Source organism: Pseudomonas sp. Lb2C2 (assembly GCF_052112205.1).
In the GTDB taxonomy this organism is placed as follows: Bacteria; Pseudomonadota; Gammaproteobacteria; order Pseudomonadales; family Pseudomonadaceae; genus Aquipseudomonas; species Aquipseudomonas kilonensis.
In genome coordinates, this window is record NZ_JAUTYW010000011.1 from 109,905 (window position 1) to 222,766 (window position 112,862).

Genomic DNA, 112,862 nt, shown 5'->3' on the forward strand with positions numbered 1-112,862 from the left:
ATGCCACTGCGGCCAGCCAGAATGCCCTGCCAACTGCTCGGCACATCCGTGCCCAGTGGCGACAACATACCCATACCGGTGACTACGACGCGTCTACGCGACACAGCACTCTCCTTTTTCTAATGACGACTTTGCATCAGGCCTAAAGAAAAAACCGCACGCCGTGATGGCAGTGCGGTTTTTCCATGACAGCTAGCGACGACTAAAAACGATTACGCCTGGTGGCTGGTAACGTAGTCGATAGCAGCTTGTACAGTAGTGATCTTCTCAGCTTCTTCGTCAGGAATCTCGGTCTCGAATTCCTCTTCCAGAGCCATCACCAGCTCAACAGTGTCAAGGGAGTCGGCACCCAGGTCTTCAACGAAGGAAGCGGTGTTCACAACTTCTTCTTCTTTAACGCCCAGTTGCTCGGCAACGATTTTCTTGACGCGCTCTTCGATGGTGCTCATACCTTGTTTTCACTCCTAATGGACAAATTCAGGCAGCTGGCCGGTGGGTAAGTGTATAGAAGAACTTTTCGGTTTTTCAACCGAAAGCTTCACTCCTCAAACCCTGCGGCCCGCCGTCTATAAATTGATTGCAGCTTTATAACGGATTTTAGACAGCTCGTATGACATTTTTTTGAAGCAATCCGTCACATTTAACTCATGTACATCCCGCCGTTTACCGGGATTGTAGCCCCGGTCACGTATGCCGCACCGTCCGACGCAAGAAAAGCGACCACGGACGCGATTTCTTGAGCTTGCCCCAGACGACCCAGCGGAATCTGCGTCAACAAGGCTTCACGCTGTGCTTCTGGCAGTTCACGGGTCATGTCGGTGTCGATGAAACCCGGTGCAACCGAGTTTACCGTAATCGAGCGCGAACCCACTTCACGCGCCAGCGCACGGCTGAAACCTTCCAGACCGGCCTTCGCCGCAGCATAGTTTACTTGGCCTGCGTTGCCCATGGCACCCACAACCGAACCGATACTGATAATTCGACCCCAGCGAGCCTTGGTCATGCCGCGCAAAACGCCCTTGGACAGCCGGTACAGACTGTTCAGGTTGGTGTCGATCACGTCGAACCATTCGTCATCTTTCATGCGCATCATCAGGTTATCGCGGGTGATACCGGCATTATTGACCAGGATCGCCGGCGCACCGAACTGCTCCTGAATGCTTGCCAGCACCGCCGCCACGGATTCGTCGCTGGTGACGTTCAGCTCAAGGCCGGTGCCTTGGATGCCGTTTTCCTTCAGGGTCGCGGCGATACGCTCGGCGCCCGAAGCGGAAGTCGCGGTGCCGATAACGATGGCGCCTTGACGACCCAGTTCCAGGGCGATGGCCTGGCCGATGCCACGGCTTGCACCGGTCACCAGTGCAACTTTACCTTGCAGACTCATGCAAGCTTCTCCTGTTCAGGCCTGCGCTGCACGGGCGGCAGCGAAGGCGTCTGGGGTGTTGAGGTTGGAAGTCGACACGCCTTCGGCGCAGCGTTTGTTCAGGCCTGCCAGCACTTTGCCAGGGCCGCATTCGACCAGCTCGGTCGCGCCCTTGGCCGCCAGGGTCTGCACCGATTCGACCCAGCGAACCGGCTTGTAGAGTTGTTCCAGCAGATCCCGCTTGAGGGTCTCGAGATCCGGCGCCACGTTGGCGCTGACGTTCTGCACCACGGGAGTCTGCGGGGCCTGCCAGTCGATGGCGGCGATGGATTCGGCAAAGCGCTCGGCAGCCGGACGCATCAGCTCGCAGTGCGACGGCACGCTGACCGGCAGCGGCATGGCGCGCTTGGCGCCACGGGCCTTGCAGCCCTCGATGGCGCGCTCGACAGCGGCCTTGGCACCGGCGATGACCACTTGGCCCGGGGAGTTGAAGTTCACCGCACTGACCACATCGCCTTGCGCCGCTTCGGCACAGGCGGCCAGCACATCGGCGTCTTCCAGGCCGAGGATCGCGGCCATGCCGCCCTGCCCGGCCGGAACCGCTTCCTGCATCAACTGGCCACGACGCTCCACCAGCTTCACCGCGTCGCCCAGGCTCAGGCTGCCAGCAGCTACGAGGGCGCTGTATTCACCCAGGCTGTGACCGGCGACGAATGCCGGACGCGCGCCGCCTTCAGCCAGCCACAGGCGCCACAATGCGATAGAGGCGGTCAGGATGGCTGGTTGGGTTTTATCGGTTTGATTGAGGCGCTCTTCCGGCCCTTGCTGGGTCAGTGCCCAGAGGTCATAGCCGAGCGCATCGGAAGCTTCTTTGAATGTTTCGAGGATCAGCGGGTATTGCGCGCCCAACTCGGCCAGCATGCCGAGGGACTGCGAGCCCTGTCCTGGAAAGACGAATGCGAGGGAAGCAGACATGAAAACAAAGCCCCTAATGATCTTGTCGTCAAAAATTGACGCCCCTGGGGGCGCTAGCAAACTGAAAGTTGGATGGCGGCTTGAACCGACCGGTCACATTTAAGCATTGTCGGACGAAAACGCCTAAGTTAACAAATCCTCGAGGCGACCGCGCAAGCGCTCCGGCAGGTTTTCCTGGATCTCGATCACTGCCCGGTTGATCGCGCTCTGGAAACCCTGCACGCCCGCCGAACCGTGGCTCTTGATCACGATGCCCTGCAACCCGAGGAAACTCGCACCGTTGTGCCGCGCCGGCGCCAGGTCGGCCTGCAACCGACGCATCAACGGCAGTGCCAGGGCGCCCACTACCCGCGAGGCGAAGCTCTGCTTGAACAAGGCCTCGATGCGCTGGCCGATCATGGTCGCCAGCCCCTCGCTGGACTTGAGCAGGATGTTGCCGACGAAGCCATCGCACACCACCACATCGGCCTCGCCACGGTACAAGCCATCGCCTTCGACGAAGCCGATGTAGTTGATGCCGCGCGCGCCCTGCAGCAGCGTGGCCGCCAGCTTGACCTGCTGGTTGCCCTTGATGTCTTCGGTGCCGATGTTCAGCAACGCCACACGAGGACGCACGACACCCAGGGTTTCAGCCGCGACCGAGCCCATCACCGCAAATTGCAGCAAATGTTCGGCACTGCAATCGACGTTGGCCCCCAGGTCGAGCAATTGGCAAAACCCACGCTGGGTCGGAATCGCCGCCACCATCGCAGGCCGGTCGATACCCGGCAAGGTCTTGAGTACATAGCGCGACAGCGCCATCAGCGCACCGGTATTGCCGGCACTGACACATGCCTGGACCTTGCCATCGCGCAACAGCTCAAGGGCTACCCGCATCGAGGCGTCAGGCTTGCCACGCAGGGCCTGGGCCGGCTTTTCGTCCATGGTGATGATTTCGGACGCCGGGGCAATTGCCAGGCGCGCGCGATCGACAGCCGATTGGCCGCTGAGCATTTCTTCCAGGAGGGAGGGTTGACCGACGAGGGTCAGGTGCAGCGAGGGTGTAGCATTCAGACAAGCAAGGCTGGCCTGAACAATGCTGCGGGGACCGAAGTCCCCGCCCATTGCGTCAATCGCGATGACTTGAGCGGACAAGTGATTACTCGTCAGCGCCCTTGTCGATCACTTTACGGCCACGGTATACGCCTTCTGGCGATACGTGGTGACGCAGGTGAACTTCACCAGTGGTTTTTTCTACGGACAGGGTGCTAGCCTCGAGAGCGTCGTGCGAACGGCGCATGTCACGGGCAGAGCGGGATTTTTTGTTCTGCTGAACAGCCATAATTGATTAACTCCTAAACGTTTGGGTCACGCTTTAACTGCGCCAATACACTGAACGGGTTGGACCGCGTTACCTCGTCCTCGCTCGGTTCGGGCTCATCTGCTCCCGCCGGCTGCTGGCATTCTTCCGGATGATGAGCAGGCACAATGGGCAAGGCGAGCAGAAGCTCCTCCTCGATCAGTGACTGCAGATCCAATGGATCTTCGCCCAGTTCCAGCACGTCATAACCTTTCGGCAACGACTGGGTATTCGCACCCTCCTTCACCACGGCGTAACTGCATTCGCTGTGGATCGGCAGGGTGACCAGCTCAAGACAACGCTGGCAAACCATTTTGACTTCAGTGTCGATAAAGCTGTGGATAACCACAGATTTACGTTCATCTCGTTCAAAAACGAATTTGGCCTGGACCGTACCGACATTGTCGGAAAGCGGGTCGCAGAGTCTCTTCAAATCGGCCAGCAGCAGTTCACCTTGAAGGGTGGTGCCACGGTCAGCCAATTTGCGCGGGTCAACGTGAGGTGGAATCGGGTCATTCAACATAGGCGCAGCATTATAGGGATGCCCCCGGCCATGTCAAAGGAAATTCAGCCCTGTCCGTCACTTGCGCGCCTCGCTAGAATTCAGCCCTGCCTTTTGGAGCCGCCCATGCTGCCTTTATTACTTGCCTCAAGCTCGGTCTATCGCCGGGAATTGCTTGCCCGCCTGGGATTGCCGTTCGTCTGCTGCTCACCCGACATCGACGAAAGCCATCGCCCCGGCGAGCCCGCCCTTGAACTGGTCAAGCGCCTGGCCCGGGAAAAAGCCCTGGCACTGGCTGAAAGTTATCCAGGGCACCTGATAATCGGCTCAGACCAAGTCGCCGTGCTCGGCCAGCGCATCCTGGGCAAGCCCCACACCTTCGAAAATGCACGCGAACAATTGCTGGCCGCCAGCGGCGCCAGGGTCACGTTCCTGACCGGCCTGACGCTGCTCAACAGCCAGACCGGCGCCTACCAGGTCGATTGCGTTCCGTTTACCGTCAATATGCGCACCCTGGACCCAGAGCGCGTCGAACGCTACTTGCGCGCCGAGCAGCCCTACGACTGCGCCGGCAGCTTCAAGGCCGAGGGGCTGGGCGTAAGCCTGTTCCAGAGCACCGAAGGGCCGGACGCCACCAGCCTGATCGGCCTGCCGCTGATTCGCCTCGTGGATATGTTGCTGGCTGAGGGCGTGCAGGTTCCCTGATCCAACATACACGTATGGCGAAGGGATTCATTTATGGGAGCAAGGCTTGCCCGCGATGCAGGCGCTGCGGTGATGCAGACTAGCCGGGTTATCGTTCATCGCGAGCAAGCTTTGCTCCCACAGATCAACCCGTCTAGCCACAGAATATCTAAGCTAGCGCAGTGCAGCCCCCTGGAAGCCCATCCACATCGCCAGATGCTCGGCGATGCTTGCCCCCAGTTTTTTCGAGAAACGGTCGATCGGCGATTCTTCGACGGTGAAATCCACCAACTCCTTCTCGCCGATCACGTCCCGCGCCACCGAACTGGCGCTGCCCAAGCCATCGATCAAGCCCAGCGGCAACGCCTGCTCGCCCGACCAGACCAGCCCGGAGAACAGCTCTGGATGCTCCTTGTCCTTCAGACGCTCGCCCCGCCCCTTCTTGACGCTGGCGATGAACTGCTTATGAGTGGTGTCAAGCACACCCTGCCAGAAAGCCGTTTCCTCAGGCTTTTGCGGCTGGAACGGATCAAGGAAGGATTTGTGCTCGCCCGCGGTATAGACCCGTCGCTCCACCCCAAGCTTGCCCAGCGTCTCGACGAAACCATAACCCGCCGCCGTCACGCCAATGGAACCCACCAGGCTGGCCTTGTCGGCATAGATCTGGTCCGCCGCACTGGCGATGTAATAGGCACCGGAGGCACCGAGGTCGGAAATCACCGCGTAGACCTTGATATTCGGATGCGCCGTACGCAAGCGGACGATTTCGTCATAGACGTAGCCTGCCTGTACCGGGCTGCCACCTGGACTGTTGATGCGCAGCACCACGCCCTTGACCTTCGAATCCTCGAACGCGGCCCGCAGGCTGCCGATGATGTTGTCCGCGCTGGCCGCTTCCTTGTCGGCAATCATGCCCTCGATGTCGATGACCGCCGTATAGGCCGAACCACCGCCCGAAATTTTCTTCCCATCTACGGCCTGGAAGATCATCGCCAAGCCGAAAAACAGATAGATGAAGACCAGGCACTTGAAGAAGATCCCCCAGCGGCGCGCACGACGCTGTTCCTCCACCCCGGCCAACAGGGTCTTTTCCAGCAGCTTCCAGCTTTTTTCGTCACCGTTGTCAGCGCTCGCCTTGGCCGGTGCCTTCCATTCATCGGTCATACATGCATCCTCAACAGACTTTAATCGGCGCGCCGGCTCAGCCAGGCGTGCAATTCAGGAAATTGGTCAATCGCCAGTCGCGGCTCGAACGCCTTGAGCGCCTCGATGGACTGCGCACCGTAGCTCACAGCCACCGAGCCCATGCCGGCGTTGCGCGCCATTTGCAGGTCGAACGAAGAATCGCCCACCATCAACGCCTGCGCAGGCCGAACCCCACAATGAGCCAGTATCTGCTCGAGCATCAACGGATGCGGCTTGCTCGCCGTCTCATCGGCGGCACGGGTGATATCGAAGTAATCGTCCCAACCATGGGCCTTCAATACCCGATCCAACCCGCGACGCGCCTTGCCGGTCGCGACCGCCAAGCAATAACCCTCGCCCTTCAAGGTTTCAAGGGTATGAACCACGCCCTCGAACAACGGCGAAGGCTCAGCCTCCAGCGCAATGTAGTGATCGGCATAATGCTGGCGAAAAACCACCAGCTCATCGTCGTCGATCTCCGGGTACAGGCTGCGAATCGCCTCCGGCAATCCCAAGCCGATGATGCCCCTCACCGCAAAATCGTCGCATCGGGCAAAACCCGAGCGATCCGATGCGACATGCATCGACTCCACGATCCGACCGATGGAATTGGCAAGAGTGCCGTCCCAATCGAAGATCAGCAATTTGTAGTCAGGATGCACTCAACCGCTCCACGGTCTTGGCCCACATGTCATCCACCGGAGCCTGCAATTTCAGTTCGCCACCATCGGGCAGTGGCACGGTGAGCATATAGGCATGGAGGAACAGGCGCTTGCCGCCCAGGTCGCGGATTTCCTTGGTGAAATCGTCATCGCCGTATTTGCTGTCACCGGCGATGCAATGCCCGGCGTGCAAGGTATGGACACGAATCTGGTGGGTACGCCCGGTCACGGGCTTGGCCTCGATCAGGGTGGCGAAGTCGTCGAAGCGACGCAGCACCTTGAACACCGTCAGCGCTTCCTTGCCCTCCTCGTTGACTTCAACCATGCGCTCGCCGGAACGCAGGTTGCTCTTGAGCAACGACGCCCGGACTTGCTTGATGGACGTTTCCCAGCGGCCACGCACCAGCGCCATGTAGCGCTTGTCGACGCCGTCGCCACGCAATTGCTCGTGCAGGTGACGCAACATGCTGCGCTTCTTGGCGATCATCAGCAGGCCGGAGGTGTCGCGGTCGAGGCGATGGACCAGTTCCAGCTCCTTGGCGTCCGGACGCAACTGACGAAAGGCTTCGATCACACCGAAATTCAGGCCGCTGCCGCCGTGAACCGCAATGCCCGCAGGCTTGTTGATCACGATCAGGGCTTTGTCTTCATAGACAATCGATGCTTCAAGGCGCTGCAGAAGCCCCTGGGCCAGGGGCACCGGCTCATCGCGCTCGGGCACGCGAACCGGCGGCACGCGCACGATATCACCGGCCTGGAGCTTGTATTCGGGCTTGATCCGACCTTTGTTCACCCGCACTTCGCCTTTGCGCAAAATGCGGTAGATCAAGGTCTTGGGCACGCCTTTTAGCCGGGCCAGCAGGAAATTATCGATTCGTTGGCCGGCATATTCCGGCGAGACCTCGAGCAGTTGAACGGCTGGGGTCGAAGGGGCAGTAGTTGTCATGGCGGCGATCATAACAATTTTTTATGGAATTGAAGCACTTAATCATTGCTGCTATAGTCGCGAACGCCGCCAAAAGTGGCTGGACAGTGGACTAACGGTCAAAAACCGGCCCTGACCAACGCAATTCACGAGGACGAGAGGCCGTCCTACGGGGCTTTCGCTACGTAACGGTAGAGTTTTCAGGTGTAACGAGCGCAGGTGACATGAGGCCTGAAATACGCCGCAAAGCAGAGTTTTGACTCGCCTTGCGCGCCACATTCACGGCCAGTTCACAAAGTGCAGTCAGCTGCGAACGACCCCGAGCGAATGCTTCGGAAACAACGCCTAAATTAGCCATGATGCGTGACCTCCCCTTCCGGAGCTCACGGTAAATGCCAACCCGCTGCGGATTCTGCGCGCGGCAGCACCCGAATTATCAGGGATACGTGTAGGGTGGAGATGTACAACCGTCGGACTGTGTAGCACTAGGCTTATATTTAGACGCTTCATCTCGTCCACAGGCGCCGGTTGATTCCTCCTCCTGACTGAGTGCTTGAGTACCAGCAAGCAGGACGCGTCCGTCGCGACTTCGCCATCATTGGGTCGAACTCGCTGGACACTGGAGTGGCCTTGCCATCTCCAGGACGCACCTGACACCGACCGTGAGAAGTCGTGTGTGCCGAACGCCGTTTCCGGCAGCCCGGAAACCGACGGTACTACATGAAAAGAATGCTGATTAACGCAACTCAACCCGAAGAGTTGCGTGTTGCACTGGTAGATGGCCAGCGCCTCTACGACCTGGATATCGAATCCGGTGCACGCGAGCAGAAGAAGGCCAACATCTATAAAGGCCGGATTACTCGCATCGAACCAAGCCTTGAGGCTGCCTTTGTCGATTTCGGCTCCGAGCGCCACGGCTTCCTGCCCCTCAAAGAAATCTCCCGCGAATACTTCAAGAAGGCCCCTGAAGGCCGCGTCAACATCAAGGACGTCCTGAGCGAAGGCCAGGAAGTCATCGTTCAGGTCGAAAAAGAAGAACGTGGCAACAAGGGCGCAGCCCTGACCACCTTCATCAGCCTGGCTGGCCGCTACCTGGTCCTGATGCCGAACAACCCGCGTGCCGGCGGCATCTCCCGCCGCATCGAAGGCGAAGAGCGCAACGAACTGCGTGAAGCCCTCAATGGCCTGGTCGCACCTGCCGACATGGGCCTGATCGTGCGTACTGCCGGCCTTGGCCGCAGCAGCGAAGAAATGCAGTGGGACCTCGATTACCTGCTGCAACTGTGGACCGCCATCAAAGAAGCCTCGCTGGATCGCTCCGCGCCGTTCCTGATCTACCAGGAAAGCAACGTGATCATCCGCGCCATCCGCGATTACCTGCGCCAGGACATCGGCGAAGTGCTGATCGACAGCGTCGAAGCCCAGGACGAAGCCCTGACCTTCATTCGCCAGGTGATGCCGCAGTACGCCAGCAAGATCAAGCTCTACGAAGACAGCGTTCCGCTGTTCAACCGTTTCCAGATCGAAAGCCAGATCGAGACCGCCTTCCAGCGCGTCGTCGAACTGCCGTCCGGCGGCTCCATCGTCATCGACCCGACCGAAGCCCTGGTGTCCATCGACATCAACTCGGCGCGCGCCACCAAAGGTAGCGACATCGAAGAAACCGCCCTGCAGACCAACCTTGAAGCGGCCGAGGAAATCGCCCGTCAGTTGCGCCTGCGCGACATCGGCGGCCTGATCGTCATCGACTTCATCGACATGACCCCGGCCAAGAACCAACGCGCCGTGGAAGAAAAGGTCCGTGAATGCCTGGAAGCCGACCGCGCCCGCGTACAGGTCGGTCGTATCTCGCGCTTCGGCCTGCTGGAAATGTCCCGTCAGCGCCTGCGTCCGTCCCTGGGCGAAAGCAGCGGTATCGTGTGCCCACGTTGCAACGGCACCGGCATCATCCGTGACGTCGAGTCGCTGTCCCTGGCGATCCTGCGTCTGATCGAAGAAGAAGCCCTGAAAGACCGCACCGCAGAAGTTCGCGCCCAGGTGCCGATCCCGGTGGCCGCGTTCCTGCTCAACGAAAAACGCAACTCGATCACCAAGATCGAACTGCGCACCCGTGCCCGTATCGTCATCCTGCCGAACGATCACCTCGAGACGCCGCACTTCGAAGTGCAGCGCCTGCGCGATGACAGCCCGGAAGCCCACACCAACCAGTCCAGCTACGAAATCGCTGCTGCCGCTGCCGAAGTGGAAGAAGTCCAGCCGGCCGCCGCCGCCACTCGCACCCTGGTTCGCCAGGAAGCAGCGGTCAAGACCGCACCGGCCCGCGCCAATGCTCCGGTTCCGACCGAAGTGGCCGCTCCGGTTGCCGCCCCGGCCGCTGCACCAGAGCCAAGCCTGTTCAAAGGCCTGGTGAAGTCGCTGGTCAGCCTGTTCGCCACCAAGGAAGAACCTGCTGCCCCGGCCGTCGTCACCAAACCTGCCACGACCGAGCGTCCTGCCCGCAACGAAGAACGCCGCAACGGTCGCCAACAGACCCGCAACCGCAACGGTCGTCGTGACGAAGAACGCAAACCTCGCGAAGAACGTGCTCCGCGTGAAGAGCGTGCGCCACGTGAGCCGCGTGAAGAGCGTCAGCCGCGCGAAGCCCGTGAGGAAGCGCCAGCCGTAGCCCGCGAAGAACGCGCACCGCGCCCGCCGCGTGAAGAGCGCCAGCCGCGCGCACCGCGTGAAGATCGCAAGCCACGTGGCGAGCGTGAAGAGCGTGTTCGCGAACTGCGCGAGCCACTGGATGCCGCCCCGGCTGCCGCCGCCACCGCTGAAGAGCGTCCGGCCCGCCAGCCTCGTGAAGAACGTGCACCGCGTCCTCCACGTGAAGAGCGCCAGCCACGCGCCGAGCAGGCAGCCGCCGCTGCCAGCGAAGAAGAAGTACTGAACGCCGAAGAGCAGTTGCAGGAAGACGGCCAGGACACCGCCGAAGGCGATCGTCCACGCCGCCGCTCCCGTGGCCAGCGTCGTCGCAGCAACCGTCGTGAGCGTCAGCGCGACGCCAACGGCAACGTGATCGAAGGTTCGGAAGAGTCCGAGTCCTCCGAGAACGCCGAAGCGCCAAGCGCTGCGGACTTGGCCGCCGGCCTGGCCGTAACTGCGGCCGTAGCCAGCAGCGCGATCAGCGCCCCAGCCGAAGCCGAGGCTCACGAACAAGCCGAACGCGCTACCGCTGCCGTGGAAAGCGCGCCGGTTGAAGCGCCTGTGGTCGAAGCCACTACTCCGGTGGAAGCCACTGCTTCGCCAGAAGTGGAAGTCGCCCCGGTCCGTGAAGCCCAGGTTGCTGAAGCTGAAGTGGTCGCCGAGCCTGCACCGGTCGTCGAGCAGCCAGTGGTAGCCGCTGAGCCAGCCTTCGAAGCACCGGTCGAGGAAAAGGCACCAGAGCCTGCCCGCGAGGAGCAGACTGCGTTCAACTGGACCGCCGAGCCAGCCGCGCCAGCACCTGTTGTCGAGCCTGAGCCGACACCAGAGCCCGTGAAAGCGGTCGAGCCAGAAGTGGTCGAGCCTGCTCCAGTGGTCGAAGCGCCCGTGGTTGCCGAAGCACCTGCCCCGGTTGAAGAGCCAGCACCTGCCAGCGCCCTGACCGCCAATGGCCGCGCGCCGAACGATCCGCGTGAAGTGCGCCGTCGCAAGCGTGAAGCCGAGCGTCTGCAGAAGGAAGCCGAACAAGCCGCCGCTCAAGCGCCTGCTGCCGAGCCAGCTCCAGTCGTGGAAGAAGTCGCCGAGGCAGCCCCTGCCCCGGTCGCCGAGACCCCGACTGAATCGGCTCCGGCATTCGACGAACCTCAGCAAACTGCTGAAGAAGTCGCGCCGCGTCACACTGAAGCCCTGGAAAAAGAGCACGAGCCTAAACCTCACGCCTGATCCACCGCCCAGTAAAAAGCCCCGCCTGGTCATGCCAGGCGGGGCTTTTTTATGCCTTCATACTTATCCACAAGGGCTGACACCTGGCACAAGACTCATACCAACTGAAGATCCAATGTGGGAGCGAGCCTGCTCGCGATGGCGTCGGGTCAGCTTGCATCAATGCTGAATGCCAGCTCGCTCCCACAGGGGTCTGCGTCGTCTGTTATTTGAAAGTCAGTGCCTCTGGCACATCGACATCCCACGTCACACCAGGGTCATCCACCGGCACTTCGACCACTTGCGCCCCGGCAAACAATACCTTGGCCCCCCGATCACCGGTCAATGCCATCAGTTTCGGCCCAAACCCGCGACCGAATCCCACCGGATGCCCGTACTCACCTGCAAGAACCGGCACACTGATGCCATCCGCACGAATCCCTGCCACCACCTGTTCGATGCTCGACGGCAGGATGAAGGGCATGTCGCCCAGCACTATCAGCCAGCCATCAAGGTCCGGGCAGGCCTGGACGCCTGCGGCAATGCTGTCGCCCAGGCCGGGCGAGTCCAGCCCCACGAAATCGCAGCCATAAGCCTGGGCCATGCGAATGGCTTGCGGCCGCTCCTTGCTCGTCACCAGCAGGCGTTTTTCCAGGGCGGCTGGCAGATTCACCAGCACCTGCTCGATCACCGACCGCACGGCACCGTCACGCCCGGTGCAATCAGCCAGCAACTTATCCTTGTCCGGGCCTGCAATGTGGCGGAAACGGCTGCCCGATCCGGCCGCCAGAATGATCACGCCAATCGACTCGCTCATACGCCCTCCTTGCCCACGGCTTACAGCGACTTTTTCTGCCGCAGTTCAACGCCATTCTTGATGGCCACGATTTCGGCCAGCAGCGACAAGGCGATTTCCGCCGGAGTGTGGCTGCCGATGTGCAAGCCGATGGGTCCATGCAAGCGTTCAATGGCCTCTGCTGACAAGCCTAGCTGAGCCAGGTTATCCCGGCGTTTCTGGCTGTTGACTCGCGAGCCCAGCGCGCCGACATAAAAAGCCTTGGAGTCCAGGGCCGTAAGCAGCGCCATGTCATCCAGGCGTGGGTCATGGGTCAAGGCCACAATGGCGGTGCGCTCGTCGGTCTGGATGCTCAACACCGCTTCGTCGGGCATCCCCGAGACGAAGCGGCCATGCTGCTCTTCCCAACCGTAGACAAACTCCTTGCGCGGATCGCAGATCAGCACTTCGAAATCCAGCAACCGGGCCATTTCCGCCACGTAGCGTGACAGTTGCCCCGCGCCGATCAGCAGCAGCCGCCAACGTGGACCGTATATGGCCCGCAGGACCTGCCCATCGAACACCAGGACGTCGGTCTTGCTGGCCGGGGTCAGGACCACGTTGCCGCTGGCGACTGTCAGCTCACGGGCGACGATTTCATGGGCCTCGCAGCGTTCCAGCAATTGCGCGACCCAGTGTGGGTCGCCCACCCGCTCTTCGGTCAGGCGCAGGGTACCGCCGCACGGCAGGCCGAAGCGCGCCGCCTCTTCGCGGGTGACGCCATAGGTGATCAGTTGCACCGGCGGACCGTCCGCCGGAATGCGACCGTCGTGCAGCCGGGCGATCAGGTCATCCTCGACACAACCTCCCGACACCGAACCAATCACCACGCCATCTTCGCGCAGGGCCAGCATCGCACCCGGCGGCCTTGGCGCGGTGCCCCAGGTCTGGACCACTGTGAACAACACCACCCGCTGCCCGGCGCGGCGCCACTCAAGCACGCTGCGCAGGACATTCAGATCAACGCTGTCCATCAGGCCTTCGCCTGCTGCCAGCCTTGCAGCTGATAGCGCACAGGCAGGCTACGAATCCGCTTACCGGTGGCGGCAAAAATCGCGTTGCACAGCGCCGGCGCAATCGGCGGCACGCCCGGCTCGCCAACACCGCCCAACGGCACCTCACCTGGAGGTGTGACCAGATGCACAGCCACTTCCTTGGGCGCCAGGGACATGCGCGCCACTTCGTACATATGGAAATTGTCCTGTTGCACCTTGCCGTCCTTGAAGCTGATCTCACCTACCATGGCATTGCCCAGGCCCATGACGCAGGCGCCTTCGAACTGGGAGCGGATACGTTCGGGGTTGATCTGCGGACCGCAATCCACGGCGATGTCCGCCTTGTGCACGATCACCGTGCCGTCGTCCTTGACCTCCACTTCGATCACCGCCGCCACGTAAGTGACGAAGCTGTAGTGCACCGCCAACCCCAGGCCACGGCCCTTGGGCAGCTCCCGGCCCCAACCGGCGGCCTTCGCAGCGGTTTCCAGCACCGTGCGGATCCGCGCCGTATCAATCGGATAACGCTCGGGGGATTCGCCATAGTTCCATTCTTCGCTCAAGGTACGCGGATCGATCTTACGGTCCGGCCCGAGCAATTTGACCTGGTACTTCAGCGGATCCTGGCCGGCCTTGTGGGCCAATTCATCGATGAAACTCTGGATCGCGAAACCGTGGGGGATGTTCGACACCGAGCGATACCAACCCACTCGGGCATGGGCCACCGCTTCTGGGTTCTCCAGGCGCAGATTGGGGATGGCGTAGGCCATGTTGGTCACGCCCATGCCTATTTCGAACGGCGCCTCGTGGGTCATGCCCGGCGCAAACAGTGCGGTGATGCTCGGCGCTACGGTGCGGTGCAGCCAGCCGGACGGCATACCGTCCTGGTTCAGGCCGGCCTTGAGGTATTCGGCCGACACGGTGTGGAAATACGAATGATGGATGTCGTCCTCGCGGGTCCATTGCACCCGTATCGGCTGGCCGGGAAACTCCTTGGCGAGCACGGCCGCTTCGACGACAAAATCGGGTTTTGACTTGCGTCCGAAACCGCCGCCCAGCAACGTGATGTTCACCGTGACCTTCTCGAAAGGGATGCCCAGGCGCTCAGCGACACGTTCACGGGTCACCTGCGGGGCCTGGCTCGGTGCCCAGGCCTCGCATTGGCCGTCCTTGAACCGGGCAACGGCAACCATCGGTTCCATCGGTGATTGGGACAGGTGCGGCAAGTAATACGATGCTTCCAACGTCGAATCAGCCTTGGCCAGCGCATCGTCGAGATCGCCGCTGCTGCGCACGACTTTTCCGGGCTTGAGGGCCGCCGCTTCCAGCTCCTTGCGATAGGCAATGGAGTCATAACCGGCATTCGGGCCGTCGTCCCACTGGATTTTCAACGCTTCGCGGCCCTTGATCGCCGCCCAGGTGTTCTTCGCCACCACCGCCACGCCGCCCAACGGCTGGAATTCGGAGGGCAGCGGGCGCCCTTCGATCTGCACCACCTTGACCACGCCCGGTACTTTCAGCGCCGCGCTGCTGTCCACGCTCTTGACCTTGCCACCATAGACCGGCGGACGCGCGATGACGGCATAGAGCATGCCGTCGAAATGCACATCGGCACCAAACACGGCACGACCGTTAACGATGTCTGCGCCATCGATGGCCCGGCTCGCCTCCTTGCCGATGTAGCGGAACTCCGAAGGCGACTTGAGGCGCAAGCTGTCACGCCCCGGCACTGGCAAGGCACTGGCGGCAGCGGCCAACTCGCCATAGCCCAGTTCACGCCCCGAAGGCTGGTGCAGCACTTTGTGCAGTTGGGCATGGCATTCACTCACTGGCACCTTCCACTGCGCAGCGGCGGCCAGTTCCAGCATGGTCCGGGCGGCAGCCCCGCAACGACGCATCGGCTCGTACCAATGACGCATGCTGCGCGAGCCGTCGGTGTCCTGGTTGCCGAAGCGCGCCTCATCGGCCGGCGCCTGTTGCACCTTCACACGCGCCCAGTCGGCCTCCAGCTCATCGGCCACGACCATGCTCAGGCTGGTGCGCACACCCTGGCCCATTTCCGAACGGTTGCAGATCACGGTCACGCTGCCATCGGCGGCAATGCTGACGTACACCTTCGGGTCGTCGACCGCGCCATGGGGCATGCCCTCGGCGCCGAATTTCTTTTCCTCGGCAAAGGCCTCCGGCAGGCCCCAAGTGGCCGCCAGCACCAGCACACCGGTGGCACTCGCGCCCTTGAGGAAGCCACGGCGGCTGAGGTTGCTCAGCACGAAATCATCGGGCAAGCGGCTCATGCCTTGGCCTCCTTCAGGTGGGTGGAGGCCTGGCGGATCGCGGTCTTGATCCGGTTGTAGGTGCCGCAGCGGCAGAGGTTGCCGACCATGGCTTCTTCGATCTGCTCATCGCTCGGGTTGGGGTTGGTCTTGAGCAAAGCGGTGGCGGACATGATCTGCCCGCCCTGGCAGTAACCGCACTGGGCCACGGCGGTCTCGAGCCAGGCCTTCTGGACGACCTGCCCGACCGGGTCAGTGTGCAGCCCGTCGATGGTGCTGATGTTCTGCCCCTTCACCGAGCCGATGGGCGTGATGCAACTGCGCGCCGGGGCGCCGTCGATGTGGATGGTGCAGGCGCCGCACAGGCCCATGCCGCAGCCGAATTTGGTGCCGTTGTAACCGGCCACATCCCGGATAGCCCACAGCAGCGGCATGTCCTCTGTCACATCCAGTTGATGGTCTTTTCCATTGAGTTTCAGGGTAATCATGGGCACGCCCGCATAGTTATCGAGTTATGGGGTCGAGCAATCTGCCGCCGGGTTGACGGTTCGGTTGTCGCAGACTGACTCAGGCTGATCGGGCTCTCTTATGCCGGCGCACGCAGGCGTCTGCATCGGGCCTTTAGGATGCGATGGTCGCATCGTTAGGAAGCTAAATTAACCCAGGATCACGCAAAACGCCCTGCACAATCCTGCACAAATGCTTGTGTGCAGGGTGTGCAGGGCGTTTTTCAGGCGCTTGCGTGAAAGCGGCTCAGTACCGATTGGGTTCCATTTCCAGCTCGACCTGGAAACGTTCGGCAATGTCTTTCTGGATGCGCAGGGCCAGGTCCAGAAGTTGCGGGCCCGTGGCGTTGCCGTAGTTGACCAGCACCAACGCCTGCAACTTGTGCACCCCGGCATCGCCTTCGCGAAAGCCCTTCCAGCCGGCCCGTTCGATCAGCCAGCCGGCAGCGATTTTCATCTGCCCTTCAGGCTGTGGATAAGCCACCAGGTCAGGGTATTGCAGCTTTAAGTGCGCCACATGCGTGGCCGGCACCAGCGGGTTCTTGAAGAAGCTGCCGGCATTGCCCAGCACCGCCGGGTCCGGGAGTTTTTCGCTGCGGATACTGCAAATGGCCCGGCTCACATCGGTAGGTGTTGCCTGCTCGATGCCCTGCTCAGTCAATCGCTGACGCACCGGGCCGTATTCCAGATGCAAGTGCGCGGCGCGGCTGAGGGCAAAACGCACCCGCAGGATCAACCAGCGCCCCACCTGCTGCTTGAACACGCTGTCGCGGTAAGCGAAGCGGCACTCCTCCAGGGTGAACTCGCGCAGTTCACCGGTCTGGCGATCCAGCGCGGTGAGCCCGGCGAAGACATCCTTGATCTCCACACCATAGGCGCCGATGTTTTGCATCGGTGCCGCGCCCACGGTGCCGGGGATCAGGCTGAGGTTCTCCAATCCAGACCAGCCTTGTGCCAGCGTGTGCAGAACGAAGGGGTGCCAGGGTTCCCCGGCTTCGGCCTCGATCACCACCCGCTCGCCGTCATCGCTGAGCAAACGAATTCCCCGGCTGGCCATGCGCACCACCAAGGCGTCGATGTCGCCGGTCAGCAGCAGGTTGCTGCCGCCGCCGATCACCAGCAGCGGCACGGCATGCTCGGTGGCATAGGCCAGTGCCTGGCGAACATCGTCATCGCTGTGGGCTTCGGCGAACAACCGGGCAGTGACGTCCACACCGAAGCTGTTGAAGGGCTTGAGGCTGACGCCCGCCCGAACCTGCAAGGTCATAACCGCCCCTTCAATTCGATCACCAGGCGATCGGTAGCGCGTTCGATCAGGTCCAGCACTTGTTCGAAGCCTTGTTCGCCGTCGTAGTACGGGTCCGGCACATCATCGAGTTCAGCCTCGTAGCGACGCAGGAACAGATCCAACTCGGCCTTGCCATTAGCCGGTTGCAGAGCCTTGAGATTACGCAGATTGCTGCTGTCCATCGCCAGGATCAGGTCATAGGCGGCGAAATCAGCGCGGGTCACCTGTTGCGCGCGCTGGGCCGACAAGTCGTAGCCACGCCTCAGGGCCGCCGCCTGGCTGCGCTTGTCCGGCGCTTTGCCGACGTGCCAGTCACCGGTGCCAGCGGAAGCGACTTCCACCTGCCCGGCCAGCCCGGCCTCACGCAACTTGTGGCGCAGGATGCCTTCGGCGGTGGGCGAGCGGCAGATATTGCCGAGGCAGACGAACAGGACCCGCATCAAGCCTCCAGCAGGCGACGAACGCGCTCGAGGTCTTCGGCGGTGTCGACACCGGTCGGCGGGGCGATCAGCGCATCGGCGACATGGATCCGCACGCCATGCCACAGGGCACGCAGCTGTTCCAGGGCTTCAGTGTTTTCCAGCCAGCACGGGCCCCAGGCGACGAAGTCCTGGAGGAAGCCGGCGCGGTAGGCATAGATACCGATGTGACGGCGGTATGGCACGCCTTCCGGCATCACGTCACGGCTTTGGGCAAATGCGTCCCGCGCCCAGGGCAACGTCGCGCGGCTGAAGGTCAACGCCAGGCCATTGAGGTCGCTGACCACCTTGACCACGTTGGGGTTGAACAGCGTCTGCACATCCTCGATCGGCTCGGCCAGGGTGGCCATGCGCGCCTCGGTGTGGGCCGCGAGGTTGGCGGCGACCTGATCGATCACGCTCGGCGGGATCAACGGCTCGTCACCTTGCACATTGACCACGATCGCGTCGGCAGCAAGACCGAGTTTCGCCGCGACCTCCGCCAGGCGGTCAGTGCCGGAATTATGGTCTTCACGCGTCAGGACGACTTCGGCGCCAAAGCTTTTGCAGGCCTCGACGATGCGCGCATCGTCGGTCGCCACCACCACACGCTGGGCGCTGCTTTTGCAAGCCTGCTCCCAGACGTGCTGGATCATCGGCTTGCCGGCAATCGACAGCAACGGCTTGCCGGGCAGACGCGTCGAAGCGAAACGCGACGGAATGACAACGGTAAAGGTTGCGGTCATTTATCCAGGCGCTCGTCGGTGGTCAGGGTGCGGGCTTCGCTTTCGAGCATCACCGGGATGCCGTCGCGGATCGGGTAAGCCAGGCCGGCGCCCTTGCTGATCAGTTCGGTCTTGTCGGCGCTGAGCTTGAGCGGGCCTTTGCAGACCGGGCAGGCCAGAATGTCGAGCAGTTTGGTGTCCATGGAATTCCCCTGGATAAAAGGTTTTAAGGCAAAAGCCGATCCGGCAACAGGCGCATCAACTGCGTATCGAACCAGGCCGCGAAGGCCGGTGACGGCGCGGCGTCTACCGCCAGGTACCACCAGTCGGAGGCGGCGAAGGCACGGCATTTGACTGCGTCCTTTTCCGTCATGACCACCGGCAGCGATGGCGTGAAATTCAAGGCCTGGGCGCTGTATTCGGCGTGGTCGGCAAACCCGTGCGGTATTGGCCGCCAGTGTAGCGTTTCGAGGGTCTTGAAGAAACGCTGGGGGTTGCCGATGCCAGCCACGGCGTGCAGGGCCTGGCCGGGTGAAAAATGGTCGAGGGGGCGCCGTTCGCCGCTGGCCAGGTTCACCAGTTCGGTGGGGTGCAATTGGAAGGCAAAGCCGTCTTCGCGATCGGCACTGGCGCCGTTGTACAGCACCGCGTCAACCGATTGCAGGCGCTCGACCGGCTCGCGCAACGGCCCGGCGGGCAGGCAACGGCGGTTGCCCAGGCCGCGGGCGTTGTCGATCAGCACCAGTTCAAGGTCCCGGGCCATTCGATAATGCTGCATGCCGTCGTCGGACAGGATCAGGTCCAGCGGTTCGGCCTCCAGCAGCGCCTGGACCGCGTGACTGCGATCGGGGTCGATCATCAACGGCACACCGGTGCGCTGGACGATCAACAGCGGTTCATCACCCGCGACGTCGGCGCCCTGCTCGGCCGTTACCCGCCAAGGCAGTTGCGGCGGCTTGGCGCCGTAACCCCGGCTGACCACCCCGACCCGCAGGCCACTGCGCTGACAGTGCTGGATCATCCACAGGATCAACGGCGTCTTGCCGGTGCCGCCTACCGTAATATTACCGACCACCAGCAACGGCACGGGGGGCTGGTAGATCTGGCCCTCACCCGCCAGGAAACGCTCGCGCTTGCCCACCACCACCCGTCGGTACAACCACTCCAGCGGCCGTAGCAGGGTCAGGGCCGGGTGGCCTTCGTACCACGCGGCAAGCAATCGATCGGACATGGCCATCAGGGTGCGGGAGCCGCCTCGACCGTGGTCATGCGCAGATGGCTGAAACCGAGCTTGCCGGCCGCGTCCATGGCGGTGATCACCGATTGATGAGGGGTCTTGCCGTCGGCGCTGATGGACAGCGGCAGGTTGGTGTCGCCGCCAGACTCTTTCTGCAGGGCCTCGATCAGGCTCGCCAGGTCGCTTTTGGGCAGCAATTGGTTGTTCACCGAGAACGCCCCTTCGGCGCTGATGGTGATTTCCAGATTCTTCAGTTGCTGGTCTTCGGCCGGCGAGCCGCTGACGGCCTGCGGCAATTCAACCTTGAGCTGGGTTTCCCGGGTGAAGGTGGTGGTCACGACGAAAAACAGCAGCAGGATGAACACCACGTCGATCAGCGACGCGAGGTTGATCTCGATGTTTTCCCGTGGCTTGCGGCGGAATTTCACTTCTTGCCCCCAGCCAGGTCCACTTCACGGTCACCCTGCACCACCTCGACCAGCTTGATCGCTTCCTGCTCCATGCCGACCACCAACTCGTCAACGCGGCGTTGCAGGAACCGATGGAAGAACACGGCCGGAATACCCACCATCAGGCCGGCGGCGGTGGTGATCAAGGCTTTGGAAATGCCCCCCGCCAGTACCGCGGCGTTGGTGGTCATGCCGGAGCCGGTAAACGCGCTGAAGATGTCGATCATGCCCAGCACCGTACCCAGCAGGCCCAACAGTGGGGACATGGCGGCGATGGTCCCGAGGGTGCTGATATAGCGTTCCAGTTCATGGATGACCCGGGCGGCGGCTTCCTCGATGCACTCCTTCATGATCTCGCGACCATGCTTGGAGTTCGCCAGGCCGGCGGCGAGGACTTCCCCCAGCGGTGAACTGGCACGCAGCTCCTTGAGCTTGTCCTTGTTCAGCTGCTTGTCCTTGATCCAGACCCAGACCTGTCCGAGCAGATGCTCCGGGGTCACGCGGCTGGCCCGCAGGGTCCACAGACGTTCGGCAACGATACCCAGTGCCGCGATGGAACTCAGAATGATCGGCAACATCATCCAGCCGCCGGATTTGACCAATTCCCACACAGTGACTGCCCCCTCGAAAAAGTGCGCCACTTTATCACACAGACTCGCCTTGCAGACCCGCCCCACCGATAAGCGCATCACCCGGTTGCGCTGGATCAATATTGCCCCGGTGGCCCGACGGCTGGCGGATCGCGCCAGTAGCGGCGGCGCCCGGCCTCGGTGCGCGGCCCCTCGAAAGCACCCAGTTGCAGACGAATGGCGCCCTGCTCGACACTGTCGTAGACCGCCAGGCCCGAGCGTCGATACCGGGCCATCACCTGGGGATGAGGGTGGCCGAACGCGTTGCCCTGCCCTCGGGAGATCAATACCGAATGCGGCTGGAGACGTGACAGCAACGCCATCGACGACGAACTGCGGCTACCGTGATGCGGCGCGGCCAGCCACTGGATCGGCGCCGCCAGGGACTCGTCGAGCAAGGCCCGTTCGGCATGGGTGTCGATATCGCCAGTCAGCAGCAGGCGTTCGCCGCCGGCCTCCACCAGCAGGACGCAGGACTTCTGGTTGCTTTCAACGGCAGAGGCCCACCGCCACAGCTCGAACCTGACCCCGTCCCACTCCCAACGCCTACCGCTTTCACAAGGTCCGGCCAGCAGCTCGGCGGGCAGCGCGTCGGGATCGCCGCTGATGACTTCCATCGTCGGCAGCCCATTGCGCACGGCGCGGGCACCGCCAGCATGATCGGCATCGGCATGGCTGAGCAGCATCAGGTCCAAACCGCGCACACCCAGTTTGCGCAAGGTCGGCAATACGACCCGCTCGCCCACATCAGCTTCGCCAAAGCGCGGCCCGGCGTCGTAAAGCAGGCTGTGATGCCGGGTCCGTACCAGCACCGCCAGCCCTTGTCCCACGTCCAGTTGCCAGATCTCGGCGTGCCGTTGGGGCAGGTGCTCTCGTGGTGGAAACACCATCAGCAACACCATTGGCCACCCCAGTACACGTAGCGGTACACCTTTGGGTAGCAGCAGCAAAAAAGCACCGAAGGCCGCGATAGCCAAGACCCAGGGCGGGACCGCAACAGGGACCCAGGCCGGCATTCGTCCGGCAACCAGCGTCAGCCCCTTGAACAGCAGATCAAGCAGCCCGCCAGCGATCCACAGCAGGCCTTCGCCCAAGAGCGGCACCGGCAACAACGCCGTGCCGAGCAACGCTGGCGGCAACACCAACAGGCTGATCCAGGGCACCGCGAGCAGGTTCACCAGCGGTCCGCTGAGGCTGACCGGCAAGCCCACGATCAACAGCAACGGACACAGGCCGACCGCGACCAGCCACTGGGCACGGGTCCAGGTTTGCCACCAGCGCCACGGCCCCAGGCGACCGCCAAAGGTGAACATCAAGATGGCGACGGCCGCAAACGACAACCAGAACCCCGGCCGCAAGCTGGCAAGCGGGTCGAACACCAGCACCCCGACGAAGGCCAGCAACCAGGCCCACCACGGATCTGGCTGTTTGAAACGCAAGCGCCACAACAGCACCAGGCCGATCATCGCGCAGGCCCGCCGCACCGGCACCTCGAAGCCGGCGAGCAAGCCGTAGCCCAGGGCGGCGCAGAAGGCCAGTGCACAGGCCCAAGGCAACCAGGCCAGACCGACCGGCCACAGGCCATAACGCGCCGCGCCGGCCACCAACAGGTACACCAGGCCGGCGAGCAGGCCGATGTGTTGCCCGGAGATCACCAGCAAGTGGACGGTGCCGGTGTCTTGCAGCACCTGCCAATCCTCGCGACTCAGGCCGCCGCCGTCGCCCAGGACCAGCGCCGCCAGCGCACCGGAGCGGCCGTGGGCATCGACTTGTGCCAGCGCCTGGCGCACCTCGTCGCGCCAGGCGCCCCGGGCCGCTTGCAGGAGACGACCGTCCTTGATCGTACCGGTCGCGCCGATACCTCGGCTCAACAACCAGGCGGCATAGTCGAAGCCGTGTGGGTTCAGCAGCCCGGCGGGCCGCTTGAGCTTCACCGCCAATCGCCAGCGTTCGCCGCTGTTGATGGGTGGGCCACCGAACCAGGCGAGGCGCAGCGTTGTCGGTAATCGGGTACGACGTGAATGGGCATCGGCCAGTTCGAAGCGCACCACGCCATCGCCCTGTTGCGGCAAACCGACGACGCGCCCCTCGACCCAGCGGGTTTCGCCGTCGAGCGCGACGGGCAACCGCTCGTCCAGCGCAAACTGCGCCGACAGGCAGGCCCACGCCAGCCCGAACAGGAAAAAACCCAGCGGGTAGCTTCGAAACGGCAACGCCATCAGCGCCAGCACCGGCATGGCTGCAATCAGCCACAGCGGCGGCAGTGCCGGCAAAAAAATCGGGGCCAACAGCCCCAGTGCAAGCGCGACTAATCCTGTGCGCATAACCCGTCCTTGAGAGTACCCTCTTGAGGCATAGACGGTCCGCGGCACCGCTGGCGTTATCAATTGTCACAAAGTCTGAATCTGTCAGCCGTAGAATCCAGACATACTTGCGGCCTTACTGCGTTGAACCGACCGAGAAGCCTTATGCCCCGGCGCCTATTCAAACGTTACATGCCAGACCCAGAGAGCATTCGGGAACATAAATCCTTACGTTTTCTCGGCACCCTGTTGCACGACCCCAATCTTTGGCACCTCAATCGACACTCTGTGGCCCGGGCAATGGCCGTCGGTCTGTTTGCCGCGTTCTTGCCGATCCCGTTGCAAATGTTGCTGGCCGCCGCCTTGGCCGTCACAGTGCGCGGCAATATGCCGATTGCGGTGAGCCTGGTGTGGCTGACCAATCCGATCACCATGCCGGCGGTGTTCTTCTGCACTTACCAGACCGGCGCCTGGCTGATGGACGTGCCCGCCCGGACGCTGCCCGAAGAGCTGACTTGGGAATGGATCAGCGGCCAGTTGTCCACCTTGTGGCAGCCGTTCCTGCTCGGCTCGGTGGTAACCGGCCTGGTACTCGGCGCCCTCGCCTACTTCGTCACCATGAGTTACTGGCGCTGGTGGGTGGCCCGACAGTGGAGGCGGCGCAAGAAAAGCCGGATGTGAAATGCAAAAAGGCCTCCTGGGATGGAGGCCTTTTTTGTGGCCACAAATCTGCGGCGCGAAGGAGATCAATGTGGGAGCGAGCTTGCTCGCGATAGCAGTGTGTCAGCCAGCACATTACTGGATGACCTGACGCCATCGCGAGCAAGCTCGCTCCCACAAGGGATATTTAGGTACGCATCCCGCGCCCGCTGACCAGCAACCGCGCGCAACCGAGGTAAAGCACCACGGTCGCCACCAGCATGAAGGTAATCGCGATGCTGATCTTGATGTCCGATACCCCGAGGATGCCGTAGCGAAAGGCGTTGACCATGTGCAGCACCGGGTTGGCCAGGGACACGGTCTGCCAGAACGGCGGCAGCAACGAGATTGAGTAGAACACCCCGCCCAGGTAGGTCAGCGGCGTGAGCACGAATGTCGGGATGATGGAGATGTCATCGAAGTTGCGCGCAAACACAGCATTGATGAAACCCAGCAGCGAAAAGATCGTGGCCGTGAGCACCACCACCAATACCGTCACCCCGAGGTGATGCACCTGCAAATCGGTAAAGAACAACGACAGCAGGGTCACGATCAGGCCCACCGCCAGGCCGCGCAGCACACCGCCCAGGGTGTAACCGATGAGGATCGTATGGGGCGACACCGGCGAGACCATCAGCTCTTCGATCGAGCGCTGGAATTTGCTACCGAAGAAGCTCGACACCACATTGCCGTAGGAGTTGGTGATCACCGACATCATGATCAGCCCCGGTACGATGTAGTCCATGTACGTGAAGCCGCCCATGTCGCCGATTTGTCGGCCGATCAGGTTACCGAAGATCACGAAGTACAAGACCATGGTGATGGCCGGTGGCAGCAGCGTCTGCGGCCATATCCGCATGAAGCGCCGGACTTCACGGTAAACGATGGTATTGAGGGCGATGAGGTTGGGGCGCAGTTCGGAACTCATGCTCATACCGCCACCTTCGCCAGATTTTTCTCCACCAGGGACACAAACAACTCCTCGAGGCGATTGGTTTTGTTGCGCAGGCTCTGCACTTCAATGTTTTGCAGGGCCAGTTGGGCGAACAGCCCGGTGATACCCACGGCTTTGTCCACCTGGACTTCCAGGGTGTGGCTGTCCACCAGGCGGGCCGGATAGCCGATGAGCTGCGGGACCACTTGCAGATCATTTTTCAGATCCAGCAGGAAGGTTTCCACATGCAGTTGGCTGAGCAACTGGCGCATGCTGGTGTTCTCGACGATGGTGCCGTGGTCGATGATGCCGATGTTGCGGCACAACTGCTCAGCCTCTTCCAGGTAATGAGTGGTGAGGATGATGGTGATGCCTTTCTGGTTCAGCTCGGTCAGGAAACTCCACATCGAACGACGCAGTTCGATGTCCACGCCGGCAGTCGGCTCGTCGAGGATCAGCAGGCGCGGCTCATGCACCAGCGCGCGAGCAATCATCAGTCGCCGCTTCATGCCGCCGGACAATGAACGGGACGGCACGTCGCGCTTGTCCCACAGGCCCAGTTGGGTCAGGTACTGCTCGGCGCGTTCATTGGCGATCTTCGGCGGGATGCCGTAGTAACCGGCCTGGGTCACGACGATGTCGAAGGTCTTTTCGAACTGGTTGAAGTTGAATTCCTGGGGCACCACACCGATGCAACGCTTGAGAGCGGCGGGCTCGCGGTCCAGGTCATGACCGAAGATGTTCACCGTGCCGCTGGTCTTGTTCACCAGCGTGGAAAGAATACCAATGGTGGTGGATTTGCCGGCACCGTTAGGGCCGAGCAAGGCGAAGAAATCACCTTCGGTGACGTCCAGATCGATACCACTCAAGGCCTGGAAACCGTTGCCGTAGGTTTTGGTTAGCTGCCGGATGGACAGAGCGGAACTCATATCGGATTACGCACCAAGAAGGGAGGGAGGAAAAGAATAGATAAGGGCGGGCGGCGAGCAATACAACCACAGCGCACGAAGGCAATGGTGCTTGGCGTCGCCGCACAAGTACAGTCAAGTGTGTCGATAGTAAGTATTAAGTCAACGCGGTCATGACGGCCTTGCGGTAGGCCGCACGCTGCTGCAACCGCGCGTACCAGGCCTGCACAGCGGGCAGCTCGGCGCGCTGGATGGGCATCTCGAACCAGGCATAAATGAAACTGCCCAAGGGAATGTCGCCCATGCCGATTTCATCACCCGACAGGTAGGGCTGTTCACTCAAGGTCTGCTCGACCATCGCCAGCAAGTCGTCGCACTCCTTGATCGCTGCGTTGATGGCCGCCCAGTCCTGTTGCTCGGCCGGGGTGCGCAAGACGCCCCAGAACACGGTGCGAAACGGTGCGGCAAAACTGGACGTGGTCCAGTCCATCCACTTTTCAGCCTGGGCCCGTGCCTGTATGTCTGCGGGATACCAGGCCGAACCCGACGCATGACGAGCAGCCAGGTAACGCACGATGGTGTTGGATTCCCAGAGCACGAAGCCGTCGTCCTCGATCATCGGGACTCGGCCATTGGGGTTTTTCGCACGGTACTCGGGCGTGTCCACCACACCGAATGCCCCGCCCGCATCAATGGCCTCGTAGGCCAGCCCCAACTCTTCTGCGCACCACAACGCCTTGCGCACATTCGATGAATTTTTCCGGCCCCATATCTTCAGCATCACGGCGTCCTCGATGGATAAATGCCGCAGCAGCATACGCCGGATCAGGCACGACTCAAATCGCCCTGCATGTCGCCGAGCAAGAGTGGCACCTGCTCGCCGAACAGGTGCGGGTAGCATTTCTCCAGGTGTTCGAAGAAGAACGCCTCGGGTACATCGGCGAACGGGCCGTGGTCGGTGATGTACTCCATCAGCTTCGCCCCTTGCCGATTGAACGGATGGAAAACGCTGTCGTGGCGACCGTCGAATTCCAGCGGGGCCACGTCGAACAACTCGCACAGCCCTTGGTTGAATGCCGGCGTGGCCTTGACCCAGCGGTCGTTCAGGTACAGCTCGGTATAACCGTGCATGGCGAACACGTCGCTCTTGAGCAATTCCAGCAGGCGCGGCGTAGACAGGTGATTGCGCACATCCGCCAGGCCGATGCGCGCCGGGATGCCGCAATGCCGAGCGCAGCCGGCCAGCAAGGTAGCCTTGGGCACGCAGTAACTTTCGCCTGCGGCCAGCGCGTAGCTGCCGCGCAGGGTCGCCGGGTCGCGACTGAAGGTATAGGGGTTGTAGCGCACCGCCTCGCGCACGGCGTAATACAGGCTGATCGCTTGCACCAGGGGGTCGCGGTCGGCACCGCGGTGGCTTTCGGTGAAGTCGATGACCGCGGGGTGATCGCTGTCGATGAACGGGCCGGGGTTCAGGTATTGCTGCATAAAATGAAGACCTCTGGAGAAACATCACCGCTTGCCTCGAGTTTATCCACAGCCCCCGGCCAGCGATAACGGCATTCCGGCCAAACAATGGCGTTTTCTCACCTTGTTAACGAACGATTTCCCACGGCTGTTGCCAACCAGACTGGCGCAATGCACCCAGGGTTTCCCACGAAATCAATCACATCGCGCTGACTGCCGGTTTTGCAGATGCCGTCTAAGCTCTGAAGGTCGGTTTTGCCTTGGTTCACGGAGGATTACATATGCTGTTGTTGTGGATACTGGTTCTGGTCGTCGGTAAAGCCTGGCTGGCGCATCGGCGCACCGCTCCGTTGCCCGCGCTGGGCATCATCGCGGCCTACCTGCTAGCCATGAACCTGTTCAGCCCCGCTCCCGGGTGGCTGATGTTGATCTTCTGGGTAGCACTCGCCGCCGTCGCGGCCCCGCTGCTGCTACCGGACCTGCGCCGTCGGTATTTCAGTGCGCCGATGTTCGACTGGTTCCAGAAAACCCTGCCGCCCATGTCCGAGACCGAGCGCGACGCCATCGATGCCGGCACGGTGTGGTGGGACGGCGAACTGTTCAGCGGCCGCCCGGATTGGGACTTGCTGCTGGCCTACCCCAAGGTGCAACTGACCGAGGAAGAGCAGGCGTTCCTCGACGGCCCCACCGAAGCCCTTTGCGCAATGGTCAGCGACTGGCAGATCGGCCAGGCCATGGACCTGCCGCCTGAAGCCTGGGCCCATATCAAGGAGCACGGGTTCTTCGCGCTGATCATTCCCAAGGAATACGGCGGCAAGGGGTTCTCCGCCTATGCCCACTCCCAGGTGGCGATGAAACTGGCCACGCGCAGCGGCGACCTGGCCTCCACCGTGATGGTCCCCAACTCCCTAGGCCCGGCGGAACTGTTGCTGCACTATGGCACCGACGAACAACGCGACCATTACCTGCCGCGACTGGCCCGTGGTGACGACATTCCCTGCTTCGCCCTGACCGGGCCGCTGGCCGGCTCCGACGCCGGGGCGATGCCCGACACCGGCATCATCTGCAAGGGTGAATGGGAAGGCCAGGAAACATTGGGCCTGCGCCTGAACTGGGAAAAACGCTACATCACCCTTGGCCCGGTGGCCACCCTCCTCGGCCTGGCCTTCAAGGCGTATGACCCCGACCACTTGCTGGGTGACGAAGAAGACCTGGGCATCAGCCTCGCCTTGATTCCCACCGACACCCCGGGCGTGCAGATCGGCCGCCGTCACCTGCCCCTCGGCGCCGCGTTCATGAACGGGCCGAACTGGGGCAAGGACGTGTTCATTCCACTGGAGTTCCTCATTGGCGGCCAGGACATGCTCGGCAAGGGCTGGATGATGCTGATGAACTGCCTGTCGGTCGGGCGCTCGATTTCCCTGCCGGCAGTGGGCACCGGTGCCGCGAAGTTCACCAGCCTGGTAACGGGCCAATACGCCCAGGTGCGCGAGCAATTCAATGTACCGTTATCGGCGTTCGAAGGTATCCAGGAAGCCATGGCGCGCATCGGTGGCAACGCCTGGATGATGGATGCTGCACGCATGCTGACCGCCAACGCGGTGGATCTGGGGGAAAAGCCTTCGGTGCTGTCGGCCATTCTCAAGTACCACCTGACCGAACGCGGCCGCGAGTGCATCAGCCACGCCATGGACGTGCATGGCGGCAAGGGCATCATCATGGGCCCGAACAATTACCTGGGTCGCAGCTGGCAAGGTGCGCCGATCTTCATCACGGTCGAAGGCGCGAACATCCTGTCGCGCAACCTGATGATCTTTGGCCAGGGCGCCATTCGCTGCCATCCGTTCGTGCTCAAGGAAATGGCCCTGGCAAGCCGTGAAGACAAGGACCAGGCGCTGGTCGAGTTCGACGCCTTGTTGCTCAAGCACATTGGTTTTGCCGTGAGTAACGCCGCCAGCACCCTGGTGCTCAACCTGGGCCTGGGGCATTTCGAGAAGGCCCCCGGCAATGCCTTGAGCCAGGGATATTTCCGCGCCCTCAACCGGCAGGCAGCGGCATTCGCCCTGCTGGCGGATCTGAGCATGATGCTGCTGGGGGGTGAACTCAAACGCCGGGAACGCTTGTCGGCCCGCCTGGGCGACGTCTTGAGCAACCTGTACCTGGCGTCTGCCGCGCTCAAGCGCTATCACGACCTGGACTCGCCGGACCACATGAAGCCGCTGTTCACCTGGGCCATGGAGGAAAGCCTGGGCCAGTCGGAGCGTGCGCTGGATGAACTGCTGAGCAATTTCCCGAACCGGGTGCTGGGTTGCCTGTTGCGCGTGGTGGTGTTCCCCTTCGGTCGTCGTCACAAGGGCCCGAGCGACAAACTCGACGCCGAGGTCGCTGCGGTCATTGGCCGGTCCAAGGGTGACCCGACCCTCGAAGAGCTGCTGCAGGGCTGCTATCGCCCGCAATCGACCGAAGATCCGGTGGGCGCCCTGCAACACGCCGCCGACCTGCTGGCCGCCGCCCATCCGCTGCACAAGAAACTGCACGGGGCGCTCAAGCAGGGTCAGCTCAACCCGGCGCCTGGTGAGCCCCTCATCGACGCGGCCCTGGAAGCGGGTGTGCTGCAAGCCGGTGAAGCGCAGACCTTGCGCGCGGCCGAGGCGGCGCGGCGCAAGGTGATCGATGTGGATGATTTCGCTAAGGACGAGCTGACGCTGGCGCAGGACAAGGTCCGTTGATCGTGACGGCCAGGTACGCTCGTCACCTATAGCTCTTCACCTATAAAAGCGGACGCAAGGGCTTTATACTCCTGCGCCCGTTTTGCTCTTGAGGACTTATCTCGTGTCCAACATCGTTGCCGATCACCTTGTCTTGCTTGACCACTTGCGCAGCATTCTGGTCGCCGTGGGTGAAGCCGAACAGGTGCCCGAAGAAAGCCACGCCTTGTTCCTGGAGCGCTTCGACGAGTTGCGCGCGCAACTGCCCGTCGACCCGATCGAAAGCCAGTACCTGGGCCAGGACCTCCTCTGCCAGGTGATCGTCCGTTATCCACAGATCGCCCACCTGGTGCCTCGCGACCTGCTCTGGTACTTCGCCGGCGACTGCCTGCACTACATGCCCGACGAAGAAATCGCCCTGTACCAGGCCCTGGAGGAGCGTCGTTTCGAAGCCGAGCAAAACGACGAGCCTTTCGACTGGAACCAGGAAAAGCAATTGCTGGCGATGTCGGAGCAGGACAGCAAGCACTGATTGCGATCCGTCATGCAAAGGCCCGCACGGTTAACCCGGCGGGCTTTTTTTTGCCTAGCCAACGTGTGTTGCCTGGACGGGCCTCATCGCGAGCAAGCTCGCTCCCACAGAAGCCGCAGCTCACCATCGCCTCCCTGTGGGAGCGAGCTTGCTCGCGATGGGGCCGGTCAAAACAACCCATCACTCTCCGGCAACTCATGACCCGTCGCGACCTTGCTGGGGCCACTCCCGCCGGCCACCGTGCCCAAGGTCGGCTCCTTCTCCAGGCACGCCACCAGATAATCAATGAACACCCGCAGCTTGGGCGGCAGGTAGCGGGTCGGTGAATGCAGCAACCACAAGCCACCGTGGTAGGAAGCCAGGAACGTCCAGTCGGCCAATACCTGCACGATCAAGCCCTGCTCCAAGGCATGGCGGGCGGTGAAGTACGGCAGGCTGCCAATGCCAATGTGCTGCAAGACGGCCCCCAACCGCACCCCCGTGTGATTGGCCGCGTAGCGCCCGTGCACGCCGACGGTGACGGACTTGCTGCCTTTCTTGAATTTCCAGCGAGCATCGTTCGGGGTTGCTCCCAGGTAAATGCAGCTGTGTTCCAGCAAGTCATGAGGATGCGTGGGCGTACCGTGTTCAGCCAGGTACTGCGGCGTGGCGCAGAGCAGGTGATCAATGGTCAACAGCTGACGCCCCACCAGCCCTACCGGAGGTTGATCGGTAATCCGGATGGCCAGGTCGACATGATCGTCGATCAGGTCAACCTGCCGATCCTCCAGAAACAATTCCACATCGACCTTCGGATAACGACGCAAGAATTCGGGCATGTGCGGATGAATCACGAAACGCCCCACCGCCTTGGGCACGCTGACGCGGATGCGGCCTTCAGCCTCCTGAGTGAACTGCCCACTGATTTCCATCACCGACCGAGCGGCGGCGACCATTTCCTGACAGCGTTTGAACACCTCCTCCCCACCATCGCTCAAACGCAACTTGCGGGTGGTGCGTTGCAGCAAGCGAGTCGCCAGGGCTTTCTCCAGGCGAGAAATACTGCGGCTGATGGCCGACGGGGATGAGCCTGACTGGCGGGCCGCCTCGGAGAAGCTGCCGGTCTCCACGACCTTGACGAAGATGGCCATTTCGGCCAGCAACGGCAACGGTAGATTTGTGCTCATGGCGCAACAGTCCTTTGAAATTTGAACGGATTATCACCCTTTTACGCCCTCCCTATAATCCCGTCACAATTTCTGATGTGGATATGGCACATGACGCTTCGCCTCTTTTTCCATAGCGATGACCTCAAGGCCAACGTGGAAGTCCTGGATTGCAGCCCCCGGGAACATGAATTTGCCGTGGTGCTGCACGCCACCCTGTTCCACCCCCAGGGTGGCGGGCAACCCTGCGACACCGGATGGATCGGTGAAAGCCAAGTGCTGCGCGTGGTCCAGGATGGGCCACAAATCGTTCATTACGTCGACTGCCCGGTGGCCTTGGGCATGGCTGAGATCAACGTGGAGGCGCAGCGCCGACAGTTGAATGCGCGCCTGCACTCGGCTGGGCACCTGATCGGCCATTTCGCCGAGACCCGTGGCTGGACGCCGATCAAGGCCCATCATTGGCCCGGCGAAAGCCGCGTGCAGTTCCAGCCAGGGGAAAATCCTCAGGAACTGGACATCTCGATGATTCAGCAAGGCATCGACGAATGGATTGCCGATGACCTGCCGCGCCTGATCACGTTGCGCGAAGGCCTGCGCGAAGTCGGTTTCGGTGAACTGACCGCCTATGGCTGTGGCGGCACCCACGTGCAGCGCCTGCAGGAACTGGGAACAGTCACCATCGCCTCGCTTTCGCAAAAGAAAGGAACACTGTCAGTGCACTACCACGTGGCCTGATATCCGCCAGCCCCTGCGACCAGCAATGGCTCGCAGGCCCCGCCTCCCCCAGACAAAGCTGATCCTGCGAATCCCCCCTTCACAACACAAAAAGTCATATTATTGACGGCGTCTTGCGCGAATTTTCCCTTCCGTCACTTTTTAGTCATTTTTTTGATTCCAGGCGTGGCGCTTTGCCATGCTTGAACTACCGTCAAACAGAAGCAAGGACGGGGTCGGTAAAACGCTCCTGAAGCGACCTGATCGACACCGTCACTGCCTTCGAAAATCCCGGAGATCCCGGGTACCGAAACGTTGTTTGCGAGCAGCCTGTCGTTCAGTCAGGCCGGTGAAACGCGCCCGTTTGCTTATAGCGACGAGGCCTGAAACCGGCATCAATGAACGGTCAGGCGAGATGGAAAGGGGCAGCCCGGGCCTCTTAAGTGATCCGAGGCAAATAGTTAAGCCTAGGGATGGTCTCTTCATCGAGGATCACTTCATGACCCAGCGCACTGCACCCGTTTTAAAACATTTCATTCATGGCCTGTTCTGGATGGGTCTTGGCTTGGAGGCGGCCCAGGCCGCAGCGGCAAATTGTTCGCAACTGGACAATTTGCCGGCGACCTTCGAGGTCGGCCAAGGGCACCAGAGCGAACTGCGCATCCTCGCCCCCGTGACGAAGTTGGCGGTCGGCGATCCGAAAATTGCCGATGTGCAGCCCAGTGGCAGCGATGCCTTCATCCTCACAGGCCTGGCGCCCGGCGCCACCAGCCTGATGGTCTGGACCGACTGTTCGAAGATACCGCGCCAGAGCATGGTCTTTGTCAAAGGCCGGGCCACCGAGGCGCTGACCAGCGCTGCGAGCATCCCTTCCGAAGACCCGATGCTGCTCGCCCAGGTGCAGACCGACATTCGTTTCGTTGAGGTCAGCCGGACCAAACTCAAGGAAGCCTCGACGTCGATTTTCGGCAGCCGTGGCAACTTCCTGTTCGGTTCGCCGAGGACCTTGCCCACCATCGGCGGAGTTGTCCGGCCTTCGTTGCCGGCCAACAACGACATGTTCAACCTGTCTTTCGCCACCGGCCAAACCCTGTTGATGATCAACGCGTTGGAAGGCAGTGGTTTCGCCTATACCCTGGCGCGGCCAAGCCTGGTGGCCCTCAGCGGGCAGAGCGCAAGCTTCCTGGCCGGCGGCGAAGTACCGATCCCGGTACCCAGCGCAGGCAGCGACAACGTGTCCATCGAGTACAAGGAATTCGGTATTCGCCTGACTCTGACCCCCACCGTCATCGGCAAGAACCGCATCGTGCTGAAGGTGGCACCGGAAGTCAGTGAGCTGGATTTCACCAACGCGGTGAACATCGCCGGGACACTGGTGCCAGCACTCACAGTGCGCCGTACCGATACCAGCATCGCCCTGGCCGATGGCGAAAGCTTTGTCATCAGTGGCCTGATCAGCACCCGCAACAGCTCACAGGTGAACAAGTTTCCGGGGCTGGGCGATGTGCCGATCCTTGGTGCGTTCTTTCGCGACAACGCCATCAACCGCGAAGAGCGCGAGCTGCTGATGATCGTCACCCCGCACCTGGTCCAACCGTTGGCTGCCGACGCGCAACTGCCAACATTGCCGGGTGAGCAACTGCGCAATTACGACCCGAATTTCTACCGCATGTACTTCCTCGAAAGTGGCGAGTTCGACAACCGCAGCGGGCTTTCCAAATGAGCCGGCGACTGATGTGCAAGGCATCCACTCTCCAACGGGTTGCCAAGGGGCATTCAATGAAAACAGTGATCGCATTAGCGGCAACCTTGATGCTCGCCGGTTGTGCCAGCAATGGCGTGGTGGCTTCACGCTCGGCCGATTGCGCCAAGCCAGGATCCGACCAGGAGTTGGCCCTGAACATGGCTGAAGACATGGCCAACGAGGGCCGTTTGTACGCCAGCCTGGCAAACCTCGAACGCTTGCCCGAGGACTTGGTCCAGGTCCGCCTGCGCAAGGCCCGGGTGCTGCGCCTGATGGGGCGCAACGAGGCTGCACCGTTGTACCAAAGCCTGCTCGGGACATGCCTGGCCGCTGATGGCGAACATGGCCTTGGCCAGTTGGCGGTCGCCAAAAATGACAATGCGGCCGCTACGAAATACCTCGAACGCGCAGCAAAAATGGCCCCGACCGACGGCAAGATCCGCAATGACCTGGGGGTTGTCTACCTCAATCAACGACGCATTTCAGAAGCCCGCTTCGAGTTCATGACCGCCATGGAGCTCCAGCAGTCAGACACGCTGGCCGCGCTCAACATGGTGACCCTGCTGATCTACCAGGACAACTGGAAGCAGGCCGCCGAGCTCGCCAACATGGCCAAGCTGAGCCCCCAGCAAGTGGCAGATGCCCAGGCCCGTGCGGAAAAGATCAGGGGCTCGGCCCCTCAGGCAGTGACGTCACCCCCCAACCGCCTGACCGAAGTTGTCGATGCTTCAACCGGCGCGGTCAAGTAGAGCGTTACGAGGAGTCCAGAAAATGATGACCAAACAATTGATGATCGTGTGCATGGTGGGCCTGTCCAGCAGCGCCTGGGCCATTGAGCCTGGCCCCTCTTCGCCAGCACAGCAAGGCACCGAGAGCTGGATGCAACTGCAGATTCGCGGCGTGGTGGCCTCCACCAACCTGCAAACCGCCTCGTCCGCCGAACGCGAGATGGCCATGCAGCGTTGGCTCAACAGCTTCAACTACCCGATCCCGGAATTCTTTGACCAGGACTCGGCAGGAGAAATCACCAGCAGCAAATGAAGCATGCTGGAAACGAAAAGACCGCAGCCCTCGACAGCGCCTACATTTGATCCGATGTAGGAACTGCCGGGGGCTGCGGTCTTTTGGCTGACCGCCGGAAGAACCTGGGGGAACAAGCTTGCTCGCGATAGTGGTCTGACAGTCCACACCTTCATTGACTGTCACACCGCTATCGCGAGCAGGCTCGCTCCCACAATGGTGCAGAGCAGCCGCAAAAAGCCGGGGCCGCTGCGCAGCCCAGCGGGAGCAAGCTCCCTCGCCACAGGTGCGGTGTGTTGGCTGGAGTGATCAGTCGGTGGGCGCCGGAAAAACCTGTGGGAGCGAGCCTGCTCGCGATAGTGGTCTGACAGTCCACACCTTCATTGACTGTCGAACCGCTATCGCGAGCAAGCTTTGCTCCCACAGATCTGATGGGGTGTACGACCGGGAGAGCCAGGTCGGCTGTCAGGCCGCCTCGCGAGCAAGCTTTGCTCCCACATATCTGATGGTTCCCACAGATCTGATGAGGTGTACAACCGGGAGAGCCAGGTCGGCTACTAGGCCGCCTCGCGAGCAAGCTTTGCTCCCACATATCTGATGGTTCCCACAGATCTGATGGGGTGTACGACCGGGAGAGCCAGGTCGGCTACTAGGCCGCCTCGCGGTGGACGTTGATCTCGGCGCCCCGTTAACCACGATGGCCGAACGCAGGCATTGCGCAGTGGGCAACCCGGCATGGATGCCGGGTTAGCCGCGCTGGGCCATGGATGGCCCTTCGCGGCGGCCCACGGAGCAATGCCTTCGTTCGGGCATGCCGAGCCTAAGCGAGGCACCGAGTGGTGGGGCAGAAGCGCTTTGGTTACTTTCGCGCTTTTCGAAAGTGACCCGCTGTAAGAGCGGAACCATAAGTGGCCGTTACCGCAGCAACGGATATGTACTCGATCAACAAAACCCTGGCCGGCTGTCAGGCCGCCATCGCGAGCAAGCTCGCTCCCACAATGGGACTGTGGTGAACATAAGACCACCGATCTACATATTCCCAAAGGCCCTGAACACACCGATCATGGCCGGACCAATAGCGACCAGGAAGAAGCTCGGCCACAGGCAGAAAATCAGCGGAAAGATCAGCTTGGTGCCAATCTTGGCCCCCATTTCTTCCGCGGCCTGGGTACGCCGGTCGCGGAACTCATCGGCGTAGATCCGCAGGGTATCGGCCACGCTGGTGCCGAATCGGATACTTTGCGCCAGCAGGCTGACCAGGCCCTGGATATCCTCCAGGCCAGTACGCACGGCCAGTTGCTTGAGGGCCTCGGTGCTGGTGATACCCGCCCGGATCTGCGCATTGACCAGCGCCAGTTCCTCGGCCAGTTCGACCTGGCTGACCGACATCTCTTCAGCCACCCGTTCAATCGTCGTAGGCAGGGCCAGGCCCGACTCGACGCAAACCACCATCAGGTCCAGCGCATCCGGGAACGCGGCGCGCAGCCGGCCTTGGCGTGCCTGCTTGCGCTTGCCGACGTAGATCGCCGGCAGCAACCAACCGATGCCCGCCACGAGGGTCACCCCCAGCAAGCCGATGGCCACTGAAACCTTGACCATCGGCAACAGCAACAACGCAACGCCGACCAGCAACAGCGGCAGCATCAGGCGCACGGCCCAATACATCTGCACCGCCGAGGCAGAGCGGTAACCGGCGTGGGTCAGTAAGGTCTGGGTGGCCGACGCGTGGGCCTGGTCGGTCGAGGCAAAGCGCTGGCCGACCCGCTCCAGCAAGAGCTGCAGATTACCGGGTGCCTCCTGCCCTGCGGTGTTGCCAGCGTAACCGCGCTTGATCAGCGCCAGGCGCCGCTGCACCGGATCCTGCAGGCCCAACATCAACAGCAGGAGCGCGACGGCCGCCAACACTGCACTGAGGCCAATCGCGGCGATGAACAACAGGCGGGCCAGTTCTTCGTTGCCGGTAAACCGACTCAACAATCCGAGCAAAAAGTCCATGACTGATACCTCTCGGCGCGACAGCGCTTAAACCTGGATCCGGATGATCTTTTTTATCCAGAAAATCCCGATCAACATGGCGCAGAACGCGCCGATGATCAGCTTGTGCCCTATGGGGTCATTGATCAGCACCGGCATGTAGCTGGGGCTGGTGAGCACGATGGCGATCGCCAGCACGAACGGGATCGCCACCAGCACCCAGGCCGACATGCGCCCTTCGGCCGACAGCGTCCGAATCTTGCGCTGGAAACGAAAACGCCCACGAATCAAGCGGCTCAGGCGCTCCAGCACTTCGGTCAGGTTGCCGCCAGTCTCGCGGTGGATGAGGATCGAGGTCACGAGCATCATCACCGTCATGCTCGGCATGCGCTCCAGCAGGCCGAGCATGGCCCGGCGCACATCGTTGCCATAGTTGATGTCGGAAAACGTCATGCCGAATTCCTGGGCGACCGGCCCCTTGTGCTCTTCGGCGACCAGACGCAGGGTTTCGTTGAACGGATGGCCGGCGCGCAGGGCCCGGCACATGGCGTCCAGCGCATCCGGCAAACCCTCCTCGAACGCAGCGAAACGCTTGTTGCGGTCACGCAGGATTTTCAACACCGGTACCCAGGTCACCGCGAATGCCGCCAGCAGCGCCATCCACCAGACGGGCGAGACCATCAGCACCAAGGCTCCCGCCGCCGCCCCCAGGGCCAGACCGAGCAGCATGACCCGATAAGCCCGGTATTCATGCCCGGCCTGCTCGATCAGTTGGGTCAGGTTGGCCATGAATGGCAGCTGTTCCAGGCGCGCTTCCAGTGGGGACAGGCGCGTCAGGTATTTCTGCCGCAACACGGTCTGCATGTTGGGCAAGTGGTTGGCTTTCTCCAGTACATGCAGGCGCCCGCGAATGCGCTTGCGCATCCTGCCGGCCTCACCGAACACCGGCACCACCACGCCCTGGGACAGCAGGAATACGGCGATGAACACCATGCCAAGGAACATCAGGATGAATTCACTGGGGATATTGCTCATGACGTCCGGCCCTCCATCCACTCAGGGCGAAACAGAGTCAGCGGCAGTTCGATGCCGCGCTTGGCCAACACATCGCGGAAGGCCGGGATCATCCCGCTAGGCCGATAATCCCCAAGCACCTCGCCATGCTCGCCGATGCCCTGGCGCACGAAGGAGAAAATTTCGGTCATGGTGATGATCTCCCCTTCCATCCCATTGATCTCTTGCATGCTCACCACGCGTCGCTTGCCGTCTTCTTGACGCTCCAGTTGGATCACCACATCGATGGCCGAGGCAATTTGTTGACGCATGGCCTTGATCGGAAAAGTCGCCCCGGTCATCGACACCATGTTCTCGACTCGCCCCAACGCATCCCGTGCGGTGTTGGCGTGAATGGTGGTCAGCGAACCGTCGTGGCCGGTGTTCATCGCCGTGAGCATGTCCATCGCCTCGGCGCCACGCACCTCGCCAATGACAATGCGGTCCGGGCGCATCCGCAGGCTGTTGCGCACCAACTCCCGCTGGCTCACCTCGCCGCGCCCCTCGATGTTCGAAGGCCGGGTTTCCAGGCGTACCACGTGGGGCTGTTGCAGTTGCAGCTCGGCCGAATCCTCGATGGTGACGATGCGTTCGTTGTGGGGAATGAAACTGGACAGCACATTGAGCATGGTGGTCTTGCCGCTACCGGTCCCGCCGGAGATCAGCACGTTCAGGCGCCCGCGAACAATGGCCTTGAGCAGCAAGGCAATGGCCGGGGTCATGGTGCCGACCTGGATCAGGCTGTCGGTGTTGAGCAGGTCCACGGCGAAGCGCCGGATCGACATGCTCGGACCGTCGATGGCCAGCGGTGGAATGATCGCGTTGACCCGCGAACCGTCCTTGAGCCGGGCGTCCACCAAGGGCGAGGACTCGTCGATACGCCGCCCGAGGCTCGAAACGATGCGGTCGATGATGTTCAGCAAATGCTGGTCGTCGCGAAAACGCACGTCGGTGCGTTGCAACTTGCCGAAGCGTTCGACGTAGACCGAGGCAAAGCCGTTGACAAGGATGTCGGACACGCTATGGTCGGCCAACAACGGTTCCAGCGGCCCGAGGCCGAGCACTTCATCGGTGATCTGCTTGATGATCAATTGCCGGCTGGCCGTACTCACCGGTGCCGAATGCTCCTCGAGCAGGCGCTGGCAGATATCGCGTATCTGCCGAGTGGCCTCGACGTGTTCGAGGGCATCGAGCAACGACAGGTCCATGACCTTGAGCAGTTGCTGGTAGATCTTCTCCCGCCATTCGGCCTCCACCGGCGTGACCTGGCTGCGGGTTTCGTAAAGCACGTCCGGGATGGCCTGCTCCCAGGCCATCAACGCGTCTGTCGGGTCCGGCAGGCCGTCCTCGGGCTGGGTGCCCGCTGAGGCGGCGGATTTGGCGGGTTGTTTGCGCAAGCGGTTACGAAAGTCGCTGATCATGGGTCATCCCCCGAAAAAACGGTTGAAGGCACGTTTAAGCAGGCCCTTGTCTGTGGCCATCTGGTGACCGACCAGGTCTTCGGTCAAATCGCGCAGGGCGGCGGTGATTGCCGCCTTCGGCGCATGCAGCCCCAACGGCACGCCAGTGTTCTGACTCTGGCTGACCAGGTTGAAGTCATTGGGCAATTTCGACAGGTTCGCGCAACGCAGGGCCTCGCCGATGTCCTTGAGACTGACAGCAGCGTTTTTGTCATAGCGGTTGATCACGATCTGCAATTGATCCCCGCGCACGCCCAGGTCTTCGCGCAGGATCCGCACCAGGGCGCTGGCGTCACGCAGGTGGCTGACGCTCTGTTGCACCACCACGTACACCCGGTCCACCTGTTCCAGCACCGAGCCGGTGAGGTGATCGATCTGCCGCGGCAGGTCCACCACCACCCAGTCATAACTGGCGCGGGCCAGTTGCAACAGGGCGTCGAGCTGTTCGGGCTGGGCGTCCTGGGGCAGGCACAACTCGCCCGCCCGACCACCGAGCACATGCAGGGTCGGGCTGAAGTGGCTGCAAAAGCCCCGCAGCGCGACGCTGTCCATGTCGTCGACCTGTTGCAGTACTTCCAGATGACTGTGGGACTGCGCCACGTCCAGATAATGGGTCACGCTGCCAAATTGCAGGTCCATGTCCAGCAACAGCGTATTGCCTGCCCGGGCGCTGAGTTGCTGGGCCAGGTTGCACGCCACCAGGGTTCCGCCGGAACCACCCTTGGCGCTGATCACCGCGATCAGCTTCCCTTCGTTGCCGTTGCCGAGGCGGACTTCCGTCACCAGGCGATTCAGGGCCGCCACCAATTCTGTATCGGCGATGGGTTCGGGCAGCACGTCCCGGGCGCCGGCCTGCATCGCCAGGCGCATGCCTTCCTGCTCACCCAAAGGACCACACACCAGCATCGGCGGACGTTCATGGGCCGGACGTTGCAGCAAGGCTGACAACTCTTCGCGCCACAGGTGGCTGACGCGTAGCAGCAGCAGGTCGGGCATGCGGTCAAGCCCGTAGAGCGGGTCGACATGCCCGTTGCTGACCAGGCGCGTGCTGACCTCAAGGCCAGGCATGCGCTGGCAGACGCATTGCAGGTCGCGCAGGGACGTGGCATCGCGACTGCTGATCAGTATCCGCAGCCCGGCTCTGCCGGTAGTGGACGAAAGCGGAGTTTCCCTAGTGTTCAGCATGGTGTGATCTCCCCGGAATCGGAATGACGCCCAAGGCTTTCGCGTGGCAAGGTTGCCCTGAACGTGGGCAAGGTAATGGGCACGCCTAAGCCGGGAATGAACAGGTTGAAAACGAAGTTCTGCACGCTCAGCTGGACATAGCGGATGGCTCGAAAGCCGGTGGCGCCGGACGTGTCGGCGGGGTTCGCTACCACGGCGCCATTGACGTCCAGGTAGGTCAGCGCCAGGTTAGACGTCGCAAGGTTGCTGATCAGTTGACTGGTGCCGGCGTCCGTCGCGGCGTTGAAGATGGCCCGACGCAACACCACCGGGTCGCTGACATTGCACACCGCTGCCAGGCGCGCACCGCGCCGCGCGGCTTCATCCAGCGCATTGACCGTGAAGTACAGCCGGCCCATTTCCACCACGCCGAACAGCAGGATGAACACCAACAAGCCCACGAACGAGAACTCCACGATGTAGGTGCCGCGCATGTGTTTGTTATTCATCACAGCGCCCTCATGACGGTGGTTGCGACCAACTGGATGCCCAAGGGAATGGCATTGCCGAAAAATCCTGGAATCGACCCCGTGCAGCTACCCGCACCAATCACCGGGCAGAAGGTGTAGGTAATAGTGACGCGCACATGATCGATGCCCTCGGCGGCGACCTGCACGTTAGCCGTGGTCAACCCTGACACCACGGCCGTGCCGGTAGCACTGGGCACGCCATACACGGCAACGTTTTTTGTCTGGGTCAGCAGCGTGTTGTTCAACGTAATGCCGCCCAGGGTGGTGTTCCACGCCTGGCTGGCGAGGAAGCGGTCGGCATCGCGACTGGCCTGCAACAGCACGTTGTACTGGTAAAGCATGCGACCGAACTCGCCGAAGGCCAGCAGCAACAACAGCAGCAATGGCAGCACCAGGGTGAATTCCACCAGCGCCACGCCTTGCTGGGCTTGCGCTGGCTTGAAATGAGAAAGTCCCATGACGCCTCCTACGAGTCAGTGCTCGGAGTGCCGCTGCCGTTGAGATAGGTTTTGTAGAGCTGGATGATCTGTGGGCCGGAATCGGTGGACGGCGTCGGGCCAGGTACGTTGTCGCCCTCACACTCCTGGACGAACTGGCCAAAGATGATCGACTCCGAACCACCGCCGTTCACCGGTTGCAGGACGAAATAGCAGCCGAACCCCAGGACCGGAATCGACGTCGAGCCGCTCAGTTTCCCGGCGCAATCGCCAATCACGATCTTCAGCATCCGGCGCTCGAAAACCCCGTTGCTTTCACAACCGCTGGCGCCCCCCGCCACACAGGCGGCGACCTGGGCCCGCCAGTCGTTGTAGTCCTGTATCGCCTCGCCGCCTGCCGAGAGATCGCCGTTGCTCGAGGTGATGGACTGGCCTTTGTATTGCGCCTGGGAGAGCGAATCGTTGTAGGTGATCGCCGGGGTGCCTGAGGACGTGACCAGGTCCGGTGGGTAGTCCGAAGAACTGACCGGGCCGTTGTAGATACCGAAGCGCGTATTCAAACCTTGGGAAGTTGGACCCGCTTTATTACCTGGCGCGGTCTGTACGTTGTCGCCAACACTGCGGCAGACCGAGCCACCGCCGGCCAGATCCTCGCGGACTGCACTGCCACCTGAGCCGAAATCCAGCAATTGGAAGTTGCCCGGGCCGATGGGCGAGGTGTTTCCCGCCGCCGTCTTCAAGACTTCCAGGTCGCCAAATTGATACCCCCAGAAGTTGCCGGCAGCCGGGTTGTATTGAGTGGGATCGCCACAGACCATCAACGGCGCCAAGTCACAAGGAGAGGTGGGGCTGGGACCTGCGGTGGCAATCGCCGCCACGCGCTTGTTGCCCAAGCCGGCGCTGCCCATCGTTTGCACGAAGCTCCAGAAAAACCCGTTCAGTTGATAACTGGCCACCGACACCCGTACGTACTTGGCATCGGCAGGCCCGGGGTAGGAGAACGGACCGTAGACGCTGCTGGACAGCTCCACCACGGCAAACGCACCCGGGTTGCCGGCGACCGCAGTGGCCAGCTCGGTGTTGCCCAAGGCATTGGCATTTCTGTTGAGCGTGTCCAGGGCTGCCGCGCGGGTAGTGCTGGCCATGTTGATGCCGCCACTCACCTGGCTCAGGGTCTTGGCACCGCCCAAGGCGGCGGCATCCACCGCATTTTGCAGGCGCGTCTTGTTCAGCAGCATGTGCCCGCCATCGAGGGCCAACGCCGCCATCATGGAGATCGCCACCAGGGCAATCACCATCAGTACACTCACCGCCCCTCCCTGGCGCCGGATATTGGCATTCATCATCGAGCCCTCATTTACAACGTTTGAGGATCGGTATCGCCGCGGCCCGCAAGGGCCTGGCATGGAGGGTTTTACTCAGCGGACATTGATCACACTGCTTTCAGTTCCGCGGATCAGCGTGATCGCCCCGCCTTGCGGTTTGGCACTGCGCTGTACCACAGGTTTTGGCTGTGGAGCGGCCATCGCCATGACTGGCGCCGGGGCTGGCGGTGCAACGGCCACGGCCTTCTTCTCCAGGTTCAACGGGTTGCGCAAGGCCAATTGCAGCTTGCCCTCGGTCTGTGCAGTGACCAGCGCTTCCGCTTCGGTGGCCGACATTTCCAGCGTCACCGCCCGCACCACCACCGGCTGGGTCTTGTCGGTGCCCGCCGTCTGATCCACCGCCAGCACCCGCAGGTTTTCCAGGATGGTCCGGGACGTCGCACTGTTGCTGCCGGCGCTGGTGGTCTTGGTGGCCAAGACATCGACCCGGTTGCCCGGCAAGAGGAAGCCGCCCACGCCGACCACATCATCCACGCGTACCGATATGGCGCGTTTGTCCGGCGCAATCAGCGAAGCCAGGGTGCTGCCACCCAAGTGCTCGCTCAGCCGCGCGCCCCGCACGATGTCGCCACGCAAGATGTCGAAGGTGGCGATCTTGCCCACGGCCTGTTCGCTGGCATCGAAGGCGTCGTCCGGGATCGTGTCCATGGGCATACGCACGGTGGTGACCTGCTGGGCCTCGACCATTTGCCCGAAGGGGATTTCCACCGTGGCGACCACCACGCTTCGCAAGTGGTCATCGGGGGTCGCGTTGAGTCGCGCGCTCAACCAGGAGTCGGCCATCCATGCGGCACCAAGGCCCATTACCAGGGAAACGCCTATCAGCGGAAGCGTACGAGAGCTCATGTCGGTATCTCCAGTTCAAAGGAAGTCGAGCTGAACGAAGTAGTTGTGCCAGGCCCATTCCAGCTCTTGCGGCGACAGGGGCCCGGAACCGCCCAGGTAACGCTGGCGGTCGAGCGCCATGTTCAACAGGTCACGGGGATGGCAAGGCACCAGCGGCATGCCTTCGCCTGCATACAGCCGCTGCAACACATAGCGCACCAGCAGCGGGTCATACGGGATGCCCAGGCGTTCGCACTCCTGGCGCCAGATTTGTTCGTATTCCTCAGGCTTGAGGTAGCCGAACTGCACTTTGTAGCCAATGCGCCGCAGGAAGGCCTCGTCGGCCAATTCAAGGGGATTGAGGTTGGTGGAAAACACCAGCACCAGGTCGAACGGCAGCTCGCAATGCCGGCCGCCGCCCAGGTTGATGAAGTCGCGCTTTTCCTCCATGGGCACGATCCAGCGATTGAGCAACTCGGCTGGAGCCATGCGCTGGCGGCCCATGTCATCAATGATGAACAGGCCGTTGCTGGCCTTGAGCTGCAACGCCGCCTGGTATTGCCGGGTGAAAGGGTCGTAGCGCACGTCCAGCTGTTCCATGTTCAGCTCGCCGCCGGTGATGACGATCGGGCGTTTGCAGCACAGCAGCCGGCGGTCGATGCCTTCGTTGAGCATCAGGTTGTTCGATTGGCCGTTGTCATCCAGGCGCTGGTGCACCTGCGGGTCGTAGATCTCGATCACCGACTCGTTGATGACGATGGCATGGGGCACCCAGATGGCCTCGGCGAACAGCCGGATCAATCGGCTGCTGACGTAGGTTTTTCCCGTGCCCGCCGGGCCGTAGATCATGATTGCCCGCCCGGAATTCAGGGCGACGCCCAACTGGTCGAGCATGCCTTGGCTCAGTACCAGGCCGGCCAGGGCCTGGTGCATGTCCTTGGCGGTGATGCGACCATGGTGAATGGTCTGGATCTTGATCAGCGAGCGATAGGTGCTCACCGGGAATGGCGCTGCGCCGATGTAGCCGCTGCGGGCCAGGGCGTCACGCGCCGAACTGCGGCCGCGCTCGGTCAGGCCATAACGCAGCGTCTGCCCGCCCGCTTGCCCCAACTGGCCCAGCACTTCGACGCGACCGTCCTTGCGCAGGAACGCCAGGACTTCTTCCAGCACCGCGCCGGTCAGGGCCAGGCGCTCTACCAGCCGCGTCATGTCCAGCACACCGGCGTCGTGCAGATGCTTGCACACCAGCTCACCGAGGAAACTGTCGCTCAGGCCGGTGTCGCGAATGGTGCAGGGCTGTGGCGCCAGGCGTTGTACCGCTTCCCGTTCGCTGGGGTAGGCATCGCTATCGTTGATGACGTGCATGACTAGACTCCCCAGCCGCCGGCAACAAGTTGCCAGTAGACGCTGTTCAAAGTGCCGATCAGGATCGCAATCGAATAAGGAAAGGGTTTGCCGGCCACTTCATCGGAAGTCGGCGCCAGATAGGACTGGGCTCGCACAATCAGCCAGTAGCGCCCCAGGGTCTGGAGCAGTTGGCCACGGGCCAGGACGATCAGGAAACCGCACACACCGCCGGCGATCAGGCTGAACAGCGCCGCCCACAGTGCGTAATGAAAAGGCAGGAAGCTGCCGACCATGGTCATCAGCTTGACGTCACCGGCGGCCATGCCACCGACCGCATACATGGGCAGGAACAACCCGAAACAGATCAGCATGCCCAACAGGCTGTCGCCCAGGCCGCCGAACCCACCGGTATAAACCTGGCCGGCCAACCCCAGGGCAAGGCCCAACAGGACCAGCGTGTTGGGGATGCGGTGGCGACGCAGATCGCTCACCACCGCCACACCCAGCAGTCCTACCAGCAGTACCGTCGACACCAGCAATTCCATGGACATGATGCGTCTCCCTAGTGTGGTTATTGTTAGCAGGCGACGTTGCCATTGGCGGCTTGGCACAGCGCCCGGATCTTGGTATCCACGACACCGCCCAGAAGGACAAATGCGGCGGCTACCAGCACCGTGATCAAGCCACCCGCCACCGCGTATTCAACAATGGTCAGGCCGTCTTCATCTTTGGCGAACTTGCTGATCGAAGTTTTTATTGTCTGGAAAGTCATTTCATGAACCTCACGCTGATAAGAAGTACTGCTAAAAACCTGGTGGGAGGGGACAGCGCGAAGTCCATTTGATTTATTCGTTGTACTCACTGCAAAAGAGTCGCAAGCGGTTATTCCTTGAGAGTGACCGTGTCCCCTTCACTGCAAGTTACCGCTGTCAGCAGGCAACGTTGCCGTTGACCGCCTGGCACAGTGCACGGATTTTGGTATTCACGGCACCGCCCAGAAGAACGAAGGCTGCCGCCACCAATACGGTGATCAATCCACCGGCCACGGCGTATTCCACAATGGTCAGGCCGTCTTCATCTTTGGCGAACTTCAGTACCGAAGCTTTGATTGTTTGAAGAGTCATTTCGCACACCTCATCGGGATTGTTTTCTCAAGGGGCAGTGCATTGCGAACTGCCTGATGCAACCCTAGTCAGCAGGTGGTCATAGCCGTTAGGAGGATTTTGCACATCGCTAGGATTTTTTTGCGGGGATGGAAAAGGCGCCAGGGGTCGGGAAATCCATCCGTGCCGCAGCGCAAACGGGCGCTCGCCAGCATCCCGTGACGGGGGGTGGCGCTAAAAGATCGAATTTTTATAAAAAATTATTCGGCGAAGTGATGGCACAGTGACAATACTGCTAGCTAAAGGGCAGAAAGAACCTGTGAGTAGTCGTCCTATGACGTTCAATCCGACTGGAAAGCCAAAGCTGTTATGGTTCGATCTGACCCATGATCGGTCCACCAAGGAACTCGCCTCCCAGTTTCAGGACACGTGCGACTGCACGCTGGCAAAAAACGCCATGCTGCCCAGCGGGGAACAGGTCGACATGATCTGCATCCACTTCGATCGCCCGGACACGCCAGGCTTGCGGCGCCTGCTGGAGATCAAGCGAACCGTTCCGACCATCCCCATCACCATGTTCACCGTGCAGCACTCCGAAGAACTGGCGGTGTGGGCCATGCGCTCCAGCGTCTGGGAATACATGGTGCTGCCCCTGACTGCCGCCGAGAGAAAGCGCTACCTGACAGCCGTGGTGCAACTGTGCGAGCTGCGCCGCAATACCCATGGCCGGGGAAAGACCTCGCAGATCGACCACTCCCCGACCCTGCCGGACAGCATTCGCCTGACCTCCGGGCACCAGAAGCACCAGGCCCTCAGCCACATCATGCTGTACATCGACCAGCATTTTCGCGAAAGCATCGATCAGCGCGATCTGGCCAAGCGTTGCGGCATGACGACATTTCGCTTCAGCCGGGTGTTCAAGGAAGCCAATGGGCTCGGCTTCACCGACTACGTGCTGAACAAACGCATGAGCTTTGCCAAGGAACTGCTCGACAACAGCCAGATGCCCATCACCAGCATCGGTTATGAGGCTGGCTTCAAGGACCCGTCCTACTTCGCCCGCGCCTTCAAGCAATACGCCAGTTGCACCCCCAGTGAATACCGTCTCGCGTACCAGATGCGCAGCGCCAGTCCTGCACCGGCGCCTGCGGATGAGGCAGCTCTGGAAGCAATTGAAAACCTGGTGCACAGCCTGGAAGGATGAAAGCGCTCCTCACGCTCTTTGCTCTCGTTGCCCCCTGCAACCTGTATCCAAATAATAAAATCCGCACCCCGTCAGATTAGAAAAAAACAATCCACTTCCAATATTTACGGCACATGGACTGCCAAGCTGAAACAACATGAATCATCATGTCGCTATCGGTAATTCTTTTTAGACTGAAATAAACTCTATCAGCCTTGCATAATGCCGGCCGTTTCCAAATGGACTAACGGGCTTCGTCCGTAGACCGCTCCAGATACAGCGGAGCGAGTTCTCTAGTTTCCAAGCCTCATCCAACAATCAAATAGAGCGCTGATGGGTATATGAAGGCAATCAGTTTAGTGAGCGCGCAAAAGTTGAGCTTGGTGAGTCTCGACGAATTCAAAATCCTACCCGCCGACGGTGTAGAAATAGACATTGTACTGTCCGGTATTTGCGGAACAGATTTGGCGGTGTTGTCCGGGCGTGAAGAAGGACAGATGGGCATCGTGCGTGGTCACGAAGCCGTTGGCGTCGTTGTCAATGTCGGGGCAGGTGTTACACGCCTGCGTAAAGGCATGCGTGTGGTTGTAGACCCCAACGAATATTGTGGTAACTGTGAACACTGCAACTCAGCTAAAACCCATCTCTGTAGCGGCGGTTCAAATGCGGGCTTGAACATTGCCGGTGTCAACAAGCACGGCACATTTGCAGAGCGTTTCGTCACACACGAGCGTTTTGTGCATGACATCCCGGACGATATGAGCTGGGAGACAGCCGTCCTGATCGAACCCGTAGCGTGTATTTTGAACAACATCGAGCAAGCGTCCATCAAGGCGGGGGAACGCGTATTGCTTCTCGGCTCGGGCCCGATGAGCCTGGTCGCGCAAATACTTTTGCGTGCCATGGGTATCCATACATGTGCGACCGATTTGAATACCTTTCGAATTGAATTCGGACAATCCCTGGGTTTGGACATAGTGCGCCCTGAGGAACTTGAGTGCCCTGGGCAAGGTCACGAAAAGTTTGATGTGGTCATCGATACCGTTGGCAATCAGCTCGAGACAGCCGCCAGCAGGGTCGACCGGGGTGGTCGGATTGTCCTGTTCGGATTTAACGGAAATTATGAATATCCGCTTCCGGTAAAACACTTTCTGGTCAATGCCATCAGCATCGTTGCAGCGGGCGAATACAATCAACATTTTCCCCAAGCGCTGCGTCTGGCTCATAGGCTTCCTGAACTTGGAAAGCTAGTCACCCATCGTTATCCACTTGAGGCGTATTCAACAGCATTCGATAGCTTGTTGAATGATCCTTCCGCACCCACGGTAAAAAGCGTTTTCACCCCCAACCCCAAACACCTGTCACGCTAAATCTCACACATATTCCAAGTGAATCCTCTATGAAAGTTACTGTATTCAGTCAAGTCTCCATTGACGGCAAACTGACGCTCGGCAATGAAGCCTCCAGCAAACCGCTTTTTCAGCACTTCGACGATGAAGACATGCGCTTCATCCACAAATTCCGTGGCGAAGTGGATGCCATTATGGTCGGCCGTAACACGATCATCACCGACGATCCCCAATTGACCAATCGCTACGGGAGCGGTCGCAACCCTGTTCGTATCATTCCGACAACATCACTGAACTTTCCAGCGTCCGCAAAAATTCTAAGTTCTCCCGAGCGAACGATCATCGCGACCACAGAGCTGGCTCGTGACCACGAGATGATCGAGCAAATCCGCGCCCATGGTAAAGAGGTACTTTTTGCAGGCAGCGCACGAGTCGACTTCAAACAGCTTTTCCCGATGCTGGAAGCCCGCGGAATAAACCACATCATGGTCGAGGGTGGCGGCCAACTGAATTGGCAGGTATTCAATCTCGACTTAGTCGACGAAATCATGCTCATGCAGCTACCCATCATTATTGGTGGATCAGACACCACTACGCTAATAGATGGTGAAGGCTTCCAAGATATTGAAATGACTAAATCATTCAAACTGCATGAGTTCGAAGCACGTTCGCACTATAACTTCCTGCATTTCAAGCGCGACCCCAAACAGCAGCGTACGCACTGATGACTGCCATTCAAGGGTTCATCTTTGATATGGACGGCGTTCTGGTCGACAGTGAGCCGGTCTATATGAAACAGGAAAGGCACTCTTATGCGCGCTACGGCGTGATGCTCAATGAAACAGAACTGTCGCGTTTTGTAGGAACCACCCAGCGTCATATGTGGAACGCCATCAAGACTGAATATGGGCTGGCACAGTCTCTGGATTGTCTTATGGCGGAGCATCACCAGCAGCTGGTGGACGCACTGAATTCAGAGCCCCTGCCCCCCATGCCAGGCGTGACGCAACTTCTCGGCACATTAAATAAAGCAGGAATACCCTGCGCAGTGGCCTCTTCTTCGCCACGAGAACTGGTTGAAATCGTTTTGCGCAAAGCGGGCTTACACATTTTCTTTACTGAGATTGTTTGTGGCGATGATATCGAACATAGCAAGCCCGACCCCGCTATTTTTCTCATGGCCGCTAAGCGCTTGGGCATCGCGCCCTCGTCCTGTGTAGTGATTGAAGACTCCGCCCATGGTGTGGCTGCGGCAAAAGCCGCAACGATGTTCTGTATTGGCTTGCTTAACCCCAATTCGGGACAGCAGGACCTGAGCGCAGCGAATTTTCGTGCTCACCACCACGGTGAAATAACCCATTGGTTTTCCGAGCAATAAGAAGATGAAAACACTGAATACGTCAGACTGGACCTGGATTAATGCGCCAGGGCACTCCTCCATCAGTGACCGTGAAATAATTATTCACACCACCCCCGACACCGATTTCTGGCAAGGCACTTATTACGGCCTGGAGTATGACAACGCACCCGCCATTGTCGTTGCAAGCAAGGAACAATATTGGACATTGAAAGCCAAAGTGGCTTTTGCCTCATGCACCTACTTCGACCAATGCGGCCTGTTTATTTACCAGGATAAAAATAATTGGATGAAAAGCGGCATCGAGTATCAGAGCAACGGCTTTCAGCAACTATTTTCTGTCGTGACAAATAATGGGTATTCGGACTGGTCCATGGTTAATTTCGATCGCACCACACAGACCATGTATTACCGACTGAGCCGAAGAGGCAGCGACTTTCTCCTTGAAAACTCGATTGACGGGACGAATTTCAGCATGATGCGCATGTTTCACATGTTTCATGCAGAAGAACTTGTTCAATTCGGATTTTTTGCCAGCAGCCCGGGCGACTCTTCTTTTGCCGCGCACTTCTCACAGATTGAATGGACAGAATGCTGCTGGAAAGAGCACGGCGCCCCTCGCTTCTAATCTCAAGAGTTTCTACATCATGCTGTCTCCGCCCAACCCTAATCGCCGCGCGCTTTACGCTTGTTATGCAGCCATGATGTGTTTGGCCATGGCACTCAACTTTCTGCCGGTCTACCTGACAACGTTCAGTGATGCCTTTGGCCCCTCGTCAGGGCTGACAACGGAGCAACTGGGGCGAATTCCCGCCGTGATGTTTCTCAGTTTTATAATGGCAATTTTGATCACCGGGCCATTGGCAGACAGAGGCAACGCCAAACTGATTATCCTCCTTGGGCTGATGATCACTCTATCAGGCTTGGGCCTTGTGGCTTTCTCACCGTCCTACACCTGTCTGCTGTCTGCTGTTGCCGTAATGGGGTTTGGTGCAGGCGTGCTGGATATGATCCTCAGCCCCATTGTCGCAGCCCTGCAACCCGAACGCCGAAGCGCCGCCATGAACTGGCTGCATTCGTATTTCTGCATCGGGGCTGTAAGTGCTGTGCTGATCGCAAGCATCGCGTTGAAATGGGACATTTCCTGGCGCCTGGTTGCCCTGGGTTTGATCCTTGCGCCGCTGGCAACCTTTCTATTGTTTATACGATTAACCTTACCGCCCTTGATACAGGAACACGTGCAGCGTGAATCCATGCCCGCGCTTATCAAGCAGCCTTATTTCATCGCCTGCATGGTTGCTATCTTTCTAGGTGGGGCAACAGAAGTGGGACTGTCCCAATGGCTACCCGCCTTCGCTGAACAAGGATTGGGTTATTCAAAAGAAGTGGGGGGCTTTGCCCTCGCCGGCTTCTCCGTTGGTATGGCACTCGGGCGCATTGCCGCTGCCCTGCTGCAAGAACGGATACCCGCCATTTCATTGATGCTGGGATGCTGTGCCGTTACTGTCGTCCTGTTTTTCGTGATCAGCTTTGCACCGAGCCCTGCAATGGCGTTAACCGCAGCCATCGCCGCAGGGTTCTCAGGCAGTTGCCTATGGCCAACGATGCTTGCCATTACTGCTGACGCGTACCCCCAAGGTGGCGCAACGATGTTTTCTGTACTGACCGCCTCCGGTAATGCCGGGTGCAGCCTGATTCCATGGCTAGTAGGGGTTATTTCAGCACATTCGGATCTGCACATCGGTTTACTGGCGGTCACTCTCTGCCCCGCCGCCATGATGCTATTACTCGTATGGATGTCTCGCTGGCCATACAAGCCTCCCCACCCATGCCGGAATTAGACCGGCCCCATGGCCGGGGAGTGACCTCGTCGATCGACCACTCCCCGACCCTGCCGGACAGACACCCTGGCTCACGGGGCGAGCTTTCTTCTCTCGATAGGAATGGACAGGACGATGCTGGTACGCGTCTCTCCATACGCATTGATTTTCGCAATAATGTCTTCGATCTCAGCCATGGATCTGGCGTAGATCCGGATCAGGTAGGAGTCGTTTCCCGTGATGTGCAGGCACTCAACGACTTCGGGTATGTCGGTGAGCGTCGCGATCAGTTTGGATTTCGCCGGCTTGAGGGTGGTGATGCCGACGACAGCCGATATGCCGTACCCCAGTTTGGTGGGATCTAACTGAGCGCAATAGCCCTTGATGACCCCTGAGTCTTCAAGTTTGCGCAACCTGTCATTGGTGGCAGGAATAGAAAGCCCCGCGTGCTTGGAAAGCTCTGTGATGGAAATGCGACCACAGTCCTGTACCTTACCCAGGATTTTGACGTCTATACGATCCATGTGCGTTTTCCCCGGTTAAAAGTATAAATTTTAATGAAAAGCCCGCGTTTTTCATTAAAAAAAGCATGCACCAAAATAAAGCAGGACGCTAGTCTATTTCCAGCCTGAAAACCTGAGGGCAATCAATAGCCCTGCTCTTTAGCGTGACGCACTCATAATAAAATATTCTCTCCAGGGATGGTGTTCGCATGGAAGATGAAAAGATAAAGTGTGAAAAAAAGACTCACCCGCTCATTCAGCACATTGGCACGCAAGTCCTAAGTCTCCAGCATTTCAAGAAAGATCAGATCGTGATGTACCTGATGGGCGTCAGTTTTTTTTCGCTGGGCGCCAAGTGCTTCATCATCAGTCAACTGGGCACTGACCCTCTAGACGTCTTGATTATCTCGATCGATAAAATACTTATGCTGGGCATGGGTGTTTGTTCGGCTATCGTGTCGCTGTTCTTCCTGACTTGGTGGATGCTCTGGAACAAGAAATATCCCCCGATAAGCCCCTTTATTACAACCACGCTGACTGGGCTGTTGATCGATCTCTGGTCCTGGCTGGGGCTCGGAGAATATTTGATTGCCCGAATGAATGACTACTCATTATTGGCGGCGGGGCTATTGCTGTGTGCCTATTCATCCGCATTGATCATCATGAGCGGTATTGGTATCAGGATCATGGACTTGGTGGTACTGACCATGGTATCCAGATGGAACTGGTCATTCACCAAAGCCAAAATGATCATTGAAATCGGCATCTTTTCGAGCGGCTGGCTCTTAGGCGGGCCCTTCGGTATAGGAACGATTGCATTCCTGTTAGTGATCGGTCCACTTATTCAACCGTTCATGAACATGAATACCAAGCGCTTTGCACTTAAAAACTATGGATTGATGAGCGCTTCATCCGCTTACTGATAAAAAACATGACTGCCCTATAGGGCGGCAGGATTGCTTCGCCTCGACTTTTTAAACCGATGCTATCGAAAGCAACTTCCGTGATGAGGAGTGAGATATGGACACTACAAAAAACAAGAACTGGACCTTGGAAAGCAGCCCGGCAAAACTGGAAGAAATACTCCCCGGGGGCGTCGTCAAGTGTCATCTTTCCCCACGAAACTGTGTCATACAGGAAGGCAAGGTAGGTTTTTGCAAAGTGCGCGGAAACCGAGGCGGCAGACTCGTTACATTGAACTATGGCAAAGGCGTTCACAGCACAGAAGAAACGATAGAAACCGAAGCCGTTTTCCACTTTGCCCCTGGAGAGCGGATCCTGTCCCTAGGCAATATCGGCTGCATGCTCAACTGCGGTTATTGTCACAACTGGAAAACCTCGCAAGCCAAGTACGTCACCGACAAAGACGTTTACTACTACACCCCTGAGCAGGTTGTGGAGACCGCACTCAAGCACGGAATACGCGTCATTTCCTGGACGTATAACGATCCGGTTGTCTGGCATGAATTCATTCTCGACACGGCAAAGTTGGCCAAGGAAGCGGGCCTGATCAACCTGTATAAATCGGCGTTCTTCATCAGTGAAGAAGCCATTGATGAATTATTGCCAGTCATCGATATTTTCTCGATTTCGCTGAAATCCATTTCCCCGGAATACTACCGCAAGGTCACGACAGGCTGGGTAGAGCCAGTCCTCGCCGGCATAAAGAAAGTCTATGACGCTGGCAAATATGTCGAGGTCAGCACCTTGATGGTGACCGACATCAGCGACGACGAGGAAACCGCCAGGAAGATCAGCCAATGGGTCCTGGATGAACTGGGCCCGAATGTACCGCTGCACTTCGTCAGGTTCCACCCCGATTACAAAATGAGCAACAGCATCCGCACCCCTGTGGACCGTCTGCTGAAGGCTCGGGACGTTGCTCGGAGCATGGGCGTTGAGCATGTCTACCTGGGCAACGTGAATGACATCGAGGGAACCAATACCAGCTGCAACAACTGTAACGCCCTGCTCGTCACCCGCTATGGCTTGAACGCTGAAATCATCGGGCTGGACAGCAAAGGGTGCTGCTCTCAATGCGGGCACGACGCGCATTTCAAATTACTCGGCGAGCATCAGGCGAACGCCCCTGTCGAGCTGCGAGAGGACGCGCTGAGCGCTTACGAGAAACGCAAGTTCGAGTGGCATGGGGATATCGTATCGCTGCATGCCCAAGTGCTGAATACCGAAGATTTCGAACAGACCGTCTACCTGCGGCGCAATTATACGGACGGGCACAACAGCGATTGGAAATCACTGACGCTGCGGCCGCATGAAAGCTATCGATTCATTATTGCCAAGGCACGCATCGATGAAACCGGTCCTGAGGTCTGGCTTCCCAACGGCGTGAACTCGAACCTTCATGAAGTATTCGACAGGGCTCACTTCCCGACGGAGTCGATTGAAGAGATTGGTATTTCGCAAAATGACATCACCCCGACCATTGGTTATGAGGGCAAGCAGAACATGTATGAACAGGTCATCAAACTGGTCAGCCAAGCATGAAAGTGTCTACTGAAATACTTCATATCAAGGTCGATGACCGGGACGCTCGCCCTTCGGTAACGCCCATTTATCAGTGCAGTGCTTTCAGCGCTGACTCAGCCTTCTTCTACTCAAGGAAGGCCAATCCCAATGTGACTGAATTGGAGCAGGTCGTCGCCTCCCTGGAGGGCAGCGAATATGCCCTGGCCTACAGCACCGGGATGAGCGCCATCTACATGGTGTTGGAACTGTTGAAACCGGGTGCCTCGCTGGTCATCAACAAATACATCTATGGCTGCTCTTATAAACTGTTCCAGCGGTATGCGGCACGCATTGGCGCAGACCTGACGATTCTGGATCTGACCACGGCAGACGGGTTGAAGGCATTGCCGGCGAACGTCGACATGGTCATTTTCGAAACACCGACCAATCCGTTCCTCAAAGACATTGATATTCATGCGGTCAGCAGGGCCGTCAAGCAAATCAACCCGCAGGCGCTGGTGGTCGTTGACAATACCTGGGCCACGCCGATATTCCAGAAGCCGTTGAATTTTGGCGCCGACATTTCCCTATACAGCGCAACCAAATACTTCTCTGGGCATAGCGATGTCATGGGCGGCCTGGTTCTGGTCAACAACGAGAAGATTTATAACCGTCTCCTTGAAGGCCGCTTTTATTCGGGCACGATATTAACCCCCAATAGCGCATGGCTGCTTCGCAGAAGCATGCAGACATTCAACCTGCGCATGGAGAAACACAGCCAGACGACATCCAGCATGCTCAACTATCTGCGCGAGCTGCCGTTTATTGAGCATGTCTATTACCCACGCGTGGATGGCAAACAGCTGACCGGTTATGGCGGCATTGTGTTTGTTGATATTCGGCCGGATCTGGTGCCCTTTTACAAAACGTTCACCAGCGCGCTCAAGTGGTTTGGCACAGGCACCGGGATGGCCTGCGTGACCTCTATGGTTGCCCAACCCTTCAGTGGCAGCCATGCCTCGATGACGGATCAGGAAAAAGCGGACATGGGCATCGAGAAAGGCTTGGTTCGATTGTGCTTTGGCCTGGAAGACCTGGAAGACCTCAAGGAAGACCTGCTGCAGGCATTCGAAGCCATGGAGAGCAAGGTCGATCAAGAAAGCTCACTCGATCCTGCGTAGCGGGCGTTGATCAGAGCAACGGGCCTTCAATGGCTCGTTGCTTTTTTATGGAGAAGCGAAAGTGTCCAGCGCATTCGAAAACACGATATTCGACGACCCCATCCTGAACGTCATCCACCTACTGAACTCGATTGCCCAAGAAAACCCGGAGGCCATTTCACTGGCCTCCGGTCGCCCCGATGATAAACAGTGCGACCCTTCGCTCATCGACAGGGGCCTGGCCCACTACAAAAATCACGTTGCCGGCACCGACCAGTCACTTGCGACGCTGCTTTGCCAATACGGAAAAACCTCTGGAATCATCAATGAAATAATCGCCACCTATTTGCAGGTGGATGAAGCAATCAACGTTTCCAACCCTGAAAGCATTGTGGTGTGCATGGGTTTTCAAGAAGCCTGCACCTTGACGCTCCTGTCGATTTTTGAAGGCAGTGGGGTTTTATTGGTACCTGACCCAGTGTTTTCCGGGATCACGGGGATCGCAAAACTGCTGGGTATAAAAATAGTCCCTGTGCCCATGACGGTCTTTCTTGATCCGATCGCCCTGCGCAGGCTCATTGAAGCGCTGGAATCCAGAGGTGAAAGAATCAAGGCACTCTATGCGATTCCAGATTTCAGCAATCCTACCGCCGACAGCCTTTCCCATGACGACAGGAGAGCCATGCTCTCCTTGGCCAATGAAAAGAACTTTTTCATCCTCGAAGACACGGCCTACCGTTACTTCAGGTACGAAGGCGCTGCCATTGCGTCCATGAAGTCCGTCGACAGCCGTCGGGTGTTCTTGCTGGGCTCCTTTGCCAAATCGATTTTCCCGGGCTTGCGCATGGGCTATGTGGTCGCCCCTGAGGGCACTGGGGTCATGTCCTTCAGCGGCCGATTGTGCAAGGCCAAAAGCCTGATCACGGTGAATACCCCGGCGGTGTGCCAAGCGGTTGTCGCAGGCTTGCTAATCGAGCACAACTACTCGTTGAAAGGGCTGAACCAACCCAGGGTGTTGTCTTATACAAAGAAAAGAAATCACATGCTTGAATGCCTTGAGCGCGAATTTCCACTCAAGGTCGGCGCTCAAAGAGCGGTCAGCTGGAATCATCCGGCAGGCGGCTTCTTCATCAATATGCAGCTGCCTTTCGTCTTTGGATATTCTGAGATGCGCGAATGCGCCAGGCTGTTCAAGGTGATTGTATTTCCCACCAGCTTGTTTTCGCTGATGAATGAGGCGGCCACCCAGGTCAGGCTGTCGTTCAGCAATGCAACCACCTCGCAAATCACCCAAGCGATAGGCCGTTTCAGGGCATACGTCGAGTTCAGGCTGCAGTAAACGTCCTGCGTACACCAAGGCTTATACATCGCTCAGCGAAGGATAAGCCCTGTATGAGTTCCCGATCAGGTAGCCGCGGCCAGCATGACGCCAGTGGCGACCTGGTAGGCCCCCAGGATGGTGATGGTTGCCCCTGAAAAGTAGTTGATCAGCCTTAGCTTTGATTCGGCAATCCGCGCCTTGAAAATGGAGGAGAACCCACTCAACCCCAGCCACCAGGCAGCCGAGCCCAGGAAGATACCGGTCACCATAGGCAGCAAGGCGTGCTGGCCGCCTTGGTCACCGGCCATGCCATCACTCAACGCAGCAAATATCGCGATAAACGACAAGATGGTCATGGGGTTCGACAGGGTCAGGAACAGCGTCGTGGAGTAGGCTTTGAACATATTGGCCCGCTCACCCGCCATGGCCGTCGCGCCACCCTTCGATCGTATTGTCTGATAACCAATGTAGGCGAGGAACAACCCACCAAAAATACACAACCAGGGTTTAAAGCTGATGAGCGTCGCAATGATGGCCGTGACACCCAGGGCACCGATGAATCCATAGATCGAATCGGCTGTGGCCGCGCCCAATCCCGTCGCGAAACCGGCTCTCCACCCAAGCATCAGACTTCGCTGTATGCACAGCAACCCAATGGGTCCTACAGGGGCTGCAATGCACAGCCCAATGACCATCGATTTAACGAAAATCAGCATAAATGCATCTCCAGAAGGGGTACTGGAAGGTTAGGAGAAGTGCATTTCTTTAGGAATGAACTATTAATCTTCCTAAGCGTTTTTCCTTAAGTTTTGCAGGAAGTAGCCTCACTCCCCCTTCAATATTAAGGAAAATCGCCGCCATCCCCCTCAGACAACGCAAATCGCTGGTTAAAGCCCCCTAAGCGCCGGATACATAACCTTGAGCGTTGAAATGGTTTTTTTACGCGCATAAAAAAACGCCGCTCGAATGAGCGGCGTTTTTTTGAATTTGGAGCGGGAAACGAGACTCGAACTCGCGACCCCGACCTTGGCAAGGTCGTGCTCTACCAACTGAGCTATTCCCGCAAATGGCGTCCCCTAGGGGACTCGAACCCCTGTTACCGCCGTGAAAGGGCGGTGTCCTAGGCCACTAGACGAAGGGGACACGCTGCCCGGAACACATGGTGTGTGTTCCAGTGCCCAGATCCGCCTCCGAAGAGTGGGTTCTGGTTTCACTCAGCCCTGCCCGAAAGCAACGCTGTTTAAAATTGGAGCGGGAAACGAGACTCGAACTCGCGACCCCGACCTTGGCAAGGTCGTGCTCTACCAACTGAGCTATTCCCGCATTGGCGTCCCCTAGGGGACTCGAACCCCTGTTACCGCCGTGAAAGGGCGGTGTCCTAGGCCACTAGACGAAGGGGACACACGTACAACATTCACTGCTTATAGCGTTTGGCTGAGTGCTTTACGCTGTAAGTGGCGCGCATTCTATGGATGGATTGAAGGGTCGTCAACCCCCAGATATAAATTTATTTAAATCAATGACTTCGCCCGGTTTGGGAGCGATCCTGGCATTTTGCCCGCCCGGTCTCTGACGCCTATATTCTGTCACCCGCCGAGACGCTATAGTCGCGCCCGGCAAATGATGGCAATGTGCACCCACCCGGTTATGCTTCCTATAAACAGCACGACGCCCGTCTAATCGCGTCGCTCGGGCCTATGCGCTTAAAAGCCAAGCCACTACACTCATGACATGCGTACCACAATAAAGAGGTCTTACCGGTGACACCACTCATGATCACCCTGCTCGTCGTAGCCGGGATCGCCCTGTTGATCGCCATTGGCTACATGAACCACGTGGTGGAAAACAACAAGCTGGAAAAGGCCCGCACCAAGGTAGAACTCAACGACCGCATGCGTCGCTGTGGCGAGCTCACCGAAACCTTCCCCGGGCAGTTGATGACCCCTGCCCTGAAGTTGTTGATGACGCGCCTGGAGATGAACGTCTGCCAGCGCTTGCTGAACCTGGATAAAACCAATTCCGCGGTCAAGGCACGCCTGGACGAGTTGAGCGCACTGGCCGCCCAGGGTGAATCGATCCCGGTGAACAATCCACCGGCACCGATCCAGACCGAAGCCAAGGCCAAGGACGTACGGTTTCTGCTCGAGGCCTTGCACGGCCAGATCACCCGCGCCGCCCAGGACGGTTTCCTGCCGCCTAACGAAGCCAAGCGCTGGATTCGCGAAGTGCGACACATCCTGGTGCTGCTGCACATCGAGTTCTTCAACAACCTCGGCCAGCATGCGCTGCAGCAAGAACAACCCGGGCAAGCCCGCCTGGCCTTCGAGCGCGGCGTGCAGTACCTGCGCAAGCAACAGGAACCCCAGGTCTACGCCGAACAACTGGCCTACCTGGAAAAACTCCTGGCCCGTGCCAATGCCCAGGTACTGGCCAGCACCCAGCCGGTCGAAGGCGAGGTCAACCAGTTGACCGAAGGGCTGAAGGACGCGGAAGTAAACGACGAGTGGAAGAAGAAGAAGGTTTACGACTGAGGATTCTTTGTCGGATGCAAATCATTTGTGGCGAGGGGATTTATCCCCTCGCCACAAGGGTTTGCGTCGTCTTTGTCACAACTTGAAATGCCCCACCATCCCTTTCAGCTCAACCCCCAACTGCGCCAGCTCAATGCTGGAAGCGGCATTGCCGCGCATCGCCAGGGACGATTGATCGGCGCTGGCGCGAATGCTGGTGACACTGCGATTGATCTCCTCGGCCACCGAGCTCTGCTGCTCGGCCGCCGCCGCGATCTGTTGGTTCATCTGCTGGATCAGCGATACCGCCGCCGCAATACTGCCCAAGGCGCTTTCGGTCTGCAGTGCATCGCTGACCGCCATCTTCACCAACTCGCCGCTGCTCTGGATTTGCTGCACGGAAGCCTGGGCCGCTGAACGCAAGGCGCTCACCAGTCGCTCGATTTCCTCGGTGGACTGTTGCGTACGCTTGGCCAGGGCCCGCACCTCGTCGGCCACAACCGCAAAGCCCCTGCCCTGCTCACCGGCCCGGGCTGCTTCGATAGCGGCATTGAGCGCCAACAGGTTGGTTTGCTCGGCCACGCTCTTGATCACACTCAGCACCGTGCCGATGTTCTGGATCTCGGCGCTGAGGCTTTCGATGCTGGAACTGGCCGACGTGGCCGAATCGGCCAGTTGTTCGATGCGCACCATACTCTGACGCACCACCTGCTGGCCACTTTCGACCTTGTCGTCGGCAGTCTGGGCCGCTTGTGCGGCTTCTTCGGCGTTGCGTGCCACATCATGCACGGTGGCCGTCATCTGGTTCATCGCCGTGGCGACTTGCTCGGTTTCTTCTTTCTGGCTGCTGACTTCCAGGTTGGTCTGTTCAGTCACGGCCGACAGCGATTGGGCCGAATTGGCCAATTGCTCGATACCGGCCTGTAGGCCGCTGACGATACTGCTCAGCCCCGCGCCCATCTGTTGCATCGCCTGCATCAACTGACCAATTTCGTCCCGGCGCGTCACTTCGACCGTGGCGCTCAAGTCACCCGACGCAATCTGCTGGGCCACGCGAATGACACTGCGCAGCGGCGTCACGATCAACCGGGTTATGACCCATGCCGCGATCAATCCCACCAACAACGCCAAGGCCGACGACCCAATGATCAGCAGCGAATTCTTCTTCAGTTCGGTCTGCATGGCATGGTCTTCGGCACTGAAGGCCTGGTCAACCCGCGCCACCACTTGATCGGCCCGCTCGTGCAGTTGCTGGTAGACGACTTTTTCCTTCGCCAACAGGCCGGTGTATTCGGCCAGTTGTTCATTGAACCCGGCAATATGCCCGGCCACCTCATTCAGCACGGTCTGGTAACCCGGGTCCTTGACGGTGGTCTTGAGCACGTCGGCCTGTTTCATCGCCTGCTCGGCCTGTTCGATGTTGCCTTCTCCGGCACCTTCAACATTGCCTTTGCGGCTCTGGTCCAGGCGGACCCGGGCTTCGTTCATCGCCTGCAACATCAACCGCGATACTTCGCTGACCTGGTTGGCCTGCTCGATGAACTCGGCCCCCTCCTTGCCTTCGGTGTCTTTCAAGGTATAGGCGCCGTCATCCGCCAGCCCGGCCTGCAACACGTCCAGGTTATTGGCAACGCTGGAAACCGACCAACTGGCCATTTCCAGCGCCAGGTCCTTGCTCTGGCTCAACCCGACAAATTCGTCGAACGCCTTGCGGTACGCGGCCAACGCCTGCTCCACATCGTTCATCACCGGCACGTTGGCAGCCGACTGCACCTTGAGTTCGTTCGCCTGCGCCACCAGAGCGTCGACACCCTGGCGCAGGGCATCGGCCGTCTTGGGATCGGAGCGCGAGGCGTACTCCTGCTCCAGCAGCCGGACCTTGAGCAACCCGCTGTTGAGGGCCGACATCTGTTTCAGGCCATCGAAGCGATAGCTGATGGTCTGCAGGGACCAGACACCGATGGCAGCGACCACGGCGGTCAGCAGCAGCACCAGGACAAATCCGATACCCAGTTTCTTTGCCATACCCAGGTTGGCAAAACGTCCTTGCACGGCCGAAATCATTGCGCTCAGTCCTCTGCCAGTGTGTGTTGATTGCAGATTCGCAACGAGACGCCCTGCAACACAAGATGCTGGCGTCGGAATAATGGCAAAAAGCTACAGCCGCGTCGTTTTCAGGACACTCGAGGTCGATCCAGAGCCGCGGCCCGGAAGAACGCCAGCGCCCTGGGGTCACGGGCATAGGCCACATTGATCCGTAGCCAGTCGCTGTCGGCGCCCGAAGGGCTGAACGCGGTACGCGAAGACAACAGCACGCCGAACCGCCTGGCCAGACGCTGCACTCCAGCGTAGTCACACAATGGCGGTCTTGCCCAGATGAAAAGCCCCCCGGCCGGTTTGCCAAAGACCTCCCAGTCGGCGTCCTCCAGTACCTGCAACAGCGCCGCCATATCGGCGCCCAGACGCTGCCGTTGGCGCTGTACCAGCTTGCGATAGGCGCCATTGGCCAGGAGGCAGGCAAGGACCGACTCACAGAACCGCGAGCCACCCATGCTGGTAATACCCTTGACCTCACTCAGGCGCGCAATGATGGACGGCCCGGCCACCACGAAACCGACGCGCAACGAACTGCTCAGGGTTTTCGAGAAACTGCCCACGTAGACCACGTCGGCATCCAGCGCCGCCAGCCGGGTCCGTGCCGAGCTCTGGAAATCGCCATAGGCATCGTCTTCGATCACCAGCACGGCATGTTCCTTCGTCAATTGCAGCAGCCGTTGAGCGACGGCCGGAGCCAGGCTGCTACCGGTCGGGTTATGGCAGGCGCTGTTGACGAACAGCGCAGTGGGCCGGTGCCTCGCCAGCAGGTCTTGCAGCGCGTCGACGTCCGGGCCGCGCGGGGTCCTGGGCAGTTCGATCATGTCGATGTTGTGCAACCTGAGCAGGTCGAACAGGCTTGAATAACCGGGACTCTCCACCACCACGCAGGAACCCGGCGGCAACAGGGTCCGTACGATCAGGTCCAGCCCATGGGTCGCCCCGGTGGTGGTCAGGATCAGGTCTTTACCGGCCTCGATATTGAATTGCTTCAGGCGCCTGGACAGTTGCTCACGCAGGGCGGGCAGCCCCAACGGCGTGCTGTAGTTGAACAATCCCGCCATGTCGGTGCGGGTGACCTGACGGATCGCATAGCCCAGGTCATCGCTTTCACGCCAGCTCTCGGGCAGCCCGCCACACCCCAGCTTCAGTTCCCATTGCGGGCTGTCGCCCCCTTCAGCGAGCGCGTCCTGCTGTCGATTCTGATCGGTGGGCTCGGGCTCGGGTGGAGGGGGTGGTGCGACAAAAAAGCTGGAACCATGGCGGGACGCCAACAGGCCTTGAGCGACCAGGCGTTCACACGCTTCATTGACGCTGGACTGGCTGAGCAGGTTCTCCCGCGCCAGTTGGCGGACGGACGGAAGCCGAGTCCCCGGTTGCACCGCATCCTGTCGGATCCAGCCGGTCAGCGCGTCGACGATTTGCTGCACGACAGGCACCAGGGCCTGTCGGTCGATTCTCAACTCCATGAGTAACCAAACTCCTAAGCGTTTGTTTTATTTCCGGAAACAGTTAAGCACAGGCCGCTAGGAGACGATGTACGCCAACGCCGCCAAAACCGCCGATTCTCACCCTTTGAAACACAATGAGGGGCCGTTCCGAGGCTTTTTCGGCCCCACACGAAAAAGCCCGCAACCAGTGCGGGCTTCGTCCTACAAGCTGAGGGGCGTGTCCTCAGAACGCTGTGACGCCGCCGTCCACCGCCAGGGAATGGCCCGTGGTGAAGGCCGCGCCATCGCTGCACAAATACAGCACAGCGCTGGCGATTTCCTCGACTTTGCCGATACGCCCCACCGGGTGCATGGCATTGGCGAACTCGCCTTTTTTCGGGTCCGCCTCATAGGCACGACGGAACATGTCAGTGTCGATCACCGCTGGACAGACCGCGTTCACGCGGATTTTCTTCTTGGCGTATTCGATGGCGGCCGATTTGGTCAGGCCGATCACAGCATGCTTGGACGCCGCATAGATGCTCATCTTCGGCGCGGCGCCCAGGCCAGCCACCGAGGCCGTGTTGACGATCGCGCCGCCGCCCTGGGCCAGTAGCAATGGCAACTGGTACTTCATGCACAACCAGACGCCCTTCACATTGACCCCCATGATCGCGTCGAACTCATCGAGGGTACCGTCGGCCAACTTGCCCTTCTCGATCTCGATCCCGGCGTTGTTGAAGGCGTAGTCAAGACGCCCGTAGGTCTTGATCACTTCGTCCATCAGGTGCTGCACATCGCTTTCCAACGTCACGTTGCAGCGCACGAACACCGCTTCGCCGCCCGAATCACGAATCGACTGCACCGTGCCCTCGCCGCCCGCCACGTCCAGGTCGGCCACCACCACTTTCAGGCCCTCTGCCGCGAACGCCTGGGCAGTGGCCCGGCCGATGCCTGCGGCGGCACCGGTTACCACGGCGACCTGTCCGGAAAACGTCATGCTCATTGTCAGTTCCTCGAAGAATGCGGGAGATGCCGCCAGTCTAGTCACAGGTCCCGAGGACGCGGCAGCACTATCCAATTGCCGTTTGAGCATTCATGGGCGCCAGTGATAAAGCCACTGGGCGAACTATCACTGTGTTGGATCGAACTGCATTCGCTATGTCAGCAAACCTTGCGGCAAGCGCTTCGAAGGTCTATCAACAAGACTTCATTCATCTTGAGTGCCCGTCATGACTGCCCAGACCAATCGCCAGTTCCTGCTCGCCAAACGCCCGGTAGGCGCGGCGACCCGCGAAACTTTCACCTATCAGCAAGTACCGGTGGGCGAGCCAGCAGCCGGCCAGATCCTGGTGAAGAACGAATACCTGTCCCTGGACCCGGCCATGCGCGGCTGGATGAACGAGGGCAAGTCCTATATCCCACCCGTCGGCATCGGCGAAGTGATGCGGGCATTGGGTGTCGGCCAAGTGATTGCCTCGAACAACCCGGGGTTCGCGGTCGGGGACTACGTCAACGGTGCATTGGGCGTGCAGGATTATTTCCTCGGCGAGCCAAGAGGTTTCTACAAGGTCGACCCGAAACTGGCGCCGTTGCCCCGTTACTTGTCCGCACTGGGCATGACGGGCATGACGGCCTATTTCGCCCTGCTGGACGTCGGCGCACCCAAGGCTGGCGAGACGGTGGTGCTCTCAGGTGCCGCCGGTGCAGTGGGCAGCATCGCCGGGCAGATCGCCAAGATCAAAGGCTGTCGCGTGGTGGGCATTGCCGGCGGGGCCGACAAATGCAAGTTCCTGATCGATGAACTGGGCTTCGACGGCGCCATCGACTACAAGAACGAAGACGTCCACGCCGGCCTCAAGCGCGAATGCCCCAAGGGCGTCGATGTGTATTTCGACAACGTCGGGGGCGACATCCTCGATGCCGTGCTCAGCCGCTTGAACCTCAAGGCCCGCGTGGTGATTTGCGGCGCCATCAGCCAGTACAACAATAAAGAAGCGGTAAAGGGCCCCGCCAACTACCTGTCGCTGCTGGTCAATCGGGCGCGCATGGAAGGCTTCGTGGTCATGGACTACGCCGCGCAGTTCGCCGCCGCTGGGCAGGAAATGGCCGGCTGGATGGCCAAGGGGCAGCTCAAGAGCAAGGAAGACATTGTCGAAGGGCTGGAGACATTCCCCGAGACGCTGACCAAATTGTTCAGTGGGGAGAACTTCGGGAAGCTGGTATTGAAGGTCTGACTCAAAACAACTGTGGGAGCGAGCTTGCTCGCGATGGGGCCGTGTCAGTCAACATTGATATTGACTGACACACCGCTATCGCGAGCAAGCTCGCTCCCACATTAGGGATCTTCGGTGTCAGGCCAGTTCGGCCACGACCGCCGCCAGCGCCTTGGCCGGATCGGCCGCCTGGCTGATCGGGCGACCGATCACCAGGTAATCGGAACCGGCGTCCAGCGCCTGGCGCGGGGTCAGGATGCGACGCTGGTCGTCCTGGGCGCTGCCCGCCGGACGAATCCCCGGGGTCACCAATTGCAGCGACGGGTGAGCCGCCTTCAGGGCGCTGGCCTCCAGGGCCGAACAGACCAGACCGTCCAGGCCGGCCTTCTGCGCCAGCGCCGCCAACCGCAGCACCTGCTCCTGGGGCTCGACGTCCAGGCCGATCCCGGCCAGGTCCTCGCGTTCCATGCTGGTCAGCACGGTCACGCCGATCAGCAACGGTTTCGGGCCGCTGCGCTGATCCAGCACTTCACGGCAGGCCGCCATCATGCGCAGGCCACCGGAGCAATGCACGTTGACCATCCACACGCCCATCTCCGCGGCAGCCTTGACGGCCATGGCGGTGGTGTTGGGGATATCGTGGAACTTCAGGTCCAGGAACACTTCGAAACCCTTGTCACGCAGGGTCCCGACAATTTCCGAAGCGCAACTGGTGAACAGTTCCTTGCCGACTTTGACCCGGCAAAGCTTGGGGTCCAACTGGTCGGCCAGCTTCAGGGCGGCGTCACGGGTGGGGAAATCCAGGGCGACGATAATGGGCGTCTGGCAGGCGGACATGAGCGGGCTCTCAGGCAAGTCGAAATCGGCGCGCATTGTAGCGGAACGAGCGCCCGTGCGGGACCCGATGATCGGTAAATCTCATCGTCCCCCGGCAGCATGGACGATACCGGACTTTGTGTCGAAGCAGATACACTCATGACATGCGTACAACACGTCGACACGCTACCGTCCGCCGCCGCAACCCGTCCTTTCAGCGCTTCACGCCTCGCGGCACGAAGCCTATGCTGAGGGCTCAACCTCGCCGCCTTCTTTGCGGTTGGCAGCCTACCTGGCAGATGATGCATCCATGCAGAACACCCCTGTTGCAAATTCTGACGATCAAAAAGTGCCCGACGATGACAAGCGCTGGAGCACCCGCGCGCTGATCGTCGATGACGACGTGCCGATCCGCGAGCTGCTGATCGATTACCTGGCCCGCTTCAGCATACGCGCCAGCGGCGTGACCGACGGCGCTGCCATGCGCCTGGCGATGCAGGCCGAGCACTTCGACGTGGTCGTGCTCGACCTGATGCTGCCGGGTGAAGATGGCTTGCAACTGTGCCGCTGGCTGCGCGCCGAATCGGACATCCCGATCCTGATGCTCACCGCCCGCTGCGAACCCACCGACCGCATCATCGGCCTGGAGCTGGGCGCCGATGACTACATGGCCAAGCCGTTCGAACCCAGGGAATTGGTGGCGCGTATCCAGACCATCCTGCGCAGGGTGCGCGACGACCGCACCGAGCATCGGGCCAATATCCGTTTCGACAACTGGCGGCTCAACAGCGTGCTGCGCCAACTGATCTCGGCCGACGGGCTGGTGGTGCCGCTGTCCAATGCCGAGTTCCGCCTGCTGTGGGTCTTCATCGAACGGCCGCGCCGGGTGCTCAGCCGTGAACAACTGCTGGACGCGGCTCGCGGGCGCTCCATCGAGGCGTTCGACCGCAGCATCGATCTGCTTGTATCGCGCCTGCGCCAGAAGCTGGGCGACGACCCCAAGGCCCCGCAACTGATCAAGACCGTGCGCGGTGAGGGCTACTTGTTCGACGCGCGGGACATCGGTTGATGCAACTGCGCCTCGACTCCCTGTTCGGCCGCCTGTTCGGTGTGCTGCTGCTGGCGATTGTCCTGGCGCATCTGTTGGCGTTTGCCTGGTTTTCTCAATACGACAGACCACCTTCCGGGCCTCCGCCGGAGTTTTCCCGGCAAGCCGAAGGCCCCCCGCGCTTCGGCCCGCCCCCTAACCGCCCTCCACGGCCCTGGTTCGGTGGCCCAGTGGTGCCACTGACCTTTCAGTTCGTGTTCCTGATTATTGCAGCCTGGTACGGCGCCAAGCTCCTGACCCGACCCATCCAGCGCTTGAGCGATGCGGCCGAGCGCCTGAGCGAAAACCTCGACAGCCCGCCGCTGGATGAAAACGGCCCCCGTGAAGCGCGGCAGGCGGCCCATACGTTCAACCTGATGCAGAAGCGGATCCGCGAGCAGGTACAGCAGCGTTCGCGCATGCTCGGCGCGGTGTCCCATGACCTGCGCACGCCGCTTTCGCGGCTCAAGTTGCGCCTGGAGCAGATTGATGACATCAAGCTGCAAGGCCAGATGCGCCAGGACCTGGACGACATGATCGACATGCTCGATGCCACCCTCACCTACTTGCACGAACAGCGCACCAGTGAAGCGCTGCAATGGATGGATGTGCAGGCCTTGGTGGAATCGTTGAGCGAAAACGCCCAGGACCAGGGCGCCGATGTGCAGGTCAGCGGTACCTGCGCGCCGCTGCAGGTGCAACCGATGGCGCTGCGTTCGTGCCTCAACAACCTCATCGACAATGCCCTGCGCTACGCCGGCCATGCCTTGATTAGCCTGGAGGACCAACATAAGCAGGTGCTGATTCGAGTCATCGACCACGGTCCCGGTATTGCAGCGGACAAACGCGAGGCGGTGTTCGAGCCGTTCTTTCGCCTTGAAGGCTCGCGCAACCGCAACTCCGGCGGCGTCGGCCTGGGCATGACCATCGCCCGGGAAGCCAGCGAACGCCTGGGCGGGCAATTAACCCTGGAAGAGACACCGGGGGGTGGGTTGACGGCGGTGATCAGCCTGCCTCGTCTCTAAGCCCTCTTATCTCCCCTGTGGGAGCGAACGCTGTGTATTTCTCTCGGTACAAACTCCACACACCCACGACAACTGCCCCGCCGAGGCTGCATAAGCCGGTGCACCCACCGGCTATCCCAGCCCAAGGAGAGCGCCCATGATTGGTAGCGTCAGCAGTTACTCGACCTATACCAGCACCAGCAGTACCGCAACCAGCAGCGCCCGCAGCCAGCAGTTTCAAAAGGACCTGCTGAGCAAGCTCGACAGCGACGGCGACGGTTCGGTCAATCAGGAAGAGTTGAGCAGCGCCCTGTCGCAAAAAAGCGACGATGGCATCCTGGTCAGCCTGAGCGACAACTTTAGCGACCTGGACAGTGACGACAGTGGTGACCTGAGCAGCGAGGAAATGGCCGCGATGGCACCGCCGCCCCCGCCGCCACAGGACCAGGCGCCGAATACCGAACTGGCCGATGCGCTGCTCAGCGCCCTGGACGCCGACGGTGACGGCGTGGTCAGCAGCGATGAGTTGAGCAACGGCCTGGCCAGCACCGGCAGCGATGCCGACAGCCAGCAAGTGTTCTCGGCGTTGGACAAGAATGAAGACGGCACCGTCAGCCTTGACGAACTCGCCGCCAGCCTCGCACCACCGCCACCGCCGCAACAGGCCTCCAGTGAAGAGCTGTTCAGCCAGCTCGATGCCGATGGCGACGCCACCGTCACCGCCAGCGAACTGAGCAGCGCCTTGCAGGCCAGCAACGGTACGTCCACGAGCACCGACACCAGCGCGATGCTGATGGAAGCACTCGACAGCGACAGCAGTGGCGGGGTCGACAGCGACGAGTTCAACAGCGCCTTGCAGGCCGGTCGCCGCAGCGACAGCTCCACCGAGCAGGCCAATGTCAGCGAGGCGTTGAACAGAATGATCGCCAACCTCAGCCGACAATACTCGCTGGATAACGTCGCCACCGTGGGGAAACACCTGAACGTGGCGACCTGATTCATCCGTACACCTGGCCCTTCGGGAGCCAGGTTCGCGGTTGATTGATCGACGATAACCCTGTGGCGAGGGAGCTTGCTCCCGCTGGGTTGCGCAGCAGCCCTTAAAGCCAGACAACGCGGTGTGTCAGGTAGATCGAAGTGATTGGTTTGGGGTCGCTGCGCACCCCAGCGGGAGCAAGCTCCCTCGCCACAAGGCCTTGGGCTTGCCGGGGTTACCGCGCCTGGCTTTTGCTCCAGTCCGTCAACAGGCTGTACGCCACCGCCAGCAGGGTCGGGCCGATGAACAGGCCGATGAAACCGAAGGCGATCAACCCGCCGAACACCCCCAGCAGCACGATGACCAAGGGCAGGTTTCCGCCACGGCTGATCAGGTAGGGCTTGAGCACGTTGTCCACGCCGCTGATGATGAACGTGCCCCAGATGCCAAGAAACACCGCCATCCCGTACTCACCCTTCCACACCAGCCACGCCGTGGCCGGGATCCACACCAACGGTGGCCCCATGGGAATCAGGCTGAGCAGGAATGTGACGATGCCCAGCACCAGCGCTCCCGGCACCCCGGCGATCAGGAAACCGATCAGCGCCAGCACGGCCTGGGCCGCCGCGGTGCCAATCACGCCGTTGACCACTCGTTGCACGGTACCGGCCACCAGTTCGATGTAGTAACCGGCACGGTCGCCGATCAGACGCTCCAGCAACCCGTGGACGAACACCGCCAGGCGCGGGCCGTCGCGATAGAAAAAGAACACGAACACGATGCTCAGGGTCAGCTCGAGTATGCCACCACCAATCTGCGCACTGCGCGCCAACAGCCAGTTGCCGACTTGCCCCAGGTACGGCCTGATGGACACCATCATTGCCGCACCCTGCTGGTCGATGCTGTTCCAGATGCCGACCAGCCGTCCGCCCACCAGCGGCACGCCGGCCAGCCAGTCGGGGGCTTGCGGCAAGCCGTCGACCTGCACATCCTTGATGAACGCCGTGGCATCGCGTACATGGTCGGCCAGGTTGAACCCCAGCCACACCAGCGGCACCGCCACCAGCAGCATCCAGCCCATCGTCAGCAATGCCGCCGCCAGGGATTCGCGGCCATTGACCCAGCGGGTCAGCAGGCGCATCAGCGGCCAACTGGCGAAAGCCAGCACTGCCCCCCAGAACAGCGCCGACCAGAACGGCGCCATGACCCAGAGGCTTGCGCCGAACAACACCAGGAGCAGGATCTGCACCAACAGCCGATCGTTATTGAGCATGTAGGGTCTCGAAAAAATGAACAGGACCGGGGCAACGGTGTGAACCCGCTGCCCCGAGACAGCTTAGCGCAGCAGCTCCAGGTGCAATCCCGGCGCCTCGCCGCTGGCGGCCTCCATGCGCGCCGCCCGGACGCCCTGGCCCGCCAGCGCCTCAAGCCAGTCCTCGGCCCGGGGCCCGGCGATACTGACCCGCAGGCCCGTGTCCAGGTTCAGCGCCCGGGACAATAGACGCAACCAGCTGTCGTCTGGCTCGCCGGCAAGACGCGGAAAATCCAGGACCCCGGTGTCCTTGAGCTGGCGCAACAGCGTGGCCGATGTCGGCAGCAAGTCCCCCAGCGGGGCGTTCGCCTCGAACTGCTCGACATGCAGGTAGGCCTTGCGATTGCCGCGGGTGATGGCATACAGCGCAATCAGTGTGTTGTCCGCCGGTGGCGCCAGGCGCAGCAACAGGAAGGCCTGGCCGTTGTCGGCGCCATAGAGCTTGGCATTGCCGAAGACCTCGTTGGCCCACAGGCTGCTTTCGCCGCAATCGCGGGCCTGGCACCAGAACAACAGCTCGGCACCTTGTTTCTGCAGCGCTTCGCGCGCCGCGGTGAAGGCCTGGGTGGCGGAATGTTCCGGCGGCAGTTCGTAGGTGACCGACGTGACATTCCCACGGGCATCGACCTGGCCGTCGAAGCGCAGTTGGCCGCTGATCTTGCGGATCGAGCCCATGGGGTAGACGCGTTCCAGGTCGCTGGTTTGCCGGTAATCGACAATCTGCGCGTCGGGCATGCGCGGCACACGCTCCAGATCGCGACTGCCCGGTACATCGACGGCGAACGACACCGGGCTGAAGCAGGCCAGCACCAGCAGGACGAGTGAGTGAACGGATAATTTCATCGGATCGGCTTGGCCTTGGAAGCTTGGACGCAACGGGCGCCGTCGATGCACCGCGAGGCTGGCAAACAGAGGTCTGTCATGGTTGTCTCCCTTTCAACCCGCCCAGCCTCGACAGTTGCCCGACACAAGTCAAGGAGCGGTGAAGAACCGATTGAAACAGTCTGCTACAAGCGCGGCGCCGACCTCGTCGTTCAGGTGTAGATGATGACCGCCGGGCAACTGCTCATGATTGAAGGGTAGACGCTCCAGCAATTCCGGGTGCTGAGCCAGCATGCCGTCGGCTGCCACCACCAGATGCGCCGGACAAGCGACCCGCGCCACGAACGCCATGGCCTGTTCATCGGTCAGGCGCAAAGGCGATGGCAGGGTCAGGCGGTTGTCGGTGCGCCAGGTATAGCCCCCGGGCACCGGCATCAGGCCGCGCTGGGCCAGCAATTCGGCGGCCTCGCGACTGACCGCCACCAGCCCTTTCATCCGCGCTTCGATGGCCCGCTCGAGGGTTTTGTAGACCGGCTTGCGTTTTTGCTGCAGATCCAACTGGGCTTGCAGGGCCATGCCCATGCGTTCGGCCGCGTTATCGCCTTTGGCTGTAGGAGGAATCACCCCGTCGATCAAACCCAGGTGCGTCACCCGCTCCGGCAGAGAGCCGGCCAGCACCAGCGACACAATGGCGCCCATGGAATGCCCCAACAGGGCGAAACGCTTCAAGCCCAGTTGTTCGGCGACTTGCAGCACATCGTGGGCGTAGTCCCAGAGGGCATAACCGGCACCGGGCGGCCGATGCCCGGAGTGACCGTGGCCGGCCATGTCCAGGGCAATCACCCGCAGGCCCTCGAGCCTGGGCGCCAGGCGGGCGAAGCTGTTGGCGTTGTCCAGCCAACCGTGCAGGGCAATCACCGGCCGCCCGTCTTCCGGGCCGAACAGGTGGGCCGCCAGTTCGATGTGAGGCAGGCTCAGGCGGACCTCCTCGACCACACTCATGCGCTGCGCCCTTCCCAACGCTGGAACAGGTCCTTGAGCAGGTTGGCGGTGTCCTGTGGACGTTCGAGGGGGAACATATGGCCGCCGGGCATGCTCAGGGATTCGCCATGGAGCATGCGCCCCACCGAACGGGTGTGATGCCGCATCACCACGCGACTCTGCCGGCCGCGCACCACGGCCAGCGGCACCTTGAGCTTACGGGGCCGGCCGGGGCTGGTGTGCGGCACGCCACGGTAGATGCTGATTTCAGTGGCCGGATCGAAGCGCAGCCGCAGTCGGTCGCCGACTTGTTGCAGGCCGTGTTGCAGGTAGGCGTCGAAGCATTCCGGGTCAAAACCGCGGAACAGGGTCTTGCCAGCAAAATACTGCCGGGCCGATTCCAGGTCAGCGAACTCTTCACGCCGCCCCAGGGTCCGACCCGCCGGCGTCAGGCGGTCGATGAACCCCAGGCGTTTGGCGGCCAGGATCACCCACTGGTCGGTACGGGTCAGCACCGGCGAATCGAGCATGACCACGCCACGATACAGCTCCGGGCAGCGCAACGCCGCGTGCAGGTGCAGCACGCCGCCCAGGGAGTGACCGACGCCCCACACTGGCGCCGGTTGCTGTTCCAGGTGATGGATCAGTTCGTCCACCAGGTTGTGCCAGTTATCGTCCACCGGGAAACGCGGGTCATGGCCGTGCAACTCCAGGTGCGCGACCTGGTACTGCGGCGCCAGCGCGGCGAACAACTTGCCGTAGGTGGCCGAGGGAAAACCGTTGGCGTGGGCGAAGAAAATCTGTTGCGACATGACAGCCGATCCATTGGGGGAACTGGGGCAGATTGTCCGCAGAACCCGACGGCACGGCAATGACCGTAACTGACAGGAATGATGACAGTCGGGCTTGGGCTATGGGGTTGTATGAGCGATGAAAACCTGTGGCGAGGGAGCTTGCTCCCGCTGGGCTGCGAAGCGGCCCCCTAAACCCATCGACGCGGTTAGCCTGGCACACCGCGTCGCCTGGTTTTGGGCCTGCTTCGCAGGCCAGCGGGAGCAAGCTCCCTCGCCACAAGAGCTGTCCATCAGTCACAAACATGTATTCATGTCTCAACGCGCCGGCGGTTGCTCGCCCAGCGGCACCACGGCCATGGTCAGGCGCGACACGCAGTTGACCTTGCCCTCATCATTGACCAGGCGGATGTCCCAGACCTGGGTGGTACGGCCCAGGTGAACCATCCGCGCGGTCGCGGTTACCCGTCCGCTGCGCACGCCGCGCAGGTGGTTGGCGTTGATCTCCAGACCCACGCAATAGAACTTGCTGGCATCGACACAGAGATAGGCGGCCATGGACCCGACCGTTTCGGCCAGCACCACCGAAGCACCGCCATGCAGCAGGCCGAACGGCTGGTGGGTGCGATGATCGACCACCATGCTGGCGGTCAGGGATTCGTCGTCGAAAGACTCGAAACGAATGTCCAGCACTTCGCTGATGGTGTTTCTACCGGCGGCGTTCAGTTGCTCGATGTTGGGGGTGGTGCGCCACAGACTCATCGTTGCCCTTCCTGTGTGATTATTGTTTTGTCCAGTCCTGCAACCGACCGGTTCAGGGATGCCTGATCCCTTTGAGCTTCAGCGCCCCGGCCAGCGGCATGTCGCCTTCCAGCTCCGCCAGGCCGGCGGTTTGCACTTGCTCGGGGTGTTGCAGATGACCGTGCTGCAGAAAGCCCAGCAGGCTGCCCACCAACGGGTTATGGCTGACCAGCAGCACGTTGTCCTGATCCTCGAGGCGTTCCAGGACTTTTTGCGGCCGGGTTTCTGGCGTGAGCCAGTCGACCGTTCTCAACTCCGGCTCGAAACCCAGCGCTTCGCGCACCAGTTGCGCGGTCTGCTGGGCCCGCAGGTAGGGGCTGACGTAAATGGCGGTCAGGGGCTGGCCGATCAACTGCGCGGCACTGCGCAACACTTCTTCGCGACCGTGAGCCGTCAAGGCCCGCTCCGGATCGGGACGGGCACCGTACGGCTCGGCCTCACCATGACGCAACACCCACAATTTCATAGCTTCGGCTCCTCGTCCCGGACAGGATGCGGGGCCGGTGCCACGGCGTGAGGCGCTTCACCTTCCGGCGTGCGCGGGGTTGGCCAATCGGCGAACGGCCAGGGTTTCTGGTCACTATGGAAAGTGCCGAAACGGCCGATCTGGGCCAGGAACTGGCTCAGGCTGTCGCCGAAATTCATCAGGCTGGCACTGGGGGCGCCGTAGATCAGCCGATAGATCAATTGCACCAGCACCACGGCGCCGAGGATGAATTGCGCCACCTGCCAGACCAGCAGATAAATCACCATCCACAGCACACGCAGCAGGATGGATTCGTATTGGGGTTGCCCTTGCGGATCGTTCATGGCTCGCTCCTGCTTGCGGTCAATAGCGGTTCAGTTGAAACCGCTGGTGGAAATGAAATCGACGTCGGTCTTCGGTTCGCCACGCATCAACAACTCGATCACCTGCTCAAGCGTGCGCCCTTCGAACAAAATCGCATGCAGCCCGGCGACCAGCGGCATGTACACCCCGGCCTCCTGGGACTTGGCCTTGAGCACCTTGAGGGTATTGACCCCTTCGGCCACTTCACCCAGGCGCGACACGGCCTCGTCAAGGCTCAAGCCTTGGCCGAGGGAAAAACCGACCTGATAGTTGCGGCTCTTGGGTGAGGAACAGGTGACGATCAGGTCACCCACGCCGGCCAACCCCAGGAAGGTCATCGGATTGGCGCCCTGGCTGACGGCAAAGCGGGTCATTTCCGCCAGCGCGCGAGTGATCAACATACTCTTGGTGTTCTCGCCCATGCCCAGCGCCACCGCCATGCCGGCGATGATGGCATAGACGTTCTTCAGCGCCCCGCCCAGCTCCACACCGAAGCGGTCGGCACTGGCGTAGACCCGAAAGGTGCGGCCATGCAGCGCCGCCTGGACCCGTTGGCACAGTTCCTCATCTTCACTGGCGACCACGGTGGCAGTCAGCGCGTGCTCGGCGATTTCCCGCGCCAGGTTCGGCCCCGAAATCACCCCGATCCGAGCCTTGGGCGCGATTTCTTCGAGAATCTCGCTCATCAGCTTGAAGGTCTGGGCTTCGATGCCCTTGGTCAGGCTCACCAACAGCTTGCCGCTCAAGCGCTCGGCGTAGGGTGCCAGCACCGAACGCAAGGCGCTGGACGGCAAGGCGACGAAGAACAGGTCGCTGCCCTCCAGGGTTGCCTGCAAGTCAGTCACCGGTTCCACTTCCGGGCGGATCTTGATGCCCTTGAGGTAACGCGGGTTCTCGCGGTTGACCCGGATGGCCTCGGCCTGCTCCGGGTCACGCATCCACTGGCGCACCGGGTGACCATTCTCGGCCAGCAGGTTAGCCACGGCGGTACCGAAACTCCCGCCCCCCAGGACCGCAATCGGGCGCTGTTCAGTCATATGCAATCCGTTCTTCCATACCAAGTGGCAATGCGGGGCATTATACGGAGCGGCCAGAGCGCGACCAGCCCCGGCAACAATTACCACCAGTTGTAGGAAGCTGACCATCAATTCCTAGGAAAATGCTGTCAACGCAAATGGAAAAGTCGTTCAGCTCGGTTAACATGCCCGCCATCCACCCCTTCTCAAAGGCTGTGCCGTGTCCATTGGCCCTTCCCGTCCAGGCTCGTCCCTGCTATTGGCACTGATCATCAGTCCGCCATTGCTGGGCGACGATCTGTTCGTGGACAGCCAGTCCATGCCCCAGGTGCTGACGGCCACGCGCCTCAAGCAATCGCCAGCGGCAGTGCCAGGCAGCATGACCGTGCTCGACAGCGAGTTGATCAAGGCCAGCGGCGCCCGCGATATCAGCGAACTGCTGCGCCTGGTGCCGGGCATGATGGTCGGCAACATCAGCGGCAACCAGGCCGCTGTGAACTACCACGGCACCAACGCCAGCGAAGCCCGCCGCATGCAAGTGCTGATCGACGGCCGCTCGGTGTACCGCGCCGGCCTGGCCACGGTGGACTGGAGCGATATTCCGGTGGCCATGGAAGACATCGAGCGGATCGAAGTCTTTCGCGGCCCCAACACCGTCAGCTACGGCGCCAATGCGCTGATGGCGGTGGTCAACATCATCACCCGTGCCCCGGCCGACAGTCACGGCACCCGGCTGAAAATCACCCGTGGCCAGCGCGGCATCAGCGACTGGTACGCCAGCCAGGGCAGCGGCTGGGAAGGCGGCGACCTGCGGTTGTCGTTGTCCGGCCAGGAAGACGATGGCTTTGACAGCGACCGCAACGGCGCCGATTACCGCGACAGCCGCCGCCTTAACCGCTTCAACCTGTCCGTCAGCCAGACGTTGAACGAGCAGCAGAGCATCGACTGGCAATTGAATGCCAAGGACGGGACCAATCAGCGGCCCTACACCTACCACCCGGTGTTCGCCGGGATTACCGCCGCCGGCGACAACTCTGACGTCATCGCCAAGGACTACGCCGGTTCGCTGCGCTGGAACCTGGACCTGGACCCCAACCACAGTCTTTATGTACAGGGCTCGATCCAGCACTGGGATCGCCAGCAGACCTGGCGCGCCTGCGACGCCGAAGTGTCCTTCAGCCCGCAATTGACCGACCTGTGGCAGCTCAACCCCAACTATGCCGAGAAGCTGGCACGCAATATCCCCAGCTACGTCAGCAGCGGCGCGCCAGCCGGCACGCCACAGGAACAGGCGCTGGCCAATCAGGTGCTCGACCAGTGGCGCAACGGCGCCTCGCAAACCCTGTGCGGCGACATCGACCAGAGCGCCCGGGAATCGCGCTACGACCTGGAGATCCAGGACACCCTGAGCCTGTCCGACAGCCTGCGACTGGTCACCGGCGCCAACTATCGTTATGACCGGGCTGACTCGCAGACATACTTCAACGGCACCCTGGACGACACCACCTGGCGCCTGTTCGGCCAGCTCGAATGGCGGGCCACCGAACATTGGTTGTTGCAGGGCGGCGCGATGTTCGAAGACACCCGCCTGACCGGCAGTTCGCTCACCCCGCGGGTCGCAGTCAACTACCTGATCACCCCGCGCCACGGCCTGCGGGCGGTGTACTCCGAAGCCGTGCGTTCCCCGGACATGTTCGAGAACAACGTCAACTGGAGCTATCAGGTCACCAACCTGCAACCCGCCGCCTTCGGCCAGAGCAGTGCCCGTTACTTCGTCCGGACACGCGGCCCGGGCAATCTGGAACAAGAGCACATGCGCTCCCGGGAACTGGGCTACAACGGTTATTTCGTGGACCTGGGGCTGGCGGTCGACGTGAAACTGTTCCATGACGAAATCACCGGCATGATCAGCGAACCGTTGCGCAACAATCAGTACATCGCCAGCAACAGCAACGAATCGCAATTCTCCGGGGCCGAAACCCAGTTCGACTGGCGTGTGACCAGCGCCGACCGCCTGCGCCTGACCTATGCCTATGTCGACGCCCAGGCCAGCAACCCCCTCGACGAACAACTGACCGCGCGCAACAGCGGTTCGGCCGGCTGGCTAAGGGACTGGGGCCAAGGCTGGAACAGTGCGTTGTTCTATTACGCCGCCGATGCCCTCAATGGCTATCGCTACGAACGGGTCGACACCCGTCTCGCCCGGCGCATTCCCCTGGGCAAGGCCAGCCTGGAACTGGCGGGGGTCCTGCAACAGCGCCTGGACAACCAGCCCACCACCTTTATCGACAACCGCTACGACTCCCGCCATGTTGTGTACTTCAGCGCGGAGTTGTCTTTCTAGATGTCCCGACGCCCACCCCGCAAGACGCCATTTCATGGCCGCCTGACGCTAGCCTTATGCCTGGTGTTTGCCGGTTGGCTGGCGACCATCGAGGCCCGGGCCGCCGAGGTCCTTTTGACCGGTGCCGAGGACAGCCCCGGCGTGCAATCTTTCACCCAGGCCCTGAAAACCCTGCGCCCCGAAGACAGCGTGCGGTTTACCCCGCTGGCCAACCTGCCGGCGCCGGACAAGTTGCCAGGCAATGTCCGCCTGGTCCTGCTTGACCTGCCCAGCCTCGACTGGCGCCTGCAAGACGCCCGGGGGCCGGCCACCCTGGTGCTGCGCATCAGCCGCCAGCAAGCCCGCGAGCGCCTGGGCGAAGCAACGCCTGCGCACCTGAGCCTGCTGTGGAGCGATCCGCCGATGGCGCGGCAATTGCGGCTGATCCGCACCATCCTGCCGCAAGTGCGACGGGTCGGCGTGCTTTACGACACCCACAGTGAATTCCTGCTCAAGGACATTCAACAGGCCGCGGCACCGCTGGGCCTGGCCATCGTCAGCGAACGCTGGGACGACACCAACGACAGCCGTCCCCTGCAAAACCTGCTGGGCCAGAGCGACGTGCTGCTGGGTCTCGATGACCCCGACTTGTACAACCCCAAGACCGTGAAGAACCTGTTGCTCAGCAGCTACGCCCGGCAACGCGCCCTGATCGGGCCCAGCGCCGCATTCGTCAAGGCCGGCAGCCTGGCCAGCACCTATAGCGACCAACAAGACTGGCTGGCGATTCTCGACGAGCTGCTGGACCGCCCCGCCACGACCTGGCCGCGCACGCTGTATCCGGACCGTTTCAAGGTCCTGGGCAACCGGCAGGTCTCCCGCTCACTGGGGATCGAACCGATTGACGCCGAATCCGTCGCGGCAACGCTGGCCGAAGGAGAACACCGCCCATGACCTTGCGTCGCCGTTGGGACATCAACACCCGTACCCAGCTCATTGCCCTCGGCCCGGCGTTGCTGCTGACCGTGCTGCTGATCAGCTTCTTTACCTTCGTACGGATCCAGGACCTGCGCCAGGAACTCAATCACACCGGGCAACTGATCGCCAACCAACTGGCGCCTGCCACGGAGTACGGGGTGATTTCCGGCAACAACGAAGTGCTGGAAAGCCTGCTCACCGCCACCCTGGCCACCCCGCACGTGCGCTTCCTGGAGGTCCAGGACAGCACCGACAAGGTCCTGGTGTACGTCGAACAACCCGAGCAAACCCGCAGCCGTGCCCAGCAGATCGAAGTCTTCCAGGCCCCGGTGCGCCTGCAGCGCATTGCCCTGAACAATGACTTCCTGCAAGGCAACACCACCTCCATCGAGGCATCCGGCGAAGATTACCTGGGCCGCGTGATCGTCGGCATGTCCAGTGACGCCTTCAGTCAGCGGCAGCAGGAGATCCTGTTCAAGGCCGCGATCCTGGCGCTGTTCGCCCTGCTGTTCACCTTCCTGGTGGCGCGCCGGCTGGCGACCAACCTGTCCCGGCCGATCCGCGACATCGGCAACGCGGTCAAGGCCATCCAGCAAGGCGACTACAGCACCCCGCTGCCCATCGTCGATGATGCCGAACTGGGGGCCTTGTCGCGGCATATCAACAACCTGGCCGGCGGCTTGGAACAAGCCAGCCGCGAACAGCACCAGGCCATGGCGCAGTTGATCAAGACCCGCGAAGAAGCGGAAAAAGCCAACAGCGCCAAGTCCGAGTTCCTGGCGATGATGAGCCACGAACTGCGTACGCCCATGAACGGCGTGCTGGGCATGCTGCAGTTGCTGGAAACCACCCGCATGACCGACGAGCAGCACGAGTACACGGCGCTGGCGTCGGAATCCACCGAACACCTGCTGAAGGTAATCAACGACATCCTCGACTTCTCGCGCATCGAACGTTCGGCCCTGGAACTGGAGCACATCCCGTTCAACCTGGCCGAGCTGGTGGGCAGTTGCGCGCAGTCCTTCCAGCACAGCGCCGCGCAGCGCAAGCTGGGCCTGGACCTGCTGGTCCCGGACGACATGCAGGCCTTGCAGGTCCAGGGCGATCCGACGCGGATACGGCAAATCCTGGTGAACCTGATCGGCAACGCACTGAAGTTCACCGAGCAAGGCCGTGTCACCGTGCAATGCCAATGGCAAGCCCTGGACCACGAACTGCTGTGGTTCACCTGCACGGTGCGCGACAGTGGCATCGGAATCCCGGCCGAGAGCCTGGAGCGCATGTTCGACGCCTTCCAGCAAGCCGACAATTCGATCTCCCGGCGCTACGGCGGCACCGGCCTGGGCCTGCCGATCGCCCGCACCCTGGCCGAGCGCATGGGCGGAACACTGCGGGCCCAGAGCGAAGAAGGCCAGGGTTCTGTGTTCACCCTCGAGATCCCGCTGGCCCTGTCGCGCCAGACGCCAGCGACCCTGGCGCCGCGCCTGTCTATCGGCAGCGGCAGCGGCAGCGGCGATGGCGGAGGCCGCAACGTATTGCTGGTGGAAGACAATCCGGTCAACCAGACGGTGGTCGAAGCCATGCTGCGCAGCCTGGGCTTCACCGTCAGCGTCGCCACCGATGGCGCCCAGGCCGTACGCAGCGCCGAAAGCCTGATTTTCGAGGCGATCCTCATGGATTGCCGTTTGCCCATTATCGATGGCTACGAAGCCACCCGGCAGATTCGCCAGTTGCCCGGCTGCGGCGAGGTGCCGATCATCGCCCTGACGGCCAACGCGTTGCAGGGCGACCGCGAAGCCTGCCTCGCGGCGGGCATGAACGATTACCTGGCCAAGCCGTTCAAAAGGGTCGATCTGCAGCAGACTCTGCAGCGCTGGGTGAACTAGAACAGGTCACTGGACCATCTGTGACTGGCGTGAAAGGCGAAAGTGCGGCAGTCTTAGGCACCCGAACAAGCCTCGATTGGGGCTTGAATAAAAATTTCAGTGCACAGGTGTACATTCATTTCCCGTGTGCTGTGACTTTCACTACAACGCAATAGTCTATGAGTAGGCTGTCGATTCGAGGCATGAACGCTTCGGTCGGCCGGGAAGATTTGCCCCACCCTGCCGCATGGGACTATTGAGGAGCTCGCATGACCAAACAAAACGCCTTTACCCGGGAAGATCTGCTGCGCTGCAGTCGCGGTGAGCTGTTCGGCCCAGGTAACGCGCAACTGCCCGCCCCGAACATGCTGATGGTGGATCGCATCACCCATATCAGCGAAGAGGGTGGCAAGTACGGCAAAGGTGAATTGGTCGCCGAGCTGGATATCACTCCGGACCTGTGGTTCTTCGCCTGCCACTTCGAAGGTGATCCGGTCATGCCGGGCTGCCTGGGCCTGGACGCCATGTGGCAACTGGTCGGTTTCTTCCTCGGCTGGCAAGGCCTGCCGGGTCGCGGTCGCGCCCTGGGCTCGGGCGAAGTGAAGTTCTTTGGTCAGGTCCTGCCGACCGCCAAGAAAATCACCTATAACATTCATATCAAGCGTGTCCTCAAGGGCAAGCTGAACATGGCCATTGCCGATGGTTCGGTCGCCGTGGATGGTCGCGAGATCTACACCGCCGAAGGCCTCCGGGTTGGCGTTTTCACCTCCACTGACAACTTCTAAGGGTTATCCGCATGCGCCGCGTCGTTATCACTGGTCTGGGCATCGTTTCGTGCCTGGGCAATGACAAAGAGACCGTCTCCGCTAACCTGCGTGCAAGTCGCCCTGGCATCCGGTTCAATCCGGAATATGCCGAAATGGGTCTGCGTAGCCAGGTTTCCGGCTCCATTGACCTTCCCCTCGAAGAGCTGATCGATCGCAAGATCTACCGTTTCGTCGGCCACGCGGCGGCTTACGCCTACCTGGCCATGAAGGACGCCATCGCTGACTCCGGCCTGACCGAAGAGCAGGTTTCCAACCCGCGCACCGGCCTGATCGCCGGCTCCGGTGGCGCCTCCACCTTGAACCAGATGGAAGCGTTGGACATCCTGCGCGAAAAAGGCGTCAAGCGCGTTGGCCCGTACCGCGTCACGCGGACCATGGGCAGCACCGTTTCCGCCTGCCTGGCCACGCCGTTCAAGATCAAGGGTTTGAACTACTCGATCTCCTCCGCTTGCGCCACCAGTGCCCACTGCATTGGTAATGCGGTCGAGCAGATCCAGATGGGCAAACAAGACATCGTGTTCGCCGGTGGCGGCGAAGAAGAACATTGGAGCCAGTCGTTCCTGTTCGACGCGATGGGCGCCCTGTCCAGCAAGCGCAACGACACCCCGGACAAGGCTTCCCGCGCCTACGATGCAGACCGTGACGGCTTCGTCATCGCTGGCGGCGGCGGCATGGTGGTGGTCGAGGAGCTGGAACACGCCCTGGCCCGTGGTGCCAAGATCTACGCGGAAATCGTCGGCTACGGCGCCACTTCCGACGGCTACGACATGGTCGCACCAAGCGGTGAAGGCGCCGTGCGTTGCATGCAGATGGCCATGTCCACCGTTGATGCACCGATCGACTACCTGAACACCCACGGCACCTCGACTCCGGTCGGCGACGTCGCGGAAATGAAAGGTGTGCGCGAAGTGTTCGGCGACAAGGCCCCGGCCATCAGCTCCACCAAGAGCCTGTCAGGTCACTCCCTGGGCGCCGCCGGCGTTCACGAAGCGATCTACTGCATGCTGATGATGGAAGGCAATTTCATGGCCGGTTCCGCCAACATCGACGAACTGGATCCGGAAGTGGCCGACCTGCCAATCCTGACCAAGACTCGCGAAAACGCCACCATCAATACCGTGATGAGCAACAGCTTCGGCTTCGGCGGCACCAACGCCACCCTGGTCATGCAGCGCTGGCAGGGCAAGTAAGCCCCGCCGCTACGCCACACACAAAAACGCCCCGACTGGTTCGGGGCGTTTTTTTTGCCTGGCAAATATGCCCAAGTTCATTGTGGGAGCGAGCTTGCTCCCACAGTGCTCCCTCAATCAACGCACGACAAACCGCTGCTGCGTCAGCAGCCGATCGCCCTGGAACACCATGAACCGCCACTCCCCCGGCACCACTTCGTGGCTTTCGGTGAATTCGTAGGCCATGACATCCTGAGGCGCGCCGGGCACCAGCTTCTGGATGACCTCGAACTTATCGTGGCGCACACCATCGGGGGTGCGGATGCCGGGGGTGAAGTACAACAGGGTCAACGGCTGGTCGTCCGCGACCTTGCCAGCCAACTGATAGCGCATGCCGAACTTGGTGCCCAGCTTCGCCGGCACGCTCTCGGTCTGGCGGATCTGCTCGTTGCTGCGCCGCAGGACCCGCTCTCCCGATTGCAGCTCGGCTTGCGGCCCTTCGAAGACGCCGTATTCCACCGGGCCTTCGACACGGACTTCGGCCTGTGCCAGGCCGCAGGTCAACAACAGCGCGATCAGTGCGCTTGAACGGGTGAGGTGCATAGTGCGCTCCTTGATTGAGATGAGCGCGAGGGTATGACGCGGGAGTGACAGGCTGATGACAAAGCAATGTTGGTCTGTGGGAGCAAAGCTTGCTCGCGATGCAGGCACCTCGTTTCCCCGGAAGCCGGCGCCGTCTTCATCGCGGGCAAGCCTTGCTCCCACACAACACCGCCAGAAAGTTATCCCGCGCCACCTTCCGCGCCACGTCTTGCGGCAAGGCATCGAGAAACGGATCGAAACTGCGCAGCTCCTGGCCCAACTTGTCGAACCGCCCGACGACATCCGACCCCACCATGAAGCGCTCAGGAAAGCGCTCCACCAGCTTTACCCACTCATCCCGGGGCTTGCCCGCCTCGTCCAGCAAGTACGGCGTGAGCACGCTCCAGGACAGGTCTATGTACAGATTGGGGTAAGCCTCGAGCATGCGGGTCAGAGTCGGCAACAGAAAATCCAAGTTGGTCTGGTGGCGATGGATTTCCATGCTGGTACCGGCGTGGGCCCAGATGAAGCGCGTGTGCGGGTGATTGCGCAACGGCTCCTCGATTTCTGCCAGGTACAGCGGATTTTTCTCACGCTTGGAAGTGATGTTGGAATGCAGCATCACCGGCAGATCGTTCTCGGCCGCCAGGTGATAGATCCGCGTCATGGCTTCGTTGTTGGCCCGTGGGGTGTCGCCCGCGGTCAGCGCCGTCAGGTCGTCATGGCGGGTGAAGACCTCGCCGATGCCTTGCCACAACCCCGGGTAGAGATCGAGCATGCGCTGGATGTGGGCGGCGGAGTTCTTGTCGTTGGGGTTGAAGCCCGACAGGAATGGATGGAAGTGCCGACGTTGTTCGGCGGTCAGTTTGCTCACCGCTGCCGCGACAATCACGTCGGTGGCGCTGTACCAATAGGCATCCGCGTCGTCACCGGCGTAATAGCGCGGACGCTTGGGCTCGTCCTCATGCCATTTCTTGGCCACCGGCACACCGGAAATCATCACATGCTCAATGCGATTGTCCGTCATCGCCTGGAGCAACTCGGGCATGCCAGCGCTTTCCTGAAAGAAATCGACGTAATGCAGGTGTGCATCGCTGTAGGCATATTCGCGGGCAACGGCGCCGCTACTCGAAACGACCAGCAGCCAGGCGAAGATCAAACGGGTCAAGGGCACGGGCAGTCTCCAATAGCCATGAACACCGTAGACCCCAACCGTCCCGCTCGGGTTCAAGGCGCATCTGCCGCGCCTGCCGGCGGCGGGTTATGCTTCGTGCAACCGTTGTTCAACCTGGAAGACAACATGACCACTCCCCTGACCATTCGCCCCCGCGCCGAAGATGTCGAAGGCCAGCCGATTCTTCGCCCGCTGCCGTCCGCCAAATGCCGCAGCGTCGGGCCTTTCGTGTTTTTCGATCACATGCTGCAAACCACCTACCCGGCCGGCAAAGGCATGAACATCCGCCAGCATCCGCACATCGGCCTGTCCACACTCACCTACCTGTTCGAAGGCAAACTCCAACACAAGGACAGCCTGGGTTCCGACCAGGTGGTGGACGCCGGGGATGTCAGTTGGATGACCGCTGGCAGCGCCATCGCCCATGTCGAACGCACCCCTGAGTCATTGCTGGGCAACGCTTTTGTCATGCACGGGTTGCAAGTCTGGCTGGCCTCACCCCAGTCCCACGAACAGGGTCCCGGCCACTACAGTCATCACCCGGCACATAGCCTGCCCGTCAGCGAGAACCTGGGGGTCAGCATCCGCATGATCGCCGGGTCAGGCTTTTGCCTGGAATCGCCGGTGCCGGTACTGTCGCCGACGCTGTATGCCGAATTGAACCTGCAAACTGCAACGACCTTGCTGATTCCCACCGAGCATGCGGAGCGGGCCCTGTACGTATTGAGCGGTGAGGCGTTGCTGGACGGCGAGCCGGTGCAGGCTCACTCCTTGGTGATATTGCCGACAGCGGAAGAAATGACGCTGTTTGCCGACAGCGACTGCCATGCCGTGCTGTTCGGCGGTGCGCCCCTGGACGGGCCGCGACGGATCAACTGGAACTTCGTCTCCAGCGACCCGGCCCGGCTCGATGAAGCCCGCCGGCGCTGGGCGGCAGGGGATTGGCCGACGGTGCCGGGGGAAAGCGAGCGGATCGAGTTGCCCTAGATTCAAGGTTGCCTGTCAGGCAGTCATCGCGAGCAAGCTCGCTCCCACACTGGATCGGTGTCGTTCGCAAGTGCTGCGAACCCCCCGGTCAAATGTGGGAGCGAGCTTGCTCGCGATGGCTTTGTATCAAACGCCCCAATCTCAGCCCCTGAACACTTCATCCAACAAGTTATGCATCGACCGGAACGCCCGCCCGGCAACCTTGGCGTCGTACATCATCTTGCCCGGCACATTGGCCTGCGGGTCGGTGAACGAATGCACCGCACCGCCGTAGCTCAGCAGTTGCCAATCCACCCCGGCGGCGTTCATTTCAGCTTCGAAGGCCGGTAGCTGCTCTTTCGGCACCAGCGGGTCGGAGGCGCCATGCATGACCAACACCGCGCCCTTGATGTTCTGCGCATCGGCCGGGTTTGGCGTATCCAGGGTGCCGTGGAAGGAAATCGCCGCCTTCAGCGGTGCGCCGCTACGGGCCAGTTCCAGGGCGCAGCAGCCCCCAAAGCAAAAGCCGAACGTGGCCAGCCTGGAAGCGTCGACCTGCGCTTCGCCCTGGCTCTGCAGTTGCTCGAACGCCGCCTGCATGCGCTTGCGCAACAAGGCCCGGTCGTTCTTGAGGGGCATCATCGCCGCCCCCGCCTCATCGGCATTGCTCGGGCGGACCGTCTGCCCGTACAGGTCGGCGATCAACACCACATAACCGTTGGCCGCCACCGACTTGGCGATCTCCTCGGCCCCCGCCCCTACGCCCATCCAGTTCGGTGCCATCAGCAAGCCCGGGCGCGGGCCCTGCTGATTGACGTCGAAGGCCAGGCGGCCTTCATAACTTTGCCCTTCGATCTGATAGACCAGCGAACGAACCGTAACCTGACTCATGACTGACTCCTCTTGAACGGAACACCGGAAATGAAAAAACCCGCCGAAGCGGGTTTTTCCTGCACTTGCTTAAGCTGACAGTTCAACCAGCAGCTTGTTCAGGCGACGCACATACGCCGCCGGGTCCTTCAGGCTGTCGCCAGCTGCCAGGGCCGCTTGGTCGAACAGGATGTGCGACAGATCGCCGAAACGCTCTTCGCTCTGCTCGTTGTCGAGTTTTTCCACCAACGGGTGGGCCGGGTTGAATTCGAAGATCGGCTTGGAGTCCGGGACTTTCTGGCCGCTGGCTTCGAGGATCTGGCGCATTTGCAGGCCCAGGTCCTGCTCACCGATGGCCAGGATCGCCGGGGAATCGGTCAGGCGGTGCGAGACACGCACTTCGCTGACTGCGTCGCCCAGGGCGGTCTTGATCCGCTCGACCAAGCCTTCCTTGCTCTTGGCGACTTCTTCGGCGGCCTTCTTGTCTTCTTCCGAATCCAGGTTGCCAAGGTCCAGGTCACCACGCGCCACGTCGACAAAGCTCTTGCCGTCGAATTCGCTGAGGTAGCTCATCAGCCACTCGTCGATGCGGTCGGTCAGCAGCAGCACTTCGATGCCTTTCTTGCGGAAGACTTCCAGGTGCGGGCTGTTCTTGACCTGTGCATAAGTTTCACCGGTCAGGTAGTAGATCTTGTCCTGGCCTTCCTTGGCGCGGGCCAGGTAATCGGCCAGGCCAACGATCTGCTCGCCATCGTCACCCTGGGTCGACGCAAAGCGCAGCAGGCCGGCGATTTTCTCTTTGTTGGCGAAGTCCTCGGCCGGGCCCTCTTTCATGACCTGGCCGAAGTTTTTCCAGAAGCCCTTGTACTGCTCGGGCTCGTTCTTCGCCAGTTTTTCCAGCATGTCCAGCACGCGCTTGGTCAGTGCAGACTTCATGGAATCGATGATCGGGTCTTTCTGCAGGATTTCCCGCGAAACGTTCAACGACAAATCGTTGGAATCCACCACACCCTTGATGAAGCGCAGGTACAACGGCAGGAACGATTCGGCCTGGTCCATCACGAACACGCGCTGCACGTACAGTTTCAGGCCGCGTGGCGCTTCGCGCTGGTACAAATCGAACGGTGCACGGGCCGGCACGTACAGCAGCGAGCTGTATTCCAGCTTGCCTTCGACCTTGTTATGGCTCCAGCTCAGTGGGTTCTCGTAGTCGTGGGCGATGTGCTTGTAGAACTCCTGGTATTCCTCGTCTTTCACCTCGGTGCGCGGACGGGTCCACAAGGCACTGGCGCGGTTGACGGTTTCCCATTCCACTTCAGGCTTTTCTTCGCCTTCGGCAGCGGTGACTTCCTTCGGCAACTCGATCGGCAGCGCGATATGGTCGGAGTACTTCTTGATGATGTTGCGCAGGCGCCAGCCATCGGCGAACTCGTCTTCGCCGGACTTGAGGTGCAGCACGATGCGGGTACCACGATCAGCCTTGTCGAGGGTGGCGACTTCAAACTCGCCCTCGCCCTTGGACGACCAGTGCACGCCTTCGCTCGCAGCGACGCCGGCACGGCGGCTGAACACTTCGACCTGGTCGGCAACGATGAACGCGGAATAGAAACCGACGCCGAACTGACCGATCAGGTGGGAATCCTTCTTCTGATCGCCCGACAGGTTCTTCATGAAGTCGGCGGTGCCGGACTTGGCGATGGTGCCCAGGTGCGTGATCACCTCTTCGCGGCTCATGCCGATGCCGTTGTCTTCGAGGGTGACGGTTCTGGCGTCCTTGTCGAAGCTCACACGGATTTTCAGCTCAGCGCCGCCTTCCAGCAATTGGGGCTTGGAAAGGGCTTCGAAACGTAATTTGTCGACAGCGTCAGAGGCGTTCGAAATCAACTCGCGAAGGAAAATTTCCTTATTGGAATACAGCGAGTGAATCATCAGGTGCAGCAGTTGCTTCACCTCGGTCTGGAAGCCCAGGGTTTCCTTTTGAGTTTCCACGCTCATGGTCATCAAACTCCAAGTGGATGGTGGTGTCCGCCTCGCTGAGATTGGCGGCGGGATGTCCTCAAGGTGGGGGCAACGCTGATGATTTCAAGGGCGATCCGGTTTTGAAGGCTCCTGGATCTTGAAATGTGCCCGGGCAGTGGCGATGGGTTCGGCCTCGACGTCTTGCCAGGCGGTGATCGCGACGTTGGCGACCCGCCGGCCCTGGCGCCAGACCTGGCATTTGGCGTAGGTGTCGCGAAACTGTCCGGTGCGCAGGTAATCCAGGGAAAAGTCGATGATTTTCGGTATGCCCGGCGTGCCGGTGGCGATCAACAAATGCACGGCAGCGGCCAGTTCCATGAACCCGGCGATGACCCCACCGTGGATGGCCGGCAGTAAAGGGTTACCAATGTTGTCTTTGTTGGCCGGCAGGCGAAACAACAAGTCGTCGCCCTGGCGCGTGCATTCGACACCGATGAGTTGGGCATAGGGAATCGAGGCGAGCAGCAGCGCGTAGTCGCCCTGCTCGCAGGCGCGGCGCAGTTGTTCCTGGGTGGTATCGGTCATGGCTGGCCCACGGCGGTCATTGGGCTGGCCTTCCCCATGCCCCTGGCATGCTGGCCCAGGCGCATGAAGGTGCCCACCACATGGGCGATGGGTTGCTCGGGATCGTCCTGATAGGCGAAACCCCGGCTGAAGATCACGTCCGGGGTCACCCGATAGCATTGCGCGAAGCCGTAGACATCTTTGTGGGGCTCGGCGGCGTGCATGTAGTCGATGCGCAGGTCGAGGGTGGGACAGACTTCGAATTGCGGCAGCACACATAGGGTCGACATGCCGCACGCAGTGTCCATCAATGAGGTCAATGCCCCGCCGTGGATGATGCCCGTCAGGGGATTGCCGACAATTTGCGGGCTGAACGGCAGGATGACCGTCAGCCCGTCACGACTGGCGCTGTGCAGCTTCAAGCCCAGCACCTGGCAATGCCTGAGTGCGGATAAAAAGCGTGTCGCACGCTCAAAAACGGGGTCTTCGGCCATTTGATTAACGCTCCAGTGAGTGACGAGACCTGGCGACAGGCGCGATCCACAAAGTTCCGTTGCAGTGCAAAGTTATATATCTGTTATGCAACAGGAACTTAATCCGAGGGGTGGCGTTCAAAAGGCCAGTAGTTATTTCCATAAGGAGAAACACCCCATGCGTAAGACTTTTGCTATTGCCTTGATGTTGGCCGCTTCCCTCGGCCTCGCTGCCTGCGATAAAAAATCCGAGGACAAAGCTCAAGATGCCCAACAACACGCTGAGCAAGCTCAGCAAGACATGAACAAAGCACAGGATAAAGTGAACGACGCGGCGAAAGAAAACGCCGAAGCCGCCAAAGCTCAGTCTGAATCGAACAGCGCCGCTCAGCAGGAAAATGCCCCTGCTCCCGAAGCGCCTAAAACCAACTGATACGGTTTTAGCGGCAAAAGAAAACCCGCCTGGTGCGGGTTTTCTTTTGCCTGCGATTTGGCGGCGTCGGCTGTCAGGCCGCTTCCTTGCCCACCTCGGGCACTGGCGCTTCCGTGGGGGTATAGACCATCACGTCCAGCACATCGGAGTGAAACTCGCGCTGGTACAACACAAACACCACGCCAGCACTCATCAACATGAATAACCAGGGGCTGACGAACCACGCCAACATGGTCATGCCGAAGTAATAGGCACGCAGGCCGAAGTTGAACTGGTTAGCGGCCATGGAGATCACTCGCGCCGCCCTTAATGCAAAGGCCTTGCGCTCTTGCTCCGACACATGGCGCTCGCCGATCATCGGTGCCGAGCCAATCAGGACTGCCGCGAAGTTGTACTGGCGCATGCACCAACTGAACGTGAAGAACGCATACACGAACACCAGTGCCAGGCACAGCAACTTGACCTCCGCCATGCCCTGGGAAGCCTGCTGCACCATGGGGATGTCCGCCAGCAACGACACCGCCCGATCGGACGCCCCGAGTACTGTCAGGATACCGGCCAGGATGATCAGTGTGCTGGAGGCGAAAAATGATGCGTTGCGCTCCAGGTTGCCGATCACGCTGGCATCGGCGATACGGTTCTCACGCAGCAACATGCGGCGCATCCAGTCTTCGCGGTACAGGTGCATCACACTGGCCAGGCAGGCCGTGTCGCGCGCCTTCCAGGTGGCATAACGGGTGTAGCCCGCCCAGCAGATGATGAACCAGGCGGCGGCAAGCAGGTGGATCAGGTTGGCTTGGATGAATGACATTCGATTTCCTGTGTGTCTAAAAACATGACGTCTAAAGCCAGACTTGCCTTGAAATGCCGACCTGTGGGAGCGAGCTTGCTCGCGATGGCGTCGGATCAGTCAGCGATGAGGTGGCTGATAGACCGCTATCGCGAGCAAGCTCGCTCCCACAGGGTTCTGTGCAGGTTTTTCAAGACACTGCTTCGACGTTAGTCCATGGAAAAAGACACTGCACTCAAAAAAAATGCCCCGTATCGATTGATACGGGGCATTTCAGTTCTTGCCGATGGATCTGCCTGTAGGCCGCTTAAGCCAACGCTTCGCTGCGTTTGCCCAGCAGGCGATCGCACACCACCGCGACCGCCAGGGTCATCACCGAAGGCACCAGCCAGGCCAGGCCTTGCTCGCTCAGCGGCAGATGGGCCAGTTGCGTCGGCATCCAGTCCGCCAGGCCGGCGCCCTTGAGCGCATCGATCAGGCCAAACAGGAATGACACCAGCATCACCGGGCCAACGATGCGCCCCTGCTCGTGCCAGAAGTCCTTGCAGAAGCTCAGGGCCACCAGGGCGATGCACGGTGGGTAGATCGCGGTGAGGACCGGAATCGAAAAGGCGATCAGCTTGGTCAGGCCCAGGTTGGACACCAGCAGCGAAAAGGCCGCCAGGATCACGACCAGGGTCTTGTAGGACAGCGGCAGTACGCGGCTGAAGTACTCGGCGCAGGCGCAGGTCAGGCCGACAGCAGTCACCAGGCACGCCAGGGAGATCAGCACCGCCAGGAAACCGCTGCCCAGGCTGCCGAAGGTGTGTTGCACGTAGGCATGCAGCACAGCCGCGCCGTTGGTCGCGCCCATGGCCACTTCATGGCTGCCCGAACCCAGGCGGAACAGGCTGACGTAGACCAGCGCCAGGCCCACCCCGGCAATCAGCCCGGCGATGATCGCATAGCGGGTGATCAAGGCCGGCGACTCGACGCCCCGGGAACGGATCGCGTTGACGATGACAATGCCGAACACCAAGGCGCCCAGGGTATCCATGGTCAGGTAGCCATTGATGAACCCTTGGGAGAACGGTGCCGCGATGTACTCGGGAGTGGCCACGCCGATATCACCCGCGGGCAAGGCAAACGCCGCGATGCCGAGCACGGCCAGGGCGATGATCTTCAGTGGCGCCAGGAAGCGTCCGACGGTGTCCAGCAGGCGGCCCGGGTAGAGCGAGATGAAAAACACCAGCAGGAAATACGCGGCACTGTAGAGGAACAGCGCCAGCGGGCTTTCACCGGTCAACGGCGCCAAGCCGACTTCGAACGAAACGGTGGCGGTACGCGGCGTGGCGAACAACGGGCCGACGGCCAGGTAGCACACCGCCGCCAGCAAGCCGCCGGCGACCTTGCCGATGGGGCTGCTCAAGGCGTCCATCGCACCGCCCACCTTGGCCAGTGCAACGACCGTGATGACCGGCAGCCCGACCGCCGTGATCAAAAAGCCCAGCGCCGCCATCCAGACATGAGGCCCGGACTGCAAACCGACGATAGGCGGGAAGATGATGTTGCCGGCCCCGACGAACAGGGCAAATGTCATGAAACCAAGCGCCAGGACATCCTGGCCTTTCAACACTTTCATTAAGGAAACCACACTACTGAATCGGAATTTAGAGAGGGATTTCCCTTATGGGTGAGGGAAATGCTGCCGATCCGTATGGGACCGACCCGTTTAGCGCGGCGCTTCCTTGTGGGCAGCGGTCGCAAAAATGGCTGCTAGCCTAACGAATTTGGCGATGAAACGCACTGTAAAGGGGCAAACTATCCGATGTGCGACGTCCGCGTGTCGCGTTTTTGCATGTAAATGGTTGGCGACTGTAATTCCGTCATCGCGAGCAAGCTCGCTCCCACAATGAAATTCACTCATGCCCTTGTGGCGAGGGAGCTTGCTCCCGCTGGGCTGCGCAGCGGCCCCAATGCAGGCAAACCGGATCTATCCAGGTAAAACGGCGCGGCCTGGTTTACGACTGCTGCGCAGCCGAGCGGGAGCAAGCTCCCTCGCCACAAGAGCCTCCCTACATTCCCCAAGTAGAGCGGCTGTACAGTCGGCCAGAAACGACAAAGGCCACCCGAAGGTGGCCTTTGTTGCTGGAGCGAAAAGGTCAGCCGAAGCTTACTTCTTCATTTCCCAGCCAGTCAGCTCGGCCAGGGCCTTGCCGATGTCTGCCAGCGAACGCACGGTTTTCACGCCTGCGTCTTGCAGAGCAGCGAATTTCTCGTCTGCAGTGCCTTTGCCGCCAGAGATGATTGCGCCAGCATGGCCCATGCGCTTGCCCGGAGGAGCAGTCACACCAGCGATGTAGGAAACAACCGGCTTGGTCACGTTGGCCTTGATGTAGGCAGCCGCTTCTTCTTCAGCCGAACCGCCGATCTCACCGATCATGACGATCGCTTCGGTCTTCGGGTCTTCCTGGAACAGCTTCAGGATGTCGATGAAGTTCGAGCCTGGGATCGGGTCACCGCCGATGCCGACGCAAGTCGACTGACCGAAACCGGCGTCAGTGGTCTGCTTCACAGCTTCGTAGGTCAGGGTGCCGGAACGGGAAACGATACCGACCTTGCCTGGCAAGTGAATGTGACCTGGCATGATGCCGATCTTGCATTCGCCTGGGGTGATCACGCCTGGGCAGTTAGGGCCGATCAGGGTGATACCCAGCTCGTCGCACTTGACCTTGGCTTCCAGCATGTCGATGGTCGGGATGCCTTCGGTGATGCAGACGATCAGCTTGATGCCGCCGAACGCTGCTTCAAGGATGGAGTCCTTGCAGAAAGGAGCTGGAACGTAGATCACGCTGGCGGTGGCGCCAGTGGCGGCTACAGCGTCTTTCACGGTGTTGAACACTGGCAGGCCCAGGTGCTCGGTGCCGCCTTTGCCTGGCGTTACGCCGCCAACCATCTTGGTGCCGTATTCCAGGGCTTGCTGGGTGTGGAAACTACCTTGCGAACCGGTAATACCCTGGCAGATAACCTTGGTGTCTTTATTGATCAGGACGCTCATTATTTGCCCTCCGCAGCTTTGACAACTTGTTGAGCAGCGTCGGTCAGGCTGGTAGCAGCGATGATGTTCAAACCGCTTTCTGCCAGTACTTTAGCGCCCAGCTCAGCGTTGTTGCCTTCAAGGCGAACAACAACCGGGATTTTCACGCCAACTTCTTTCACGGCGCCGATGATGCCTTCGGCAATCATGTCGCAGCGAACGATGCCGCCGAAGATGTTGACCAGTACTGCAGCGACGTTGGTGTCGGACAGGATGATCTTGAACGCTTCGGTTACGCGTTCCTTGGTAGCACCACCGCCCACGTCGAGGAAGTTGGCTGGCTTGCCGCCATGCAGGTTGACGATGTCCATGGTACCCATGGCCAGGCCAGCACCGTTGACCATGCAGCCGATGTTACCTTCCAGGGCTACGTAGTTCAGTTCGAACTTGGCAGCGTGCGCTTCGCGCGGATCGTCTTGCGACGGATCGTGGAAAGTCTTCAGCTTAGGCTGACGGTACATGGCGTTGGCGTCGATGTTGATCTTGGCATCGAGGCAGTGCAGGTCGCCGTCGGCCTTGATCACCAGCGGGTTCACTTCCAGCAGTGCCAGGTCGTGGTCCTGGAACAGCTTGGCCAGACCTACGAAGATCTTGGCGAATTGAGTGACCTGCTTGCCTTCCAGGCCCAGCTGGAATGCCAGCTCGCGACCCTGGAATGGCTGTGCGCCAACCAGTGGATCGATGGTGGCCTTGAGGATTTTCTCAGGGGTATCGTGAGCGATTTTCTCGATGTCCACGCCACCTTCGGTGGAAGCCATGAACACGATGCGGCGGCTCGAACGGTCAACGACAGCGCCCAGGTACAGCTCTTTAGCGATATCAGTGCACGATTCAACCAGGATCTTGGTGACTGGCTGACCGTTGGCGTCAGTCTGGTAAGTCACCAGACGCTTGCCCAGCCACTGCTGTGCGAAGGCTTTGGCGTCTTCTTTGCTGCGAACCAGCTTGACGCCGCCCGCTTTACCGCGACCACCGGCGTGAACCTGGGCTTTGACAACCCATTCGCTGCCGCCGATTTTGTCGCAAGCTTCTGCTGCCGCTTCCGGGGTGTCTACCGCGTAACCGGTGGATACTGGCAGGCCGTACTCAGCGAACAGCTGCTTACCCTGATACTCGTGAAGATTCATGCTTATTACCGTCTTCGTTAGGTACTGCGCATTCGGTGCTGCACCGTTCTGGTGCCGCACCACCTGTGACTGCTGCTTGCGTAGCGTTCCAGTTAACCGGTTCGGCTACGCAAGGCTGCGTCCAGCGGATATTCCGCGGTGAGTCTTGCTCGCAAGGCTCACGACGGGCCATACCGCCGTGGTTTCTTATTGTCTATCAACGCTTCTTGCGGTTGGCCACGTGGATGGCGCCGCCATTTACGGCCAGGGCCGCTTCGTGCAAGGCTTCGGACAGGGTCGGATGGGAGAAGACCATCATGCCCAGATCTTCAGCGCTGGTGCCGAATTCCATGCCGATCGCGCCTTGCTGTACCAGCTCGGCAGCGCTTGGGCCAATGACGTGAACGCCCAATACGCGATCCGTCTTGGCATCGGCGATGACTTTCACGAAACCACCGGTATCGTTGGCTGCCATGGCACGGCCACTGGCTGCAAACGGGAAGGTGCCGACGTTAACTTCAACGCCTTCGGCTTTCAAGGCCTGCTCGGTCTTGCCAACCCATGCGATTTCCGGGTGGGTGTAGATAACCGATGGGATCAGGTCATAGTTCATCTGGGCTTTGTGGCCCTTGATGCGCTCGACGACCATGATGCCTTCTTCGGATGCCTTGTGTGCCAGCATCATGCCGCGAACCACGTCACCGATGGCGAAGACGCCCGGTACGGTGGTAGCGCATTGATCATCAACCTGGATGAAGCCGCGCTCATCGATTTCCACGCCGCTGTCGGCAGCCAACAGGTCGGTGGTCACAGGACGACGGCCGACCGCGACGATCAGCTTGTCGAAGGTGATGGTCTGTTCGCCGTTGGTGTCGGTGTAGGTGACCACGACTTCTTCGCCGTTGACCTTCGAACCGGTGACGCGAGCGCCCAGCTTGATGTCCAGGCCCTGTTTGGTCAGGGTTTTCAGCGCTTCCTTGGAAACCGCAGTGTCAGCGGCCATCAGGAAGGTGTCGAGGGCTTCCAGTACGGTCACTTGCGCGCCCAGGCGCGACCATACCGAACCCAGCTCGAGGCCGATCACGCCGGCGCCGATCACGCCCAGGCGTTTTGGTACGCTCTGGAACTCCAGGGCGCCGGTGGAATCGACGATCACGTTCTGGTCGACCGGAGCCGGTGGAATGTCGATCGGACGCGAGCCTGGTGCCAGGATGACGTTTTCGGCTTCGATCACTTCAACCGAACCGTCTGGCTTGGTCACTTCGACTTTCTTGCCCATCAGCAGCTTGCCGTGACCCTGGATCGAGGTCACGCCGTTGGCCTTGAACAGGGTAGCAACGCCGGAGGTCAGGCCTTTGACGATGTTGGCCTTGCGACCGACCATCGCCGGCACGTCCATGGTCACGCCAGCGTGGTTGATACCATGGATCTTGAAGCCATCCTGCGCTTCGTGGAACTTCCAGGAGCTGTCCAGCAGCGCCTTGGAAGGAATGCAACCGACGTTCAGGCAAGTACCGCCGAGGGCCAGCTTGCCCTCCTTGTCGGTGTATTTCTCGATGCAGGCAGTGGTAAGGCCCAGTTGCGCAGCCTTGATGGCCGCTACGTAGCCGCCAGGGCCCGCACCAATCACTACCACGTCGAATTTCTGAGTCATGAGTCATTCCTTTTCGAATCAAACCGGACGATCACTTGTGATGACCGTCGAGGGACGAAACCGGTTGTTTCAGCAAGAGGCCGGTCACAACAGACCGGCCCTCGCGGCGAAAATCAGATATCCAGCAGCAGACGAGCCGGATCTTCAAGCAGGTTCTTGATGGTGACCAGGAACGTCACGGCTTCTTTGCCGTCGATCAGGCGGTGATCGTAGGACAGTGCCAGGTACATCATCGGACGAATCACGACCTGACCATTGATCGCCATAGGACGCTGCAGAATGTTGTGCATGCCCAGGATAGCCGCTTGTGGCGGGTTGACGATCGGGGTCGACATCATCGAGCCGAATGTACCACCGTTGGTGATGGTGAACGTACCGCCGGTCATCTCTTCGATGGACAGCTTGCCGTCACGGGCCTTCTTGCCGAAGGTGGCGATGCCGCCTTCGATTTCGGCCAGGCTCATCAGTTCGGCGTTACGCAGTACCGGAACCACCAGGCCACGGTCGCTGGAAACAGCAACACCGATATCGGCGTAGCCGTGGTAGACGATGTCGGAACCGTCGATCGACGCGTTGACGGCCGGGAAGCGTTTCAGCGCTTCGGTGGCAGCCTTGACGAAGAACGACATGAAGCCCAGGCGTACGCCATTGTGGGACTTCTCGAACAGATCCTTGTACTTCGAACGCAGGGCCATGACTTCGGTCATGTCGACTTCGTTGAAAGTGGTCAGCATCGCCATGTTCGACTGGGCTTCTACCAGACGCTTGGCCACGGTAGCGCGAACGCGGGTCATCGGAACGCGTTTTTCAACGCGGTCACCGGCAGCGAACACCGGAGCGGCAGCGGCAGGTGCGGCAGGCTTGGCTGGCGCGGCGGCTGGCGCGGCTTTCTTGGCGGCAACGGCGGCAACCACGTCTTCCTTGGTCACACGACCGCCTTTGCCAGTGCCGGCAACGGAAGCGATGTTGATGCCATTCTCTTCAGCCAGCTTGCGAGCAGCAGGGGCAGCGACAGGATCGTCTTCGCCACCAGCGGCTGGAGCAGCAGCCTGAGCGGCAGCCGGTGCAGCAGCGGCCGGAGCAGCGGCAGCAGCACCGCCCTCTTCGATCGAGCCCAGGACCTGGTTCGACAGAACGGTAGCGCCCTCCCCGGCAACGATTGCGCCCAGCACGCCGTCAGCTTCGGCCAATACTTCCAGCACGACCTTGTCGGTCTCGATGTCGACGATCAGGTCGTCACGCTTGACGGCCTCGCCTGGTTTCTTGTGCCAGGTGGCAACGGTGCCATCGGCAACCGATTCCGGGAATGACGGGGCTTTGATTTCGATAGCCATTATCTGTGGGTCCTTAAAATTCGGTTTCAGTCAGCGCGAAGGCGTTAAACAGTGAAGGCATCTTGCAGCAGTTTTTCCTGCTGCTCGGCGTGCATCGACGCATAACCACACGCAGGTGCAGCAGAAGCATCACGGCCGGCATATTCCAGGCCCAGGGCCTTGTTATGGTTGCCGATGCTGCGACGCAGGTGATGCTGGCTGCTGTACCACGCGCCTTGGTTCATCGGTTCTTCCTGACACCACACCACATGGGTGAGGTTGGTGTAAGGCGCGATGGCCTCCATCAGGTCTTCTTCCGGGAACGGGTAAAGCTGCTCGATACGCACGATGGCGATGTCTTCGCGGCCTTCGGCACGACGTTTTTCCAGCAGGTCGTAGTAGACCTTGCCGCTGCACAGGACCAGGCGAGTGACCTTCGCCGCATCCAGGGTGTCGATTTCCGAAATAACGGTCTGGAACGAGCCTTCGGCCAGATCCTCGAGCGTGGAGATCGCCAGTTTGTGACGCAGCAGCGACTTCGGTGTCAGCACGATCAGCGGCTTGCGCAGCGGACGGATGACTTGACGACGCAGCAGGTGGTAGATCTGCGCCGGAGTCGTCGGTACGCAGACCTGGACGTTGTGCTCGGCGCACAGCTGCAGGTAACGCTCCAGACGTGCCGAAGAGTGCTCCGGCCCCTGCCCTTCATAACCGTGTGGCAACAGCATGGTCAGACCGCAGAGACGGCCCCACTTGTGCTCGCCGCTGGTGATGAACTGGTCGACAACCACCTGGGCACCGTTGGCGAAGTCGCCGAACTGGGCTTCCCAGATCACCAGCGCATTTGGCTCGGTGGTGGAGTAGCCATATTCGAACGCCAGGACGGCTTCTTCGGACAGCAGCGAATCGTACAGGTCGAAACGTGGCTGGCCTTTGTACAGGTGCTGCAGCGGGATGTGGGTGCTGGCGTCTTTCTGGTTGTGCAGCGCCGCGTGGCGGTGCGAGAAAGTACCGCGGCCTACGTCCTGGCCGGTGATGCGAATCGGGTGACCTTCGAACGCCAGGGTCGCGTACGCCATGGTTTCGGCGTAACCCCAGTTGATCGGCAGGCCGCCGGCTTGCATCTTCTGCCGGTCTTCGTAGATTTTCGCGACCTGGCGCTGAACCACGAAGCCTTCCGGGATTTCCAGCAGCTTGGCGGACAGTTCCTGCAGGGTCTTGAGGTCGAAACGGGTGTCGTGACGCGCGGTCCAGGCGTGGCCCAGGTATGGACGCCAGTCCACGAACAGCTCTTTGTTCGGCTCTTTGACCAGGCTTTTTACAACGTGCAGGCCGTTATCCAGGGCATTGCGATATTCATCGACTTTTTCCTGGACGCGCGCTGCATCCAGCACACCGCCCTGGGTCAGGCGCTCGGCATACAGCTCACGAGTAGTGCGCTGCTTGGCGATCTGCTGGTACATCAGCGGCTGGGTGCCGCTTGGCTCGTCGGCCTCGTTGTGGCCGCGACGACGGTAGCAGACCAGGTCGATCACCACGTCGCGCTTGTACTGCATGCGGTAGTCGATGGCCAACTGGGTCACGAACAGCACGGCTTCCGGGTCATCGCCATTCACATGGAGAATCGGCGCCTGGATCATCTTCGCGACGTCGGTTGCGTACTCGGTGGAGCGCGAGTCTTCCGGGTTGCTGATGGTGAAACCGACCTGGTTGTTGATCACGATGTGCACGGTACCGCCGGTCTTGAAACCGCGGGTCTGCGACATCTGGAAGGTTTCCATGACCACGCCTTGACCGGCGAATGCCGCGTCACCGTGGATGGAGATCGGCAGGACCTTTTCACCGGTCGGGTCGTTGCGGCGATCCTGGCGGGCACGGACCGAACCCTCGACCACCGGGGAAACGATTTCCAGGTGGGACGGGTTGAAGGCCATGGCCAGGTGCACTTCGCCACCTGTGGTCATCACGTTGGACGAGAAGCCCTGGTGGTATTTCACGTCACCGGAACCCAGCTCGACCTTCTTCTTGCCTTCGAACTCGTCGAACAATTCGCGCGGGTTCTTGCCGAAGGTGTTGACCAGTACGTTCAGACGACCACGGTGGGCCATGCCGATGACGATTTCCTTGGTGCCGTAGGAACCCGAACGCTGGATCAGTTCGTCCAGCATCGGAATCAGGCTTTCACCACCTTCCAGGCCAAAACGCTTGGTGCCCGGGTATTTGGTACCCAGGTACTTCTCCAGGCCTTCACCGGCGGTAACGCGCTCGAGCAAGTGGCTCTTGATATCGGCGGAGTACGTCGGACGGCCACGAACGCTTTCCAGACGCTGCTGGAACCACTGGCGCTGCTCGGAATCGGTGATGTGCGTGAATTCAGCGCCGATGGTGCGGCAATATGTCTGCTGCAACGCTTCGTGAATTTCGCGTAGGCTCGCTTCCTCTTTGCCGATGAACAGGTCGCCGGCACGGAAGGTCGTATCAAGATCGGCATTGGTCAAGCCGTAATGAGTGATCGACAGGTCTGCAGGTGCAGGACGCTGCCACAGCCCCAGCGGGTCGAGCTGGGCTGCTTGGTGGCCTCGCATCCGGTAGGCCTGGATCAGTCGCAGCACTTCAACTTGCTTCTTCTCGTGTTCACTGCTCACGCTGCCGGCAGATACCGGTTGAGCGCGGCGCTGGTTCTTTGCCAGCAACACGAAATGATCGCGAATCGTCGAGTGCGAAACATCAGTGGCAGAGTTACCGTCAGCCGGCAACTTCTGAAAGTAGGTGCGCCATTCTTCTGGCACAGCGTTAGGGTCGTGCAGGTAGAGCTCGTAGAGCTCTTCCACATAGGCAGCGTTACCACCGGAGAGGTGGGCACTGTTCCACATGCGCTGCATCACGCTTTCTTGCATGCTTGGTCACCCTCGATTAGGGGAACACCACCGGCGAAAACACCGAGCAAACTTGCAGAAGTCCGAGTGCAGCGACTAAAACAAGCCACTTAGGATCACGCTGATAGTCCGGGTACCAGCCCGGATGCCCCTGCTTGTCTCATTTCTTCAAAATAAGAACCGCCGCTTTGTAAGCGGCTGTTCTGGTTATAGCCTGAGCGCGGGTTGAAGCCCGCGCCTGGCCTTCTACGGGTAAAGCGGTCCTACGGGTACAGCAGCTGAATCACACGCCGCTCTGCAGCAGCATGTTACGTACGTGACCGATGGCCTTAGTCGGGTTCAGGCCTTTCGGGCAGACGTTGACGCAGTTCATGATCCCGCGGCAGCGGAATACGCTGAACGGGTCATCCAGTGCAGCCAGACGCTCGGACGTCTTGGTGTCACGGCTGTCTGCCAGGAAGCGGTAAGCTTGCAGCAGGGCGGCCGGGCCCAGGAACTTGTCCGGGTTCCACCAGAACGATGGGCACGAGGTCGAGCAGCAAGCGCACAGGATGCACTCGTACAGACCGTCGAGCTTTTCACGCTCTTCTGGAGACTGCAGACGCTCGATGGCCGGAGCCGGCGTGTCGTTCTGCAGGTATGGCTTCACCTTCTCGTATTGCTTGTAGAAGATGCTCATATCGACGACCAGGTCACGGATAACCGGCAAACCTGGCAACGGACGAACGATCAGCTTGTTGCCCTTGACCACCGCAGACAGCGGCGTGATGCAGGCCAGGCCGTTCTTGCCGTTGATGTTCATGCCGTCGGAGCCGCAAACGCCCTCGCGGCAAGAGCGACGATAGGAGAAACCCTCGTCCTGCTCTTTGATCAGGGCCAGCACGTCCAGCACCATCAGGTCTTTACCACCGGTATCGACCTGGAATTCCTGCATGAACGGCGCAGCGTCCTGATCAGGGTTGTAGCGATAAACACTGACTTGCAACATGGCGGCCACCCTTAATAAGTCCGAATCTTAGGTTCAAAAGTCGGAACAGTCTTCGGCGAGAAGTTCACAGCACGCTTGGTCACGCGCTTGTCACCCGGGAAGTAAAGGGTGTGGCACAGCCAGTTTTCGTCGTCACGATCTTCGAAGTCTTCACGGGCGTGAGCGCCGCGGGACTCTTTACGTACTTCGGCAGCAATGGCGGTAGCTTCAGCCACTTCCAGCAGGTTCTGCAATTCCAGCGCTTCGATACGGGCAGTGTTGAACGCCTGCGACTTATCGTTGATCTTCACGTTGGCGATTCGTTCACGCAATTGCGCCAGCTGGGCAATACCCTTCTGCATGTATTCGCCGGTACGGAATACACCGAAGTAGTTCTGCATGCAGTTTTGCAATTCGCGACGCAGGGTCGCCACGTCTTCGCCTTCGGTACGCTCGTTCAGAGCGGACAGACGCGCCAGGGCGGCTTCGATGTTGGCGTCGGTGGCATCGTCGTATTCGATACCGTCGGACAGGGCTTTTTCCAGGTGCAGGCCAGCAGCGCGACCGAAGACCACCAGGTCGAGCAACGAGTTGCCGCCCAGGCGGTTTGCACCGTGGACCGATACGCACGCCACTTCACCCACTGCGAACAGGCCAGGGATGATTTCGTCCACGCCTTCGGCGTTCTGAGTGATTGCCTGGCCATGAATGTTGGTGGCAACGCCGCCCATCATATAGTGGCAGGTTGGAACCACTGGAACCGGCGCAACGACCGGGTCGACGTGAGCGAAGGTCTTGGACAGTTCGCAGATACCTGGCAGGCGGCTGTGCAGCACTTCCTCGCCCAGGTGGTCGAGCTTGAGCATCACGTGGTCGCCATTCGGGCCACAGCCGTTGCCGGCGATGATCTCTTTAACCATCGAACGGGCAACCACGTCACGACCGGCAAGGTCCTTGGCGTTCGGAGCATAACGCTCCATGAAACGCTCGCCGTGCTTGTTGATCAGGTAACCGCCTTCACCGCGGCAACCTTCGGTGACCAGTACACCGGCGCCGGCGATGCCGGTTGGGTGGAACTGCCACATTTCGATGTCTTGCACCGGTACGCCTGCACGCAGGGCCATGCCAACGCCGTCACCGGTGTTGATCAGGGCATTGGTGGTGGAGGCATAGATACGACCTGCACCGCCGGTCGCCAGTACGGTGGCCTTGGCGCGGATGTAGGTGGTTTCGCCGGTTTCGATGCAGATCGCGATCACGCCGACAAAAGCGCCATCCTGGTTCTTCACCAGATCGACAGCGTAGTACTCGTTCAGGAACACGGTACCGGCTTTCAGGTTGCCCTGGTAAAGGGTGTGCAGCAGTGCGTGACCGGTACGGTCGGACGCTGCGCAAGTACGTGCAGCCTGACCGCCCTTGCCGTAGTCCTTGGACTGGCCACCGAACGGACGCTGGTAGATACGACCTTGCTCGGTACGCGAGAAAGGCATGCCCATGTGGTCCAGTTCGTAAACGGCAGCCGGGCCTTCCTGACACATGTATTCGATAGCATCCTGGTCACCGATATAGTCGGAACCCTTGACGGTATCGTACATGTGCCAGCGCCAGTCATCGTTCGGGTCGGCCGAAGCGATGGCACAGGTGATGCCGCCCTGGGCGGAAACAGTGTGCGAACGGGTCGGGAAGACCTTGGTGATCACGGCAGTCTTGTGACCGCCCTGTGCCAGTTGCAGCGCCGCGCGCATGCCGGCACCGCCACCACCAATGATGATGGCGTCGAAAGAAATCGTTGGAATGTTAGCCATGGATCAGATACCCCAGAGAATCTGCACACCCCAGACGAAGTAAGCGAACATCGCAACGCCGCATACTGCCTGGAAGAGGAAACGTACGGCAGTCGCCGACTTGCCGAACGCCATTGGCGTCAGGTAGTCGGTCGCGATGGTCCACATACCGACCCAGGCGTGAGCGCCCAGTGCGACAAGGGCCAGCAGACTGAAGATGCGCATCCAGTTGTTTGCGAACAGTTCATGCCATTGGGCGTAGCCAATGCCAGGGTTTGCCACGACATATCCGATCAGGAAAATGAAGTAAGCCGCGAGAACGACCGCAGACACACGCTGGGCCATCCAGTCGTAGAGGCCCGAACGCGAAAGGTTCGTGACGTTGGTTACCATATCCAGACTCCTGCCAGAACGATCAGCACCGCAGACACGGCGATAATGATTTTCGAGCCCAGCTTGCCGCCTTCCAGCGTCTCACCGATGCCCATGTCCATGATCAAATGGCGCACACCGGCAACCAAGTGATACAGCAAGGCGGACAGGATGCCCCAAATCACTAGCTTGGCTAGCGGACTGGTCAGACACGCTTTCACCTGACCGAAGCCTTCTTCCGAATCGAGCGACTTGTCCAATGCATAAAGCATGATGGCCAGGCTGACGAAGAGGATGACACCGGAAATACGGTGAAGAATGGACGTGTAAGCAGTGACTGGGAGTTTGATGGTCCTTAGGTCTAGGTTTACAGGTCGTTGGCTTTTCACGGCTTTTTTTTCACACTGAAGAGCCCCTAACAATCAGGGCAAAGTTGTTGGGGCGCGCACTGGTCAGGTACTCACCACCCAGGGAGTGACGACCCCCAAGAAAGCAGGCCCAAAAGCCCCTGGCGGTCGGTGGCCGAGTATAGACAGTTAGGCTACTAATGACAACGCGTTCACCTTCCCCTAATAGCGCATTGCACATACGGCGCAAAAGGCGTAAACGGCAGGTAATTTCGCGGAAAAAGTCCGGTTAAAGCCTTCTGGAGCAAGACTTTAGGCAAATTGACATTCGGATTTATCTCACTATAGTGGTGCGGGCCCTGCGTGGGGGGTCTGTCTGATGATTCCAAGCATTAATAGGAGGCCACATGGCTGACAAAAAAGCGCAGTTGATCATCGAGGGCGCAGCCCCCGTCGAGCTGCCCATTTTAACCGGCACCGTTGGTCCCGATGTAATCGACGTACGGGGCCTGACGGCCACGGGCCGTTTCACCTTTGACCCAGGTTTCATGTCGACCGCCTCGTGCGAGTCGAAGATCACCTACATCGACGGCGACAACGGCATCCTGCTGCACCGCGGCTACCCGATCGAGCAACTGGCTGAAAAATCGGACTACCTGGAAACCTGCTACCTGCTGCTCAATGGCGAGCTGCCAACCGCAGAGCAAAAGGCCCAGTTCGTCAGCACCGTGAAGAACCACACCATGGTTCACGAGCAGCTGAAGACCTTCTTCAACGGCTTCCGTCGCGATGCCCACCCGATGGCCGTCATGTGCGGCGTTGTCGGCGCCCTCTCGGCCTTCTACCACGACTCCCTGGACATCAATAACCCCCAGCATCGCGAAATCTCCGCGATTCGCCTGGTGGCGAAGATGCCGACCCTGGCAGCCATGGTCTACAAGTACTCCATGGGCCAGCCCATGATGTACCCGCGCAACGACCTGACCTATGCAGAGAACTTCCTGCATATGATGTTCAACACCCCGTGCGAGATCAAACCGATCAGCCCGGTGCTCGCCAAGGCCATGGACCGGATCTTCATCCTCCACGCCGACCACGAGCAGAACGCCTCCACGTCCACCGTGCGCCTGGCCGGCTCGTCGGGTGCCAACCCGTTCGCCTGTATCGCCGCCGGTATCGCCGCGCTCTGGGGCCCTGCCCACGGCGGCGCCAACGAAGCGGTACTGACCATGCTCGATGAAATCGGCGATGTCTCCAACATCGACAAGTTCATCGCCAAGGCCAAGGACAAGAACGATCCGTTCAAGCTGATGGGCTTCGGTCACCGGGTCTACAAGAACCGCGACCCGCGCGCCACCGTCATGAAGCAAACCTGCGACGAAGTGCTCAAGGAACTGGGGATCACAAACGATCCGCAACTCGAACTGGCCATGCGCCTGGAAGAAATCGCCCTGACCGACCCATACTTCATCGAGCGCTCGCTGTACCCGAACGTCGACTTCTACTCGGGGATCATCCTCAAGGCGATCGGCATTCCAACCAGCATGTTCACCGTGATCTTCGCCCTGGCGCGGACCGTGGGCTGGATCTCCCACTGGAAGGAAATGCTCTCCAGCCCGTACAAGATCGGCCGCCCGCGCCAGCTGTACACCGGCTACGAGTCGCGTGACATCACCCAGCTGGAAGATCGCAAGTAAGGCCTGCCTTGCCATAGGTCCCACGCTGCACTGAAACAGCCCCTGCTTCTTATATATAAGAGCAGGGGCTGTTTTGTTTAGGCCTCCTATTTATTCACCAGCAGGGCTGACGCCTTCGCGAGCAAGCCCACATTGAGCCCTGTGTACGGCGCAAATCCCCTGGGTACATATCCGTTGCTGCGGTAACGGCCACTTAGGGTTCCGCCCTGACGGCGGCTCACTTTTGAGAAGCGCAAAAGTAAGCAAAACGCTCATGCCCCACCACTTGGTGCCTCGCTTAGGCTCGGCATGCCCTCACTCCGGCATTGCTCCGTGGGCCCGCCGCGAAGGGCCATCCATGGCCCAGCGCGGCTATCCCGGCATCCATGCCGGGATACCCACTGCGCAATGCCTGCGTTCGGCCAGCGTGGTTAATGGGGCGTCGAAATCAACGTCCACCGCGAGGCGGCCTAGTAGCCGACCTGGCTCGTCCGGTCGTACACCCATCAGATCTGTTTGAGCAGGACCTGTGGGAGCAAAGCTTGCTCGCGATGAGGCCAGTAAGCTCAACATCCATGTGACTGAACCACCGCCATCGCGAGCAAGCTTTGCTCCCACAGGAGAAACGCGGTCTCACCAAGAACCAGGTCGGCTATCAGGCCGCCTCGCGGTGGACGTTGATCTCGGCGCCCCGTTAACCACGATGGCCGAACGCAGGCATTGTGGAGTGGGTATCCCGGCATGGATGCCGGGATAGCCGCGCTGGGCCATGGATGGCCCTTCGCGGCGGGCCCACGGAGCAATGCCGGAGTGAGGGCACACCGAGCCTAGGCGAGGTGCCGAGTGGTGGGGCAAGAGCGTTTTGCTTACTTTTGCGCTTCTCAAAAGTGAGCCGCCGTCAGGGCGGAACCCTAAGCCGCCGTTACCGCAGCAACGGATATACACCCTTACCCCAATGGGTCGAAACTGAAGATCCACAGCCTTAAGTGAACAGCATTACCTGTGGGAGCGAGCTTGCTCACGAAGACGTCATCACTCAAACCACAGCTATCACACACAAAAAAAATACCCCAGCCTCTCGACCGGGGTATTTCTTCAAGCACTTATCTCTACATCAATGGCTAACCGCCCCACTCGCCCCCAGGCCAGTCTGCGAACGCACGAACTGCGGGAAGAACAGCGCCCGCTCGTTTGCACCTTCAGCCGACTTGTCGGTGATGGAGAAGAACCAGATGCCGACAAAGGCAATGGCCATCGAGAACAGCGCAGGGTATTCATACGGGAAGATCGCCTTCTCGTGACCCATGATCTGCACCCATATGGTCGGACCGAGCACCATCAGGCCCACGGCACTGACCAGGCCCAGCCAGCCGCCAATCATGGCGCCACGGGTGGTCAGCTTCTTCCAGTACATCGAAAGCAGCAGTACCGGGAAGTTGCAGCTCGCCGCGATGGAGAACGCCAGGCCCACCATGAACGCGATGTTCTGCTTCTCGAACAGGATGCCCAGGCCGATCGCCAGCACCGCCAGGGCGATGGTGGTGATTTTCGAGACGCGAATCTCGTCCTTCTCGTTGGCCTTGCCTTTCTTGATCACACTGGCATACAGGTCATGGGACACCGCCGAGGCACCGGCCAGGGTCAGGCCCGCGACGACCGCCAGGATGGTGGCGAAGGCTACCGCCGAGATGAAGCCCAGGAAGATACTGCCGCCCACAGCGTTGGCAAGGTGTACCGCCGCCATGTTGTTGCCGCCGAGCAAGGCACCTGCCGCGTCCTTGAAGGCCGGGTTGGTGCTGACCAGCAGGATCGCGCCGAAGCCGATGATGAAGGTCAGGATGTAGAAGTAACCGATGAAGCCAGTGGCATACAGCACGCTCTTGCGCGCTTCCTTGGCGTCGCTCACGGTGAAGAAGCGCATCAGGATATGCGGCAGGCCTGCGGTACCGAACATCAGTGCCAGCCCCAGGGAGAAGGCCGAAATCGGATCCTTCACCAGGCCGCCAGGGCTCATGATCGCCTCACCTTTAGGGTGAACCTTGACCGCCTCGGCAAACAGCATGTTGAAGTCGAAGTTGACGTGCTTCATGACCATCAGGGCCATGAACGAAGCACCCGAGAGCAACAGCACCGCTTTGATGATCTGTACCCAGGTGGTGGCCAGCATGCCGCCGAACAACACGTAGAGGCACATCAGGATACCGACCAGGATCACCGCAACGTGGTAGTCCAGGCCGAACAGCAGCTGGATCAGCTTGCCGGCACCGACCATTTGCGCGATCAGGTAGAACGCCACCACCACCAGCGAGCCGCTGGCAGACAGGGTGCGGATCTGGGTTTGCCCCAGGCGGTAGGACGCCACATCGGCAAAGGTATATTTACCCAGGTTACGCAGGCGCTCGGCGATCAGGAACAGGATGATCGGCCAGCCCACCAGGAAGCCGATGGAGTAGATCAAGCCATCGTAGCCCGAGGTGAACACCAGCGCGGAAATCCCCAGGAAGGACGCCGCCGACATGTAGTCGCCCGCGATTGCCAGGCCGTTCTGGAAGCCGGTGATCTTGCCGCCGGCCGCATAGTAGTCGGCCGCCGAGTTGTTTTTCTTGGACGCCCAGTAGGTGATATACAAAGTCGCGCCGACGAAGGCCACGAACATCAGGATAGCCGCGACGTTGAGGGGTTGTTTCTGCACGGCGCCGGTCAGGGCTTCAGCCGCCCAGGCGCCCGGGGCGAACGCTGCGATGCTCAATAGAGCCAGTAGACGCCGGATCATTGCTGAGCCTCCTTGAGAATCGCATTGTTCAAGTCGTCGAACTCGCCGTTGGCGCGCCGTACGTAGATACCAGTCAGGATGAAGGCCGAGAGAATCAGGCCGACACCGATGGGAATGCCCCAGGTGATAGTGGACTCAGGCGAGATCTTGGCCCCGAGAATGTGTGGCCCGTAGGCGATCAGAAGAATGAAGCCGGAATACAGCCCAAGCATGATCGCCGAGAGAATCCAGGCGAACTTTTCCCTTTTTCTCACCAGCTCCTTGAAGCGGGGGCTGTTTTGAATAGAGAGGTAAATGCTGTCGTTCATTGTTTTTATCCTCGCAGCACAGATTTAATTGGAACGACCCTACTCTATGCGGCTCAAGGCCAGGTTCCAGACGACCTTAGTATTAGAACGACATGACGGTGCTGCCCATTTCCCGCACATTTTCGCAATGGTTTCCTGTGGGAGCGAGCTTGCTCGCGATAGCGGCGTGTCTGCTTGCATCTCTGTTGAATGTTGCACCGTCATCGCGAGCAAGCTCGCTCCCACAGGGGGCATTGTGGGATTCAGGAATTTCGGGCACAAAAAAAAGCCGCATGACACAAGTCATGCGGCTTTTCGGAACAGCTAAACCAGGCCGATTACTTGCCGGTCCACTCCTTCACGCGATCCGGGTGCTTGGCGACCCAGTCCTTGGCAGCGGCATCCGGCTTGGCGCCTTCCTGAATCGCCAGCATGACTTCGCCGATCTCGTCTTTCGAAGCCCACTGGAACTTCTTCAGGAACTCGACCACTTCCGGCGCCTTGGCCTCCAGGCCCTTGCTACCGATGCTATTTACAGTCTCAGCCGCGCCGTAGACGCCTTTCGGGTCTTCCAGGAAGCGCAGTTTCCACTTGGCGAACATCCAGTGCGGCACCCAACCGGTAACGGCGATGGATTCGTTTTTCTTCTCGGCACGGGTCAGCTCGGCAATCATGCCGGCGCCGGAACTGGCCTTGAGTTGATAACCGGTCAGGTCGTAATCCTTGATGGCCTGTTCGGTCTTGAGCATCACGCCTGAACCGGCGTCGATGCCGACGATGCGCTTCTTGAAAGAGTCGTCGGTCTTGAGATCTTCGAGCGACTTGGCCTTGACGTATTCCGGCACGATCAGGCCGATTTTCGCGTCCTTGAAGTTGGGGCCGTAATCGACCACCTGGTCCTTGTTCTTGGTCCAATAGTCGCCGTGAGTCACTGGCAGCCAGGCCGAGAGCATCGCGTCGAGTTTACCGGTGGCCACGCCTTGCCACATGATCCCGGTCGCGACCGCTTGCAGCTTCACGTCATAACCGAGTTTCTGCTTGATCACTTCGGCGGCCACGTGGGTGGTCGCGACGCTGTCGGACCAGCCGTCAACGTAACCGATGCTCAGGGTTTTGGTTTCGGCGCTGGCCAAGGTGGAACTGATGGCCAGTACCAGTGCGGCACCTGCGCCCAAGAGTCGTCGCATCTTCATCGTTACTTCCCCGAAAGTGCTGCGCCCGACGGATGCCGGGCGGCGTCAACGTATAGTTATGATGCTCAGCGCCCCCATCACGCTCGCCCTCAAACCGGTCTGAACGCCAGTGGAGTACTGACTCGCTGATCATCAACCTGCGCCGATCCGGAACCTGCTCTGTCTGCGACGTCGAGGCAACGAGAAACGACATCAGAACGCCAGCTCTCAGTTCCGGGCATTTGTAGCACCGCCACACATGAGATTTAGCCGTCAAATCCGGCAAACGCCAGATAACTAGCCGCCGCCGCGCACGACCGTGTATCGTCCCGCTACTATCGCACCCCGTCCGCGCCTGTTTTGTGCCCGTCATGGCACTTGGCTCTGCTTCGGTGGTCATAGCCTGCGAACCTCATTCGGCACCTTCCTCTAAGGGATCCAGTCATGCTCCGTTCCTTGCGCTTCGCTGCCCTTCTCGGCGGCCTTATCCTGAGTGCGTCCGCGCTGGCGGCAGATATTGACGCCGCCAGCTATGGCTACCCCTTGACCAACCCGTTCGAGGCGACCATTGCCACCACGCCGCCGGACCTGCGTCCGGAGTTGCCGCTGATCGAAGACATCAACCAGGCGGACCACAGCCTGACCCTGCGCCCGGAACGCGAGTTCATCCTGCCGGACAACTTCTGGCCAGTGAAAAGCCTCACCTACCGCATGGCCACCCAGGACAAACCCGCGCCGCTGATCTTCCTCATCGCCGGCACCGGTGCGCGCTTCGACAGTAGCATCAATGAATACCTCAAACGCCTCTACTACAAGGCCGGCTACCACGTGGTGCAGTTGTCATCGCCCACCAGCTTCGACTTCATGAGCGCCGCGTCACGCTTCGCCACGCCAGGCATTTCCAAGGAAGACGCCGAAGACATGTACCGGGTGATGCAGGCCGTGCGTGCGCAGAACCCCAAGCTGCCGGTGACCGAGTATTACCTGACCGGTTATAGCCTAGGTGCCCTGGACGCGGCCTTCGTCGCACACCTGGACGAAACCCGGCGCAGCTTCAATTTCAAGAAGGTGCTGCTGCTGAACCCACCGGTGAACCTCTACACCTCGATCACCAACCTGGACAAACTGGTCCAGACCGAGGTCAAGGGCATCAACAACACCACGACCTTCTATGAACTGGTGCTGAACAAGCTGACCCGCTACTTCCAGCAAAAAGGCTACATCGACCTCAACGATGCGCTGCTCTATGACTTCCAGCAGTCCAAGCAACACCTGAGCAATGAGCAGATGGCCATGTTGATCGGCACCTCGTTCCGTTTCTCGGCGGCCGACATCGCGTTCACCTCGGACCTGATCAACCGGCGCGGCCTGATCATCCCGCCCAAGTTCCCGATTACCGAAAGCACCAGCCTGACGCCATTTCTCAAGCGTGCGTTGCAATGCGATTTCGACTGTTACCTCACCGAGCAGGTGATCCCGATGTGGCGCGCGCGCACCGACGGCGGCAGCCTGCTGCAACTGGTCGACCAGGTCAGCCTGTACGCGTTGAAGGATTACCTGCACGACAGCCCGAAGATTGCCGTCATGCACAACGCCGACGACGTCATTCTCGGCCCGGGCGACCTGGGTTTCCTGCGCAAGACCTTTGGCGATCGCCTGACGGTTTATCCACTGGGCGGCCACTGCGGCAACCTTAACTACCGCGTCAACAGCGACGCCATGCTGGAGTTCTTCCGTGGCTAAATATCTGCTGCTTATCGCCGCGTTAATGAGCGCGGGCATGGTCCACGCCGACAACAGCAAGGCCAATGCGCCAGTGGTGGTGGATTCGGACGGCTTCAAGGAGCCGTTGACCAAGCTGAAGTTCAACCCGGGGCTGGACCAGCGCGAGTTCGAGCGTTCGACCCTCAATGCGTTGAACGTCTATGACCCGCTGGAGTCATGGAACCGCCGGGTCTATCACTTCAACTACCGCTTCGACCAGTGGGTGTTCCTGCCCGTCGTCGATGGCTATCGCTACATTACCCCCGGCTTCGTGCGCACCGGGGTCAGCAACTTCTTCAACAACCTGGGGGACGTGCCGAACCTGATGAACAGCCTGCTGCAATTCAAGGGCAAGCGTTCGATGGAAACCACGGCGCGACTGCTGCTCAACACCACCGTCGGCATCGCCGGCCTGTGGGACCCAGCCACCGCCATGGGCCTGCCGCGCCAGAGCGAAGATTTCGGCCAGACCCTGGGCTTCTACGGCGTGCCTGGCGGTGCGTATTTCGTG

Annotated in this window: 107 protein-coding genes, 4 tRNA genes and 1 pseudogene (2 of these 112 cut by a window edge); 34 read left to right on the top strand and 78 right to left on the bottom strand. The window is 60.5% G+C overall.

From position 1 onward, the window contains the following. The 7 genes from fabF to Q7F16_RS27900 all read right to left on the bottom strand — a co-directional run. Positions 1-104, bottom strand: the start of a protein-coding gene (gene fabF, locus Q7F16_RS27870) for a beta-ketoacyl-ACP synthase II (RefSeq protein ID WP_018613569.1). It extends 1,141 nt beyond the left edge of the window; only the first 104 of its 1,245 coding nucleotides appear in the window; its start codon is at positions 102-104; its stop codon lies beyond the left edge, outside the window. 108 nt (positions 105-212) lie between these two features. Continuing rightward, positions 213-449 (bottom strand): acyl carrier protein, encoded by a 237-nt coding sequence (gene acpP, locus Q7F16_RS27875; RefSeq protein WP_003175607.1) that lies wholly within the window; start codon positions 447-449, stop codon positions 213-215. A 191-nt stretch (positions 450-640) separates the two neighbouring features. After that, on the bottom strand, positions 641-1,384 hold the full coding sequence (gene fabG / locus Q7F16_RS27880) for a 3-oxoacyl-ACP reductase FabG (RefSeq protein ID WP_003204256.1): 744 nt from the start codon (positions 1,382-1,384) through the stop codon (positions 641-643). 15 nt (positions 1,385-1,399) lie between these two features. Beyond that, positions 1,400-2,338: an ACP S-malonyltransferase gene (gene fabD, locus Q7F16_RS27885; protein ID WP_409557118.1), complete on the bottom strand. Its 939-nt coding sequence runs from the start codon at positions 2,336-2,338 to the stop codon at positions 1,400-1,402. A 123-nt stretch (positions 2,339-2,461) separates the two neighbouring features. Beyond that, positions 2,462-3,472: a phosphate acyltransferase PlsX gene (gene plsX / locus Q7F16_RS27890; RefSeq protein ID WP_409557119.1), complete on the bottom strand. Its 1,011-nt coding sequence runs from the start codon at positions 3,470-3,472 to the stop codon at positions 2,462-2,464. A gap of 4 nt (positions 3,473-3,476) precedes the next feature. Beyond that, positions 3,477-3,659 carry a 50S ribosomal protein L32 gene (gene rpmF, locus Q7F16_RS27895; RefSeq protein ID WP_003179396.1) on the bottom strand — a complete coding sequence of 61 codons (183 nt, stop codon included), beginning with the start codon at positions 3,657-3,659 and terminating at the stop codon, positions 3,477-3,479. 13 nt (positions 3,660-3,672) lie between these two features. Then, positions 3,673-4,200, bottom strand: coding sequence for a YceD family protein (locus Q7F16_RS27900; protein WP_014339505.1), 528 nt, complete (start codon positions 4,198-4,200; stop codon positions 3,673-3,675). 105 nt (positions 4,201-4,305) lie between these two features. Here Q7F16_RS27900 and Q7F16_RS27905 point away from each other — a divergent pair, with 105 nt between their 5' ends. Next, positions 4,306-4,884, top strand: coding sequence for a Maf family protein (locus Q7F16_RS27905; RefSeq protein ID WP_046063683.1), 579 nt, complete (start codon positions 4,306-4,308; stop codon positions 4,882-4,884). 153 nt (positions 4,885-5,037) lie between these two features. Here the strand turns inward: Q7F16_RS27905 and Q7F16_RS27910 are convergent, their stop codons facing one another. From Q7F16_RS27910 to rluC, 3 genes are read right to left on the bottom strand one after another with little or no spacing between them, the layout of a single operon-like run. Beyond that, complete coding sequence (locus Q7F16_RS27910) at positions 5,038-6,027, bottom strand: S49 family peptidase (RefSeq protein WP_409557120.1); 990 nt, start codon at positions 6,025-6,027, stop codon at positions 5,038-5,040. A 20-nt stretch (positions 6,028-6,047) separates the two neighbouring features. Beyond that, entirely contained in the window at positions 6,048-6,710 is a 663-nt protein-coding gene (locus Q7F16_RS27915) for an HAD-IA family hydrolase (protein WP_409557121.1), read from the bottom strand. Beyond that, on the bottom strand, positions 6,700-7,656 hold the full coding sequence (gene rluC / locus Q7F16_RS27920; RefSeq protein ID WP_409557122.1) for a 23S rRNA pseudouridine(955/2504/2580) synthase RluC: 957 nt from the start codon (positions 7,654-7,656) through the stop codon (positions 6,700-6,702). Before rluC ends, Q7F16_RS27915 begins: the two co-directional genes overlap by 11 nt. 699 nt (positions 7,657-8,355) lie before the next feature. On the opposite strand from rluC, the gene rne reads away from it, so the two are divergent. Next, entirely contained in the window at positions 8,356-11,541 is a 3,186-nt protein-coding gene (rne, locus tag Q7F16_RS27925) for a ribonuclease E (RefSeq protein WP_046063680.1), read from the top strand. A gap of 205 nt (positions 11,542-11,746) precedes the next feature. Here rne and Q7F16_RS27930 read toward each other — a convergent pair whose 3' ends face one another. The 12 genes from Q7F16_RS27930 to Q7F16_RS27985 form a co-directional block, all read right to left on the bottom strand. After that, complete coding sequence (locus tag Q7F16_RS27930; RefSeq protein WP_046063679.1) at positions 11,747-12,337, bottom strand: nucleotidyltransferase family protein; 591 nt, start codon at positions 12,335-12,337, stop codon at positions 11,747-11,749. 20 nt (positions 12,338-12,357) lie between these two features. Further along, positions 12,358-13,329, bottom strand: a complete 972-nt coding sequence (locus Q7F16_RS27935) for an XdhC family protein (protein WP_046063678.1) — start codon at positions 13,327-13,329, stop codon at positions 12,358-12,360. Further along, complete coding sequence (locus Q7F16_RS27940; protein ID WP_046063677.1) at positions 13,329-15,644, bottom strand: xanthine dehydrogenase family protein molybdopterin-binding subunit; 2,316 nt, start codon at positions 15,642-15,644, stop codon at positions 13,329-13,331. The genes Q7F16_RS27935 and Q7F16_RS27940 overlap by 1 nt, the downstream gene beginning before the upstream one ends. After that, complete coding sequence (locus Q7F16_RS27945; RefSeq protein WP_079304881.1) at positions 15,641-16,111, bottom strand: (2Fe-2S)-binding protein; 471 nt, start codon at positions 16,109-16,111, stop codon at positions 15,641-15,643. Before Q7F16_RS27945 ends, Q7F16_RS27940 begins: the two co-directional genes overlap by 4 nt. A 265-nt stretch (positions 16,112-16,376) precedes the next feature. Then, positions 16,377-17,396, bottom strand: a complete 1,020-nt coding sequence (gene murB / locus Q7F16_RS27950; RefSeq protein WP_409557123.1) for a UDP-N-acetylmuramate dehydrogenase — start codon at positions 17,394-17,396, stop codon at positions 16,377-16,379. After that, the gene (locus Q7F16_RS27955) at positions 17,393-17,857 is read right to left on the bottom strand and encodes a low molecular weight protein-tyrosine-phosphatase (protein ID WP_409557124.1); all 465 of its coding nucleotides are present in this window, start codon (positions 17,855-17,857) and stop codon (positions 17,393-17,395) included. Before Q7F16_RS27955 ends, murB begins: the two co-directional genes overlap by 4 nt. Next, complete coding sequence (gene kdsB / locus Q7F16_RS27960) at positions 17,857-18,621, bottom strand: 3-deoxy-manno-octulosonate cytidylyltransferase (RefSeq protein WP_409557125.1); 765 nt, start codon at positions 18,619-18,621, stop codon at positions 17,857-17,859. The genes Q7F16_RS27955 and kdsB overlap by 1 nt, the downstream gene beginning before the upstream one ends. Then, complete coding sequence (locus Q7F16_RS27965) at positions 18,618-18,803, bottom strand: Trm112 family protein (protein ID WP_003179363.1); 186 nt, start codon at positions 18,801-18,803, stop codon at positions 18,618-18,620. The genes kdsB and Q7F16_RS27965 overlap by 4 nt, the downstream gene beginning before the upstream one ends. 23 nt (positions 18,804-18,826) lie before the next feature. Next, positions 18,827-19,837 carry a tetraacyldisaccharide 4'-kinase gene (gene lpxK, locus Q7F16_RS27970; RefSeq protein ID WP_046063673.1) on the bottom strand — a complete coding sequence of 337 codons (1,011 nt, stop codon included), beginning with the start codon at positions 19,835-19,837 and terminating at the stop codon, positions 18,827-18,829. Then, positions 19,837-20,265 (bottom strand): ExbD/TolR family protein, encoded by a 429-nt coding sequence (locus Q7F16_RS27975; protein ID WP_013694002.1) that lies wholly within the window; start codon positions 20,263-20,265, stop codon positions 19,837-19,839. The genes lpxK and Q7F16_RS27975 overlap by 1 nt, the downstream gene beginning before the upstream one ends. Beyond that, positions 20,262-20,897, bottom strand: coding sequence for a MotA/TolQ/ExbB proton channel family protein (locus tag Q7F16_RS27980; RefSeq protein ID WP_014339519.1), 636 nt, complete (start codon positions 20,895-20,897; stop codon positions 20,262-20,264). The genes Q7F16_RS27975 and Q7F16_RS27980 overlap by 4 nt, the downstream gene beginning before the upstream one ends. Before the next feature lie 95 nt (positions 20,898-20,992). Further along, positions 20,993-23,239, bottom strand: a complete 2,247-nt coding sequence (locus Q7F16_RS27985; protein WP_409557126.1) for a DNA internalization-related competence protein ComEC/Rec2 — start codon at positions 23,237-23,239, stop codon at positions 20,993-20,995. Positions 23,240-23,383: 144 nt separating this feature from the next. On the opposite strand from Q7F16_RS27985, the gene Q7F16_RS27990 reads away from it, so the two are divergent. Further along, positions 23,384-23,899, top strand: a complete 516-nt coding sequence (locus tag Q7F16_RS27990; protein ID WP_046063671.1) for a DUF2062 domain-containing protein — start codon at positions 23,384-23,386, stop codon at positions 23,897-23,899. A 166-nt stretch (positions 23,900-24,065) separates the two neighbouring features. On the opposite strand, the gene Q7F16_RS27995 is transcribed toward Q7F16_RS27990, so the two are convergent. The 4 genes from Q7F16_RS27995 to Q7F16_RS28010 form a co-directional block, all read right to left on the bottom strand. Beyond that, positions 24,066-24,845: an ABC transporter permease gene (locus Q7F16_RS27995; RefSeq protein ID WP_041476072.1), complete on the bottom strand. Its 780-nt coding sequence runs from the start codon at positions 24,843-24,845 to the stop codon at positions 24,066-24,068. A 2-nt stretch (positions 24,846-24,847) separates the two neighbouring features. Next, on the bottom strand, positions 24,848-25,780 hold the full coding sequence (locus Q7F16_RS28000) for an ABC transporter ATP-binding protein (protein ID WP_409557127.1): 933 nt from the start codon (positions 25,778-25,780) through the stop codon (positions 24,848-24,850). Positions 25,781-25,916: 136 nt separating this feature from the next. Continuing rightward, positions 25,917-26,540, bottom strand: a complete 624-nt coding sequence (locus Q7F16_RS28005; protein ID WP_046063741.1) for a glutathione S-transferase family protein — start codon at positions 26,538-26,540, stop codon at positions 25,917-25,919. Between the two features lie 44 nt (positions 26,541-26,584). Next, complete coding sequence (locus tag Q7F16_RS28010) at positions 26,585-27,244, bottom strand: transglutaminase-like domain-containing protein (protein ID WP_046063670.1); 660 nt, start codon at positions 27,242-27,244, stop codon at positions 26,585-26,587. 260 nt (positions 27,245-27,504) lie between these two features. Between Q7F16_RS28010 and Q7F16_RS28015 the strand changes: the two genes are divergently transcribed. Together Q7F16_RS28015 and Q7F16_RS28020 are read left to right on the top strand one after the other, a co-directional pair. Then, positions 27,505-29,952: an acyl-CoA dehydrogenase gene (locus tag Q7F16_RS28015; RefSeq protein WP_409557128.1), complete on the top strand. Its 2,448-nt coding sequence runs from the start codon at positions 27,505-27,507 to the stop codon at positions 29,950-29,952. A 103-nt stretch (positions 29,953-30,055) separates the two neighbouring features. Beyond that, positions 30,056-30,463, top strand: coding sequence for a PA2817 family protein (locus Q7F16_RS28020; protein WP_014339527.1), 408 nt, complete (start codon positions 30,056-30,058; stop codon positions 30,461-30,463). Between the two features lie 167 nt (positions 30,464-30,630). Here the strand turns inward: Q7F16_RS28020 and Q7F16_RS28025 are convergent, their stop codons facing one another. Then, complete coding sequence (locus Q7F16_RS28025; RefSeq protein ID WP_409557129.1) at positions 30,631-31,629, bottom strand: LysR family transcriptional regulator; 999 nt, start codon at positions 31,627-31,629, stop codon at positions 30,631-30,633. Between the two features lie 90 nt (positions 31,630-31,719). Between Q7F16_RS28025 and Q7F16_RS28030 the strand changes: the two genes are divergently transcribed. From Q7F16_RS28030 to Q7F16_RS28045, 4 genes are all read left to right on the top strand, one after another. Next, positions 31,720-32,346, top strand: a complete 627-nt coding sequence (locus tag Q7F16_RS28030) for a serine-tRNA(Ala) deacylase AlaX (RefSeq protein WP_046063668.1) — start codon at positions 31,720-31,722, stop codon at positions 32,344-32,346. Positions 32,347-32,824: 478 nt separating this feature from the next. Then, the gene (locus tag Q7F16_RS28035; RefSeq protein ID WP_079304863.1) at positions 32,825-34,048 is read left to right on the top strand and encodes a type II and III secretion system protein family protein; all 1,224 of its coding nucleotides are present in this window, start codon (positions 32,825-32,827) and stop codon (positions 34,046-34,048) included. Positions 34,049-34,104: 56 nt separating this feature from the next. Next, the gene (locus Q7F16_RS28040; RefSeq protein WP_046063666.1) at positions 34,105-34,818 is read left to right on the top strand and encodes a tetratricopeptide repeat protein; all 714 of its coding nucleotides are present in this window, start codon (positions 34,105-34,107) and stop codon (positions 34,816-34,818) included. A 22-nt stretch (positions 34,819-34,840) separates the two neighbouring features. Further along, positions 34,841-35,110 carry a DUF3613 domain-containing protein gene (locus tag Q7F16_RS28045; protein WP_014339532.1) on the top strand — a complete coding sequence of 90 codons (270 nt, stop codon included), beginning with the start codon at positions 34,841-34,843 and terminating at the stop codon, positions 35,108-35,110. Positions 35,111-36,118: 1,008 nt separating this feature from the next. Here Q7F16_RS28045 and Q7F16_RS28050 read toward each other — a convergent pair. The 12 genes from Q7F16_RS28050 to Q7F16_RS28105 all read right to left on the bottom strand — a co-directional run bounded on the left by Q7F16_RS28050 (position 36,119) and on the right by Q7F16_RS28105 (position 46,388). Next, a complete protein-coding gene (locus Q7F16_RS28050; RefSeq protein WP_046063665.1) occupies positions 36,119-37,084 on the bottom strand; it encodes a type II secretion system F family protein in 966 nt (321 codons plus the stop codon). A gap of 27 nt (positions 37,085-37,111) precedes the next feature. After that, positions 37,112-38,098: a type II secretion system F family protein gene (locus Q7F16_RS28055; RefSeq protein WP_046063664.1), complete on the bottom strand. Its 987-nt coding sequence runs from the start codon at positions 38,096-38,098 to the stop codon at positions 37,112-37,114. Further along, a complete protein-coding gene (locus Q7F16_RS28060) occupies positions 38,095-39,537 on the bottom strand; it encodes a CpaF family protein (RefSeq protein WP_046063663.1) in 1,443 nt (480 codons plus the stop codon). The genes Q7F16_RS28055 and Q7F16_RS28060 overlap by 4 nt, the downstream gene beginning before the upstream one ends. 3 nt (positions 39,538-39,540) lie before the next feature. After that, the gene (locus Q7F16_RS28065; RefSeq protein WP_014339536.1) at positions 39,541-40,761 is read right to left on the bottom strand and encodes an AAA family ATPase; all 1,221 of its coding nucleotides are present in this window, start codon (positions 40,759-40,761) and stop codon (positions 39,541-39,543) included. After that, on the bottom strand, positions 40,755-41,249 hold the full coding sequence (locus tag Q7F16_RS28070) for a TadE family protein (RefSeq protein ID WP_046063662.1): 495 nt from the start codon (positions 41,247-41,249) through the stop codon (positions 40,755-40,757). Before Q7F16_RS28070 ends, Q7F16_RS28065 begins: the two co-directional genes overlap by 7 nt. Continuing rightward, positions 41,249-41,728: a TadE/TadG family type IV pilus assembly protein gene (locus tag Q7F16_RS28075; protein WP_409556051.1), complete on the bottom strand. Its 480-nt coding sequence runs from the start codon at positions 41,726-41,728 to the stop codon at positions 41,249-41,251. Before Q7F16_RS28075 ends, Q7F16_RS28070 begins: the two co-directional genes overlap by 1 nt. An 8-nt stretch (positions 41,729-41,736) precedes the next feature. Then, positions 41,737-43,053, bottom strand: a complete 1,317-nt coding sequence (locus Q7F16_RS28080; RefSeq protein ID WP_409556050.1) for a TadE/TadG family type IV pilus assembly protein — start codon at positions 43,051-43,053, stop codon at positions 41,737-41,739. 72 nt (positions 43,054-43,125) lie between these two features. Beyond that, positions 43,126-43,938 carry a Flp pilus assembly protein CpaB gene (cpaB, locus tag Q7F16_RS28085; protein ID WP_046063659.1) on the bottom strand — a complete coding sequence of 271 codons (813 nt, stop codon included), beginning with the start codon at positions 43,936-43,938 and terminating at the stop codon, positions 43,126-43,128. A 15-nt stretch (positions 43,939-43,953) separates the two neighbouring features. Beyond that, entirely contained in the window at positions 43,954-45,282 is a 1,329-nt protein-coding gene (locus Q7F16_RS28090; protein WP_409556049.1) for an AAA family ATPase, read from the bottom strand. A gap of 2 nt (positions 45,283-45,284) precedes the next feature. Then, complete coding sequence (locus Q7F16_RS28095; RefSeq protein ID WP_046063657.1) at positions 45,285-45,815, bottom strand: A24 family peptidase; 531 nt, start codon at positions 45,813-45,815, stop codon at positions 45,285-45,287. A 26-nt stretch (positions 45,816-45,841) separates the two neighbouring features. Next, positions 45,842-46,036 (bottom strand): Flp family type IVb pilin, encoded by a 195-nt coding sequence (locus Q7F16_RS28100; RefSeq protein WP_046063656.1) that lies wholly within the window; start codon positions 46,034-46,036, stop codon positions 45,842-45,844. 157 nt (positions 46,037-46,193) lie between these two features. Further along, positions 46,194-46,388 (bottom strand): Flp family type IVb pilin, encoded by a 195-nt coding sequence (locus Q7F16_RS28105; protein WP_008070254.1) that lies wholly within the window; start codon positions 46,386-46,388, stop codon positions 46,194-46,196. Positions 46,389-46,701: 313 nt separating this feature from the next. On the opposite strand from Q7F16_RS28105, the gene Q7F16_RS28110 reads away from it, so the two are divergent. The 6 genes from Q7F16_RS28110 (at position 46,702) to Q7F16_RS28135 (ending at position 52,097) form a co-directional block, all read left to right on the top strand. After that, a complete protein-coding gene (locus tag Q7F16_RS28110) occupies positions 46,702-47,571 on the top strand; it encodes a response regulator transcription factor (RefSeq protein ID WP_046063655.1) in 870 nt (289 codons plus the stop codon). A 320-nt stretch (positions 47,572-47,891) separates the two neighbouring features. Further along, complete coding sequence (locus Q7F16_RS28115; RefSeq protein WP_409556048.1) at positions 47,892-48,920, top strand: zinc-dependent alcohol dehydrogenase; 1,029 nt, start codon at positions 47,892-47,894, stop codon at positions 48,918-48,920. Positions 48,921-48,949: 29 nt separating this feature from the next. Further along, positions 48,950-49,624: a dihydrofolate reductase family protein gene (locus Q7F16_RS28120; RefSeq protein ID WP_409556047.1), complete on the top strand. Its 675-nt coding sequence runs from the start codon at positions 48,950-48,952 to the stop codon at positions 49,622-49,624. Beyond that, positions 49,624-50,277: an HAD family hydrolase gene (locus Q7F16_RS28125; RefSeq protein ID WP_409556046.1), complete on the top strand. Its 654-nt coding sequence runs from the start codon at positions 49,624-49,626 to the stop codon at positions 50,275-50,277. Before Q7F16_RS28120 ends, Q7F16_RS28125 begins: the two co-directional genes overlap by 1 nt. A 4-nt stretch (positions 50,278-50,281) precedes the next feature. Further along, the gene (locus Q7F16_RS28130; protein ID WP_046063651.1) at positions 50,282-50,884 is read left to right on the top strand and encodes a DUF1349 domain-containing protein; all 603 of its coding nucleotides are present in this window, start codon (positions 50,282-50,284) and stop codon (positions 50,882-50,884) included. A gap of 19 nt (positions 50,885-50,903) precedes the next feature. Next, entirely contained in the window at positions 50,904-52,097 is a 1,194-nt protein-coding gene (locus tag Q7F16_RS28135; RefSeq protein ID WP_409556045.1) for an MFS transporter, read from the top strand. A 71-nt stretch (positions 52,098-52,168) separates the two neighbouring features. On the opposite strand, the gene Q7F16_RS28140 is transcribed toward Q7F16_RS28135, so the two are convergent. Continuing rightward, on the bottom strand, positions 52,169-52,600 hold the full coding sequence (locus Q7F16_RS28140) for an Lrp/AsnC family transcriptional regulator (protein WP_003204346.1): 432 nt from the start codon (positions 52,598-52,600) through the stop codon (positions 52,169-52,171). Between the two features lie 188 nt (positions 52,601-52,788). On the opposite strand from Q7F16_RS28140, the gene Q7F16_RS28145 reads away from it, so the two are divergent. The 4 genes from Q7F16_RS28145 (at position 52,789) to Q7F16_RS28160 (ending at position 57,544) form a co-directional block, all read left to right on the top strand. Then, complete coding sequence (locus tag Q7F16_RS28145) at positions 52,789-53,502, top strand: YczE/YyaS/YitT family protein (protein ID WP_046063649.1); 714 nt, start codon at positions 52,789-52,791, stop codon at positions 53,500-53,502. Positions 53,503-53,599: 97 nt separating this feature from the next. After that, a complete protein-coding gene (amrS, locus tag Q7F16_RS28150; RefSeq protein WP_046063648.1) occupies positions 53,600-55,084 on the top strand; it encodes an AmmeMemoRadiSam system radical SAM enzyme in 1,485 nt (494 codons plus the stop codon). Then, positions 55,081-56,226, top strand: coding sequence for a trans-sulfuration enzyme family protein (locus tag Q7F16_RS28155; RefSeq protein WP_046063647.1), 1,146 nt, complete (start codon positions 55,081-55,083; stop codon positions 56,224-56,226). Before amrS ends, Q7F16_RS28155 begins: the two co-directional genes overlap by 4 nt. A 61-nt stretch (positions 56,227-56,287) precedes the next feature. Continuing rightward, positions 56,288-57,544 carry an aminotransferase-like domain-containing protein gene (locus tag Q7F16_RS28160; protein ID WP_046063646.1) on the top strand — a complete coding sequence of 419 codons (1,257 nt, stop codon included), beginning with the start codon at positions 56,288-56,290 and terminating at the stop codon, positions 57,542-57,544. Positions 57,545-57,609: 65 nt separating this feature from the next. Here Q7F16_RS28160 and Q7F16_RS28165 read toward each other — a convergent pair whose 3' ends face one another. The 5 genes from Q7F16_RS28165 to Q7F16_RS28185 form a co-directional block, all read right to left on the bottom strand. Next, positions 57,610-58,242, bottom strand: a complete 633-nt coding sequence (locus tag Q7F16_RS28165; protein ID WP_409556044.1) for a LysE family translocator — start codon at positions 58,240-58,242, stop codon at positions 57,610-57,612. A 272-nt stretch (positions 58,243-58,514) separates the two neighbouring features. Beyond that, a tRNA-Gly gene (locus tag Q7F16_RS28170) sits at positions 58,515-58,590 on the bottom strand. Positions 58,591-58,593: 3 nt separating this feature from the next. Beyond that, positions 58,594-58,669 (bottom strand) — tRNA-Glu (locus tag Q7F16_RS28175). Positions 58,670-58,773: 104 nt separating this feature from the next. Further along, positions 58,774-58,849, bottom strand: a tRNA-Gly gene (locus Q7F16_RS28180). A 2-nt stretch (positions 58,850-58,851) separates the two neighbouring features. Continuing rightward, positions 58,852-58,927, bottom strand: a tRNA-Glu gene (locus tag Q7F16_RS28185). A gap of 371 nt (positions 58,928-59,298) precedes the next feature. Here Q7F16_RS28185 and Q7F16_RS28190 point away from each other — a divergent pair. After that, on the top strand, positions 59,299-60,057 hold the full coding sequence (locus tag Q7F16_RS28190; RefSeq protein WP_046063644.1) for a hypothetical protein: 759 nt from the start codon (positions 59,299-59,301) through the stop codon (positions 60,055-60,057). A gap of 75 nt (positions 60,058-60,132) precedes the next feature. On the opposite strand, the gene Q7F16_RS28195 is transcribed toward Q7F16_RS28190, so the two are convergent. The 4 genes and pseudogenes from Q7F16_RS28195 to Q7F16_RS28210 form a co-directional block, all read right to left on the bottom strand. Beyond that, positions 60,133-61,014 carry a methyl-accepting chemotaxis protein gene (locus Q7F16_RS28195; RefSeq protein ID WP_409557459.1) on the bottom strand — a complete coding sequence of 294 codons (882 nt, stop codon included), beginning with the start codon at positions 61,012-61,014 and terminating at the stop codon, positions 60,133-60,135. After that, positions 60,994-62,100, bottom strand: a pseudogene (locus tag Q7F16_RS28200) (HAMP domain-containing protein); the annotation flags it as partial. The gene Q7F16_RS28195 and the pseudogene Q7F16_RS28200, both read right to left, overlap by 21 nt. A 110-nt stretch (positions 62,101-62,210) precedes the next feature. Then, on the bottom strand, positions 62,211-63,599 hold the full coding sequence (locus tag Q7F16_RS28205; protein ID WP_079302237.1) for an aminotransferase-like domain-containing protein: 1,389 nt from the start codon (positions 63,597-63,599) through the stop codon (positions 62,211-62,213). A 205-nt stretch (positions 63,600-63,804) separates the two neighbouring features. Then, the gene (locus tag Q7F16_RS28210; protein ID WP_046063641.1) at positions 63,805-64,566 is read right to left on the bottom strand and encodes an SDR family oxidoreductase; all 762 of its coding nucleotides are present in this window, start codon (positions 64,564-64,566) and stop codon (positions 63,805-63,807) included. Positions 64,567-64,792: 226 nt separating this feature from the next. Here Q7F16_RS28210 and Q7F16_RS28215 point away from each other — a divergent pair, with 226 nt between their 5' ends. Next, positions 64,793-65,797, top strand: coding sequence for an NADP-dependent oxidoreductase (locus tag Q7F16_RS28215; RefSeq protein ID WP_053189650.1), 1,005 nt, complete (start codon positions 64,793-64,795; stop codon positions 65,795-65,797). Between the two features lie 117 nt (positions 65,798-65,914). Here Q7F16_RS28215 and pyrF read toward each other — a convergent pair whose 3' ends face one another. Further along, positions 65,915-66,613, bottom strand: coding sequence for an orotidine-5'-phosphate decarboxylase (gene pyrF, locus Q7F16_RS28220; protein WP_161798359.1), 699 nt, complete (start codon positions 66,611-66,613; stop codon positions 65,915-65,917). A gap of 289 nt (positions 66,614-66,902) precedes the next feature. Between pyrF and Q7F16_RS28225 the strand changes: the two genes are divergently transcribed. The 3 genes from Q7F16_RS28225 (at position 66,903) to xopAW (ending at position 69,680) form a co-directional block, all read left to right on the top strand. Further along, a complete protein-coding gene (locus Q7F16_RS28225) occupies positions 66,903-67,661 on the top strand; it encodes a response regulator (protein WP_014339556.1) in 759 nt (252 codons plus the stop codon). Next, complete coding sequence (locus Q7F16_RS28230) at positions 67,661-68,704, top strand: HAMP domain-containing sensor histidine kinase (protein WP_046063638.1); 1,044 nt, start codon at positions 67,661-67,663, stop codon at positions 68,702-68,704. The genes Q7F16_RS28225 and Q7F16_RS28230 overlap by 1 nt, the downstream gene beginning before the upstream one ends. A 136-nt stretch (positions 68,705-68,840) precedes the next feature. Next, a complete protein-coding gene (gene xopAW / locus Q7F16_RS28235) occupies positions 68,841-69,680 on the top strand; it encodes an EF-hand domain-containing protein (protein WP_046063637.1) in 840 nt (279 codons plus the stop codon). A 214-nt stretch (positions 69,681-69,894) separates the two neighbouring features. Here xopAW and Q7F16_RS28240 read toward each other — a convergent pair whose 3' ends face one another. From Q7F16_RS28240 to Q7F16_RS28275, 8 genes are all read right to left on the bottom strand, one after another. Then, positions 69,895-70,932, bottom strand: coding sequence for an AI-2E family transporter (locus tag Q7F16_RS28240; RefSeq protein WP_014339559.1), 1,038 nt, complete (start codon positions 70,930-70,932; stop codon positions 69,895-69,897). 63 nt (positions 70,933-70,995) lie between these two features. After that, positions 70,996-71,814 (bottom strand): DUF4892 domain-containing protein, encoded by an 819-nt coding sequence (locus Q7F16_RS28245; protein WP_046063635.1) that lies wholly within the window; start codon positions 71,812-71,814, stop codon positions 70,996-70,998. 129 nt (positions 71,815-71,943) lie between these two features. After that, complete coding sequence (locus tag Q7F16_RS28250) at positions 71,944-72,795, bottom strand: alpha/beta hydrolase (protein WP_046063634.1); 852 nt, start codon at positions 72,793-72,795, stop codon at positions 71,944-71,946. Further along, positions 72,792-73,586, bottom strand: a complete 795-nt coding sequence (locus Q7F16_RS28255) for an alpha/beta fold hydrolase (RefSeq protein WP_046063633.1) — start codon at positions 73,584-73,586, stop codon at positions 72,792-72,794. Before Q7F16_RS28255 ends, Q7F16_RS28250 begins: the two co-directional genes overlap by 4 nt. Positions 73,587-73,883: 297 nt before the next feature. After that, positions 73,884-74,327 carry a hotdog fold thioesterase gene (locus Q7F16_RS28260; RefSeq protein WP_014339563.1) on the bottom strand — a complete coding sequence of 148 codons (444 nt, stop codon included), beginning with the start codon at positions 74,325-74,327 and terminating at the stop codon, positions 73,884-73,886. Positions 74,328-74,379: 52 nt separating this feature from the next. Further along, positions 74,380-74,832 (bottom strand): phosphohistidine phosphatase SixA, encoded by a 453-nt coding sequence (gene sixA / locus Q7F16_RS28265; RefSeq protein ID WP_018610129.1) that lies wholly within the window; start codon positions 74,830-74,832, stop codon positions 74,380-74,382. Next, on the bottom strand, positions 74,829-75,176 hold the full coding sequence (locus Q7F16_RS28270) for a DUF4389 domain-containing protein (protein ID WP_046063632.1): 348 nt from the start codon (positions 75,174-75,176) through the stop codon (positions 74,829-74,831). Before Q7F16_RS28270 ends, sixA begins: the two co-directional genes overlap by 4 nt. Before the next feature lie 30 nt (positions 75,177-75,206). After that, the gene (locus Q7F16_RS28275) at positions 75,207-76,232 is read right to left on the bottom strand and encodes an NAD(P)H-dependent glycerol-3-phosphate dehydrogenase (protein ID WP_041476079.1); all 1,026 of its coding nucleotides are present in this window, start codon (positions 76,230-76,232) and stop codon (positions 75,207-75,209) included. A gap of 199 nt (positions 76,233-76,431) precedes the next feature. Between Q7F16_RS28275 and Q7F16_RS28280 the strand changes: the two genes are divergently transcribed. The 5 genes from Q7F16_RS28280 to fabB all read left to right on the top strand — a co-directional run bounded on the left by Q7F16_RS28280 (position 76,432) and on the right by fabB (position 83,394). Next, the gene (locus tag Q7F16_RS28280; protein ID WP_046063631.1) at positions 76,432-78,555 is read left to right on the top strand and encodes a TonB-dependent receptor plug domain-containing protein; all 2,124 of its coding nucleotides are present in this window, start codon (positions 76,432-76,434) and stop codon (positions 78,553-78,555) included. Beyond that, positions 78,556-79,488, top strand: coding sequence for an ABC transporter substrate-binding protein (locus Q7F16_RS28285; RefSeq protein WP_046063630.1), 933 nt, complete (start codon positions 78,556-78,558; stop codon positions 79,486-79,488). Continuing rightward, positions 79,485-81,398: an ATP-binding protein gene (locus Q7F16_RS28290; RefSeq protein ID WP_409557322.1), complete on the top strand. Its 1,914-nt coding sequence runs from the start codon at positions 79,485-79,487 to the stop codon at positions 81,396-81,398. The genes Q7F16_RS28285 and Q7F16_RS28290 overlap by 4 nt, the downstream gene beginning before the upstream one ends. 248 nt (positions 81,399-81,646) lie before the next feature. Further along, positions 81,647-82,162, top strand: a complete 516-nt coding sequence (fabA, locus tag Q7F16_RS28295; RefSeq protein ID WP_003204400.1) for a 3-hydroxyacyl-[acyl-carrier-protein] dehydratase FabA — start codon at positions 81,647-81,649, stop codon at positions 82,160-82,162. A gap of 11 nt (positions 82,163-82,173) precedes the next feature. Beyond that, complete coding sequence (gene fabB / locus Q7F16_RS28300; protein WP_014339570.1) at positions 82,174-83,394, top strand: beta-ketoacyl-ACP synthase I; 1,221 nt, start codon at positions 82,174-82,176, stop codon at positions 83,392-83,394. Positions 83,395-83,511: 117 nt separating this feature from the next. Here fabB and Q7F16_RS28305 read toward each other — a convergent pair whose 3' ends face one another. Both Q7F16_RS28305 and Q7F16_RS28310 read right to left on the bottom strand, forming a co-directional pair. Further along, entirely contained in the window at positions 83,512-83,976 is a 465-nt protein-coding gene (locus Q7F16_RS28305; protein ID WP_014339571.1) for a DUF3859 domain-containing protein, read from the bottom strand. 136 nt (positions 83,977-84,112) lie between these two features. Continuing rightward, positions 84,113-85,135, bottom strand: a complete 1,023-nt coding sequence (locus Q7F16_RS28310; protein WP_409557324.1) for an amidohydrolase family protein — start codon at positions 85,133-85,135, stop codon at positions 84,113-84,115. Positions 85,136-85,255: 120 nt separating this feature from the next. On the opposite strand from Q7F16_RS28310, the gene Q7F16_RS28315 reads away from it, so the two are divergent. Beyond that, complete coding sequence (locus tag Q7F16_RS28315) at positions 85,256-86,116, top strand: pirin family protein (RefSeq protein ID WP_409557321.1); 861 nt, start codon at positions 85,256-85,258, stop codon at positions 86,114-86,116. A gap of 141 nt (positions 86,117-86,257) precedes the next feature. Here Q7F16_RS28315 and Q7F16_RS28320 read toward each other — a convergent pair whose 3' ends face one another. The 4 genes from Q7F16_RS28320 to Q7F16_RS28335 all read right to left on the bottom strand — a co-directional run bounded on the left by Q7F16_RS28320 (position 86,258) and on the right by Q7F16_RS28335 (position 89,982). Then, on the bottom strand, positions 86,258-86,986 hold the full coding sequence (locus tag Q7F16_RS28320) for a dienelactone hydrolase family protein (protein WP_186652412.1): 729 nt from the start codon (positions 86,984-86,986) through the stop codon (positions 86,258-86,260). A gap of 69 nt (positions 86,987-87,055) precedes the next feature. After that, entirely contained in the window at positions 87,056-88,960 is a 1,905-nt protein-coding gene (gene htpG, locus Q7F16_RS28325) for a molecular chaperone HtpG (protein ID WP_409557320.1), read from the bottom strand. A gap of 87 nt (positions 88,961-89,047) precedes the next feature. After that, positions 89,048-89,509 carry a PaaI family thioesterase gene (locus tag Q7F16_RS28330; RefSeq protein WP_409557319.1) on the bottom strand — a complete coding sequence of 154 codons (462 nt, stop codon included), beginning with the start codon at positions 89,507-89,509 and terminating at the stop codon, positions 89,048-89,050. Continuing rightward, positions 89,506-89,982 (bottom strand): PaaI family thioesterase, encoded by a 477-nt coding sequence (locus Q7F16_RS28335; protein WP_014339577.1) that lies wholly within the window; start codon positions 89,980-89,982, stop codon positions 89,506-89,508. Before Q7F16_RS28335 ends, Q7F16_RS28330 begins: the two co-directional genes overlap by 4 nt. A gap of 157 nt (positions 89,983-90,139) precedes the next feature. Between Q7F16_RS28335 and Q7F16_RS28340 the strand changes: the two genes are divergently transcribed. Then, positions 90,140-90,394, top strand: coding sequence for a hypothetical protein (locus Q7F16_RS28340; protein WP_014339578.1), 255 nt, complete (start codon positions 90,140-90,142; stop codon positions 90,392-90,394). 73 nt (positions 90,395-90,467) lie between these two features. On the opposite strand, the gene Q7F16_RS28345 is transcribed toward Q7F16_RS28340, so the two are convergent. The 11 genes from Q7F16_RS28345 to sdhC all read right to left on the bottom strand — a co-directional run bounded on the left by Q7F16_RS28345 (position 90,468) and on the right by sdhC (position 104,721). Beyond that, on the bottom strand, positions 90,468-91,205 hold the full coding sequence (locus Q7F16_RS28345) for a DUF599 domain-containing protein (protein WP_014339579.1): 738 nt from the start codon (positions 91,203-91,205) through the stop codon (positions 90,468-90,470). Between the two features lie 286 nt (positions 91,206-91,491). Continuing rightward, positions 91,492-92,805 carry a branched-chain amino acid transport system II carrier protein gene (brnQ, locus tag Q7F16_RS28350; RefSeq protein WP_046063624.1) on the bottom strand — a complete coding sequence of 438 codons (1,314 nt, stop codon included), beginning with the start codon at positions 92,803-92,805 and terminating at the stop codon, positions 91,492-91,494. A 531-nt stretch (positions 92,806-93,336) separates the two neighbouring features. Next, the gene (gene sucD / locus Q7F16_RS28355) at positions 93,337-94,221 is read right to left on the bottom strand and encodes a succinate--CoA ligase subunit alpha (protein WP_014339581.1); all 885 of its coding nucleotides are present in this window, start codon (positions 94,219-94,221) and stop codon (positions 93,337-93,339) included. Then, the gene (gene sucC, locus Q7F16_RS28360; RefSeq protein WP_003179235.1) at positions 94,221-95,387 is read right to left on the bottom strand and encodes an ADP-forming succinate--CoA ligase subunit beta; all 1,167 of its coding nucleotides are present in this window, start codon (positions 95,385-95,387) and stop codon (positions 94,221-94,223) included. Before sucC ends, sucD begins: the two co-directional genes overlap by 1 nt. Positions 95,388-95,583: 196 nt before the next feature. Then, entirely contained in the window at positions 95,584-97,020 is a 1,437-nt protein-coding gene (lpdA, locus tag Q7F16_RS28365; protein ID WP_014339582.1) for a dihydrolipoyl dehydrogenase, read from the bottom strand. A gap of 113 nt (positions 97,021-97,133) precedes the next feature. Further along, positions 97,134-98,354, bottom strand: a complete 1,221-nt coding sequence (odhB, locus tag Q7F16_RS28370) for a 2-oxoglutarate dehydrogenase complex dihydrolipoyllysine-residue succinyltransferase (RefSeq protein ID WP_409557318.1) — start codon at positions 98,352-98,354, stop codon at positions 97,134-97,136. Positions 98,355-98,398: 44 nt separating this feature from the next. Beyond that, positions 98,399-101,230, bottom strand: coding sequence for a 2-oxoglutarate dehydrogenase E1 component (locus Q7F16_RS28375; protein ID WP_014339584.1), 2,832 nt, complete (start codon positions 101,228-101,230; stop codon positions 98,399-98,401). Positions 101,231-101,492: 262 nt separating this feature from the next. Next, positions 101,493-102,197, bottom strand: a complete 705-nt coding sequence (locus Q7F16_RS28380) for a succinate dehydrogenase iron-sulfur subunit (RefSeq protein WP_014339585.1) — start codon at positions 102,195-102,197, stop codon at positions 101,493-101,495. Between the two features lie 11 nt (positions 102,198-102,208). Next, positions 102,209-103,981, bottom strand: a complete 1,773-nt coding sequence (gene sdhA, locus Q7F16_RS28385) for a succinate dehydrogenase flavoprotein subunit (protein WP_014339586.1) — start codon at positions 103,979-103,981, stop codon at positions 102,209-102,211. 3 nt (positions 103,982-103,984) lie between these two features. Continuing rightward, positions 103,985-104,353, bottom strand: coding sequence for a succinate dehydrogenase, hydrophobic membrane anchor protein (gene sdhD / locus Q7F16_RS28390; protein WP_014339587.1), 369 nt, complete (start codon positions 104,351-104,353; stop codon positions 103,985-103,987). After that, on the bottom strand, positions 104,347-104,721 hold the full coding sequence (gene sdhC, locus Q7F16_RS28395) for a succinate dehydrogenase, cytochrome b556 subunit (protein ID WP_003179220.1): 375 nt from the start codon (positions 104,719-104,721) through the stop codon (positions 104,347-104,349). The genes sdhD and sdhC overlap by 7 nt, the downstream gene beginning before the upstream one ends. Positions 104,722-105,086: 365 nt before the next feature. On the opposite strand from sdhC, the gene gltA reads away from it, so the two are divergent. Continuing rightward, the gene (gltA, locus tag Q7F16_RS28400) at positions 105,087-106,376 is read left to right on the top strand and encodes a citrate synthase (protein WP_014339589.1); all 1,290 of its coding nucleotides are present in this window, start codon (positions 105,087-105,089) and stop codon (positions 106,374-106,376) included. A gap of 1,093 nt (positions 106,377-107,469) precedes the next feature. Here gltA and Q7F16_RS28405 read toward each other — a convergent pair. The 3 genes from Q7F16_RS28405 to Q7F16_RS28415 form a co-directional block, all read right to left on the bottom strand. Next, a complete protein-coding gene (locus tag Q7F16_RS28405) occupies positions 107,470-109,128 on the bottom strand; it encodes a cation acetate symporter (RefSeq protein ID WP_046063622.1) in 1,659 nt (552 codons plus the stop codon). Beyond that, positions 109,125-109,436 carry a DUF485 domain-containing protein gene (locus Q7F16_RS28410; protein WP_014339591.1) on the bottom strand — a complete coding sequence of 104 codons (312 nt, stop codon included), beginning with the start codon at positions 109,434-109,436 and terminating at the stop codon, positions 109,125-109,127. The genes Q7F16_RS28405 and Q7F16_RS28410 overlap by 4 nt, the downstream gene beginning before the upstream one ends. 317 nt (positions 109,437-109,753) lie before the next feature. Beyond that, a complete protein-coding gene (locus tag Q7F16_RS28415; RefSeq protein WP_014339592.1) occupies positions 109,754-110,608 on the bottom strand; it encodes a glycine betaine ABC transporter substrate-binding protein in 855 nt (284 codons plus the stop codon). A gap of 423 nt (positions 110,609-111,031) precedes the next feature. On the opposite strand from Q7F16_RS28415, the gene Q7F16_RS28420 reads away from it, so the two are divergent. Together Q7F16_RS28420 and Q7F16_RS28425 are read left to right on the top strand one after the other, a co-directional pair. After that, on the top strand, positions 111,032-112,330 hold the full coding sequence (locus Q7F16_RS28420; protein WP_003204449.1) for a hypothetical protein: 1,299 nt from the start codon (positions 111,032-111,034) through the stop codon (positions 112,328-112,330). Further along, a protein-coding gene (locus Q7F16_RS28425) for an MlaA family lipoprotein (RefSeq protein ID WP_046063621.1) crosses the window boundary here: on the top strand, positions 112,323-112,862 show its 5' portion. Its footprint extends 249 nt past the window's final position; only the first 540 of its 789 coding nucleotides appear in the window; its start codon is at positions 112,323-112,325; the stop codon falls past the right edge of the window. The genes Q7F16_RS28420 and Q7F16_RS28425 overlap by 8 nt, the downstream gene beginning before the upstream one ends.

Excerpts from the sequence above, each read along its gene's own strand:
- Q7F16_RS27965 (WP_003179363.1), bottom strand. The coding sequence starts at position 18,803 with ATGGACACCAAACTGCTCGACATTCTGGCCTGCCCGGTCTGCAAAGGC.
- Q7F16_RS27905 (WP_046063683.1), top strand. The coding sequence starts at position 4,306 with ATGCTGCCTTTATTACTTGCCTCAAGCTCGGTCTATCGCCGGGAATTG.
- Q7F16_RS28005 (WP_046063741.1), bottom strand. The coding sequence starts at position 26,540 with ATGCTGAAGATATGGGGCCGGAAAAATTCATCGAATGTGCGCAAGGCG.
- Q7F16_RS28230 (WP_046063638.1), top strand. The coding sequence starts at position 67,661 with ATGCAACTGCGCCTCGACTCCCTGTTCGGCCGCCTGTTCGGTGTGCTG.
- fabB (WP_014339570.1), top strand. The coding sequence starts at position 82,174 with ATGCGCCGCGTCGTTATCACTGGTCTGGGCATCGTTTCGTGCCTGGGC.
- Q7F16_RS28420 (WP_003204449.1), top strand. The coding sequence starts at position 111,032 with ATGCTCCGTTCCTTGCGCTTCGCTGCCCTTCTCGGCGGCCTTATCCTG.
- Q7F16_RS27935 (WP_046063678.1), bottom strand. The coding sequence starts at position 13,329 with ATGGACAGCGTTGATCTGAATGTCCTGCGCAGCGTGCTTGAGTGGCGC.
- Q7F16_RS27990 (WP_046063671.1), top strand. The coding sequence starts at position 23,384 with ATGCCCCGGCGCCTATTCAAACGTTACATGCCAGACCCAGAGAGCATT.
- fabD (WP_409557118.1), bottom strand. The coding sequence starts at position 2,338 with ATGTCTGCTTCCCTCGCATTCGTCTTTCCAGGACAGGGCTCGCAGTCC.
- Q7F16_RS28245 (WP_046063635.1), bottom strand. The coding sequence starts at position 71,814 with ATGAAATTATCCGTTCACTCACTCGTCCTGCTGGTGCTGGCCTGCTTC.
- odhB (WP_409557318.1), bottom strand. The coding sequence starts at position 98,354 with ATGGCTATCGAAATCAAAGCCCCGTCATTCCCGGAATCGGTTGCCGAT.
- Q7F16_RS28110 (WP_046063655.1), top strand. The coding sequence starts at position 46,702 with ATGACGTTCAATCCGACTGGAAAGCCAAAGCTGTTATGGTTCGATCTG.
- Q7F16_RS28065 (WP_014339536.1), bottom strand. The coding sequence starts at position 40,761 with ATGCTGAACACTAGGGAAACTCCGCTTTCGTCCACTACCGGCAGAGCC.
- Q7F16_RS28120 (WP_409556047.1), top strand. The coding sequence starts at position 48,950 with ATGAAAGTTACTGTATTCAGTCAAGTCTCCATTGACGGCAAACTGACG.
- Q7F16_RS27985 (WP_409557126.1), bottom strand. The coding sequence starts at position 23,239 with ATGCGCACAGGATTAGTCGCGCTTGCACTGGGGCTGTTGGCCCCGATT.
- sdhA (WP_014339586.1), bottom strand. The coding sequence starts at position 103,981 with ATGGCTAACATTCCAACGATTTCTTTCGACGCCATCATCATTGGTGGT.
- acpP (WP_003175607.1), bottom strand. The coding sequence starts at position 449 with ATGAGCACCATCGAAGAGCGCGTCAAGAAAATCGTTGCCGAGCAACTG.
- fabG (WP_003204256.1), bottom strand. The coding sequence starts at position 1,384 with ATGAGTCTGCAAGGTAAAGTTGCACTGGTGACCGGTGCAAGCCGTGGC.
- rpmF (WP_003179396.1), bottom strand. The coding sequence starts at position 3,659 with ATGGCTGTTCAGCAGAACAAAAAATCCCGCTCTGCCCGTGACATGCGC.
- Q7F16_RS28015 (WP_409557128.1), top strand. The coding sequence starts at position 27,505 with ATGCTGTTGTTGTGGATACTGGTTCTGGTCGTCGGTAAAGCCTGGCTG.
- Q7F16_RS28375 (WP_014339584.1), bottom strand. The coding sequence starts at position 101,230 with ATGCAAGAAAGCGTGATGCAGCGCATGTGGAACAGTGCCCACCTCTCC.
- Q7F16_RS28130 (WP_046063651.1), top strand. The coding sequence starts at position 50,282 with ATGAAAACACTGAATACGTCAGACTGGACCTGGATTAATGCGCCAGGG.
- Q7F16_RS28270 (WP_046063632.1), bottom strand. The coding sequence starts at position 75,176 with ATGAACGATCCGCAAGGGCAACCCCAATACGAATCCATCCTGCTGCGT.
- gltA (WP_014339589.1), top strand. The coding sequence starts at position 105,087 with ATGGCTGACAAAAAAGCGCAGTTGATCATCGAGGGCGCAGCCCCCGTC.
- Q7F16_RS28415 (WP_014339592.1), bottom strand. The coding sequence starts at position 110,608 with ATGAAGATGCGACGACTCTTGGGCGCAGGTGCCGCACTGGTACTGGCC.
- Q7F16_RS28255 (WP_046063633.1), bottom strand. The coding sequence starts at position 73,586 with ATGTCGCAACAGATTTTCTTCGCCCACGCCAACGGTTTTCCCTCGGCC.
- Q7F16_RS27945 (WP_079304881.1), bottom strand. The coding sequence starts at position 16,111 with ATGATTACCCTGAAACTCAATGGAAAAGACCATCAACTGGATGTGACA.
- pyrF (WP_161798359.1), bottom strand. The coding sequence starts at position 66,613 with ATGTCCGCCTGCCAGACGCCCATTATCGTCGCCCTGGATTTCCCCACC.
- Q7F16_RS28285 (WP_046063630.1), top strand. The coding sequence starts at position 78,556 with ATGTCCCGACGCCCACCCCGCAAGACGCCATTTCATGGCCGCCTGACG.
- Q7F16_RS28040 (WP_046063666.1), top strand. The coding sequence starts at position 34,105 with ATGAAAACAGTGATCGCATTAGCGGCAACCTTGATGCTCGCCGGTTGT.
- xopAW (WP_046063637.1), top strand. The coding sequence starts at position 68,841 with ATGATTGGTAGCGTCAGCAGTTACTCGACCTATACCAGCACCAGCAGT.
- Q7F16_RS27940 (WP_046063677.1), bottom strand. The coding sequence starts at position 15,644 with ATGAGCCGCTTGCCCGATGATTTCGTGCTGAGCAACCTCAGCCGCCGT.
- sdhD (WP_014339587.1), bottom strand. The coding sequence starts at position 104,353 with ATGGTAACCAACGTCACGAACCTTTCGCGTTCGGGCCTCTACGACTGG.
- Q7F16_RS27900 (WP_014339505.1), bottom strand. The coding sequence starts at position 4,200 with ATGTTGAATGACCCGATTCCACCTCACGTTGACCCGCGCAAATTGGCT.
- Q7F16_RS28330 (WP_409557319.1), bottom strand. The coding sequence starts at position 89,509 with ATGACCGATACCACCCAGGAACAACTGCGCCGCGCCTGCGAGCAGGGC.
- Q7F16_RS28025 (WP_409557129.1), bottom strand. The coding sequence starts at position 31,629 with ATGAGCACAAATCTACCGTTGCCGTTGCTGGCCGAAATGGCCATCTTC.
- Q7F16_RS28195 (WP_409557459.1), bottom strand. The coding sequence starts at position 61,014 with ATGCAGGCGATGCAACAGATGGGCGCGGGGCTGAGCAGTATCGTCAGC.
- Q7F16_RS28215 (WP_053189650.1), top strand. The coding sequence starts at position 64,793 with ATGACTGCCCAGACCAATCGCCAGTTCCTGCTCGCCAAACGCCCGGTA.
- Q7F16_RS28095 (WP_046063657.1), bottom strand. The coding sequence starts at position 45,815 with ATGTCCATGGAATTGCTGGTGTCGACGGTACTGCTGGTAGGACTGCTG.
- Q7F16_RS27910 (WP_409557120.1), bottom strand. The coding sequence starts at position 6,027 with ATGACCGATGAATGGAAGGCACCGGCCAAGGCGAGCGCTGACAACGGT.
- Q7F16_RS28055 (WP_046063664.1), bottom strand. The coding sequence starts at position 38,098 with ATGAGCAATATCCCCAGTGAATTCATCCTGATGTTCCTTGGCATGGTG.
- Q7F16_RS28030 (WP_046063668.1), top strand. The coding sequence starts at position 31,720 with ATGACGCTTCGCCTCTTTTTCCATAGCGATGACCTCAAGGCCAACGTG.
- Q7F16_RS28045 (WP_014339532.1), top strand. The coding sequence starts at position 34,841 with ATGATGACCAAACAATTGATGATCGTGTGCATGGTGGGCCTGTCCAGC.
- lpxK (WP_046063673.1), bottom strand. The coding sequence starts at position 19,837 with ATGGCCATGTCCGATCGATTGCTTGCCGCGTGGTACGAAGGCCACCCG.
- Q7F16_RS28210 (WP_046063641.1), bottom strand. The coding sequence starts at position 64,566 with ATGAGCATGACGTTTTCCGGACAGGTCGCCGTGGTAACCGGTGCCGCC.
- Q7F16_RS28410 (WP_014339591.1), bottom strand. The coding sequence starts at position 109,436 with ATGAACGACAGCATTTACCTCTCTATTCAAAACAGCCCCCGCTTCAAG.
- Q7F16_RS28100 (WP_046063656.1), bottom strand. The coding sequence starts at position 46,036 with ATGACTTTCCAGACAATAAAAACTTCGATCAGCAAGTTCGCCAAAGAT.
- Q7F16_RS28090 (WP_409556049.1), bottom strand. The coding sequence starts at position 45,282 with ATGCACGTCATCAACGATAGCGATGCCTACCCCAGCGAACGGGAAGCG.
- sixA (WP_018610129.1), bottom strand. The coding sequence starts at position 74,832 with ATGAAATTGTGGGTGTTGCGTCATGGTGAGGCCGAGCCGTACGGTGCC.
- Q7F16_RS28140 (WP_003204346.1), bottom strand. The coding sequence starts at position 52,600 with ATGGATCGTATAGACGTCAAAATCCTGGGTAAGGTACAGGACTGTGGT.
- cpaB (WP_046063659.1), bottom strand. The coding sequence starts at position 43,938 with ATGAGCTCTCGTACGCTTCCGCTGATAGGCGTTTCCCTGGTAATGGGC.
- Q7F16_RS27930 (WP_046063679.1), bottom strand. The coding sequence starts at position 12,337 with ATGAGCGAGTCGATTGGCGTGATCATTCTGGCGGCCGGATCGGGCAGC.
- Q7F16_RS28070 (WP_046063662.1), bottom strand. The coding sequence starts at position 41,249 with ATGAATAACAAACACATGCGCGGCACCTACATCGTGGAGTTCTCGTTC.
- sucD (WP_014339581.1), bottom strand. The coding sequence starts at position 94,221 with ATGAGCGTCCTGATCAATAAAGACACCAAGGTTATCTGCCAGGGTATT.
- Q7F16_RS28080 (WP_409556050.1), bottom strand. The coding sequence starts at position 43,053 with ATGATGAATGCCAATATCCGGCGCCAGGGAGGGGCGGTGAGTGTACTG.
- Q7F16_RS28000 (WP_409557127.1), bottom strand. The coding sequence starts at position 25,780 with ATGAGTTCCGCTCTGTCCATCCGGCAGCTAACCAAAACCTACGGCAAC.
- Q7F16_RS28315 (WP_409557321.1), top strand. The coding sequence starts at position 85,256 with ATGACCACTCCCCTGACCATTCGCCCCCGCGCCGAAGATGTCGAAGGC.
- murB (WP_409557123.1), bottom strand. The coding sequence starts at position 17,396 with ATGACCTTGCAGGTTCGGGCGGGCGTCAGCCTCAAGCCCTTCAACAGC.
- Q7F16_RS28010 (WP_046063670.1), bottom strand. The coding sequence starts at position 27,244 with ATGCAGCAATACCTGAACCCCGGCCCGTTCATCGACAGCGATCACCCC.
- Q7F16_RS28250 (WP_046063634.1), bottom strand. The coding sequence starts at position 72,795 with ATGAGTGTGGTCGAGGAGGTCCGCCTGAGCCTGCCTCACATCGAACTG.
- Q7F16_RS28345 (WP_014339579.1), bottom strand. The coding sequence starts at position 91,205 with ATGTCATTCATCCAAGCCAACCTGATCCACCTGCTTGCCGCCGCCTGG.
- Q7F16_RS28275 (WP_041476079.1), bottom strand. The coding sequence starts at position 76,232 with ATGACTGAACAGCGCCCGATTGCGGTCCTGGGGGGCGGGAGTTTCGGT.
- Q7F16_RS28335 (WP_014339577.1), bottom strand. The coding sequence starts at position 89,982 with ATGGCCGAAGACCCCGTTTTTGAGCGTGCGACACGCTTTTTATCCGCA.
- Q7F16_RS28135 (WP_409556045.1), top strand. The coding sequence starts at position 50,904 with ATGCTGTCTCCGCCCAACCCTAATCGCCGCGCGCTTTACGCTTGTTAT.
- Q7F16_RS28320 (WP_186652412.1), bottom strand. The coding sequence starts at position 86,986 with ATGAGTCAGGTTACGGTTCGTTCGCTGGTCTATCAGATCGAAGGGCAA.
- Q7F16_RS28240 (WP_014339559.1), bottom strand. The coding sequence starts at position 70,932 with ATGCTCAATAACGATCGGCTGTTGGTGCAGATCCTGCTCCTGGTGTTG.
- brnQ (WP_046063624.1), bottom strand. The coding sequence starts at position 92,805 with ATGAAAGTGTTGAAAGGCCAGGATGTCCTGGCGCTTGGTTTCATGACA.
- fabA (WP_003204400.1), top strand. The coding sequence starts at position 81,647 with ATGACCAAACAAAACGCCTTTACCCGGGAAGATCTGCTGCGCTGCAGT.
- Q7F16_RS28105 (WP_008070254.1), bottom strand. The coding sequence starts at position 46,388 with ATGACTCTTCAAACAATCAAAGCTTCGGTACTGAAGTTCGCCAAAGAT.
- sucC (WP_003179235.1), bottom strand. The coding sequence starts at position 95,387 with ATGAATCTTCACGAGTATCAGGGTAAGCAGCTGTTCGCTGAGTACGGC.
- Q7F16_RS28380 (WP_014339585.1), bottom strand. The coding sequence starts at position 102,197 with ATGTTGCAAGTCAGTGTTTATCGCTACAACCCTGATCAGGACGCTGCG.
- Q7F16_RS28340 (WP_014339578.1), top strand. The coding sequence starts at position 90,140 with ATGCGTAAGACTTTTGCTATTGCCTTGATGTTGGCCGCTTCCCTCGGC.
- rne (WP_046063680.1), top strand. The coding sequence starts at position 8,356 with ATGAAAAGAATGCTGATTAACGCAACTCAACCCGAAGAGTTGCGTGTT.
- Q7F16_RS28190 (WP_046063644.1), top strand. The coding sequence starts at position 59,299 with ATGATCACCCTGCTCGTCGTAGCCGGGATCGCCCTGTTGATCGCCATT.
- Q7F16_RS28205 (WP_079302237.1), bottom strand. The coding sequence starts at position 63,599 with ATGGAGTTGAGAATCGACCGACAGGCCCTGGTGCCTGTCGTGCAGCAA.
- htpG (WP_409557320.1), bottom strand. The coding sequence starts at position 88,960 with ATGAGCGTGGAAACTCAAAAGGAAACCCTGGGCTTCCAGACCGAGGTG.
- Q7F16_RS28060 (WP_046063663.1), bottom strand. The coding sequence starts at position 39,537 with ATGATCAGCGACTTTCGTAACCGCTTGCGCAAACAACCCGCCAAATCC.
- Q7F16_RS28165 (WP_409556044.1), bottom strand. The coding sequence starts at position 58,242 with ATGCTGATTTTCGTTAAATCGATGGTCATTGGGCTGTGCATTGCAGCC.
- Q7F16_RS28305 (WP_014339571.1), bottom strand. The coding sequence starts at position 83,976 with ATGCACCTCACCCGTTCAAGCGCACTGATCGCGCTGTTGTTGACCTGC.
- Q7F16_RS27955 (WP_409557124.1), bottom strand. The coding sequence starts at position 17,857 with ATGCGGGTCCTGTTCGTCTGCCTCGGCAATATCTGCCGCTCGCCCACC.
- Q7F16_RS28260 (WP_014339563.1), bottom strand. The coding sequence starts at position 74,327 with ATGAGTCTGTGGCGCACCACCCCCAACATCGAGCAACTGAACGCCGCC.
- Q7F16_RS28155 (WP_046063647.1), top strand. The coding sequence starts at position 55,081 with ATGAAAGTGTCTACTGAAATACTTCATATCAAGGTCGATGACCGGGAC.
- Q7F16_RS28050 (WP_046063665.1), bottom strand. The coding sequence starts at position 37,084 with ATGGACTTTTTGCTCGGATTGTTGAGTCGGTTTACCGGCAACGAAGAA.
- Q7F16_RS28035 (WP_079304863.1), top strand. The coding sequence starts at position 32,825 with ATGACCCAGCGCACTGCACCCGTTTTAAAACATTTCATTCATGGCCTG.
- Q7F16_RS28075 (WP_409556051.1), bottom strand. The coding sequence starts at position 41,728 with ATGGGACTTTCTCATTTCAAGCCAGCGCAAGCCCAGCAAGGCGTGGCG.
- Q7F16_RS27995 (WP_041476072.1), bottom strand. The coding sequence starts at position 24,845 with ATGAGTTCCGAACTGCGCCCCAACCTCATCGCCCTCAATACCATCGTT.
- Q7F16_RS28405 (WP_046063622.1), bottom strand. The coding sequence starts at position 109,128 with ATGATCCGGCGTCTACTGGCTCTATTGAGCATCGCAGCGTTCGCCCCG.
- amrS (WP_046063648.1), top strand. The coding sequence starts at position 53,600 with ATGGACACTACAAAAAACAAGAACTGGACCTTGGAAAGCAGCCCGGCA.
- rluC (WP_409557122.1), bottom strand. The coding sequence starts at position 7,656 with ATGACAACTACTGCCCCTTCGACCCCAGCCGTTCAACTGCTCGAGGTC.
- kdsB (WP_409557125.1), bottom strand. The coding sequence starts at position 18,621 with ATGACCGCAACCTTTACCGTTGTCATTCCGTCGCGTTTCGCTTCGACG.
- Q7F16_RS28115 (WP_409556048.1), top strand. The coding sequence starts at position 47,892 with ATGAAGGCAATCAGTTTAGTGAGCGCGCAAAAGTTGAGCTTGGTGAGT.
- Q7F16_RS28290 (WP_409557322.1), top strand. The coding sequence starts at position 79,485 with ATGACCTTGCGTCGCCGTTGGGACATCAACACCCGTACCCAGCTCATT.
- Q7F16_RS28125 (WP_409556046.1), top strand. The coding sequence starts at position 49,624 with ATGACTGCCATTCAAGGGTTCATCTTTGATATGGACGGCGTTCTGGTC.
- Q7F16_RS28145 (WP_046063649.1), top strand. The coding sequence starts at position 52,789 with ATGGAAGATGAAAAGATAAAGTGTGAAAAAAAGACTCACCCGCTCATT.
- Q7F16_RS28225 (WP_014339556.1), top strand. The coding sequence starts at position 66,903 with ATGCAGAACACCCCTGTTGCAAATTCTGACGATCAAAAAGTGCCCGAC.
- lpdA (WP_014339582.1), bottom strand. The coding sequence starts at position 97,020 with ATGACTCAGAAATTCGACGTGGTAGTGATTGGTGCGGGCCCTGGCGGC.